The 115343-nt window shown below is 63.6% G+C and carries 105 protein-coding genes, 1 pseudogene and 1 riboswitch (1 of these 107 running past the window's edge); of the genes and pseudogenes, 69 read left to right on the forward strand and 37 right to left on the reverse strand.

The features are described 5' to 3' along the window. Positions 1-393: 393 nt before the first annotated feature. On the reverse strand, positions 394-621 hold the full coding sequence (locus tag HPY55_07740) for a hypothetical protein (protein NPV70517.1): 228 nt from the start codon (positions 619-621) through the stop codon (positions 394-396). Positions 622-700: 79 nt separating this feature from the next. Beyond that, positions 701-808, reverse strand: a riboswitch (TPP riboswitch). Between the two features lie 316 nt (positions 809-1124). Continuing rightward, positions 1125-1502, reverse strand: coding sequence for a TRAP transporter large permease subunit (locus tag HPY55_07745; GenBank protein ID NPV70518.1), 378 nt, complete (start codon positions 1500-1502; stop codon positions 1125-1127). A 119-nt stretch (positions 1503-1621) separates the two neighbouring features. On the opposite strand from HPY55_07745, the gene HPY55_07750 reads away from it, so the two are divergent. From HPY55_07750 to HPY55_07760, 3 genes are all read left to right on the forward strand, one after another. Next, complete coding sequence (locus HPY55_07750) at positions 1622-1954, forward strand: type II toxin-antitoxin system VapC family toxin (protein NPV70519.1); 333 nt, start codon at positions 1622-1624, stop codon at positions 1952-1954. A 122-nt stretch (positions 1955-2076) separates the two neighbouring features. After that, positions 2077-3774 (forward strand): hypothetical protein, encoded by a 1698-nt coding sequence (locus HPY55_07755; protein ID NPV70520.1) that lies wholly within the window; start codon positions 2077-2079, stop codon positions 3772-3774. A 398-nt stretch (positions 3775-4172) separates the two neighbouring features. Then, a complete protein-coding gene (locus tag HPY55_07760; GenBank protein ID NPV70521.1) occupies positions 4173-4442 on the forward strand; it encodes an RNA-binding protein in 270 nt (89 codons plus the stop codon). A gap of 106 nt (positions 4443-4548) precedes the next feature. Here HPY55_07760 and HPY55_07765 read toward each other — a convergent pair whose 3' ends face one another. Beyond that, positions 4549-5400 (reverse strand): dihydropteroate synthase, encoded by an 852-nt coding sequence (locus tag HPY55_07765; protein ID NPV70522.1) that lies wholly within the window; start codon positions 5398-5400, stop codon positions 4549-4551. Between the two features lie 201 nt (positions 5401-5601). Between HPY55_07765 and HPY55_07770 the strand changes: the two genes are divergently transcribed. Further along, a complete protein-coding gene (locus HPY55_07770) occupies positions 5602-5871 on the forward strand; it encodes an RNA-binding protein (protein ID NPV70523.1) in 270 nt (89 codons plus the stop codon). 374 nt (positions 5872-6245) lie between these two features. Here HPY55_07770 and HPY55_07775 read toward each other — a convergent pair whose 3' ends face one another. Then, the gene (locus tag HPY55_07775; GenBank protein NPV70524.1) at positions 6246-8978 is read right to left on the reverse strand and encodes a cation-translocating P-type ATPase; all 2733 of its coding nucleotides are present in this window, start codon (positions 8976-8978) and stop codon (positions 6246-6248) included. Between the two features lie 226 nt (positions 8979-9204). On the opposite strand from HPY55_07775, the gene HPY55_07780 reads away from it, so the two are divergent. From HPY55_07780 to HPY55_07790, 3 genes are read left to right on the forward strand one after another with little or no spacing between them, the layout of a single operon-like run. Next, positions 9205-10224: an ABC transporter ATP-binding protein gene (locus tag HPY55_07780; protein NPV70525.1), complete on the forward strand. Its 1020-nt coding sequence runs from the start codon at positions 9205-9207 to the stop codon at positions 10222-10224. Then, on the forward strand, positions 10221-10940 hold the full coding sequence (locus tag HPY55_07785; protein NPV70526.1) for an ABC transporter permease subunit: 720 nt from the start codon (positions 10221-10223) through the stop codon (positions 10938-10940). The genes HPY55_07780 and HPY55_07785 overlap by 4 nt, the downstream gene beginning before the upstream one ends. 24 nt (positions 10941-10964) lie before the next feature. Further along, positions 10965-12524 carry an NTP transferase domain-containing protein gene (locus HPY55_07790; protein NPV70527.1) on the forward strand — a complete coding sequence of 520 codons (1560 nt, stop codon included), beginning with the start codon at positions 10965-10967 and terminating at the stop codon, positions 12522-12524. Positions 12525-12579: 55 nt separating this feature from the next. Here HPY55_07790 and HPY55_07795 read toward each other — a convergent pair whose 3' ends face one another. The 5 genes from HPY55_07795 to HPY55_07815 all read right to left on the reverse strand — a co-directional run bounded on the left by HPY55_07795 (position 12580) and on the right by HPY55_07815 (position 17639). After that, a complete protein-coding gene (locus HPY55_07795) occupies positions 12580-14886 on the reverse strand; it encodes a glycosyltransferase (protein ID NPV70528.1) in 2307 nt (768 codons plus the stop codon). 63 nt (positions 14887-14949) lie between these two features. Then, a complete protein-coding gene (locus HPY55_07800) occupies positions 14950-15912 on the reverse strand; it encodes a glycosidase (GenBank protein ID NPV70529.1) in 963 nt (320 codons plus the stop codon). A gap of 149 nt (positions 15913-16061) precedes the next feature. Continuing rightward, the gene (locus HPY55_07805; GenBank protein NPV70530.1) at positions 16062-17018 is read right to left on the reverse strand and encodes an MBL fold metallo-hydrolase; all 957 of its coding nucleotides are present in this window, start codon (positions 17016-17018) and stop codon (positions 16062-16064) included. A 21-nt stretch (positions 17019-17039) separates the two neighbouring features. Continuing rightward, complete coding sequence (locus tag HPY55_07810; protein ID NPV70531.1) at positions 17040-17261, reverse strand: DUF3006 domain-containing protein; 222 nt, start codon at positions 17259-17261, stop codon at positions 17040-17042. Between the two features lie 234 nt (positions 17262-17495). Beyond that, a complete protein-coding gene (locus HPY55_07815) occupies positions 17496-17639 on the reverse strand; it encodes a hypothetical protein (GenBank protein NPV70532.1) in 144 nt (47 codons plus the stop codon). 182 nt (positions 17640-17821) lie between these two features. Between HPY55_07815 and HPY55_07820 the strand changes: the two genes are divergently transcribed. After that, a complete protein-coding gene (locus tag HPY55_07820; protein ID NPV70533.1) occupies positions 17822-18238 on the forward strand; it encodes a DUF3842 family protein in 417 nt (138 codons plus the stop codon). A gap of 121 nt (positions 18239-18359) precedes the next feature. Then, positions 18360-18524: a hypothetical protein gene (locus tag HPY55_07825; GenBank protein ID NPV70534.1), complete on the forward strand. Its 165-nt coding sequence runs from the start codon at positions 18360-18362 to the stop codon at positions 18522-18524. 11 nt (positions 18525-18535) lie between these two features. Here HPY55_07825 and HPY55_07830 read toward each other — a convergent pair whose 3' ends face one another. Continuing rightward, positions 18536-19717 carry a M20 family metallopeptidase gene (locus HPY55_07830; protein NPV70535.1) on the reverse strand — a complete coding sequence of 394 codons (1182 nt, stop codon included), beginning with the start codon at positions 19715-19717 and terminating at the stop codon, positions 18536-18538. A gap of 154 nt (positions 19718-19871) precedes the next feature. Here HPY55_07830 and HPY55_07835 point away from each other — a divergent pair, with 154 nt between their 5' ends. The 9 genes from HPY55_07835 (at position 19872) to HPY55_07875 (ending at position 30855) form a co-directional block, all read left to right on the forward strand. Continuing rightward, positions 19872-20594 (forward strand): hypothetical protein, encoded by a 723-nt coding sequence (locus tag HPY55_07835; protein NPV70536.1) that lies wholly within the window; start codon positions 19872-19874, stop codon positions 20592-20594. A gap of 3 nt (positions 20595-20597) precedes the next feature. After that, positions 20598-22193, forward strand: coding sequence for an L-lactate permease (locus tag HPY55_07840; GenBank protein ID NPV70537.1), 1596 nt, complete (start codon positions 20598-20600; stop codon positions 22191-22193). 361 nt (positions 22194-22554) lie between these two features. Next, positions 22555-22875, forward strand: coding sequence for a ribbon-helix-helix protein, CopG family (locus HPY55_07845; protein NPV70538.1), 321 nt, complete (start codon positions 22555-22557; stop codon positions 22873-22875). After that, on the forward strand, positions 22872-23291 hold the full coding sequence (locus tag HPY55_07850) for a type II toxin-antitoxin system VapC family toxin (GenBank protein NPV70539.1): 420 nt from the start codon (positions 22872-22874) through the stop codon (positions 23289-23291). Before HPY55_07845 ends, HPY55_07850 begins: the two co-directional genes overlap by 4 nt. A gap of 575 nt (positions 23292-23866) precedes the next feature. Continuing rightward, positions 23867-25366 carry a diaminopimelate decarboxylase gene (gene lysA, locus HPY55_07855; protein NPV70540.1) on the forward strand — a complete coding sequence of 500 codons (1500 nt, stop codon included), beginning with the start codon at positions 23867-23869 and terminating at the stop codon, positions 25364-25366. 217 nt (positions 25367-25583) lie between these two features. After that, complete coding sequence (locus tag HPY55_07860) at positions 25584-26834, forward strand: homoserine dehydrogenase (protein NPV70541.1); 1251 nt, start codon at positions 25584-25586, stop codon at positions 26832-26834. A 168-nt stretch (positions 26835-27002) separates the two neighbouring features. After that, positions 27003-27680 (forward strand): ABC transporter ATP-binding protein, encoded by a 678-nt coding sequence (locus tag HPY55_07865; GenBank protein NPV70542.1) that lies wholly within the window; start codon positions 27003-27005, stop codon positions 27678-27680. An 83-nt stretch (positions 27681-27763) separates the two neighbouring features. Beyond that, positions 27764-29431, forward strand: a complete 1668-nt coding sequence (locus tag HPY55_07870; protein NPV70543.1) for an efflux RND transporter periplasmic adaptor subunit — start codon at positions 27764-27766, stop codon at positions 29429-29431. 38 nt (positions 29432-29469) lie between these two features. Next, positions 29470-30855, forward strand: a complete 1386-nt coding sequence (locus HPY55_07875) for an FtsX-like permease family protein (GenBank protein NPV70544.1) — start codon at positions 29470-29472, stop codon at positions 30853-30855. A 30-nt stretch (positions 30856-30885) separates the two neighbouring features. Here HPY55_07875 and HPY55_07880 read toward each other — a convergent pair whose 3' ends face one another. Then, positions 30886-31308 (reverse strand): DUF86 domain-containing protein, encoded by a 423-nt coding sequence (locus HPY55_07880; protein NPV70545.1) that lies wholly within the window; start codon positions 31306-31308, stop codon positions 30886-30888. 1 nt (position 31309) lies between these two features. Then, on the reverse strand, positions 31310-31684 hold the full coding sequence (locus HPY55_07885; GenBank protein ID NPV70546.1) for a nucleotidyltransferase domain-containing protein: 375 nt from the start codon (positions 31682-31684) through the stop codon (positions 31310-31312). A 310-nt stretch (positions 31685-31994) separates the two neighbouring features. On the opposite strand from HPY55_07885, the gene HPY55_07890 reads away from it, so the two are divergent. After that, positions 31995-32804, forward strand: a complete 810-nt coding sequence (locus HPY55_07890; protein NPV70547.1) for an Fpg/Nei family DNA glycosylase — start codon at positions 31995-31997, stop codon at positions 32802-32804. A gap of 13 nt (positions 32805-32817) precedes the next feature. Here HPY55_07890 and HPY55_07895 read toward each other — a convergent pair whose 3' ends face one another. From HPY55_07895 to HPY55_07905, 3 genes are all read right to left on the reverse strand, one after another. Beyond that, positions 32818-33117, reverse strand: coding sequence for a DUF3795 domain-containing protein (locus tag HPY55_07895; protein ID NPV70548.1), 300 nt, complete (start codon positions 33115-33117; stop codon positions 32818-32820). A gap of 264 nt (positions 33118-33381) precedes the next feature. Next, positions 33382-34233, reverse strand: coding sequence for an RNA polymerase sigma factor (locus HPY55_07900; protein NPV70549.1), 852 nt, complete (start codon positions 34231-34233; stop codon positions 33382-33384). Positions 34234-34247: 14 nt separating this feature from the next. Further along, on the reverse strand, positions 34248-36689 hold the full coding sequence (locus tag HPY55_07905) for an AAA family ATPase (protein ID NPV70550.1): 2442 nt from the start codon (positions 36687-36689) through the stop codon (positions 34248-34250). A 926-nt stretch (positions 36690-37615) separates the two neighbouring features. On the opposite strand from HPY55_07905, the gene HPY55_07910 reads away from it, so the two are divergent. From HPY55_07910 to HPY55_07960, 11 genes are all read left to right on the forward strand, one after another. Then, complete coding sequence (locus HPY55_07910) at positions 37616-38272, forward strand: class II aldolase/adducin family protein (GenBank protein NPV70551.1); 657 nt, start codon at positions 37616-37618, stop codon at positions 38270-38272. Between the two features lie 68 nt (positions 38273-38340). After that, positions 38341-38784: a PTS transporter subunit EIIA gene (locus tag HPY55_07915; protein ID NPV70552.1), complete on the forward strand. Its 444-nt coding sequence runs from the start codon at positions 38341-38343 to the stop codon at positions 38782-38784. 66 nt (positions 38785-38850) lie between these two features. Then, positions 38851-39162, forward strand: a complete 312-nt coding sequence (locus tag HPY55_07920) for a PTS sugar transporter subunit IIB (GenBank protein NPV70553.1) — start codon at positions 38851-38853, stop codon at positions 39160-39162. Positions 39163-39192: 30 nt separating this feature from the next. Next, on the forward strand, positions 39193-40479 hold the full coding sequence (locus tag HPY55_07925; GenBank protein ID NPV70554.1) for a PTS ascorbate transporter subunit IIC: 1287 nt from the start codon (positions 39193-39195) through the stop codon (positions 40477-40479). A gap of 183 nt (positions 40480-40662) precedes the next feature. Beyond that, positions 40663-41586 carry a phosphotriesterase-related protein gene (locus tag HPY55_07930; GenBank protein ID NPV70555.1) on the forward strand — a complete coding sequence of 308 codons (924 nt, stop codon included), beginning with the start codon at positions 40663-40665 and terminating at the stop codon, positions 41584-41586. A gap of 20 nt (positions 41587-41606) precedes the next feature. Continuing rightward, positions 41607-42557 (forward strand): phosphotriesterase-related protein, encoded by a 951-nt coding sequence (locus tag HPY55_07935; GenBank protein ID NPV70556.1) that lies wholly within the window; start codon positions 41607-41609, stop codon positions 42555-42557. A gap of 21 nt (positions 42558-42578) precedes the next feature. Further along, a complete protein-coding gene (locus HPY55_07940) occupies positions 42579-43394 on the forward strand; it encodes an HAD family hydrolase (GenBank protein ID NPV70557.1) in 816 nt (271 codons plus the stop codon). An 80-nt stretch (positions 43395-43474) separates the two neighbouring features. Then, positions 43475-44422 (forward strand): thiamine pyrophosphate-dependent dehydrogenase E1 component subunit alpha, encoded by a 948-nt coding sequence (locus tag HPY55_07945; protein NPV70558.1) that lies wholly within the window; start codon positions 43475-43477, stop codon positions 44420-44422. Continuing rightward, the gene (locus HPY55_07950; GenBank protein ID NPV70559.1) at positions 44415-45392 is read left to right on the forward strand and encodes an alpha-ketoacid dehydrogenase subunit beta; all 978 of its coding nucleotides are present in this window, start codon (positions 44415-44417) and stop codon (positions 45390-45392) included. The genes HPY55_07945 and HPY55_07950 overlap by 8 nt, the downstream gene beginning before the upstream one ends. 65 nt (positions 45393-45457) lie before the next feature. Further along, positions 45458-46714, forward strand: a complete 1257-nt coding sequence (locus HPY55_07955; protein NPV70560.1) for a 2-oxo acid dehydrogenase subunit E2 — start codon at positions 45458-45460, stop codon at positions 46712-46714. A gap of 76 nt (positions 46715-46790) precedes the next feature. Further along, positions 46791-47765 carry a sugar-binding transcriptional regulator gene (locus tag HPY55_07960; GenBank protein ID NPV70561.1) on the forward strand — a complete coding sequence of 325 codons (975 nt, stop codon included), beginning with the start codon at positions 46791-46793 and terminating at the stop codon, positions 47763-47765. Positions 47766-47823: 58 nt separating this feature from the next. Here HPY55_07960 and HPY55_07965 read toward each other — a convergent pair whose 3' ends face one another. From HPY55_07965 to HPY55_07985, 5 genes are all read right to left on the reverse strand, one after another. Further along, positions 47824-48465, reverse strand: a complete 642-nt coding sequence (locus HPY55_07965) for a TetR/AcrR family transcriptional regulator (GenBank protein ID NPV70562.1) — start codon at positions 48463-48465, stop codon at positions 47824-47826. Positions 48466-48481: 16 nt separating this feature from the next. Beyond that, on the reverse strand, positions 48482-49702 hold the full coding sequence (locus tag HPY55_07970) for a TolC family protein (protein ID NPV70563.1): 1221 nt from the start codon (positions 49700-49702) through the stop codon (positions 48482-48484). Between the two features lie 2 nt (positions 49703-49704). Beyond that, the gene (locus HPY55_07975) at positions 49705-52869 is read right to left on the reverse strand and encodes an efflux RND transporter permease subunit (GenBank protein ID NPV70564.1); all 3165 of its coding nucleotides are present in this window, start codon (positions 52867-52869) and stop codon (positions 49705-49707) included. Then, positions 52866-54014 (reverse strand): efflux RND transporter periplasmic adaptor subunit, encoded by a 1149-nt coding sequence (locus HPY55_07980; GenBank protein NPV70565.1) that lies wholly within the window; start codon positions 54012-54014, stop codon positions 52866-52868. Before HPY55_07980 ends, HPY55_07975 begins: the two co-directional genes overlap by 4 nt. Positions 54015-54300: 286 nt before the next feature. Next, positions 54301-55458 carry a UxaA family hydrolase gene (locus HPY55_07985; GenBank protein NPV70566.1) on the reverse strand — a complete coding sequence of 386 codons (1158 nt, stop codon included), beginning with the start codon at positions 55456-55458 and terminating at the stop codon, positions 54301-54303. A 216-nt stretch (positions 55459-55674) separates the two neighbouring features. Between HPY55_07985 and HPY55_07990 the strand changes: the two genes are divergently transcribed. From HPY55_07990 to HPY55_08070, 17 genes are all read left to right on the forward strand, one after another. Continuing rightward, on the forward strand, positions 55675-56652 hold the full coding sequence (locus HPY55_07990; protein ID NPV70567.1) for a creatininase family protein: 978 nt from the start codon (positions 55675-55677) through the stop codon (positions 56650-56652). A gap of 55 nt (positions 56653-56707) precedes the next feature. After that, on the forward strand, positions 56708-57373 hold the full coding sequence (locus HPY55_07995) for a GntR family transcriptional regulator (GenBank protein ID NPV70568.1): 666 nt from the start codon (positions 56708-56710) through the stop codon (positions 57371-57373). Positions 57374-57470: 97 nt separating this feature from the next. Beyond that, entirely contained in the window at positions 57471-59003 is a 1533-nt protein-coding gene (locus HPY55_08000) for a sugar ABC transporter ATP-binding protein (protein NPV70569.1), read from the forward strand. Next, positions 58975-59943, forward strand: a complete 969-nt coding sequence (locus HPY55_08005) for an ABC transporter permease (GenBank protein ID NPV70570.1) — start codon at positions 58975-58977, stop codon at positions 59941-59943. Before HPY55_08000 ends, HPY55_08005 begins: the two co-directional genes overlap by 29 nt. Position 59944: 1 nt before the next feature. Beyond that, positions 59945-60898 (forward strand): ABC transporter permease, encoded by a 954-nt coding sequence (locus HPY55_08010; protein NPV70571.1) that lies wholly within the window; start codon positions 59945-59947, stop codon positions 60896-60898. Positions 60899-61002: 104 nt separating this feature from the next. Next, on the forward strand, positions 61003-61947 hold the full coding sequence (locus HPY55_08015) for a sugar ABC transporter substrate-binding protein (protein ID NPV70572.1): 945 nt from the start codon (positions 61003-61005) through the stop codon (positions 61945-61947). 151 nt (positions 61948-62098) lie between these two features. Beyond that, positions 62099-63250, forward strand: coding sequence for an alcohol dehydrogenase catalytic domain-containing protein (locus HPY55_08020; GenBank protein ID NPV70573.1), 1152 nt, complete (start codon positions 62099-62101; stop codon positions 63248-63250). A gap of 24 nt (positions 63251-63274) precedes the next feature. Continuing rightward, complete coding sequence (locus HPY55_08025; GenBank protein ID NPV70574.1) at positions 63275-64372, forward strand: zinc-binding dehydrogenase; 1098 nt, start codon at positions 63275-63277, stop codon at positions 64370-64372. Beyond that, positions 64369-65463, forward strand: coding sequence for a hypothetical protein (locus tag HPY55_08030; GenBank protein NPV70575.1), 1095 nt, complete (start codon positions 64369-64371; stop codon positions 65461-65463). The genes HPY55_08025 and HPY55_08030 overlap by 4 nt, the downstream gene beginning before the upstream one ends. Continuing rightward, on the forward strand, positions 65460-66230 hold the full coding sequence (locus tag HPY55_08035) for a glucose 1-dehydrogenase (protein ID NPV70576.1): 771 nt from the start codon (positions 65460-65462) through the stop codon (positions 66228-66230). The genes HPY55_08030 and HPY55_08035 overlap by 4 nt, the downstream gene beginning before the upstream one ends. Further along, entirely contained in the window at positions 66227-67780 is a 1554-nt protein-coding gene (locus HPY55_08040) for a gluconokinase (GenBank protein NPV70577.1), read from the forward strand. The genes HPY55_08035 and HPY55_08040 overlap by 4 nt, the downstream gene beginning before the upstream one ends. Beyond that, positions 67743-68819: a phosphoglycerate dehydrogenase gene (locus HPY55_08045; protein ID NPV70578.1), complete on the forward strand. Its 1077-nt coding sequence runs from the start codon at positions 67743-67745 to the stop codon at positions 68817-68819. Before HPY55_08040 ends, HPY55_08045 begins: the two co-directional genes overlap by 38 nt. A 13-nt stretch (positions 68820-68832) precedes the next feature. Beyond that, the gene (locus tag HPY55_08050) at positions 68833-69480 is read left to right on the forward strand and encodes a corrinoid protein (protein ID NPV70579.1); all 648 of its coding nucleotides are present in this window, start codon (positions 68833-68835) and stop codon (positions 69478-69480) included. Continuing rightward, complete coding sequence (locus HPY55_08055; GenBank protein NPV70580.1) at positions 69477-70130, forward strand: bifunctional 4-hydroxy-2-oxoglutarate aldolase/2-dehydro-3-deoxy-phosphogluconate aldolase; 654 nt, start codon at positions 69477-69479, stop codon at positions 70128-70130. Before HPY55_08050 ends, HPY55_08055 begins: the two co-directional genes overlap by 4 nt. An 87-nt stretch (positions 70131-70217) precedes the next feature. Then, on the forward strand, positions 70218-70481 hold the full coding sequence (locus HPY55_08060; protein ID NPV70581.1) for a hypothetical protein: 264 nt from the start codon (positions 70218-70220) through the stop codon (positions 70479-70481). 179 nt (positions 70482-70660) lie between these two features. Then, positions 70661-71188 (forward strand): hypothetical protein, encoded by a 528-nt coding sequence (locus HPY55_08065; GenBank protein ID NPV70582.1) that lies wholly within the window; start codon positions 70661-70663, stop codon positions 71186-71188. A gap of 51 nt (positions 71189-71239) precedes the next feature. Next, positions 71240-72862, forward strand: coding sequence for a carbon starvation protein A (locus tag HPY55_08070; GenBank protein ID NPV70583.1), 1623 nt, complete (start codon positions 71240-71242; stop codon positions 72860-72862). Positions 72863-72941: 79 nt separating this feature from the next. Here HPY55_08070 and HPY55_08075 read toward each other — a convergent pair whose 3' ends face one another. After that, positions 72942-73706 (reverse strand): response regulator, encoded by a 765-nt coding sequence (locus tag HPY55_08075; GenBank protein NPV70584.1) that lies wholly within the window; start codon positions 73704-73706, stop codon positions 72942-72944. Continuing rightward, on the reverse strand, positions 73678-75423 hold the full coding sequence (locus HPY55_08080; protein ID NPV70585.1) for a sensor histidine kinase: 1746 nt from the start codon (positions 75421-75423) through the stop codon (positions 73678-73680). The genes HPY55_08075 and HPY55_08080 overlap by 29 nt, the downstream gene beginning before the upstream one ends. Before the next feature lie 156 nt (positions 75424-75579). On the opposite strand from HPY55_08080, the gene HPY55_08085 reads away from it, so the two are divergent. Together HPY55_08085 and HPY55_08090 are read left to right on the forward strand one after the other, a co-directional pair. Beyond that, positions 75580-76332, forward strand: coding sequence for an IclR family transcriptional regulator (locus HPY55_08085; GenBank protein NPV70586.1), 753 nt, complete (start codon positions 75580-75582; stop codon positions 76330-76332). A 28-nt stretch (positions 76333-76360) separates the two neighbouring features. Beyond that, positions 76361-76951: a UbiX family flavin prenyltransferase gene (locus HPY55_08090; GenBank protein ID NPV70587.1), complete on the forward strand. Its 591-nt coding sequence runs from the start codon at positions 76361-76363 to the stop codon at positions 76949-76951. On the opposite strand, the gene HPY55_08095 is transcribed toward HPY55_08090, so the two are convergent. Continuing rightward, positions 76943-79261, reverse strand: coding sequence for a hypothetical protein (locus HPY55_08095; GenBank protein NPV70588.1), 2319 nt, complete (start codon positions 79259-79261; stop codon positions 76943-76945). The genes HPY55_08090 and HPY55_08095 overlap by 9 nt on opposite strands. A gap of 648 nt (positions 79262-79909) precedes the next feature. Here HPY55_08095 and HPY55_08100 point away from each other — a divergent pair. Beyond that, positions 79910-81055: a M20 family metallopeptidase gene (locus HPY55_08100; protein ID NPV70589.1), complete on the forward strand. Its 1146-nt coding sequence runs from the start codon at positions 79910-79912 to the stop codon at positions 81053-81055. On the opposite strand, the gene HPY55_08105 is transcribed toward HPY55_08100, so the two are convergent. The 11 genes from HPY55_08105 to HPY55_08155 form a co-directional block, all read right to left on the reverse strand. After that, complete coding sequence (locus tag HPY55_08105) at positions 81033-81485, reverse strand: DUF1893 domain-containing protein (GenBank protein NPV70590.1); 453 nt, start codon at positions 81483-81485, stop codon at positions 81033-81035. The genes HPY55_08100 and HPY55_08105 overlap by 23 nt on opposite strands. Before the next feature lie 17 nt (positions 81486-81502). After that, positions 81503-82510 (reverse strand): 4-hydroxy-2-oxovalerate aldolase, encoded by a 1008-nt coding sequence (dmpG, locus tag HPY55_08110; GenBank protein ID NPV70591.1) that lies wholly within the window; start codon positions 82508-82510, stop codon positions 81503-81505. Beyond that, the gene (locus HPY55_08115) at positions 82507-83385 is read right to left on the reverse strand and encodes an acetaldehyde dehydrogenase (acetylating) (GenBank protein ID NPV70592.1); all 879 of its coding nucleotides are present in this window, start codon (positions 83383-83385) and stop codon (positions 82507-82509) included. The genes dmpG and HPY55_08115 overlap by 4 nt, the downstream gene beginning before the upstream one ends. Before the next feature lie 26 nt (positions 83386-83411). After that, on the reverse strand, positions 83412-84215 hold the full coding sequence (locus HPY55_08120) for a 2-keto-4-pentenoate hydratase (protein NPV70593.1): 804 nt from the start codon (positions 84213-84215) through the stop codon (positions 83412-83414). Beyond that, positions 84216-85160 (reverse strand): competence/damage-inducible protein A, encoded by a 945-nt coding sequence (locus HPY55_08125; GenBank protein NPV70594.1) that lies wholly within the window; start codon positions 85158-85160, stop codon positions 84216-84218. It lies immediately after the preceding gene. After that, on the reverse strand, positions 85157-85948 hold the full coding sequence (locus tag HPY55_08130) for a nicotinate-nucleotide pyrophosphorylase (protein NPV70595.1): 792 nt from the start codon (positions 85946-85948) through the stop codon (positions 85157-85159). Before HPY55_08130 ends, HPY55_08125 begins: the two co-directional genes overlap by 4 nt. A 2-nt stretch (positions 85949-85950) precedes the next feature. Then, a complete protein-coding gene (gene benE / locus HPY55_08135) occupies positions 85951-87207 on the reverse strand; it encodes a benzoate/H(+) symporter BenE family transporter (GenBank protein ID NPV70596.1) in 1257 nt (418 codons plus the stop codon). Positions 87208-87341: 134 nt separating this feature from the next. Beyond that, the gene (locus tag HPY55_08140) at positions 87342-88787 is read right to left on the reverse strand and encodes a hypothetical protein (protein ID NPV70597.1); all 1446 of its coding nucleotides are present in this window, start codon (positions 88785-88787) and stop codon (positions 87342-87344) included. Next, entirely contained in the window at positions 88784-89404 is a 621-nt protein-coding gene (locus HPY55_08145; GenBank protein ID NPV70598.1) for a 4Fe-4S binding protein, read from the reverse strand. The genes HPY55_08140 and HPY55_08145 overlap by 4 nt, the downstream gene beginning before the upstream one ends. 245 nt (positions 89405-89649) lie before the next feature. Further along, on the reverse strand, positions 89650-90420 hold the full coding sequence (locus HPY55_08150; GenBank protein NPV70599.1) for an IclR family transcriptional regulator: 771 nt from the start codon (positions 90418-90420) through the stop codon (positions 89650-89652). 130 nt (positions 90421-90550) lie between these two features. Then, entirely contained in the window at positions 90551-91792 is a 1242-nt protein-coding gene (locus HPY55_08155; protein NPV70600.1) for a hypothetical protein, read from the reverse strand. A 222-nt stretch (positions 91793-92014) separates the two neighbouring features. Here HPY55_08155 and HPY55_08160 point away from each other — a divergent pair, with 222 nt between their 5' ends. The 3 genes from HPY55_08160 (at position 92015) to HPY55_08170 (ending at position 94712) form a co-directional block, all read left to right on the forward strand. Then, a complete protein-coding gene (locus HPY55_08160; protein ID NPV70601.1) occupies positions 92015-93295 on the forward strand; it encodes a cysteine desulfurase-like protein in 1281 nt (426 codons plus the stop codon). 220 nt (positions 93296-93515) lie between these two features. Beyond that, positions 93516-93782, forward strand: a complete 267-nt coding sequence (locus HPY55_08165) for a DUF2619 domain-containing protein (protein NPV70602.1) — start codon at positions 93516-93518, stop codon at positions 93780-93782. Positions 93783-93887: 105 nt separating this feature from the next. Next, a complete protein-coding gene (locus HPY55_08170; GenBank protein ID NPV70603.1) occupies positions 93888-94712 on the forward strand; it encodes a hypothetical protein in 825 nt (274 codons plus the stop codon). Between the two features lie 104 nt (positions 94713-94816). On the opposite strand, the gene HPY55_08175 is transcribed toward HPY55_08170, so the two are convergent. Next, positions 94817-95785 carry a copper amine oxidase N-terminal domain-containing protein gene (locus HPY55_08175; GenBank protein NPV70604.1) on the reverse strand — a complete coding sequence of 323 codons (969 nt, stop codon included), beginning with the start codon at positions 95783-95785 and terminating at the stop codon, positions 94817-94819. A 349-nt stretch (positions 95786-96134) separates the two neighbouring features. Between HPY55_08175 and HPY55_08180 the strand changes: the two genes are divergently transcribed. Continuing rightward, positions 96135-96509, forward strand: a complete 375-nt coding sequence (locus HPY55_08180; protein NPV70605.1) for a RidA family protein — start codon at positions 96135-96137, stop codon at positions 96507-96509. Positions 96510-96585: 76 nt separating this feature from the next. Here the strand turns inward: HPY55_08180 and HPY55_08185 are convergent, their stop codons facing one another. Beyond that, positions 96586-98001: an amidohydrolase gene (locus HPY55_08185; GenBank protein ID NPV70606.1), complete on the reverse strand. Its 1416-nt coding sequence runs from the start codon at positions 97999-98001 to the stop codon at positions 96586-96588. Here HPY55_08185 and HPY55_08190 point away from each other — a divergent pair. The 4 genes from HPY55_08190 (at position 97934) to HPY55_08205 (ending at position 103571) form a co-directional block, all read left to right on the forward strand. After that, the gene (locus tag HPY55_08190; protein ID NPV70607.1) at positions 97934-98770 is read left to right on the forward strand and encodes a DegV family protein; all 837 of its coding nucleotides are present in this window, start codon (positions 97934-97936) and stop codon (positions 98768-98770) included. The two genes, HPY55_08185 and HPY55_08190, sit on opposite strands and share 68 nt — an antisense overlap. A 79-nt stretch (positions 98771-98849) precedes the next feature. After that, on the forward strand, positions 98850-100271 hold the full coding sequence (locus HPY55_08195; protein NPV70608.1) for a sodium:solute symporter family protein: 1422 nt from the start codon (positions 98850-98852) through the stop codon (positions 100269-100271). 29 nt (positions 100272-100300) lie between these two features. Next, complete coding sequence (locus tag HPY55_08200; GenBank protein NPV70609.1) at positions 100301-102553, forward strand: PQQ-binding-like beta-propeller repeat protein; 2253 nt, start codon at positions 100301-100303, stop codon at positions 102551-102553. Between the two features lie 496 nt (positions 102554-103049). After that, the gene (locus tag HPY55_08205) at positions 103050-103571 is read left to right on the forward strand and encodes a hypothetical protein (GenBank protein ID NPV70610.1); all 522 of its coding nucleotides are present in this window, start codon (positions 103050-103052) and stop codon (positions 103569-103571) included. On the opposite strand, the gene HPY55_08210 is transcribed toward HPY55_08205, so the two are convergent. Next, positions 103560-103703 carry a hypothetical protein gene (locus tag HPY55_08210; protein NPV70611.1) on the reverse strand — a complete coding sequence of 48 codons (144 nt, stop codon included), beginning with the start codon at positions 103701-103703 and terminating at the stop codon, positions 103560-103562. The two genes, HPY55_08205 and HPY55_08210, sit on opposite strands and share 12 nt — an antisense overlap. A 169-nt stretch (positions 103704-103872) precedes the next feature. Here HPY55_08210 and HPY55_08215 point away from each other — a divergent pair, with 169 nt between their 5' ends. The 11 genes and pseudogenes from HPY55_08215 to HPY55_08265 all read left to right on the forward strand — a co-directional run. Beyond that, a complete protein-coding gene (locus tag HPY55_08215; GenBank protein ID NPV70612.1) occupies positions 103873-105381 on the forward strand; it encodes a polysaccharide deacetylase in 1509 nt (502 codons plus the stop codon). Between the two features lie 7 nt (positions 105382-105388). Continuing rightward, complete coding sequence (locus HPY55_08220; GenBank protein NPV70613.1) at positions 105389-106777, forward strand: Mur ligase family protein; 1389 nt, start codon at positions 105389-105391, stop codon at positions 106775-106777. Between the two features lie 30 nt (positions 106778-106807). After that, positions 106808-107548, forward strand: coding sequence for a glutamine amidotransferase (locus HPY55_08225; protein ID NPV70614.1), 741 nt, complete (start codon positions 106808-106810; stop codon positions 107546-107548). 3 nt (positions 107549-107551) lie between these two features. Then, positions 107552-108118: a DUF5317 domain-containing protein gene (locus tag HPY55_08230; protein ID NPV70615.1), complete on the forward strand. Its 567-nt coding sequence runs from the start codon at positions 107552-107554 to the stop codon at positions 108116-108118. A gap of 260 nt (positions 108119-108378) precedes the next feature. Continuing rightward, complete coding sequence (locus HPY55_08235) at positions 108379-109617, forward strand: HD-GYP domain-containing protein (GenBank protein ID NPV70616.1); 1239 nt, start codon at positions 108379-108381, stop codon at positions 109615-109617. Between the two features lie 4 nt (positions 109618-109621). Further along, entirely contained in the window at positions 109622-110326 is a 705-nt protein-coding gene (locus HPY55_08240) for a SpoIIE family protein phosphatase (GenBank protein ID NPV70617.1), read from the forward strand. Between the two features lie 26 nt (positions 110327-110352). Beyond that, positions 110353-110667 (forward strand): annotated as a pseudogene (locus tag HPY55_08245) (hypothetical protein). A 57-nt stretch (positions 110668-110724) separates the two neighbouring features. Beyond that, positions 110725-111372: an HD domain-containing protein gene (locus tag HPY55_08250; protein NPV70618.1), complete on the forward strand. Its 648-nt coding sequence runs from the start codon at positions 110725-110727 to the stop codon at positions 111370-111372. Between the two features lie 191 nt (positions 111373-111563). Continuing rightward, complete coding sequence (gene secD / locus HPY55_08255; protein ID NPV70619.1) at positions 111564-112865, forward strand: protein translocase subunit SecD; 1302 nt, start codon at positions 111564-111566, stop codon at positions 112863-112865. A 48-nt stretch (positions 112866-112913) separates the two neighbouring features. Next, positions 112914-113801: a protein translocase subunit SecF gene (gene secF / locus HPY55_08260; GenBank protein ID NPV70620.1), complete on the forward strand. Its 888-nt coding sequence runs from the start codon at positions 112914-112916 to the stop codon at positions 113799-113801. Between the two features lie 122 nt (positions 113802-113923). Further along, positions 113924-115343: the 5' portion of a magnesium chelatase gene (locus tag HPY55_08265; protein NPV70621.1), read on the forward strand. It continues 8 nt past the right edge of the window; only the first 1420 of its 1428 coding nucleotides appear in the window; it begins with the start codon at positions 113924-113926; the stop codon falls past the right edge of the window.

Genomic DNA, 115343 nt, shown 5'->3' on the forward strand with positions numbered 1-115343 from the left:
GGGCAGGCGCCCTCCGCTGCCGAACGCATCCCCACTGCCGAGAAACCTGACTCTGACAGGGTTCACGGGTCCCATTTCAACACCCTCTCCCCACAGCATTTCGCTTCATGCGCTGTCGAGTCTCTTCGACTGCAAGCTGGAAGTCGCCTGCCAGAAGGCGAAGAGCTCGCTCGGCGGGACCCGGCTGGCGTGAAACCCGGGCAACTGCGCCCGCGGGGATGTTAGTGTGGTGCACAGGGACCTGGAGGTTGATGTGACGGCCTTCGGTGCTGGTGTGCGGAAACTGGGGATAGTGGCTCCTGTCGCCGTTCCTGGCCATGAATTCCAAAGGCCCGTTGCCGGGCTCGCGCAAGCCGTATTCGACGCTGGCCCCCCAGAATCTTGCCCGCCGGGTCATGTGTTGTCCGCTCCGGTTTTTCGGGTGCTCCTGCCGGCAGCCGCCCGCATGAAGCCCGTGCTGTGCAGCGCCACAACCAGGACGAGCCCAAGGCCGGCGCCAACGGCGCTCGACAGGCTGAAGGGGATCACGTAGGCCAGGGCTGCCACCGGCTTGCCCAGGACGACTCTGGCTACCGGTTCATTCCGACCCCTCCTCCAGTTTTTCCAATGGTTAACCGACACGTTCCCCGGTGTCTCCGGGCGAACCACCAAAAAAGGGAACCGCTTCCGCCGAAAACGTCCGGAAAGAAGCGGCCCTGGCGCAAATCGGTCACCACTTTCCTGCGCTGGCATTATCCAGATCAGGTCCAGGGGTCAAGGGAGATTCAATCCCTTTTCTCAGCTCCCAGGAGCTCCCCCAGTGGTCACGACCCTCTTCACTTGTCGCTCTCAATTGTATTATACGCTTGCAGGAGTTGGCAGCAACTGTCCCGTGCGGCCGGGGGGCGGTGGCCCCAACTGTGCCAGAGTCAACATTTGCCTCTGCAGGAACCTGCTGTGGTGCTGCCGAACCATTTTGACCGCAGGGATTCCCGCCCAGTCTAAATGCCACGAACCTTTTGCCGGCGTGAAGACGCCCCCGTAGATGCCGCCAAGTATGATGACCGGCATCACCAGAGCGAGGATGGCGTCCTTGAATGCTTTCGCAAACACCCCGAGACTCGTGGGCTCGCCGGTTGGCAGTTTCATCCTGGGCGGAGACCCAGATGATCGCAATGAGGGATAGCGCCATCACGATTCCCGGGATGAACCCCGCGAGGAACAGAATGGCTATCGAGACGCTGGCCACCACCCCGTAGGTCACCATCGGGATACTCGGGGGTATGATGACGCCGAGCGTCCCCCCCCGCCGCAGCCACCGCGGCGGCGAAATCCCTCGGATAACCGGCTTTCACCATAGCCGGGATCATGATCCCGCCGATAGCTGCCACCGTTGCGGGATTGGACCCCGAAATGGCGCCGAACACCAGGGCCGTTATCGAGGCAAGCCCCAGGGCCACTCCAATCGGGATGTTCAGTAGAAGGAGAACCAGTAGAGTGCCGAATAGCAGCGCGGGCGTCATGCTTCTTACCCCATTAATCTCGCATACTGCGCGGCCACGATTATGGCCGTCTCCATGCTGAACCGCACTGCCACCCCCTTGCCCGCGATGGGCTGCAGGGCGAGCCCGGGGGCGTGGTCGTGTTGGGTCTCCTGGAAAAAGTGAAGCGCGGGGAGATCCTCCTCAGCATGTGCGTGGTCAACCTGGGCGAGGTCCTTTACATCATAGAGCGAGAGGAGTCGGTCCAGGCTGCTCAGATAGCGCTGGCGACCATCGACGGCCTTCCAATCAGGCAAGTGAACGCTTCCCGCGAACTGACGCTCCAGGCGGCGCACTACAAGGCGCTGTACCGGATGTCGTACGCTGACTGCTTTGCGATGGGTCTTGCCAGGCAACTGGGCGCGGTGCTGGTCACCGGCGACCCCGAACTACGAGCGCAAGATGAAGTCGAACTCCTCTGGATGGGGAATTGACTTACTCCAAACCGCCCTGCGACTGTCTTCGATGATCTTTCCGGCGTAACGTTCTCGCGACAGGAACCCACTGGCAAGGCCGGTTGCAGCGTGTTAGTATCGTTCATGTGATGAACAGAACCGTGACGAAGTCCTGTATCATGGTCGTGGCTGTGGTTGCGCTCAGCATTTCGGGCTGGTCTCCGCCACAACCGGACCATGCGATTGCCGCGACGTTCGCCGGCGCCGGCTTTATGGGGTCGGATACCACCGGCGAAGTGCTGATCTACCAGGATGGCATGCTGCTTGCGTCGGGCAACCCAGACTTCAGTCGAGACGTGAAAGTCATCAGGCGGCTCGCGAGCGGTAAGCGCCTGGTGAACTATCCGGCCGGGTATCAGGTAGACATGCCGGAAGACATGGAGATGGATTTCCGTTATTCACCGGCCTATGTCCGGGCGTCCAGCTCCACGCTGGATATCAAGATCTCCAGGGAACACTCCCCGTACGAGGATGTGGAGATGTACCTCAGGGATTACCCAAACCGCTTCATCGCCCGAGAAGACTACGCGGGCTACCGGCAGGTCAATGGTATTCACCTCATCGATGATACCTGGCTGGTTATCGGCGGGCACCGTACTCGAATCATCAGTTTTCGACGTGATGCCGGCGCCGGTAGCCCGGAGACTCAGAACGAATACCTCCTGGCATACGTCTTAGCCCCACGTCGGCAGGACTTCCACGCTCTTTTCTTCAGGACCAGTTCTCTGGCCACGCAACGTTCCACGATTTTCGGGGTCCTGGAGTCTTTTACGTTAATCGAGCCCAGGGGCACCGAACGGTTCAACCTGGACCTGCACCCGGTTCCTGGCAAGTGGAATGCGGAAACGCAAGCGCTCTATGACCGCATAGCCAATGGCAAGCAGTTCATGTGGGGCATCTTCTCCCCCTGGGCTCTCACGAAACCGGAGGAATACCAGAGGATAGCCTCCATTGAGGACAGACTGGGCTTCAATTTCCCGATTATCCTCCACTACCTTTATACAGGTGACGACTTTCCCACCGAAGGAATGCAAAAGGCGTTCAATCGTGGCCAGGTGGTTGAGCTCACGATGCAGGTGGCAACGTTTGACAATGGGAACGCCAACGTCAGGAATGCCAATTTCGATCTTCTGGACGGCCGGCTCGACGAGGCAATCCGGAAGTTTGCCCGCAGCGCGAAGGCCTTTGGGCACCCGTTCCTGTTCCGTCTCAACAACGAGATGAATACGGACTGGTCTCAGTACAGTGGGGTGTGTACACTGAACGATCCAGACATCTACATTAAGGTCTGGCAACGGGTCTACAGGATCTTTGACGAGGAAGGGGTCGACAACGCGATCTGGGTCTTCAATCCCAACGGTCGAAGCTTCCCCCCCATGAACTGGAATCACGAAGTCTGCTATTATCCTGGGAATGGCCACGTGCACCTGATCGGGCTAACCGGCTACAACACGGGCGATTACTACCATTCGGTTACGGGAGAAAACTGGGCCTCTTTTCGCCAGATCTACGATCCGCTTGTAGCAGAGTACAGGGCGTTGTATGGCCGGTTCCCCTGGCTGATTGGCGAGTTTGCCAGTAGTTCAGTTGGGGGCGACAAAGCACAATGGATTCGAGACATGTTCATGGTCCTGCCCGATTACCCCGAAATCAAGGCGGCGGTGTGGTGGTCATACGCAGACTTCGACTACCGACCCGGCAAGGAAGGCGCACCCGCTCGGAGATACTGGCTTGATGAGAAGGACGAGTACCTGGAGGTTTTTCGGGAGGGACTGCGAAGGCAGGGGCTGCTGAGGTAATACTTGGGGTATGGAAATGGGTTTTATGATGGTCAGGAATAGTAGCCTGATGGTTCATTACCGAGACCGATCGAAATTGCCATACTCGATTACGAAATCGTCATTTCAGTCACCCGAATGGTTCAATTTGTGTAAGAGACCACGAGGAGTAACTGCTATGTCGAAAGTCATAACTCCTGAGCAAGGGCCGCAGCGTTAATCAAGGATGGAGTCACCATATGGGTCAAGCACGATGGGGTTGGCTGGATGGCCCGAAACATTTGCTTGCTTTCGTAGTAATCCGTGATATGCTTAACACGCAATCCTAGAAGGAAATGGTTGAAGCGCAGAGGGCCTTGCATCTCCCAGTCCTTTTCCGATTGTAAATCGCTCCAACCGAGAGCAGGAGGACTGAGAAGATGACAAAGACCCTTTATGTTGGCAACCTACCGTTTACGTGCGAGGATCGAGACCTCGCGGCAGCTTTCGGTTCCGCTGTTGAGGTCGTTTCTGCCCGCGTGGTGACAGACAGGGAGACCGGTAGGTCACGTGGTTTCGGATTCGTTGAGATACCTGCCGATAAGGTGGAAGCCACCGTTTCGAGTTTCAACGGAACGGACTTGGGCGGTCGGCAGATCGTAGTAAACGAGGCCAGGGAACGGAGCGAGCGCCCGAGCAGGCGCTGGTAGCAAATCTGAGATAGCGCACCTGAGGCAGCCCCCAGGGCCCGGGGCTGCCTTGGCATTTCTGGAGCCAGCGGGCGAAACCACCCCATGCCGGGGCCGGCGGGCGTCCTCAGTGGAATCCCCGGTAGAGCCCGGCCCTGAACCCCTTCAGGAAGTGTCTGCAGTGCTCATCCCTGCCCAGCAGCATCGCCGACGCGCGAACAGCCGCGGTCATTTGCTCGTCCAGTTCAAGCAACAGCAGGTCGGCTCCCCACGTCACGCACATCACGGTCAACGTCTGATCCACGAGGCCCGTTGCAGGCAAGCCGAACGACACGTTGTCGGGAGCGCAGGATATACGCATGCCCAATTTTGCTTTCGCGAGCAACAGGGTGTCCCTGAATGTGAGGATATTCTTGCGGTCAGTTCCGATCGGCATGACAAGTGGGTCAAGGAAGATCCGCTCTGCGGGAATACCGGCGGATAGGGCATGCTCTACGATCTTCGCCCCTGCTGACACCCTTGCATCGGGGGTAGGGGGGACCCCGCTTTCGTCGAGCATTAGCCCCACCAGGAAAGCGTCGTACCTGCTCGCAAGGGCCGTCATGGCACGGAGCCTATCAGGTTCCGCCGTTGCTGAGTCGACGAAAGGTGGGCCACACGAATCGTCGTACGCAAGTAACCCCGATTCCATTGCGACCGGGTTCGGCGTGTCTATCCACACCGGGAGCCGGGTGGACTGCTGGACGGTCTTGACCAGCCAGGCCACGTCCTTTTCCTCGCTGTCGACCCTGGTCCCCGCATTTACTCCTATGGCACAGGCACCGAGATCGCGTTGGTAAATGGCGAGATCTGCTATGGACTTCGAATCCCTGGAATCAACCATCCGGTCTATCCCTGGAAGCGACGTGTTTATCCTACCTCCAACGATGATCACCGGGAACCTCCTCATCAGCGATGCCTCTCGCGTTGTGATCTTCACCGCGGATTGCCTGCTCCCCTCCCGCGCTCTGGGCAACGCTTCAGGAGACGCTCAGCAAAGTGGGCGGTGCTTTTGGGCGACAGCTGTGATATACTGGTAAGGCAATCTAGAAGGAACATGGTTGACGTGCAGCGGGCCCTGCATCTTCCAGTCCTTGTATGATTGTAAACTACCGCAAGTGTCAAGTGGAGGACTGAGAAGATGACCAAGACCCTTTATGTTGGCAACCTGCCGTTCTCGTGTGGAGACCAGGATCTTGCCGCAGCTTTTGCCTCCGTTATCGAAGTCGTTTCGGCTCGTGTTGTGACCGATAGGGAGACCGGAAGATCGCGCGGTTTCGGTTTCGTCGAGGTTCCTGACGACAAGGCGGAGCTCGCCGTTTCGAGCTTCAACGGAGCCGAACTCGGCGGCCGGCAGATCGTAGTAAACGAGGCCAGGGAACGGACTGAGCGCCCGAAAAAGCGCTGGTAGCACGCTAGGGTAATCTACGCTGAGGCAGCCCTGAGGCCCGGGGTTGCCTCGTTTTGTTCATGAGGCTCATGGCCTACGGGAATGAAGAACCGCGACGACGCACGTTGCGGTCTTTGACTACGCTCCGGCACCTCGACCTCAGTCTATGGTGATTCAGCGGTGCGTTGAGACCTCAGGGTTATTAGTCGGCGAAGCCGGTCCTCACGATCTTTTGGGCAGCCGCGGCATGGGCGGCCACCGTCAGTACCACGCTTATCGCCAGGATTATCGAGATCGTCTTCTTCATGAATTATCCCTCCTGTAACGCTAATTCGTTGAGGAACGGCGATTTTAGGGGGGACGATGTGCCCGGAACGTTTAAATACCCGCCGTAGTCACGCGCTCGCTGTGCGCCGCCTGAGCGCGGCCTTCAGCAGCTCGCCCAGGGGGATAACGGAGGCCGCCGCGAGCACCACCACCGCGAGGTCGCCGGCCGCGAGCGGCACGGCGCCGAAAGCGCGGCGTAGCGGGCTGAATACCGCCAGCCCTTGCAGGACTAACGAAGCCAGCAGCGCCAGGTTGACGGGCCTGCTGCGGAAAAGTCCCATCCCCAGCAGTGAGCGGCGCGGGGAGCGGCAGTTCTGAGCGTGGAACATCTGGCTCAGCGCGAGCACCAGGAAGCAAACCGTCCTCGCATAATCGCGACCGCCCCGCGCCAGCGCGAACCAGTACCCGCCCAGCCCCAGCCCGCCTATGAGGAGACCCTCTGCCAGCAACCGCACGGTCATGCCGGCGGAAAGCAGATTATCTCTCGGGTTGGGCCGCGAGAACCGCAGCACGCCGGCCTCTGAACGATCCATACCCAGGGCGATCGCCGGACCCGCGTCCGTCACCAGGTTCACCCACAGGATCTGTATGGGGGACAGGGGTGAGCCGAGCCCCGCCAGGATGGCGCCCGTCACCGTGACCAATTCCCCGGAATTGCACGAAAGGAGGTAACGTATCGCCTTGACGATGTTGGAGTAGACGATCCGCCCTTCTTCAACGGCGGCGACGATCGTGGCGAAGTTGTCGTCGGCCAGTATCAGGTCGGAGGCTTCCTTCGCCACGTCGGTTCCTTTCAGGCCCATGGATATCCCGATATCCGCCCACTTCAGGGCGGGGGCGTCGTTCACCCCGTCTCCGGTCATCGCCACGACCTCGCCGCCCCGTTTCAGGGCATGTACGATCCGGGACTTGTGCTCGGGCGAGACCTCGGCGAAGACGCTGCTGCGCTTCACCATCTCTGCGAGCCGGTCGTCGCTGGACCGGTCTATCTCCGCCCCGGAAACAGGCGGCATCCCGCCGGTGGCTATCCCGACCGAGTGCGCTATTGCCATCGCGGTCGGCGCCTGGTCTCCAGTAATCATGACCGGGCGAACACACGCCGCGCGGCAGTCCTCCACGGCCTTCCTGGATTCGGGCCTCGGCGGGTCGATCATCCCCCACAGACCCACGAAGGTGAGCCCCTCTTCAATGACCTCGCCGGCCGGTTCGGGCCTGTGGTCGAATCGGTGGTAACCCAGCGCGAGCACTCTCAATGCCCGCTGTGCCATGTCCTGTGACGCGGCGGCGATCTGCGATCGTACTTCTGCGGTGAGCGGTACGACACCCCCGTCCATCCAGGCGTGCGAGCATCGCTCGAGTACGATCGAGGGCGCGCCCTTCGTCAGCGTGACGTGAGACGCCTGGCCGTCAGCCGGAGCGTACCGGTGGATCGTGCTCATCATCTTCCTCGCTGAGTCGAACGGGATCTCGTCAACTCTCGGATATACTGGGGCGAGGGACTCGCGCCCCAGCCCCGCCTTCGCGGCGACGACCACCAGGGCGCCCTCAGTCGGGTCTCCGACGATCTCCCAGCCGCTCTCGCCCTGCTGCAGCTCGGCGTCGCTGGCCAGAACCCCGCCCGCGAGGAGCGCCTCCAGGGGACCGCGCAGGCCATCAGGCCCGCTGGCGCCGCGTGGCGCGGTCAGCGGCGCAGGGGGCATGGGGATGCCGTCCACGTCCACAGGGATGACCTCACCCAACGGGTCGTAACCCCCGCCGGTCACAACGTATTTCCTGCCACCTGCGAGGAGTTCGGTTACGCTCATCTCGTTTCGCGTTAGCGTGCCTGTCTTGTCCGTGCATATGACCGTCACCGAGCCAAGCGTCTCGACCGCGGCGAGCCTCCTCACGATCGCCCGCCTCGCGCTCATCCTCTGGGTCCCGATCGCCAGGACGATCGTGACGATCGCCGGGAGACCCTCGGGTATGGCAGCGACGCCGAGACTGACCGCCGCCAGCAGCATTTCGAGGGAGGGTTCTCCCCGCAGGATGCCGGCCACGAACGTCAGTCCGATGAGTACGACCGCAGCGATGCCGAGGTTCTTGCCCATTTGCTCGAGTTTCCGCTTCAACGGGGGCTCCTCGTCCGGCGCAGACGATAGCGTAGCCGCGAGTCTACCGACGCGGGTGTCCATCCCCGTGAGGTCGACCCGCCCCTTGCCGCGGCCGTATACCACGGTGGTGGTGGCGTACAGGGCCGAATCACCTCCGGCGCGAGAGCCGGCGGCCGGCATCTTTTCAACTGGTACCGACTCGCCCGTGAGGATGGATTCGTCGACCCGCAGGTTGGCCGATTCCAGGAGGATCAGGTCGGCAGGGACGCGGTCGCCGGCCTCGAGCGACACGACGTCTCCGGGTACGAGGTCACGGGCGGGTACTGCCGTCCACGCCCCGTCTCTCAAGACCCTGGCTACGGGCGCGGCGAGCCGCTTGAGCGCCTGCAACGCTTTCTCGGCGCGGTATTCCTGCAGCACTCCGATCGCCGCGTTGATGACCACGATCGCGAGGATCGCGGCGAAATCCAGCCACTCCCCGGCTGCGGCCGAGATGATGGCCGCCGCGAGGAGCATTATCACCAGGACCTGCTTCAACTGCTCTGCGAATCTCAGCAGGATGCCCCTGGACGGCTCCGGCCTGAGCTCGTTCGGGCCGATCTTCTCGAGCAGCTCCTTTGCCTGCGCTTTCGTGAGGCCCGTGAGGTCTACAAAATCGTCTCCGCCTACGGCGACGACCGAACCTCGCCCCGCGCCCGCGGATAACATCACCGCACCCCCCTGGCCCGCGCCACGACTATTGTTGACCAATTAAAAGGACCTCCATCCACGTCATCCTGGATGAAGGTCTCACTCTCGACTTACAATCACCCGGGTGGGGGTCCACCGTGCTGACGGGCGACAGGGCCACGGCGAACCGCGGCGAGTTACTCCCCTTCACTTATCCGGTTGGCGCGCCGGTTTGCCGGCCGCTTGCAACAGATAGTACCACGCGATGCGGGGGCCGGTCAATTGGCATGTCTGGAATCCTGGGGACTCTAATAGAGGGATCCGTTCACCCCTCGCCAAAGGGGATTGCAGGGGGGAAAACAACTTGATCAAGACGGTCAACCTGTCGAAGCGTTTCGGCACGAAAGTCGCCGTGGACGACCTCAACCTGGAGGTCGGCGAGGGAGAAGTGCTCGGGATCCTTGGGCCGAACGGCGCCGGCAAGACGACGACAATCCGCATGCTGGCGGCTCTGATAGCGCCTTCCAAGGGTGAGGCGTACGTCGCGGGATACAGGACTGGGGTCGACGACCGGCGGATCAGGTCGGTTACCGGGATCCTCACCGAGACGCCCGGTTTCTACGACAGGCTCAGCGCCTGGAGGAACCTCGAGTTCTATGCCCAGATGTACGAGATGCCCGCGCCGGCCAGGCGGGAGCGCATAGGCCGGCTACTCGAGATGATGGGTCTCAAGGAAAGCGCGTCATCCCCGGTCGGGACGTTCTCAAAGGGGATGAAGCAGAAGCTCGCCATCGCGAGGGCGCTACTGCACGAACCGAGGGTCGTCCTGCTCGACGAACCCACGTCCGGGCTGGACCCGGAATCGGCGAGAACGGTGCGCGAGATGATCCGCGACATGAGGGCCGCGGGGAAGACCATGCTCGTGTGCACGCACAACCTGGAGGAGGCCGAGAGGCTCAGCGACAGGTTAGCCATCGTCAGGCAGCGCCTGATACGCTTCGACACCGCCGAGAATCTCCGGCGCGAGCTGTTCGGAAGGCGTGTGGTGATGAGGCTCGACTCCCGCGCGACTGACGTCGAGGACGTGGTGCGCCGCCTGCCCCACGTGCGGGGTGTGTCGGCTTCGAACCGGACGCTCACCCTCGACGTGGCGGACCCCGAGCGTCACAACCCCGACGTCATCAAAGCGGTCGTTGAGGCGGGCGGGCGCATACAGTTCGTCGACGAGGAGCGCTTCACCCTTGAAGACGTGTACTTGAGGCTGATTGGGGGGGACGAGCGGTGAGGATCGCGGCCATTATCAGGAAGGAATGGGAAGAGGCCTTGCGAAACTGGCTCGTCCTGTCGTCGATAGTCATCCCGCCGGTACTGTTCATCGGCATTCAGCTGATGGCGTTCCGTGAGGCGCTGTCGAAGACCGCGGACCCGCGCATGCAGCAGGCGCTGGTGTCGCAGATGATGACGATGTACCTGTTCATCCCGCTCATCGCGCCGACGTCGATACTGGCGTACAGCGTGGTCGGGGAGAAGACCAACCGCAGCCTGGAACCGCTGCTGGCGACCCCCATCACCGACTCCGAGTTCATGCTCGGCAAGGCGCTGGCGGGGATCATCCCCGGCCTGGCGAGCACCTGGGGGGCTTACGGCCTGTTCCTGGTTGCGGCCTGGCTCGTGATAGGCCCATGGATAATGCCCGTGGTCGCCTCGCCGACCTGGCTGCTGATCATCCTTGTGATGGGGTCCATCCTGTCTTTCGACGCCGCCATGCTCGAGCTCATCGTTTCCTCCCGTGTCAACGACCCCAGGGCAGCGCAACAACTGGGCGCTATGCTGGTGATACCCGTCGTCATCCTCTCCATCGGACTGGGGTTGGGGAAGGTGCTGATCGGTCCGGTTACCGTCCTCGCGGCGTGCGCCGTGCTGCTGGTGGTGGGTTGCTTCATGTTCCGCGCCGCCGTATCGTTGTTCCAGCGCGAGACGATTTTGACCCGCTGGAAGTAATCACGGCAGGAGAATCGAGGAGCGGTGTTCAAGTCATCCCCCGATCTCAGGAAGGGGGCTACCGGCATAGGCGTTTACGCAGTCATCATGGCCGGCGGGTCGGGTGAGCGGTTCTGGCCGCTGAGCAGGACGGATAGGCCCAAGCAGTTCCTCAACTTCTTCGGTGAAGCGACCCTTCTCCAGGAAGCGGTGCGCCGCGCGAGACTCATCACTCCTCCGGGCAACGTCTTCATCGTCACGGGCCGGGCGCACTTCGCGCTCGTGCGCCAGCAGGTCCCCGGCGTGCCCCAGGGAAACGTGATCTGCGAGCCGGTGGGAAGGGACACGGCGCCCTGTATCGCCATCGCCGCCGCCCGCATACGGGCCGTCGATCCGGATGGCGTCATGGTCGTGTTACCGTCCGATCACTTCATCAGGGATGATGACGGGTTCACCGGGACGATCCGGGCCGCCATTCAGACGGCCAAAGATACGGGTGGCCTGGTCACGATAGGCATCAGGCCCACAAGGCCGGAAACGGGGTACGGTTACATCCAGTTGAGCGAGGCTGCGGGTGAGGCTGCACGTGAGCCGGCTGCCGGGGCGGGCGGTGGCGCGAGCGCCGCGGCGCACCCCATCCGGGTCGAGCGATTCGTCGAGAAGCCGTTGCTCGAGCGAGCGCGGGAATACCTTGCGTCCGGCCGGTATCTGTGGAACAGCGGCATGTTCGTCTGGACGGTCGGGGCGATACGCGGGGCGATTGAAGAATGCATCCCCGAGATCGCCGCAGGAATCAGGCCGGTTGAGGAAGCGATCGGCGGGGGAGACGGGGACGTGGAGGCTGCCATGGCGTCCTGCTTCCCCTCGCTCAGGAAGGTCTCGATCGATTATGGTGTCATGGAGCGCGCCACCAACGTCTGGGTCGTGCCCGCGTCATTTGAATGGGACGACGTCGGGAGCTGGACTGCCCTCGAGAGGGTGTTGTCCCTCGACGACGCCGGCAACCAGGTGACGGGTAACGCCCTGCCGGTTTCGACCACGAACTCGATCATCGGGTCCCACGCTACGGGCAGGCTGGTGGCGACGTTCGGCCTCGATGGTGCGGTAGTCGTGGACACGCCTGACGCGGTGCTGGTGACCACAAAGGACCGCGCGGCCGACCTGAAGGAGTTATTGGCCGAGATGCAGGCGCGGGGCCTCGGGAGGTACCAGTCGTCCTCGCCGGAAGGGGCGGGGAAGGTGGCGTTGAGCGACGTGTGCGATGCGCTCTCGGGATGCTGCCGGTTCGTGGAGAAGCCGTGGGGCAGGGAGATATGGTGGAGCGTCACCGGCCAGTTCGCGGGGAAGATCCTCCAGGTGAAGGCGGGACACTCGCTCAGCCTGCAGTACCACAGGAAGAAGCACGAGACGATGCTGTTCGTCGAGGGCGAGGCGCGAATGGAGATAGACGGCCGCCAGCTGGACGTCAAGCCGCCCCGCATAGTAGACCTGCCGCCGGGAGTGGTTCACAGGGTTACAGCCGTTACGAACGTCACTTTCCTGGAGGTCTCCACTGCCGACCTGGATGACATAGTCAGGCTGGAGGATAGCTACGGCCGGCCGTGAAGTCCGGGCTGCAGACACCGGCCGCGCAGACACCACGCTATGCAAGGCAGCTGCGTTAGTTCGCGGCTGCCTCCCTGTCTGCCTCGGGTGTCGCGGCCTGGCGTATCAGCTTCTGATGCTGCACCTGGTGCATGCGGTGGAGCGCCATGAGCCAGCTCACGGTTGACTCCGCCCCCTCGTTGCCATTCACCCCGGAGGGGTGCAGCCCGTCGTGGCAGCCGCCGCTGGCGAAATCGTACAGCACCTCACGCACGTCGTTCCGCCCCATGAACCAGTCGAAGCACCTCTGCATGTTCTCGAGCCACCGCTCGTCGTCGGTGGCGAAGTACGCCTCGTAACATGCGTCGACCAGGGCGGAAACCTCTATGGGCTGCTGGTCGAAGCGCGCTCTCTCCTTGCCCTTCTGGTACCAGCCGGCGGTCCCGACCGGCGACAGGTGGCCGTCGTTCGGGTCGCTCTGCAGCTCGAGCAGCCACTCGAGGGATGTGAGGCCCGCCTGAAGCAGTGCCTGATCGGCGAACCGGTTGCCCGCCACGATCAGCGCCTGCGAGAGGCGCGCGTTATCGTAAGCCACAATATCCTCGAACCAGTGCCACCCCGCCGTGGTGTTCGCCTGAAGCATCTCGTGCAGGCGGCGGGCGTGGCTGTACGCAACCTCCCTCGCGTCTCGGTCGCCCCCGAACCTCTTCAGGTACTCGAGGCAGCCCAGGACGAGGTGCGCGCACGCCCGTGGTGAGGTCATGGTGGAGCAGCGCCCGAGGATCCTGTTGAACAGCCGCGTGCTGAGGCCCAGTATGGAGTCGTTCGGCGCCAGCGCGACGCAGTGTCCGAGCGCCCAGGCCGTCCTACCGTGGCAGTCCTCGGAGCCGGCCTCCTCCAGCCACCTGCGCTCGTACGACATGAAATTCCTCACGCTACCCGTGTGCCAGTCGATGGCATGGTTAACGAAAGCGAGGTACACCTGCATCAGCGCCAGGACGCTCTCCTCGTTGAGGAGGTGCCAGTTCATGATCGTGGCTATCAGCGCCCTGGCGTTGTCGTCCGTGCAGTACCCGTGGATCCTGTCGGGCGTCGTGAAGAACGCGTGCTGCAGTAACCCCACGTCATCCGTGAGCGTCTTGAGGTGATTGAGGTTGATGTCGAGTAACGGCGACGGGCCCGATGCCGTTACCCACGTCACGTCGGACGCCATGGCGGCGTACTCGGCGACGGCATTCTGGAACACAGCGAGGTACCTCGCCGCTACTTGCGGCCATATCATCTGTCGCCCATACTGGTACGCCTGCTTCCGGATGCGGTCGCGGAGGTTCTGGTTACCGAGGAGCATCACGAGCTTCTCCGCCAGGGCGTCGGAGTTCCTGAACGGGACCAGCATCCCGCGACCCTCGGACAGGAGTTCCTCGGCGTGCCAGTATGGGGTGGAGACTATTGCCTTGCCGCACGCCATGGCGTAGGAGAGCGTTCCTGAAGTGATCTGCTCCTTTGACAGGTACGGGGTCACGTACACGTCGGATGCCACCAGGAACTTGACCAGCTGCTCGTTCGTGACGAACCTGTCGTGGAACGAAACGTTGCCCTCGAGGCCTTTCTCCCTCACGAGCTGTTCGAGGCTGAGGCGGTATACGTCGCCGAACCGCCGCCGTACCTCGGGATGAGTGACGCCCAGGACTATGTACATGACGTCCGGGAACTGCCGCACTACGGTGGATACCGAGCGAATGGCGTATTCGATACCCTTGTTGGGGCTGAGCAGCCCGAAGGTGAACACGAGCGGCCTTCCTTCCGCGCCGCATTCGTCCTTGAAGTACGCCGGGTCGAGGAACGGCACGTCCGGGGCGCCGTGGTGGATCATGACGATCTTCCGCCGCGGGACGTCGAACACGCGCGCCAGCATTTCGACCGCCCGCTCTGCCTGAACGACGACGAACGTGGATAGCGCGCATATCGTCTTCAGGGTCTCCCTCTGGCCGGGACTCGGCTTCTCCAGCACGTTGTGAAGGGTCGTCACGATCGGCTTCTTGAGAGCGCTCAGGAGGTGGATTACGTGGTTGCCGTCCTCACCGCCGAATATGCCGTATTCGTGCTGGAGCAACACCACGTCGATGGGCGAGAGGTTGATGAGGTCCGCCGCCTCGCGGTAGTCGGCCCGCTTCTGTTCGTGGATCGTGAGGTGTACCTCCGGCGGGTAGTCGTACTTGTAGTGCGAGCTGTCGATGGCCACCACCTGCAGGTTGGTGTGGGCGGCGCCGTGCTGTTCGTAAACCTCCTGCAATCCGAGCCGCAGGTCTCGCGTGAACGTCGCGATCCCGCACTGGCGCGGAGGATAGGTTGAAACGAACGCGACCCGGATTTGTGTGCTCATCATCCCCACGCTCCGGATTATGGATTTGTACGCCCGCCGCGGTAGCGCGTTACGCCCGCCGCGCTAGTCGGCGAATGCTGGTGATGGACATTTCAGGATGTATTCGACCAGGTCGTCGATGTTCGCGACCGCCAGCGCCACGCTGGAGTCGGCGGCGCCGTAGTACATGTAGAGTTCCCGCGTTTTCTCGTTGAGCGTTACCCCTGTTGGGAACGTTACGCCGGGTACGTCCCCCCTCTGTTCGTAGACCTCCTGGGGGCTGAAAACCCATTCGTCACTGCGCCTGAGCACTCGCCACGGCTCGTCGAGGTCAAGCAGGGCCAGTCCCACGCGATACAGCAGGCCGGCTGCGGTCGCCCGCACCCCGTGGTAGATTACGAGCCAGCCCTCGGGCGTCTCTATGGGCGGGGGCCCCAGCCCGACCCTGTTGTTGTCCCAGCAACCGGGGCGGACCGGTATGAGGACCTGGTGCCGTCCCCAGAATTCGAGGTCTGGAGACATCGCGATCCATATGTGGGCTTCGCCCCGTATTATCGGCCTGTGTATCAGGGCGAACAACCCGCCGATGCGCCTGGGGAAAAGGGACGCGTCCTTGTCTTCGGGCGGTAACAGCGCGCCGAACCTCTTGAAATTCACGAAATCTCTGGTCGTCGCAAGCGATACGACGGGACCGCCTCTCGAGAACGAGGTGTAGGTGATTGCATACTCGCCGAGTTCTCTCACCCAGACCGCGCGCGGATCCTCGGTCCCCCAGTGCTCCTCGTGGTAATCCGGGTCCGGATAGAACGTCGGTCTTGGATCGATTCGCCAGTCTGTCTTGCCATCCCTGCTGCGGGCGGCGGTGAGGTGCGAATTCCCGCGAAGGTCCTCAACCCGCACGAGTAGCAGCGTTTCGTCATTGAACCGCACTGCGGCGGGGTTGAAAACGGCGCTCACAGAGTACGGCCAGGAGCGCCTCGTCAGTATAGGATTGCCTTCGTACCTGCGGAATAGAGAAGTGGGGTCAGTGCTTCTGTGAGATGACATACGGCACATCACTCCCGGGGTTTAGTCTGGCGCGGGCCAGGCCGCAAATTGCGGGTCGAAAGATGGTGAGGGAGATTCGACTATACTGCGCCTATTCCTGCTTATGATAGGCCGTCGCAGGATGTGCTATGCCGATCGCCGCCTGGCTTTCAATCGCCCTTCCGCGCATGCCTGACGCTGATGGCCTTCCCGTCGGTTTCGACCACGACCGTCCCGTGCAGGTCCGTCCTGTATACCCTGGCCCCGGCCGCGTGGAGCCTGGCCAGCGTCCGCTCGGATGGGTGGCCGAACGCGTTGCCGGCGCCCACCGAGATGATGGCGTAAGACGGCGAGACGGCCTTGAGGAATCCGGCCGAACTCGACGTGCCGCTCCCGTGGTGGCCGACCTTCAACACGTCAGCGCGGGGTGAGACCTCCGAGGCCAGGAGCATCTCCTGCTCGGACCTGGCTCCCGCGTCTCCTGTCAGGAGGATGATTGCGTCTCCGTACTCGATCCGCGCGACGGCCGACCAGTCGTTGAGTTCGGCGTAGTTCTTGCCCGAAGGGGCGATGAAGGAGATCGAAAGGCCCCCGGTGTCGAGCACTCTCACTCCTTTCCGGGCCTCGTTCACCTTGAGGTCGCGCTTTTTCAGTTCGCGCAGGAATTCCTCGTAGTGCGCCGAGGTGTGACCCGTCTTCGGCATGTAGACGTCGCCCACTGCAAACGCCCTGACGACCTCGGCCATCCCGCCTATGTGGTCGGAGTGCGGGTGCGTGGCCACCAGGTAGTCTATCTTACTGACCCCTTCCGCCTTCAGGTACGCGACGACTACCTTACCCTTGCCGGGCTCGGCGGCGTCGACCAGCATGGTCCTTCCATCCGGGAGCTTCACTAGTATGCCGTCGCCCTGGCCCACGTCTATTACGTGAACCGACAGGGCCGGGCGCGCCGGCTCAGCGGGTGTGGACGGGGGAGGAGCGGGGGAGGACGGCGGTTTTTCGGCGGCGCCTGGACCCGGCGACGCGCCGGGCGGCGCGGGCGCTGGGACGAAGCAGCCCGGCAGAAGCGTCAGCAGCAAGACGATTACGAGACAGATCCGGCCGTGCGAGTACAGGAATCGCTTCATGGGCGCCCTCCGGGAGCGGAGCTACTTGAACAGTTCTGCCTCCAGTGTTCTTATGCTCTCGCGACGTCGTTTAGTGCTTGCCGCGTCTACATCGAGGCTGAACCGCAGGACGTCGCCTTCCTTTGCGCCGGGCGGGATTACCGACCTCGGAACGCTGAACGGTGTGCCCGCCAGTTCCAACACGGCCCAGTCACCCTCAAAACGGTCGATAATGAGATAATCACGGGTCAACGGCGATTCCACCTGCCTTCATGTGGCGTCGCACCGGGGTATTCCACTGCCCGGCAGTCAGCAAGATGAACCCCTCGATGACACCCGGGTCGAACTGGGCCCCGGAGCTGCGCCGCAATTTCGTTATAGCCGCAACTTATGTGGTGTTTCAAGACCCGCACTCACTGTTCCTTCAGCACAATCAGTTGAAAGAGCACCACACGGGTGCTCTTGTCGGGGTCGTTCAGCCGGACACAGCGGAGCATGTCACGGTTTCTCGGCGATCGCATGGAGCGTATCAGCTATGTCCTTCATAAGCCAGAGCAACGGGACGGTCATAAGCACGGAAACGAGCGCGAGCATTCCCATCCCCATGGCTCCCCGCCCCCTGTGCCGCATACCCATCATCATGTCAAAACACCTCCCCGGTTATTGTTGACCTTTCGCCGGGGCGCAAACAGGCGACTTGATGGCATCCAATCCAATCCGTGGGTTCGGTACGCCGCAAAGGTATTCGAGATACCGACGGCGAAAAGCGGCTTCAGGGACCTCAGGCTGCGAGTTCGCGGGGTTTCGTCAGGCGGTGCGGGCAATTGAGAATAGCGGTTGTCGACGGTCAGGGTGGCGGAATAGGCAAGATTATAGTTGCCCGGCTCAAGCAAGATTTGAGCGGCGCCGAACTCATCGCGTTGGGCACCAATGCACTCGCCACGGCGGCCATGCTGAAAGCGGGCGCTGATCACGGAGCCACGGGCGAGAACGCGATTGTTCAAACGGCTGCCGCGGTGGACGTCATCGCCGGTTGCCTCGGAATAGTCCTGGCGCATTCGATGTACGGCGAACTCACTCCCAGGATGGCCGAGGCGATTGCGAAAAGCAGGGCCAGGAAGGTCCTGTTGCCGGTCAATCGTTGCGGTGTCGATGTTGTAGGTATTGGACAGGAGACCCTGCCGGAGCTGGTCGGCCGGCTGGTCGAAATGATACGGGGTGAAGCCGGCGGCGCGCTGTAAAGGACGAGCCAGCGCGGACGCCGGCCACGGCCGCGCGTGCGGTAAGTTGGGAATAATACCAGCGGTAGAAGGGAATGGAAGGGGTTCGAGGAACTCATACATCCAGGAGGCGAGACCCCATTTGAGTAGCCGGCGCGTGTGCGCGGCTGATGGTAGCTCAGCGGGAGCACCACGGATCCGCGAGAAGTTCCAGGCGATACTCCACGAGACTTTGCATGCCGCAAAGCGGGTCTACGGCGAGCGGCTTGTCAGCCTACTCGTGTTCGGGTCCGTGGGGCGCGTCTGAGCCTCCTTGACCTACAGTAGCATCCTCTCAACAGCCCGCACGTATATCCTCGCAGCATCGAGCATCTTGTCGATCTCGACGTATTCATCCGGCTGGTGCGCAAGCGCGGGGTCCCCCGGTCCGCAGATTATCGACGGAGCGCCGAGCGCCGGGACGAAAACCGCCGCCTCGGTCGCGAATGGGACAGCCCCAGGGGTAAGCCTCTGGCCAGTGACGCCGGCGACCGCATCGATGAATAACCGCACCGCGGGGTGATCGGGAGCGGTCTCGACCGCCGGCAGGTCGTGGACGGCCCTGACTGACCCCCTGAACGACTGATCTGTGGCCTCCGCATCCGAGAGGAGGCGCTCCACCTGTTCGAGTATCCCGGCGTGGGACTGCCCGGGCACGGTGCGCATGTCGACCGTCGCCACGCAGCGGTCGGGCACGACGTTCGTCTTTACGCCGCCCGCAATCGTGTTGATGCTGCGAGTGAATCCGCCCAGCAGCGGATGCCTGGTAAACGGGATATCGAGCCGGTCAAGCCGCTGAAGCAGCGGGAGCATCATCATTATCGCGTTTTTGCCCAGGTGAGGCGTGGAGCCGTGAGCGGTCTTGCCGCAGGTGGTGATCTCCAGCCAGAACAGCCCACGCTCCGCTACACCGATCCGGTTGTCGGTCGGTTCCGCTATGATGATCGCCTGTGCGCCCGCGAGGTCGTGCTCCACCACCAGCGCCTTCGCGCCGGACATATCCACTTCCTCTCCTGCTGTCGCCGTCAGCACGATGTCCCCGCGGAGCGGCGGACCCGCCTCGGCGATCGCCTTCAGGGCCACCATCATGGCGGCAAGCCCGCCCTTCATGTCGGCCGAACCACGCCCCCAAACCCTGCTGGACTGGATCGTACCTTCGAATGGATCGACAGCCCACTTCTGCGTACCCGCGGGGACCACATCCAGGTGGCCGTTGAAGACCACTGCGGGGGCGTCACCCCGGCCCCTCAGCCTGCACAACGCGGTTGCCCGCGAATCACCGTGTTCCAGCAGTCGTCCCTCGAATCCGTATCTGCCGAGGAAATTGACGACGTATTCCGCGGCCGCCTTCTCGTCACCCGGCGGGTTGACGGTGTTGATCCGGACGAGGTCGCGGCACACGCCCGTAACGAGGTTGGCGTCGAGCCTTTGCAGGAACCCGAATTCCCTTTGCCTGGCCATATCCGCACACCTCAAATTAATCAGGATTATGGCCATAATATTCCAGGGGAGGCGTCGTTTCCCTCCAGGCCCGGCGTCACGGCGGTGCCGGCTTGTGCGAGGTCCGCGTGAAGCGCTAATATGTAAGCGTCGGCATGGACAGGAGGAAACCCCGATGCCCGTATTTCGCGTAAGCCGTGAACTGTTCGCCGCGTTCCCCGAGGCGTGTTTCGGGGTGGTGGCGGCGGAGGGGATCCCGCCAAGGGAGCCCGACCCGTCCCTCGAATCCGCGCTCCGCGCCGAATGCGATAAATTGCGGGGGCTCTTCAAGAGCGTACAGGATGTGCGTGAGCACCCCGGCGTGGCTGCGTGGCGGGATGCGTTCACCAGGCTCGGCTGGAATCCCAACCGCTTCCCGAGCTCGATCGAGGCTTTGCTCAGCAGGCTGGCGAAGGGCGGGGGACTGCCCAGCATCAACAACGTGGTTAACGGCGCGAACGTAGTGTCCTTACGTCACGTGGTGCCTATCGGAGCGCATGACATCGATTCGTTCGCAGGTGACGTGGAGATAAGACCCTCGCGGGATGACGACACGTTCACCCCGTTCGGCTCGGCCGGATTCGAGGTTGTCCCGCCCGGCGAGATGGTTTACGTAAGCGGCAATCAGATACGTACTCGCAGGTGGGTCTGGAGGCAGAGCGAAAACGGCAAGATAACGGCATCTTCCGGACGGGTGTTCTTCCCGATCGACGGGTTTTACGGAAAGACCTCGGATCAGGTGCGCGCGGCCAGGGAGGACCTCGCATCGCTGTGCAAAACGGTACTTGAGGCGGCCCTCGTGACGGAGTTCTGGGTTGATGCGGGGTCACCCGAGGCGGACTTGAGCGTTGGAGTGTGAGATTTGACCGGAGGCATTCGCGCGGTTTTCGCATCGTTGCCACTGCTCGTAGTACTGGCCGGAATGCTCAGCCTTGGGTGGAACGCCTCCAAGGCGGGCGCGGCAGGCTGGGTCACAGCCATGGGAGTCGCTGCAACCGCGTACTGCCTCAACCTGTCCAACCTCGCGATCGCAAACGCGAAGGGCATGAGCCTCGCGGTGTTCATCATCACTATTATCTGGGGCGCCTCACTGCTGTACAACATCGTGCGCGGTGGCGGCGGCGTCAGGGTCATCTCCCGCGGCGTGTCCCTGCTCGGTGGGACCCCCGTCGCTGAGGCGCTCATCCTCGCGTGGTGCTTCACAGGGGTAATGCAGGGCATCGGCGGCTTCGGCGTGCCCGTGGTCGTTATATCCCCGATACTGGCGGAGCGGGGTTTCCCGCCGCTGGCGGCTGTGACGGCGACGTTGCTCGGTCATTCGTGGTCGATTAACTTCGGCTCCATGGCGACGTCCTACTGGGCTATACAGCTTGTGACCGGCCTTCCGAAAACCGCACTTGCCCATCAGTCGGCGGTAATGGCCGTTGTACCCATCCTGCTCACAGGCCTGGGTGTGGCGTATATCGCCGGTGGACGACGGGGCCTTCTCGAGAACACCGTGGTTGTCGTGGTCACTGGATCTGCGATGGCGCTCACGCAATGGGCTGTGGTTACGAACGGGGTCCCCGAAGGCGGCGCCATCATTTCGGGCGCTGTGGGGTGCCTGACTGTGTTCCTATTATCGAATCTTTGTGCCCCCCGGGGCTGGCGGCGGGGCGCCGGCCCGCAGGCGGTGGATGGGTGTGCAGCGGCGGAGGCGTGCGCGCTGCCGGCCGCCCCATGGTGGGTTACGCTCGCGCCTTACCTGGCGATGGTCGTGATGCTCGTGATGGCTCAGGTCCCCGCCGTCAAGACCGGCCTGAAGAGCTTTGGCTGGGGACTCTCGTACCCGGGCTACACCACTCCGCTTGGCCTCGTGGTCAAGCCGGAGGTACGATACAGCTGGATCGGGCTGGTGAGTCACCCGGCGCCGGTACTCCTGATCGCTACCGCGCTCGGCGTGGCGATCTACCGTGCATGCGGGCTGATGACTCCGGACGCTATCCGCCAGGCGTGGAACGATTCTCTCAGGCAATGCCTGCCTGCCGCATTGTCGACGGCGTTCCTCGTAATGATGGCGCTGATAATGAACGATTCCGGCATGACGACCGACCTGGCCGTGGCGTTCGCATGGTTATCCGGCAGGTTCTTTCCAGTGATATCGCCGCTACTGGGGGGCCTCGGTAGCTTCCTGTCGGGCAGCAACGCGAGCTCGAACGTCCTTTTCGGGAAGTTCCAGGTTGAGACCGCGAGGGCGCTGGGCATGGACCCGGTGGTGTTGGCGGCCGCCCAGACCGTGGGTGGGTCAGTGGGGAGCCTGGTCGCGCCGTCCAAGATCGTCCTGGGCGCCGCCACAGTAGGCCTCGAGGGGTGCGAGGGCCGCCTCATGAGGGATGCGTTGCTGTACAGCGTCCCGGTCATCGTGGCAACCGGCGTGCTGTGCATGATAATCGCGTCACGGACCGTGGTTGTGAGGTGATGCCCATGCTCAGACTGCCTTGCCCTGGCCCTGTTTCCCGGCTGGTCCTCCTCGTGGGGTCTTTCCCACTCCTCTACTACGGTGGAACGCGTGGCGTGACGTGGTGCGCCGTTATCGGTACTGCTCTAGCGGTTTACACGGCCGCCTTGTGCATCTTCCGGCCGGGGGACTGCGCGAAGGACCGCTAGGAGACCCCTGGCCCCGTTAACCCTCACCCGACCGACCGTGCTGTCAACCAATGCAGGCCCGCACACGCCCGCTGACATTGGCTCCATTCATGCCTCGCCGATCATTGACATGCACGACATTACTTGGATATAATGAACACAGCGACATGCATGCGCATAATGAAGGGACGGCAATGAGCATGGAAAGGCGACCGCTCCAGGTGTACCTAGACGAACGCCAGATCGAGTTGCTCAGGGACATCGCGGAGAGAAGGAAAACGTCCATGGCCGACATCGTCAGGGAGAGCATAGCCCAGTACTTCGCCAGCTTGCCCCTCGAGGACGACCCCGCGATGAGAATAATCGGCCTCGGAAGGTCGGACGTGACGGACGGGCCCGAGAACCACGATTACTACGTCGCCGAGCACGTCATGGCCAAGTTCGATGGGGGCGGGGATAGCGCCACCGGGGACCGGAAAGCTGGCCGGCCACCAGTGAAAGGGGGGCGCCGGTGAACGAGGTTTTCGTTGACACAAGCGCCTGGGTCGCACTGGTTGATACCAACGAGCTCAACCATAAGGCGGCCGCCGGGGTGTATGAGAGTCTTCTGAAGAATTCGCGCCTGGTCACCACGAACCTGGTCCTGGCCGAGACACACACGACGTTGATGAGGAGAGTCAACAGCAGAGTAGCCTTCGCTTTCATCGAAAACACGACGTCGAGCGGCCGAATCCAGATTGTCTATTCGAACAGGGGGATCGAGGAGGAGGCACTCCGGGTCCTGCGCAAGTACGCTGACCATCCGATAAGCTATGTCGACGCGGCGAGCTTCGCCGTGATGTCAGGCCGCTCCATTCGGGACGCCTTTTGCTATGACAAGCATTTCGTTGTAGCGGGGTTCAATGCCGTCGGTATGACGGGATCTCGATGATGCGGCGGCAGGTCCCGTGGTCAAAACGCAAGGGGCCGCCGAGGCGGCCCGAAGTAGAGCGAGCCTCCAACCGAGACCGCGAGGCCGTACAGTAAACTTTTCACAACAGCAAACTTTTCGCTTGACATGCGGCCACTCGGATGCTAGATATTAAACAAACGGAATATCGAGTATACGCCTCATCTCCTTCAAAAGGGGTGAGTCAGAGGCGCGGCGTTCATGAGTAACCGTGGGTGAGCAGGGCGAGTACGCTTTCGAGCGTCAACCCGTGAGCGAAAGGGACCGCCGCCGAAGTCCGGCCGCCAGGCCGGGCTGGGGTCGCAGCCGAACAGGTGCGACACTGTCACCTGGATCTGCCCGATGGTCCAGGTGGAGCGCTACTCACAGGGCGGGGAAGGGAGGGTATTGCGGTAAGTCGAGGCTTTCGGGCCACCGCAGTGCGCTGCTGGTGGCCTTGACGTTTTCCCAGGGGGTATACCAATTCAGGGAGGTCTCCATAAATGGAAGAAGGCATGATCGAGACACCTGTCGAGAATCCCGGGGGAAACCACGGGGTCCAGGGTATTCCGGGCAGCATGGGTATATGCAGCGGCTTGAGGGTCAACGGGGCCGGTCACCTGGAGATGGGCGGCGTTGACCTGGCGGTCCTGGCCAAGAGGATGGGCACACCGCTGTATGTACTGGACGAATCGTTCATCCGCGCTCAATGCAGGCGTTACCGCGAGGCATTCACGCAGAATTACCCCCACTGGGACGTGGCGTACGCATCCAAGGCTCTCTCCAATCGCGCGCTAGTCAGCATCATGCACCAGGAAGGACTCTCCCTGGACGTGGTCTCGGGGGGAGAACTCCACACCGCCGTCACCGCCGGTTTCCCGCCCGAGCGCATCTACTTCCACGGCAACAACAAGTCCGATGAGGAGATCGCGCTCGGCCTCGACTACGGCGTCGGCCGGTTCGTGGTGGACAGCGCGATCGAGCTCGAGGTCCTGGGCCGCCTGGCGGCGGCCAGGGGGCGAAACGCGGCCATCCTGATCCGCGTAAGGCCCGGCATCGAGGCGCACTGCCACCACTACGTGCAGACGGGGACCACGGATTCGAAGTTCGGAGTATCGCTGCGGGAGGCCGCCCACCTCGCGCGTTCGGCCGCGAGGTCGGGTGTCCTGGCGGTTAAAGGCATCCACTGCCACATCGGTTCCCAGATACTCGAGACGAAGCCTTTCGAGGCCGCGTCGTCGGTAATGGTCCAGACCCTCGTCAGGGTCAGGAGCGAGATCCAGCGCCAGACCGGCGCGGCGTTCGCCGCGAGGGATCTGCCGGACGAACTCAGCCTCGGCGGCGGGCTAGGGGTCGCGGATGCCACTGGTCAGAGACCGCCATCCATTGAAGACTACGTGAAGTCGTTGTGCCGCACAGTCAAGGAGGAATGGAGGAAGGCCCATCCCGGCGACGCCGGCGACGGCAGCTACGCTAGCGCGCAGTTGCCGAGGATAATCATCGAACCGGGCCGCTCCATCATCAACGGCGCAGGCGTGACGCTGTACACCGTGGGGGGCACCAAGCTCTCCGGTAACCGCAGGAACTACGTATTCGTCGACGGTGGGATGGGCGACAACCCGCGCCCGGCCCTGTACGGCGCCAGATACACCGCTGCGCTCGCCAACCGGGCGGGAGAGGCGCCCGAGACCGAGTACAGGGTAGTCGGCAAATGCTGCGAATCTGGCGACGTGCTGATAGAGCAGGCCGGCATGCCGCGAGCGCACAGGGGCGACATCCTGGTCACGTTCGGGACGGGAGCCTACAACTACTCCATGGCATCCAACTATAACCGCCTGCCGCGACCGGCGATGGTACTCGTGCGCGACGGCAAGTGGGACGTCATAGTCAAGCGCGAGACATTCGAGCACCTCACCGCGCTCGACGTGGTGCCGCCGAGGCTCCACGCCTGGGCATGGCCGGGCGCGGCCGAGCGTACAGGCGGCCTCGGGGGGCAGCCTTCATGCTGCGGGGGCGAGCACGGGATGCTCGACAGTGAAAACGGGGTTGCCGGTCGTGCAGTGGGGTTGACGCGTTAGAATTGAGATAGTCCGGTTAACAGGGTCAGGGCCGCCGGTTTGCGAGCCGGTGGCCCTTTTGCCTTGAGGTAGCGCTCGGCCGTGAGGACTCCTGACCCTGGGGGCCGCTCAGGCCGGGGGGCGTGTGTGGGGAGGATATCGACCGAGGGCTACAGAATACAGTAGCCGCACGACGAGAATATACTAGGCGAAACGTACTTGAACTGGAGTTGAGATGGTGAACATCGCGTTGCTTGGGGCGGGTACAGTGGGGGGCAGCCTTCTCGAAATCCTCTCGCGTGACAGAGAGAGGATAGCGGGAGTGAACGGTGCTCCCGTCACCATAACGAAGGTGCTGGAGCCCGACCGGTCCAAGCACGAGCGCATACGGGCCTACGGTGCCTCAATCGCGGCCACCCTCGACGACATCACCGGGGACCCGTCGGTGGAGGTCGTAGTGGAACTGATAGGCAGGATCGACCCCTCGCGCGAGATGGTGCTGCGCTCGCTCGAGGCGGGTAAACACGTGGTGACTGCGAACAAGGACCTCATCAGCGAGCACCTCGACGAGTTTCTCGAGGTCGCTTCGAGGAGGAACGTCGCCATCTTGTTCGAGGCCAGCGTTTGCGGGGCGATCCCGATAATCAAGACGCTGGCCAACCACCTGAGGTCGAACAGGATAGACCGCATCGCCGGCATAGTCAACGGGACCACCAATTACATACTCACGAAGATGGCGGAGACGGGCGCTTCGCTGGAGGATGCGCTGAAGGAGGCGCAGCGCCTTGGATACGCGGAGAGCGATCCGACCGCGGACGTGCGAGGGCTCGACGCTGCGAGGAAGATATGCATCCTGGCCAGGCTCGCGTACGGTGTGCCCGCCCGGCCGGGCGGGATATCCGTAGAGGGGATCGAGAACGTCACGGCCGGTGACATCAGTGCAGGCAAGGCGACGGGGATGGTGCTCAAGATTCTCGCTGTCGCCGCGCGTCAGGACGGAGGGGACGGCGTCGAGGTGAGGGTGCACCCCGCGTACGTTCCAGCCACCCACCAGCTGGCATCCGTAACGGATTCGTTCAACGCGGTGGAGATCCGCGGATTCCCAATGGATAACTTGTTCTTCGTTGGTCGCGGGGCCGGCGGTATGCCGACTGCCAGCGCCATTGTTGGAGACCTCCTCGAGATCCAGAGGGCCCGGGAGTCGGCCGCGGTGTCATCCCTGAACGATTACGGCATCAGCAGGCTTCTGCGGCCGGAGGAACTGCGCTCGCGGTGGCTGGTGCGGGGGCGGCCCGGCGCCGGCGGCGGCGTGGCGAAGGTCCTCAGGTCGTGCGGCATGGCGCTCGAACGCACGGTGGTTGTCGATCCGGCGACGGGAGAGGTGGCCGCGTTTACAGGGGCGGTACTGGATCAGGAGATGAACCGTTGTATGGAGCGCCTGGCGGCGCAAGGATTCAGCGGCGCCCGCGCGCTACGATATCTCACGTGAACGACGCCGCAAGTCCCAGTGCCATGTAGAAGACCCCCCCGCCACGAGCGGGGGTTTTCATGCGCCCGCCACCCCACGCGGAGGCGCACACGCACGCCTGCCCACGTTTATCCATGGAACCCCGCCCCATACTGCGTCGTCGTAATCTCAGGGGGTATGAGAGTGTCCCTGGTCGAACTCAATTCGGTTGGCAAGGTATACCGCTCCGGCAAGGTGGAGGTCCACGCGCTCCGGGAAATCAGTCTCCGCGTTGGCAGCGGTGAGTTCGTTTCCATCATGGGGCCGTCGGGCTCCGGCAAGTCCACGCTGCTCAATATAGTGGGGTGCCTGGACAGGCCCAGTTCGGGGTCATTCCGGATCGGGGGGACGGCTGTGGACCGGCTCGGGGACGGCCAGCTCGCCGACCTGAGAAACAAGTGTCTCGGGTTCGTGTTCCAGGGATTCCACCTCCTCCCGCGCCTTACCGCCCGGCAGAACGTTGAGATGCCCCTCGTCTATCGTGGGGTGGTGCCACGTCAGCGCCGCGAGAAGGCGGAGGCGATGCTCGCCGCCGTCGGGTTGGCCAACGAGACAGGGCGTTTGCCTACGGAGTTATCCGGCGGGCAGCAGCAGCGCGTGGCTATAGCGCGGGCCCTCGTCGGAGAACCCGTTATCGTGCTGGCCGACGAGCCCACCGGGAACCTCGACAGCAACACGGGCAGGGAAATCATGATTCTCCTGCAAAACCTAAACAGCGAGCGCGGGGTTACGATTGTCCAGGTCACGCACGACCAGGCGATGGTGGCTTACGGAAGGCGCGTCATCCGGTTGAAGGACGGATACGTTGTCGACGACAGTCCGGCATAGCGGGACTGACCCGCGTACGACCGGGATGTGGCGGCGGCGACGGTGGTCGCGGCCAGGCGGAATTTGAAGGAGTGGTCGGGTCGATGAGCGAGGTGCCTCGGGTTACGGTCAGTCGTAAGACTATCGGGTTGTTGCTGGTGGGCGCGGTCGTCGCAATCGGCGGGCGCGCCGCCTACGGCAGGCTGACCTCCGAGGGTAAGGACAAGGCTGCCGCGCCGGTATACGCCACCGCGCAGGTGCAACGCGGGACGATCCGCGTGGCGGTGGAAGGGGCGGGGCAGCTTCAGCCGATATTCCTCAGTAATCTCGAAGCCCCCGCAGACGGCACAATCGAAGAGATGCTCATCGATCGCGGCCAGAAGGTTGAGAAGGGCCAGGTCATCGCCAAGCTGAGAAACGAGCAGGTATCGTACGAGGTGGCGGAACTCGAGTTCCAGTTGGAGCGCGCCATACTCCAGCTCGCTAACGTGCTCGGTGTACCCAAGTCGGAAGTCACCCGAGTCGACCCGGGCCGGGGCGTGTATGTGATGGCGCCGATCGGGGGACGACTGGTCAGCCTCGACGTGAAGGTCGGAGACAATCTGGCCGAAGGGACGCTCGTGGGTCGAATCGTCGACGATTCATCGGTGATCACTGTGGCTGAACTCGTCTCGACCGAGATGCCCGGCGTCGCGAAGGGCCAGCAGGTAACCATGAGGTTCGGTGAGTTTTCGGGTTTTGCGCGCGGAACAGTCACCGACGTCGACCCGACGCCGATCCCCAAAGGCGAGGGGTTCGTGTACCGGGTGACGATTGAGGCCGACAACCCCGGGTTGTTCAAGCCGGATCAGGAGTTCAGGGCGACGATACACACCCCGCGGGGCGACGTATCCGTCGGGTCGCCTCTCAAGGTCGACCGGTACAAGCAGGAGACCGTCGTCAGGTCGCTCGCCGAGGGTACCGTCACCGCGGTCAACGTTCGCAATCTTGGCCTCGTCAAATCGGGGCAAACCCTTGTGACGCTCGGTGGCGAGGCGACCAAGCGTTATGTAGAGCAGAAGCAGCTCGACATCCGCGAACTCGAAGTGAAGATAGCCAAGAAGCAGGAGATCCGCGACAAGATGGTCGTGGTGTCGCCGATCACCGGGACGGTGGCGTGGATTCGCGGCGGCCCCGGCACCTACGTCAGGGCGGGCGAGCCGCTCGGTAACATATTCGACAACTCCAAGATGAACGTCATGATACGCGTCGACGAGCTCGACGTTGTGCACCTCCAGGACGGCCAGGAAGCGGGGGTGAGCGTCGAGGCGCTTCCCGGGAAGAAGTTCAAGGGGAAGGTGCTCAGGGTCGACATGATGGGTCAGACGGAGGGCGGGTTCGCCCAGTACGGGGTGTTCCTCGAGGTGGAGGGGACACAGGAGCTCAAGCCTGGGATGACCGCCAACATCACCATATTCATAGACGAGAAAAAGGACGTCCTCCTTATGCCCATCGAGGCGGTATTCGAACAGGGCGGCGAGGCAATGGTGGAGGTACTGACGGATAAGGGGCCGAAGGCTGTGCCCGTCAAACTAGGACTTGTCAACGACGAGGTGGCCGAGGTGCTGAGCGGGCTCGACGAGGGGCAGGCGATCATCACGGGTAGCTCGCTGGACCGCCTGGACCGCGCCCGCAACGAAGCGGAAAACAAGGAAGAGGGCAAGAAGAAAGAGCCCCTGGTGATGCCGCAGAAGAGGCCGGTGGACTCACCGGCGCCGGCTCGCAAGCCATGAACGCTACCGTGCAGCAGCAGGCACAGCCGCAGCCTGGCATGCAGGCGCCTCCGCCGGCCCGGCCGGATTCCGCGCCGGGCGGGTGGCTTCCCGTAGTCCTCACGCGGGCCGTGTTCGGGGTGGAGATGGCGCTCGGCGGTGTGGCGATGAACCGCCTGCGCTCTGCGATCACCGTGATCGGCGTCACGATCGGCGTGGCTTCGATAGTGAGCCTGGTGGGCATCGGCGAGGGTGCGCGGCTGGCAATAGTACGCCAGTTCGAAAGCCTGGGGACGAACCTCATCAAGATCGAAAGCCATCACTGGCGCGCCGAGCTGCGCCCCGAGGACGCGCGTGCACTGGAGTCGCGCGTGCCCACGATATCCCTTGCCATGCCCGTCGTGAAAGCGGAGGGCCAGGTGAAGTGGAGGCGTCGCGCCCAGGAGGTCAAGATCATCGGGGTCTCCGAGGATTTCCCGGCCTTGCGGCAGCACCGGCTCCTTGCGGGCAGGTTCTTCTCACACCTCCACGTCAAGGAGCGGCTCCGCGTGGCCGTGCTGGGATTCAATGTGGTGGATTCGCTGTTTCAGGGCCGCAATCCGATCGGGCAGCGCATCTACATCGACGGTCAGAGGTTCACCGTAATAGGCGTGCTGGAACCCAAGGGGACCGGGATGGCGGACGACATCGACGACAAGATCGTGCTGCCGCTGACGTCGGCGCAGCGCTTGACGCGGAGCTATCGCGTGAACGAGTTGTGGGCACAGGGCGTTTCCCGCGAGGCGGTTGACGCGGCCGTGGTGCAGATCAGCCGGATCTACAACAAGAAACTCGGTCTCGACAAGCAGCAACCCGACGACGAGAAGGCGATCAAAATGCGGGGGGCGTACGGCCTGTATAGTCCGTATGGGCGCTACTACCCGCGCGGCGGGTGGGGATCATCGGGGTCCGTCAGGATGGAGATGCCGAAGCCCTACGAGAAGGACAAGGGCCTCGGCCCCGAGACGTTACTTTCGGTCACAAGCCTGAACGAACTCGTGCAGGAGGCCAGCCAGGCCAATCGCGTGATGACGCTGATGCTTGGAGGAATCGCCGGCGTATCGCTTCTGGTCGGCGGGCTTGGCATCATGAACATCATGCTCGTGTCGGTGACTGAGCGCACATCGGAGATCGGCCTGCGAAAGGCGTTCGGCGCCAAGCGTGGCGACCTCATATTCCAGTTCCTCGTTGAAGCGTTCCTCCTGAGCGCGGCCGGCGGGCTGATCGGACTCCTGCTGGGCGTGGCCGGTTGCCGCGCGATAGCCTCTTACGGCATCGAAGCCGAAGTCACGTGGAACGCCTGCTGGGTGGCTATTACGTCGGCCCTGGCTGTCGGACTCCTGTTCGGCGTCTATCCCGCGTACCAGGCTTCGGGCCTGTCGCCGGTCGAGGCGCTGCGGCAGTAAGGCGCCAGTATGAGCCACCCGGCCTTGCGGTTATCCTGAAATGTACGCCAGTATCTGATCCTTGAACCGCCTTATGTCATCCAGGTCCGTCCTGATGATCTCGTGCAATTCGTCGTTGGAAACCTGATGGTACAAATGAACCAGCCTGTTCCTGTAACCCGCCATCTTGACCAGTTGCAGTTGTAAGTCAGCAGTCACAATGCCCATTCTTCCGAGCCCCAGGGCGATGCCCTTGTATTCCATGGCCATATCCGTTCCACCGTTCTTGGCCAGGATGTGCCGGCCGATATCGAATACCGCCTCCAAAGCGCGCCTCAGGAAACTCTCGGCGGAGGCGGCAGTCCGGGCATTGAGGAATTCTTCCCTCGGCAGCAGGGAGAGTGCCTCGAGTTCGGTGAGGCATGTACTGATCAGGGCAAGTCTCTGCTTCACCAGCAGCCTGTCAACTGGCATGCTAAACCCCCTCCAGGACCTCATCCAGATATCTCTCGAGAAACGGGCGAAAGTCCGCTGCACGGCGGAGTACGTTCTCCTCGTATTCGCTCCTGAACCCGGCATCCAATGAGTACACGCATTGCCCGCAAATGGCGTTGCCCTGGAATACCGAATGAGTCTCCTGCAAGAGCACCAGGTCAACGGGATAGGGAGCAAACACGTCCTGCAGAGCGTTGTGTATCGAACTGTACAGGTCAATCCTGCCCCGCGGCCCGGGAAGACCGTCTCGAAAAACGACTCCAACGTCGATGTCGGCAAGGGGGTCGACCCTTTCCCGCCGGGCACCCTGCAGGATCTCCATTGCAGCCTTAACCTGCGAGCCAAAGATGTACATCAGGGCAACCCCGTTTTCGCGGGCGATATTATCAATTGTCTTCTGCTTGTCCACTGTTCGGGCGCCTCCCGCTCATAGTGTACCATTTTTCGGAAGGTGGGTGATAGGTTCCTCCGCGCGGTACTATCTCAGGAATTCGACCTTGAGAGCCTGTCGAACCCCTGCTCGGATACGCGCCTGGCAATCCTCGTGAGTTCCGCGGCTATCTCGTTCACGTTGGATTGCAGCTCGGCCACAGTCGAGGGGTATGGGCCGCAAAGGCCACTTTGTGGTAGTATTAGGGTGTTGGATTCGACAGGAGGCGCGACGAATGCCTGAACTACCCGAGATCCACAACCTCGCTCGCCAGATGGACGAGGAACTCAGGGGGAGGACCGTCGGTGCAATCGAGATCCGGCAGGTCAAATGCCTGAACGTGCCGGTCCCGGAGTTCGAATCCCTCGTGCTCGGCAAGACACTCGGGCGCTCGGCGTCGAAGGGGAAATGGGTGTTTACGGACCTTGAACCGGGCGTGACCTTTCTCCTCAATCTGGGCATGGGGGGGAACGTAGTCTACCACAAGTCACCGGAAACCCTGCCGGCGAAGTATAACGCCAGAGTCTACTTCAGTGATGGCTCCGCGCTCAGCATCGGGTTCTGGTGGTTTGGATACATACATGCGGTCAAGGCCGGCGACATTTCGTCGCACAAGATGACAGCCAGGCTTGGAATGGACCCGCTTTCGGAATCATTCACGTTCCAGGCTTTCAACGCCCTGCTCGAAGGAAAGAGGGGCGCGATAAAGACGGTCCTGCTGGATCAGGAGTGCATCGCCGGCATTGGGAACGTGTACGCCCAGGACATCTTGTTCAAGGCCCGACTCCACCCCAACCGGCGGATACCGGACATCGGCGAATCCGAACGGCGGCTTCTTCACCGTGCAATAGTCGCAAACCTGAAGGGGGCCGCGGCGCTGGGCGGCCTGGCGTACGAAAAAGACCTGTATGACAGGCCCGGTGGCTTCAAGGAGTTCCTGGTTGGGTACAAAGAAGGGCAGCCGTGTCCTACCTGTGGCTCCACGATCCTCAAGGTGAAGACGGGGGCCACGGCGTCGTACGTCTGCCCCTCGTGCCAGAAGTGATCGAATCCGCGCCCTAGTAGCGCGGTATCGACTTCTGCTCCTCGTAGTACCTTTCGACGCCGACCTCCTTCATTCGGTCATTGATCTGCTTCCACCTTAGCAGATGCACCTCGTCGTACCTGTTTCTCTCGCACGGGTACTCCCTGCACTGGAAGCAGTACTCTACCCTCATCTCACGATAGCAGTCCTTCGCCGAGCAGGCCGGATATACCCCTCCCCCTGCGCGACACCCGGGGCACGATGCCTTACTGAAATGCTCGAGCATGTCCCTGAACTGTGGGTAGCCCGCGAACACCGGCATGAAACCGGCCATCGTGGTCGCGATCTTCCCGTAGTCCCCCAGCGCCTAGAGCAACTGAGCGCTGAGTTTCTTCACAACGCCGTCGTGGTACCCCACGCACCTCGCGCACGAGATGCCGCAGGGCGCCAGGTCGTTCAGGATTCCCGGGTCAAGTTGCTTTTTCTCCAAGATAATATGCCTCCCCGCGAGTGCAATTCCGCGCCCGGTTACAGGCGCAGTCCCACAGTCCTATATGTGAGGATGCTCTCGATACGAGAAAGGTGCGGTGGTGTTCCCTTATTCGCGCAAGGCACGGATTACGCTTGTATACCAGGCGTCATCCGGCTTGCGCTCGGGCAGGCTGCGGAACAGCGCCAGTACCCGGGACATGGTGTCGGGATCACTTCTCGCGGCGTAAGCGGGGTCAGTGAAGTCCGGGGGTTCGGCGCCGAGTTCCTTGAGTCGGTTCCGGACGGTGGCGCGGTCCCGCACGAACGCCGCCCATGCGCGGCAGCGGCATGCGTTCTCGGGCAACACCCACTCACAGTGATGGCCGAAGAACGCGTTCATGTTCTCGCGAGCCCTGTGCAACACCGCCTTGGCTGCGGGCACTGACTTACCGAGCACCACTGCAACCTCGGCTACTTCGACCCCGAATATGTCGACCAGCGCAAACGCCACTCGCTGTTCGAGTGGCAGGCGGGTAGCCATCGCCGTGAAGCACCCGTCGCGGATTTCGCGGACTGCCTCATCCACGATGAGCTCGTCCTCGGGTGACGGGTCAGAGGAAGCCGGTTCGGTGGGCACCCAGCGGTCGATGCCATCTTTCGAAGAGTGAACGTAATGCTCTTCCGGGAGCTCACGGGCTGCCCGCCTGCGCGCGTGCTGGAAGAAGGCATTCACGCATATCCGCCTGATCCAGGACGGCAGCGCGTTGCGCTCGCGCAACTGCCCCCGGGACTTCCAGGCAAGGAGTAGAGTGTCCTGGACCAGGTCCTCGGCGTCGTCACGTGTGCCGGTCAACCGGCAGGCCAGGGAGAAGATGTGGTTACGACGATGATAGAGCTCACGGGTGAACCACTCATCGTCCACGACGGCCGCGCCAGGGACGGTTGATCTGGCGCCGGTCTCACCAGGACCCGCTGGCATGCCACGCCCCCTACTCATTCCTGCTTGTCGCCCTGGGCAGGCTGTTCCCTGTCCCGGCCTGCCTCGGTCCCCAGCTTTCGTATCCTGTCGGACATCTCTTGCAGGCGCTTCTGTACCAGGTGATAGACCGTACCCTCGGGGAACGAGCCATCCGGCTGCCTTTCCCCGGCCGGCATCCCCGTCAGTATCTCGATGCCATCTCCTATAGTCTTCACGGCGTATACGTGGAAGCCATCCTCCCTGACGGTCTCGACGACCTGCTCCTTTAGCATGAGGTGCTCCACGTTGCTCTCGGGGATTATCACACCCTGATCGCCCGTCAACCCCTTGAGCCTGCACACCTCGAAGAACCCCTCGATCTTCTCGTTTACGCCGCCGATCGCCTGGACCTCGCCCCTTTGGTTCACGGAGCCGGTCACCGCCATGCCGCGCCTGATCGGGACGCCCGAGATAGCCGAAAGCAGAGCGTATAATTCCGCCGAGGAGGCGCTGTCGCCGTCAACCATGTCGTAGCTCTGCTCGAACACGAGTCGCGCCGACAGGCTCAGCGGGAAGGCCTGCGCGAAATGCGCGGTCAAATAGCCTCCGAGTATCATCACGCCCTTGCTGTGCAGGCGCCCTCCGAGCTTGGCTTCGCGCTCGATGTCGATGATGCCGTCGCGCCCGAGACCCACGCTTGCGGTTATGCGCGACGGCCTTCCGAACGCGATGTCGCCGAGGCTTATCACCGACAGGCCGTTGATCTCCCCGACGGCGCTCCCCGTTGTCTCGACCTTGAGGATACCGCGCGTGGTCATCTCGCGGAGCCTGCTCTCGATGAGGTTCGAGCGGTAGACCTTGGACTCGATCGCCCTGACCACATGGCCAGGGCCGACGTGGTGCACGTTGTCACGAGCCGCATAGAAGTTGGCCTCGCGAATGATGTCGGCGATCTCGGCGAAGTGGGTCGACAGCTTGGTCTGGTCTCCCGCGAGCCTCGAGCTGTGCTCTACGATCTTGGCTGCGGCGCCGGCGTCGAGGTAGCGGAGATCCTCCTTCCGGCACAACTTGCACAGGAATGACGCGTACGTCCTTACGTTGACCGGCGTGCGCTCCATCCTGGTATCGAACTCCGCTTTGATCTTGAAGAGTTCGTTGAAGTCCGGATCGAGGGCATAAAGCTGCTGGTAGAGCGCAGGGGTTCCTATCAGGATGACCTTCACGTCCAGCGGTATCGGCTGAGGACGCAGGGTCTTCGTGGCCATCAGGCCGAGGCGCTCGCCGGCTTCCTCTATCACTATCTCGCGGCTGCGCAGCGCGCGCTTCAGCCCGTCATACGCAAGCGGGTTCCTGAGGATCTCCTCAACAGGGATTATCAGGTAACCCCCGTTGGCGCGGTGCAGTGAACCGCTCCTGACCAGGGTGAAATCCGTGACCAGCACGCCCAGCTGGGCTTCCTTTTCGATACGCCCGAACAGGTTGTTGTACGTCGGGTTTATCTCCATTACGACGGGAGCCCCTTCGAGCCCCGTGTTGTCGACCACCACGTTGATGGCGTATTTCCGGAACGGGATGTCCCTGACCCAGCCCGGCGTGACCCCCGGGGGAAGCCCCTCGGGCTGAGGCACGTTCTGGCCGCGGAGCTGGGGGATGTTCTGCAGAAGGTCCTCACGCATTTCGTCCATGTGCGACACAACGTCGGGGTTGTCCTTGAACGCATCTTTGATCTGCTCGAATTGGTGCCCGACCGTGAATATCACGACCTCGCGATCGAGATCCTCGATGGCCGATGCCGCGTCGCGATCGATCCGGCGGATCTCGCGCAAGGTGTCCAGCAGCTCGGACTCAAGCGCGCTGCGCCTGGCCGTAATCTGTTCCTTTGCGTCGTTGGGAAGCGCGGCGAACTCCTGGTCGCTCATTGGCCGGCCCTGGACCAGAGGGACTATCAGCAGGCCAACGGGAGTGGCCTGGATTACGAACCCCTCGGCCTGGGCGCGCTGATTCAGCGCGCCAATGAGCTGCTCGCGCCTGCGTCCGAATGTTGCGAGCCGCTCCTCCTTCTGTTTCGCGTACTGCTCACCCTCGAATGCTTTGGGCACTTCCGCGCGCGCCGCGGATACGAGCGCAGCCACGTCCCGCGCGAATCGTGCGCCCTGGCCGGCGGCTACGCGGATCGCCCTGGGCTGGTAGGGATCGCGGAAGTTGTGCGCGTAACACCAGTCGGACGGGGCGGGCTTCATCCTGGCGAAGTGCCCCACGAACTCGTTGACCGCAGTTGAACGCCCCGTGCCGGCTTCGCCCGCAACGTATATGTTGAATCCCTCGCCGCTGATGGCAAGCCCCAGCTCCAGAGCCTGAATGGCTCTGTCCTGGCCCACGATGCTCTCGATGGGTTGGAGTTCCTCCGTCGACTTGCACCCGAGGTCGTCCTGCTTGCACACCGCCCGCAGGTCGTTTGCTCCAATCTGCCGTGCCATGCTCTCACCTCACGCATAGGCTCATTGTGCCGCCTGTCTCCGGTTCTACGAGGAGGACGAAAACCCCTTTTGGGTGCCCGGATAGCGCCAGCCTCCCGTTTCCGGGGGTTCGCCGCGGCTTAGCGGTGTTATGTAACCATTGGCATCGATGCGAATATAATGTCTCAGAAAAACCGCAAGGGGGTGATCGACGTGCCCGAAGGCAAATGGGGCGGTGGCTTCTGGGGCAGCAGCTGGGTTTTCATCATTTTCATCGTAATAATCCTACTGTTCTTCTGCTCGGGTTGGAGTTGATGCCGGGGCCGGATCGAGACGACGGGAGCCGTCCAAGGACGGCTCCCGTATAGTTGGGGGTCCTGTTTAGCTGAAACAGCCGTCGCCGAACAGGAGCAGGATGAGGACCAGGAAGATTATGAACACGAAATTGCCACCGAAGAAACCGCCACCCTTTACCTCGGCCATAACTTACACCTCCTTCTCTCGCGGTAACCTCGATTGCCGTCATTCCGGCTCCAGGGTCACCAGCCGGACCCGTCGCCGAAGATGAGAAGGGTCAGGACAGGGCTCTAGTTGCCGAAGATCAGCAGGATGAGGATCAGGAAGATGATGAACGCGAAATTGCCACCAAAGAGCCCGCCTCCATCCCATTTCGCCTCAACCACTGCTAGCGCACCTCCTTAACAGGCCAGCCTATCTTGCGATACATAGTATTCGGGCGCGCTATCCAGAGTTACATAAGCCACAACCTGTAGACGCGAGACCGGCCCCGCCGATAGACGCGTGCACCACCATCAGTGCTTGACCCATCCGCTCACATTTGCTAAATTGAAGGTGACAGTATTGTATATCGTGAAATTCTGTTCAGATATCTGAAGCCACGCCCCGTATAACCGATCGCTCCAAACCGGCGTCTGGGGGGTAAGCGCATGTTACTGGAGGACCTACGCTCGGAGGCACTGGCTACAGCAGTCGAACTGGAACGCCTCGGACTGGCGTCCGTGGGCCCCGTCAAAGGCAGCCTGTCCGCGCGCGACGCGGGTAGCGGCAATGTGGTAATGTCGCCTAGCGGCATGCGCTACGGGAACCTCGCCCCCGCGGACTTTGTTGTGATCGACTCCGCTGCCGGCGTGCTGGAAGGCGCTCGGAAACCCTCACTCGACCTCGTGTTTCACCTGGCCATCTACGCCGCGCGTCCCGATGTCTCGGCCGTTATTCACACGCACTCCCCGTACGCCTCCGCGTTCGCCTGCCTGAACCGCGAGATACCCGTTATAATGCTGAGTCAGGCAAATACGATCGGCGGTGCAATCAAGGTCGCCCCATTTGAATTCCCCGACACAAGAGATCTCGGGGAGTCCATCGCGAGGACTATCGGGCGGCTGAACGGGGTGCTGCTGGAGAACCACGGCGTGGTCGCGGTCGGTAAGAGTCTCGGCGAGTGTCTCACCAACGCCTGCATCATCGAGAACTGCGCAGAGATCTACGCTATCTCGAGCAGCCTCGGTTCGCCCCGGGTACTTGACAACGACCTGATAGACAGGGCGCGGCGGTTCTACGCGTCGCGCTACGGGCAACGCGGCTGAAGACGCGGCGGAATGCGCGTCGGGCATGGCGGAAGACGTGGCTGAACGACCGATACGAAGGTGATTACTTGCTGGCCGAACTCCTTAACGAAAACACGATCGCGCTAAAGCAGAAAGCGGTCGACTGGAAGGAGGCGGTGTCCCTGGTGGGCAACCTCCTCGTGAAATCCGGCGGCGTGGAACCCGCATACGTCGAGGCAATGAGACAAACCGTCGTGGAGTGCGGGCCATACATAGTACTGGCCCCCGGCATTGCCCTCCCGCACGCCCGTCCCGGGGAATCCGTCAAGCGCACCTCCATGGCTCTCGCTACCCTGGAGCGGCCGGTTGAATTCGGGGTTCCGCACAACGACCCGGTCGACATACTCATCTCGTTTGCCACGACCGACAACCAGTCGCACATCCAGGCGCTCGCCGAGCTGAGCGCCATACTCATGGAACCCGCGAACATCGAGCGGATCCGCGCCGCGACCAGCGCAAGGCAGGTAATGGCCCTCTTTGGGCGCGAATGACTGGCTCGAGTACAGCCACGTGGGCGGCTTAAGTTGCTTACTCGGGTGAGGGGAGGTGAACTGAGAATGGATGACAAGGGCAACCTGAAGATCCTCGTGGTCTGCACTTTCGGCGCGGGGAGTAGCCTGATGCTGCGGCTGAACATCGAGGGAGTGCTGAAGGAGGCGAAGATCCCCGGTGTCACGGTGGAAGTGGCCGATACCGGCACATTCAAGGGGAAGGAAACCGACATCATCGCAGTGAGCGCGTCACTGGAGAAAGCAGTGCAGGGACACCCCACGGCGAAGAAGGTGGTCCCGATCAAGAGTTTCTTCGACAAGAAGGAACTCAGGGACAAGTTCGGCGCCGCTATTGACGAGCTCAGGGCAGCCAGGTAGCAATCAATAACGGATCAAGGGGGAGTTGAAGTGGCTTTCCTCGATTTCTTCATTAACCAGGTCCTGCGCCAGCCGGCGAACTTCCTGGGCTTGATCGTTCTCATCGGCTGTATTCTCCAGGGGAAGGGCGCGAAGGACTCGATCGTCGCCACTGTCAAGACGATAGTCGGCGTCAAGGTCCTGCAACTTGGCTCGGGCACGCTGGTCAGCGCGTCTAAACCCATAATGGAGGCTCTTACCAAGGCGTACAACATCCGCGGCGTCGTCATGGACCCGTGGACGCACGTCGGCGAGGCCATGCAACGGATGCCAAAGGACATCGTGGCGAACGTCGGGCTCATCATGGTAGCCGGGTGGTTGCTCCACCTGCTGTTCGCAAAACTCAGCCCTATTAAGGTTGTCTACCTGACCGGCCACGTCGCGTTCAGCGACACGGTCTGCCTGACCTGGTTCGTGTACGAATGCATGAGGCTTGATGGCACCGCGGCTATAGCCGTGTCTACCCTCATATGCGCCATATACTGGTGGTTCTTCCCATCGTTGATCTATCCGTACCTCAAGAAATTCATCGGCGATACCCCGATCACCCTCGGACACAACCTGTGCATCTCGGGTATCATCACCACCTACCTTGCCAGAGTCGGTAACCCCGACGACAGCGCCGAGAACCTCAAGCTCCCCGGCTGGCTGTCGATGTTCGGCGACTCCGTCGTGGCGTACGGTCTCGTCATGGCCGTCCTGTACTTCGCGTTGACCGCGTTCATCGGTCCAGCGGCGCTCGCCAAGGACGCCGCCGCCGCCGGCCAGAATTACCTGTTCTACGGTGCGATGCAGGGTGTCCAGATCGCGGTCGGCATTACCGTGCTTCTCATGGGTGTCAGGATGTTCCTCGCGGAGCTGCTGCCTGCGTTCAAGGGATTCGCGGACAAGGTGATCCCGGGCGCCATCGCGGCCGTTGACAACCCGGTATTCTGGCCCTACGCACCCACCGCGGCTCTACTCGGCTTCGTCGCCACGGTTGTCGCGCAGCTCGTCGCGCTCGGCCTGCTCGTCGCGTTCAAGTCGCCTATCATCGCCATCCCGTCAGTCATCCCGCTGTTCTTTGGCGGGTGCACCCTGGGCGTGTTCGCAAACGCTTACGGCGGGTGGAAGGGAGTCCTGTTCGCTTGCTCGGTGATGGGCTTCGTTAACGTGTTCGGCTCCGCAGCTCTCGCGGCGGTCGGCAACCTGTCGGTCGGCGTTGCGGGCCATACCGACTACAGCACGATCTGGCTCGCGTTCTTCGGGCTCATGAGGGCCATCTTCGGCGGCAGATAACACGACTGACAACAAGGCCATGTCCTCCATATCCGTCGCCTGCCCGGGTTCCACCGCCCGGGCGGGCGACGGGGCACTCCATGCGAACGCGGCCAGTACCGCGCGGGCGGGCGCCTGCGGATAGTGCCCAACCCGACAGACAGTCAAAGAGACAGGCAGTCAAAGGAAAGGAGGGTGCTTGACATGGGCAGGATTCAGACCATTCTCGGAGACATCAAACCCGGAGAAATGGGCGTAACGTACTCGCACGAGCACCTGATGACCAGGCCACCCAACAACGTAATCAACGGCGATGTGGACCTTCTGGTAGACGACCCGTCCAAGCCGCGCCAGGAGCTCGCGATTTTCAAGGCGGCTGGAGGCGAGACGGTCGTGGAAATGACACCCAGGCACTATGGACGGAACCTCCCCGTGATGGTCGAGGCATCCAGGACCACAGGCGTACACGTCATCGCTTGCTCCGGATGGCTCAAGGGGGCTTATTTCCCCAGGGAGACCGAGGAGCTCTCCAAGACGCAGCTAGCCGACATCGTGATAAGGGAAGTCACCGAGGGGATGGACGGCACCAGGATCAAGGCCGGCGTGGTCAAGGCAGGGACCATGTACAACACCATGAGCGCGACAGAGGAGAAGGTCCTCCGCGCAGTGGCGATAGCGGCGAAAGAAACCGGCGCGCTCGCATCGACGCATACCGAGAAGGGGACCATGGGAGTCGAGCAGGTCGAGGTCATGGTTTCCGAGGGGCTGGACCCCTCCAGGATAGCCATCGGCCACATCGACCAGAACATCGACCCCTACATTCACCTGAAGATCGTCAGGATGGGCGCGTACGTGCTATATGACGGGTTCTCCAAGATCAAGTACGGCCCCGACGCGGAGCGCGTTTCGCTCCTGCGCATGCTGAGGGAGAAAGGGTACGGAAAGCAGATCCTGATCTCGTGCGACATGGGCCGGCGATCGTACTGGAAGAGCTATGGTGGGGGGCCCGGGTTCGACTACATCTTGAAGAAGTTCCTCCCAAGGCTCCTGGACGAGGGCTTCCCGAAAGAGTTCGTCGACGACCTTATCCTGGCGAACCCGCACAGGGCATTCGCGATAGAGAAGTAGGTCGAGAGGAGCTGAATCACATGGCATCTGTTCAGACCGTCCATGGGCCGGTCGCTCCCGAGAAACTCGGGGTCACGAACATGCACGACCACCTTTACCGTGGCGGCGGAATGGAGGTCATCATCGACTCCGACTTTCTCATGAACGACATTGAGAAGGGGACGCAGGAGCTCAAGAGTTTTTACGAGGCCGGCGGCCGGTCGTTCGTGGAGATGATGCCGATCGGTTGCGGCAGGAGCGTCAACGCCTACCTGCAGATGGCGAAGGAAGTCCCTGTGAACATCATCGCTGCGACAGGCTTCCACAAGGGCAAGTTCTACGAGAGGACTCATTTCGTGCACAACTACTCCGTGGACCAGCTCACGCAGCTGATCGTCGAAGAGGTCACGACGGGCATCGAAACCCACGATTACAACGGCCCGTTCGTGGAACGCAGCAAGGCGAAGGCCGGGATCATCAAGGGCGGCACAGGCTACTACACAGTCAGCCCGCTGGAGGTCAAGATGCTGAAGGCGGCGGCGAGGGCCCACCTCGAGACCGGCGCGCCCATAGCCACGCACACGGAATACGGGACGATGGGGCTCGAGCAGCTCGAGATCTTCCGCAAGGAAGGCGTCAACCTCGAGCGCGTGGTCATCGGCCACCTCGACAGGAACCCCGACCCGTATTATCACCTCGAGGTGCTGAAAAGCGGGTGCTACGTGCAGTACGACTGTGCTTCAAGGGCGAAATACCACTCTGAGAGCTTCACGGTCGACCTGATAAAAGCGCTGGTCAAGGCGGGGTATGGGAAGAAGATCGTCTTCGGCGGCGACCTCGGGAGGAAGTCGTACTTCAAGGCATACGGCGGCGGCCCCGGCCTGGCCTACATCCTCGAGTCGTTCGTACCGCGGCTGCGGGTCGAAGGCATTCCCGGCTCTGTCATCGAAGATATCTGGGTGAACAACCCCGCGCGGATACTCGCTTTCTAGTGGACGGAGAGGGGAGAACGAATGTCCGAGGTCAGGATGGCGGCCATCGACGTCGATGGGACTCTTATCGACGACGATGACAGGATGCCTCCGGAGAACGCCGGGGCGGTCAGGAGGGCGATGGCCGCCGGCGTCAGGATCGTCCTGGCGACGGGGCGGGCCTACGAGGGAGTCAGGTACATAATCAAGGAGCTCGGGCTCACGGACCCCCTCGTCCTTCTCGGCGGATCGATCGTGATGACGGCTTCGGGGCGGGTCATGAAATCTTACGCAATGCCTTCCGCCCATGTGAAGGCCGTGTACGAGTTCTGCAGGCAACGCGACCTGTCAGTGAGGGCGCAGGGCCCGTATGGGATGTACCTTTTGTTCAGGAACCCCGAGCACCCCGACGTGGCACTGATTCAGAGGCGACTGCGTGAATGGGCCCCGTACGACTACGCGGTCATCTACGATTACGGGCGGCTGCCGGTGCGGGGCATCAACAAGGTCACGATTCTCTTCGACACCGTTGCCGACATGCACAGGCTGCGGCTGGAGATATGCTCGAGCCTGCAAGGCGTGAGCTACGCGCAGGCGTACAGGAACTGGATTGAAGTCACGTCTCTGGGTATCAGTAAACTGAAGGGGATCAAGTACGTTGCCAGAATTCTTGGCGTAAAGCGACGGAATATCGTAGCAATCGGCGATAATGAGAACGACCTCGAGCTTGTGAAGTGGGCGGGTCTGGGCATATACGCCGATACGGCTCCCGCGGTCCTCAAAGAACATGCGCGCATGATCGTGCCCGCAGGTGAACCCGCGGTTGCCTGGGGACTGTCCCGCCTGGTTTCCGTGTGACTTGAGGAGGTGGCTGATTGAGCGCGAGAAAGGCGAACCTGCCACTGTCCAGGGACAAGTTGCTCTGGGCCCTCGACACCATGTTGAAGAACAGGTACTTCGAGGAGAAAGTGGACGAATTCTTCGCACAGGGTAAGATACACGGCACCACCCACCTGTCCATAGGCCAGGAGGCGTGCGCAGCCGGCGCAATGGCCGCGATCGAGACGGGTGACTACATCACGGCTACGCACCGCGGCCATGGCCAGACCCTGGCCAAGGGCGCCGACGTCAACCGGATGATGGCCGAGCTGCTGGGGAAGGCGACCGGCTACTGCAAGGGTAAGGGCGGTTCGATGCACATAGCGGACATCGAAAGCGGGAACCTCGGGGCGAACGGGGTCGTCGGGGGCGGAATCGCCATAGCGGTCGGAGCTGCGCTCGCTCTGAAGATGCAGAAGCGGCCCAATGTCGTACTGTGTTTCTTCGGCGACGGCGCCATCGCGCAGGGCGTCTTCCACGAGTCCGCGAACCTCGCCTCGGTGTGGAAGCTGCCCGTAGTGTTCGTCTGCGAGAACAACCAGTACGCGATGTCCATTTCCAATGAAAGGGCGCTGGCCTGCCGCGACGCGGCAATCAGGGGGCAGGCGTACGGCATGCCGGGCGAGCCGGCGGACGGCAACGACGTGCTCGCGGTGTACGGAGCGGTTAAGAAGGCCGTCGATCGCGCGCGCCGCGGCGAGGGGCCGGGCTACGTCGAACTCCAGACGTACAGGTGGAAGGGCCACTCCAAGAGCGACGCGAACCGCTACCGCACCAAGGAAGAGATCGCCCAGTGGAAGCTCAAGGATCCAATCAAGCGATTCAGGACCTTGCTCATCGAGAACGGTGTGATCGACGAGGCCGTCTTTGAGGCCATGGACCGCGCGGCGCGCGAGGCCGTAGAGAAGGCGGTCGAGTTCGCGCAAAACAGTCCCGACCCCGGCCTCGAGGAATTGACCACAGACGTATACGTCGAGACCGCTGCGGGGGGTGCCGTGAATGCGTGAGCTCACCGGGGCGCAGGCGATCAGGGAAGCGCTGCGCGAGGAGATGATACGCGACCAGCGGGTCTACCTCGCCGGGGAGGACATCGGCCTCTACGGCGGGGCGTTCGGCGTTACGGCCGGCCTTGTGGAGGAGTTCGGCCCCGAAAGAGTGAGGGAGACCCCGATCTCCGAAGCGGCTATCATAGGCACGAGCATCGGCGCCGCCCTGCTGGGCATGAGGCCCGTCGCCGAGATCATGTTTTCGGACTTCATCACGATCGGCATGGACCAGCTTGTGAACCAGGGGGCTAAGGTCCGCTATATGTTCGGCGGGAAAGCCAGCGTGCCGATGGTCCTCCGCGCGCCGGGCGGGTCCGGCACCGGCGCCGCGGCGCAGCACTCACAGAGTCTTGAGGCCTGGTACGTTCACGTGCCGGGGCTGCTCGTGGTCATGCCGTCCACGCCTTACGACGCCAAGGGCCTGCTTAAGTCGTCCATCCGCGACGACAATCTGGTCGTGTTCCTGGAGCACAAGCTCCTGTACCGCGCCAGGGGGGACGTTCCGGAGGGTGACTACACGATCCCCCTCGGCAAGGCCGACGTGAAGAGACAGGGCACTGACGTGACCATCGTCGCCACGTCGATGATGGTACACAAGGCGCTCCGCGCGGCCGGGGATCTGGCCGGCAAGGGGATCAGCGCCGAGGTCATCGACCCGCGCACGCTGGTGCCGTTCGACAAGGAGACCGTTATATCGTCTGTCGCAAAGACGGGGCGGCTTGTCATAGTGCACGAAGGGGTCAAGAGGGGCGGCTTCGGTGGCGAGGTCGCGGCCATTATCGCGGACAGCGAGGCGTTCTATTACCTCGATGCCCCCATCAGGAGGGTGTGCGGCTACAACATCCCGATACCGTACAACCCCGTCCTGGAGAAGCACGCGGTCCCGACGGAGGAGTCCATAGTGGCTGGAGTGCTGGAATTGTTCAAGTGATACAGCGGACTGTCACGGGCCGGCCGCGGGCCGCCGCGAGTCTGCAGGGTTGGGGGGTCTGGAATATGCCTGTACCAGTGATAATGCCCAAGCTCAGTATGACGATGGAGCAGGGCGTCATAGTATCCTGGTTCAAGGAAGAGGGCGCCCGGATCGAGAAGGGCGAGCCGCTGCTCGAGGTGAGCACCGACAAGGTGAACTTCGAGGTCGAGTCGCCGGCGTCGGGCATCCTCGAGAGAATCATCGCGAAACCCGGAGACCAGATCGCCGTCACGGAGACGATTGCGCTCATATCGCAACCTGATGAAACCGGGAAGGAGGCTGCGGCTCCGGCGCCGTCCGCGGCACAGACCGCGGTGGCGCAACCAGCCGCTCCGGCGGCCCCAGTCGGCCCCGCGCCGCCACCGCCTCAGGCGCCGGCCGCTATACCGCCGGAAGCCCCATCGAGACCCCGGGCGACGCCAGCCGCGCGAAGGCTCGCGAGGGAAGGCGGCGTCGAGATCTCCACGGTACCAGGCACGGGACCGGGTGGCGCGGTTACGTCGGCGGACGTGTCAAGCGTCCTGGGGACGGTCGCCGCCGGGCCCGCCCGCACGACCCAGGCGCCGGCGGCGGTTTTGCCCGCGCCACCCGCTGAGAGGATCCTGCCGTACGAGGGCGTGCGGAAGACCATCGGCGACAGGATGACGCTCAGCCAGCATACGGCGCCGCAACTCGCCATGTCGACGCTTGTGGACTTCACCGCCGCCGCGGATATGCGCGAGCGCCTCTCCGCCCACGTCGAGGCAGGTGGCGGTCCGAAGCTGACCTACACCGACATCATAGTCAAGGTCGCTGCCGCCGCGCTGAGGTCGCATCCGAAAGTCAACTCGTCGCTACACGACGACGGCATACACGTGATGGCCGGCGTCAACGTCGGGGTTGCGGTCGCCCTCACTGACGGCTTGGTAGTGCCGGTGATACGCCAGGCGGACAGGAAGGGCCTCGCCGCGATAGCTCAGGAGAGGGCCGTGCTCGTCGACAAGGCCAGGAAGGCCGCGCTCAGGCCCGAGGACGTAGGCGGAGGGACGTTCACCGTTTCGAACATCGCGCAAAGGGATGTTGACTGGTTCGCACCGATCATCAACCCGCCCGAGGCCGCTATCCTGGGGATCGGCCGGATCGCGCCGAGGGCTGTTGTAGACGGTGACCAGGTTGTCCCGAGGCTGTCAGCCTATTTCACACTCGTGTTCGACCACCGCGTGCTGGACGGGGCGGACGCGGCCGAGTTCCTTCAGACCCTGAAAGACTTCATGGAAGACCCGGCGTTGCTGCTCGCCTGACCCCGCCGCCTGAAGCGAGGTTGTCGGGCAGCGTGCGGCGGCCGGATTTAGCGAAGGGGGGATCGCGTCCCACCCGATGTCGACGATACTGAGCAGGACCGGAAGCCGTGGCGGCTCGACCGCCCACCCCGACCTTTCGCTACTTACGAAGGTCGCGCGGCTGTATTACGAGGAAGACCTGTCGCAACGGGAAATCGCCGCGCGACTGCAGATGTCGCGTCCCACCGTGTGCAGGTTGATAAAGCGGGCCAAGGAATCCGGCCTCGTGCGAATCTCAATCGTCTCACCGGTCCGGCAATGCTCCGCGCTGGAGATCGGCCTCGAGAAGCGCTTCGGCCTCCGCCAGGCTGTTGTCGTGACCGCCCAGGGGGTGGAGCCGAAGCAGGCCATCGCTGGAGCGGCTGCGGACCTCCTGGTGAGGATCATCAAGCCGGACGACGTCGTGGCGGTATCGTGGGGGAGCACGCTGCGGGCGGTTGTCGACGCGCTGAAACCGGTGAAGGTGAAGGGCGTGACAGCGGTCCCGCTCATCGGCGGCGCCGGCAACACGAGTATGGAAGTGCACTCGAACAGCATCGCGGTGGATCTGGCGCGGAAGCTCGGCGGGTCGTGGAGGGTGCTGTACGCCCCGGCGGTAGTAGGCAGCGCGGAGCTCCGGGATGCCATCGTCGACGACCCGAACATCAAGGAGGTCCTGGACACCGCGCGGGCGGCCGATATAGCGATGGTCGGAGTGGGCGTCCCCGTCGAGACGTCCACCATGGTGAAGACCGGCTATCTCAAGCCGGAGCAGATCCGGGAGCTCAGGGACCACGGCGCCGTGGGCCACATCTCCTGGTTCTACGACATCGATGGGAAGATCTGCGACGCCGAGGTGAACCGCCGCATCGTCGGGCTCCCGCTCAGGGAGTTCAAGGGGATCAAGCGAGTCATCGCCGTCGCTGCCGGCCCGGGCAAGGTCGAGTCGATCCGGGGCGCGCTCCGCGGGGGTTTCTGCGACACGCTGGTGACCGACGACCGGACGGCGGAATCCATTCTCAAGGGGTCGTAGAAGCGCCGGCTCGAGGCCGCGAAGCGTACGCGGCTCACGGGACCGGCGCTCAGTGTCTCTACGCGGACAGGCCGTGCATGAGCAGGTCCATGACCTTGCCCGCGATGCTCTCGACAGGCGTACCGCCCGCGCCGGGTTCGAGGCAGGAGATCCGGTACGTGGACAGCATCACGTGGAGCATCGAGAATAGGAAACACGATGCCACGCAGGTGTCCACGGGCCGCAGGCTCCCTTCGTCCACCCCTTGCTGGATGATCCTCGCGAGAGCATCGTGGATGAACCGCGCCCTGTGGCTCCACGCCCAGTGCTTCAGTTCGACGCTGACAGGCTCAGGGTCGTTCAGGACCAGGAACGTGATCGCGTTCTCGCCCGAGATCATGGCCGCCTGGCTTTCGATTATCCGTCTTATCTTGTCCCTGGCGTCCGACCCCGCCAGAATGTACTCCGCCGCCTGCCTCCAGAACCTCCCGAGGTGGTATTTCACGGTCTGCTCGAACAGGTCCGTCTTGTTCTCGAAGTACTCGTATATGGTGCCCTTTCCCACGCCTGCGGCCACTGCTATGTCCTCGACCTTGGCCTCGTGAAAACCGCGGACTCGGAACACATCGAGAGCGGCCTTGAGCATCTGTATCTGCTTCTCGGGCAGGTCATCCCACAGCGCAGGGCGCAGGTCCTCAGCTACAGCACGCGAGTCTAGCATTTACCGTTCCCTCCGTTCAGAAGCCCATCCCCGATGGTTTGGACCCGCTCGACGCGCCACCCGACGACGAACCCGACCCCGCCGAAGACGACATCGATGAGGACGACAGGTGGCCACCTTCTTTCAGGAACTCCCACTTCGCAGCCGCCAGCGCGTAATCGAACTGAGCCTGGATCGCCTGGGCTTCGATCTGCCTCAGCGTCGAGTCCGCCGACGTCACCTCGAGGCTGGTGCCCACGCCCGAATCGTACCTCAGCTGCGCGAGGCGGAGGTTCTCCGAAGCCTGCTCGAGGCTTTTCACAGTCAGGTGGTAACGCTCGTCGGCCTCGAGGAGGCTCTGGTGCTGCAACCGTATTTCGAGCTCCGCCGCCTGGCGTGCGATATCGAGCCCCAGCCGTGTCGACTCCACGTTTATGGCGGCCTGCTTTACCGTCCACACGTTCGGGCTGAAGTGGTCCAGCGCGAGCTTGTGATACAGTTCGGCCATCCGGAGGGACTCGGACGCCTTCCTTATGTCGAGGCGCTTACCCAGGGCGTTCGCGACCACCTGCGATGGGTCGCCTGCCTTCGGGGTGTCGTACTTGAACTCCGCCGCGACTGCCACCTTCCTGGATAGGTCGTTACCCAGCAGCTGGTTGAGGGACATCACAGCCATGTCGCGGGCCTTCGAAGCCGAGGCAAGCGAAACCTTCGCGCTCGACACACCGACTTCGGCCGCGAGGACGTCGGTTCTCGGGACGAGGCCCGCCTCGAATGAGGCCTTCGCGGACTCGAGCTGCTCCTCGGCCCGCTTGACCCCCGCTACTTGCGCGTTGAACATCGCTTCGGCCTTCAACACGTTGTAGTACGCATCGGCCACCGTGAGCTGCATCTGCTTCCGCGTGATCTCGTCGCTGGTCCTCGCCGTTTCCAGCGCGGACGCGGCGTTCTCGGGGTTGTAGTACTTGACGAGGCGCAGGTCCCACGTCGTGACGAAACGCTCGTCGAGCGAATGAGCTGTCTCCTCCGCCTGGTCCGCAGAGAGCTCGGCCTGCTTGACAGCCAGTCTCGACTGCGCGATCACCGTGCTCGACTTGAGCGCCTGCTGATATGCGTCTTCCAGGGAGAGCACCGGCGTCTCACCGGCCGCCATCCCCGTTGCGGCCACGAGGCACGCAACCATTACCCCCGCCAGCAGCACCGCGGCGATCCTTTTGCCCCCGCGGGACTGCGACCGCGAGACAATTGAAGTCTTCATTATCACTTACCCCCCGCTTCGCCGAGGGCCGGTTGCGCGCTGCGCTCCGCGACCGGCTTGTGGCGGTTCTTGCCGTATACCCTGGCGGTGATCCAATCCGACAGCCGCTCGACCAGGTCGTACGCCACCGGAATGACGATCAGCGTCAGCACGGTTGACGTGGCCAGACCCGCCGCGATGACCGTCGAGAGGGGCGCCTGTGTCTCCGCGCTTTCACCAATGCCCAGGGCCAGGGGCACGAGCCCGAGGATGGTAGTGAGGCTCGTCATGAGGATGGGCCGCAACCTGTTGGGGCCCGCCTTGAGCAGTGCTTCCCTCATTGACATCCCGTCGCGGCGCCTGAGGATGTTCACGTACTCGATGAGCACGATGGCGTTGTTGACCACGATGCCTACGAGCAGGATGAACCCCGTGTACGACACGATGCTGATGCTGCGTCCCGTAAGGAACAGCCCCCAGATCGCGCCGAGCGCCGAGAGCGGTACGGTGAACATGATCACCAGCGGCTGCAGCAGGCTTTCAAACTGCGCCGCAAGTAGCATGTATATGATCAGGACCGCGAGGAGCAGCGCCTGCCCCAGGTCGCGGAACGACTCGGCCATACTCTGGCCCTCGCCGCTGAACTCCCACGAGTACCCCGGCGGCAGCGTGAACGTCCTCATCCTGGCCGAGACGTCGTTCAGTACGCTGGACAGGTCGCGGCCCGCTATGCGGGAGTTGACCGTCACTATTCTCGACTGGTTCTCGCGGCTTATCGAGATAGGACCGGCGCTCAGCGTAACCGTCGCCACGTCCTGCAGCATGATCGCCCCACCTGACGGAGTCGGGATCTTCAGGTTACTGAGATCCTCCAGCTGCTTCCTCTGTGACTCCGGCAGGCGCAACCTGACCGCTATCTCGTCGCCGCCTATGCGGAAGTTCGTCGAGACCTGGCCGGTCAACGCGGTCCTGATCGCGCTCGCCACCTGGTAAGTGCTCAAGCCCAGATCGGTCGCCCTGTCCCGGTCGACGAACACCTGCGCTTCCGGGAGCCTCGCCTCGATGGAAGTCCTGACATCCCTCGTACCCGGCACCGAGGCTATAATCTGCGCCACACCGGCGGCTGCCTCTTCGAGTATCTTGAAGTCGCGGCCCGCCAGGCGTACGGAGACCGGTGACCCGCCGCCACCCATGGACATGAACCCACCCGCGTCGATGCGGATCTTGGCCCCCGCAATCTGCGAGGTCTTCCGCCGCAGGGCCTCCATGACCTGGGCCGTCGATCTCTTCCTCCCGGCTTTCGGCACGAGCTGCACGTCGACCGAACCCATGTGTGTCCCGCCGCCGCCGAACCGCCCGCCTGAACCCGATGTTGCGAATATTGCCTCGACTTCCTCGACCGAAGCCAGTTCCTTTTCGATGGCGCTTACGATCGCGTCGGTCTGGCTCAGCGAAGTCCCCGCCGGCATCTCGACGTTCACGCTGAACTGACCCTCGTCGGAGTCTGGCATGAACTGCTTCCCGACGAACGGGAACGCTGCCACCGTCAGGAGCACGCACACCACCGCCATAGCAACCACCAGGCCCCTGCGGTCCAGCGCCCATACGAGCCAGCGCCTGTAGACGCCGGGGATCGCCTCGTTCGTCCACCTGTGAATCCAGCCCAGGACCCGCGCGGCGCGCCCGCTCTGAGCCTCGCGCGTCTGCCCGCCGGAGACGAGGAGCATCCTGTAGCAAACCATCGGGACTACGGTCACAGCCACGAGCAGCGAGGCCAGCAGGGAAAACGTCACGGTGAGCGCGAGTTCCCTGAAGAACTGGCCTGTGATGCCCTTGACGAACAGGATGGGGAGGAACACCGCGATGTTGGTGAGGGTCGAACCCCATATCGCGCCGCCCACCTCCACGGTTCCTTCCACAGCGGAAGTCCAGGGGTCGTGGCCCTCCTCCGCGTACCTGTAGATGTTCTCGAGCACCACGATGGAGTTATCGACCATCATCCCGACGCCCATCGCGAGGCCGCCGAGGGACATCATGTTGATCGTCAGCTTGCCGACATACATCATGAGGAACGTGGCGATTATCGAAATCGGGATGGATACACCGATGACGAGGGTGTGCCTGAGACTCTGCAGGAACACGTACAGCACGACCACCGCCAGCAGCGCGCCCCCGTATGCGTTGCTGTAGACGTCGTTTATCGATCGCTGAGTATACTTGGCCTGGTCGTAGACGGTCTTGATCTCCGTCCCCTCGGGGAGCCTCCTCGAGAGGCGCTTGACCTCCTCGGTGACCAGCTTCGATACCGTGACTGTGCTCGAGCCGCTCTGTTTCCTGATCTGTATACCCACGCTGGACTTCTGGTTCATCCGGGAGTACTGCTTGACCTCTTCCACCGTGCGCTCCACCCGTGCGACGTCGCGAAGGTTCACGGCGGCGCCCCTCGCAGAGCCGACTATCACGTTGCCGATTTCCTCCACCGACTTGAACTCGCCGAGCGTCCTGACGGTGTAAACCGACCTGCCGGATTCGGCGCTGCCACCCGGCATGTTAACGTTTTCTGCCGTCAGTGATCGCGCGACGTCGTCGAACGTGAGCCCGTGGTGGTTGAGCATCTCCTGGTCGAGAGTGACGCGGATTTCTTCCTTGTTGCCTCCGGTGACGTCCACCGCGGCCACGCCCGGGATCCTCTCAAGGGCCGGCTTCACGGCGTCCTCGGCGAGTTTCCTCAGGGTCACGGGGTCCTGATTGCCGCCCATGCCCATGTACATGATGGGCATGGACCCCATGTCGAACTTGAATACCATCGGGGCGTCGGCGTCCTTCGGCAGTCTCGACTTGGTCTGCTCCGCCTTCTCTCTCACCTGGAGGGCGGCGTAGTCCATGTCGGTGCCGTATTCGAACTCGACCATGACGATCGAGGACCCTTCCCGGCTGGTAGACCGGACCTTCTTGGCGTTGCTCACGGTGGAGAGCGCCTGCTCGATCGGATTTGAGACGAGCCGCTCGATCTCCGCCGGACCTGCGCCCTGGTAGCCCGTGATTACCGCAACGGTGGGGAACTCGATCTTCGGGAACAGGTCGACGTCGAGCCTCTGGAACGAGAACGCCCCGAACACCACGAGCACCAGTATGAGCATTGTCATGGCGACGGGCCTTCCGGCCGACGCCTGCGCGAGCCATTTCATTGCGCTTTGCTACCTCCCCCGGTCGTGCCCTTGTCGCCCGGCGCCTTCACGGATACCGGCGCGCCGTCCGCAAGCAGGTGCTGGCCGCTGCTGACGACCAGCTCGTCGTCGGACAGGCCGCCGACGATCTCCACCATGGTCCCGTTGAACAGACCGGTGGTCACCGTGCGCTCTTGAGCCTTCGAAGGGGTTCCCGGCATGACGACGTAGACCACCTGCCTGCCCACCCGTTCGACCACGCAGTCCTTCGGCAAGGCGAGAACGCCCTCTTTCTTGCCAAGAGACAGCGCGACGCGCGCGAACATGCCCGGCTTCAGGTCCTCACTCGGGTTGTCGATCTCGATCTTTACCGGGTACGCTTTCGTCCGTGAGTCAGGACTTGGCCCGACGCTGTCAACGCGGCCCTTGCGGGTGATCCCGACTGCGTCGATGCGGATGTTGACCTCCGCCCCGGGCTGGACTTTGTTGACTGCCCTCTCCGGGACTCCTATCTCAACGAACACGGTGCGAATATCGACTATCGTCACGAGCGGGGCCCCGGGCGAGACGAGATTCCCCGGGTCCACGGCTGCGCGGGACACGGTGCCTGCCTGAGGCGCCGTGAGCACCAGGCGCTCGCCGTTCGGGCCGCCGGCGACTCCTCCCGCCTGGCTGAGTTGTTCCTTTGCCGCGCGATACTGCGCCTCCGACAGGTTGACCCTGTTCTGGGCGGCTTCCCATTGCTGTCTCGATATCGCCTGCTGTTTGTACAGGGTGTCGAACCTCTGGAAGCTCAGCTTCGCGTCCGAGAGGTTGATCTCCGCCTGAGTCAGGGCTGCGCGCAGCGAAGCGAACTCCGCGCTGTCTATCTCGAGTAATGGCTCTCCGGCGGCAACCTTCTTGCCCACGGACGCCAGGACTCGCACGACCCTGCCGGGGATTTTGCTGGTGACCTGCACTTCCGAACCCGGCGCCACGTTGCCGCCCATCTCGAGTCTCTCCTCAATAGTGACGCGACCCACGCGGATCGCCTCGACGACCTGGGCGACTTCCTCCGTCCTGGCCACCTTGCCGGAGTTCCTTTGCTGGGTGATCCTGAATCCCGCAACGGCAACTATGACGGCCGCGATCAATATCCACACCAGCTTTGATGTCAACCGCTTCACTCGCACTACCTCCTTGATCGACCTTTCCAGCAATTCCATACGGGGGACGGCCCGCCAGGTCTGAAGGGGGGAAGGCGTTTTCACCAACCGACCGGCCGGTCGGTAGCAACACAACACATATATACCACGGTGGGACTGCAGGATCAACCAGTTTAATCAAGATTTTATAAATGGTTCCTACCTGCGGCGAAGATGCCAGATGTGGGGGAATATGGGGGGCGACGGGCCCGCCGCGCCGGCTACCGGAGGCACGATCTGAAGTGCGCGCGTGGCGGGCCGGTGTACCTCAGAGCGTCGGCCCGATCCTGTATATCCCGAACTCGTCGTGCCCCAGGACCTCGGAGCGCGTGAGCTTCCCGTCGCACACCGCGAGCACTTCCCTGGCGATGGCGTCTCCGACGGAGGCGACGGTCTCCGGCCCCTCGACGATCGTTCCGGCGTTAATGTCCATGTTATCGCGCATCCCGCTAAACGTGCCCGAATTGCTCGCGACCTTGATCACGGGCACAATAGGGGAGCCGAGTGGGTTGCCGCGACCCGTGGTGAAGACTACTATCTGCGCGCCCCCTGCCACCATCCCGACGAGCTGGTCGACGTCCATGCCGGGGGTGTCCATAACGACGATGCCTTTTCGGGTCGGGCGTCCGGCGTACTCTATCACCTCGTTCACCGGCCCCTTGCCGGCCTTGTGTATGCAGCCGAGGGACTTCTCTTCTATGGTGGTGATGCCGCCGCGGATGTTCCCCGGGCTGGGCTGTGTCCCGCGCATGTCGACCCCCATCTTGAACGCGCCGTCCTCGATCCGCTTGACTATCTCGACGCACCTGCCCGCCACTGATGGCGTGCACGCCCGCTGCGCGAGGAGGTGCTCGGCGCCGATGAGCTCGGTGGTCTCGGCCAGGATTATCGTCGCGCCGTGCTCCGACAGGGCATCGCACGCGTGGCCCAGCGCGGGGTTGGCTGAAAGGCCGGAGCAGGCGTCGGACCCGCCGCACTCGGTCCCGAGGATCAGGTCGGACACCGGGCACTCCGCCCGTCTCGCCGTCGACGCCTCGATGGCCATCTCGGCGGCAAGTCGAGCGCCCCGGGCGATGGCCTCGATCGTGCCTCCGGCCTCCTGGACCGTTATCATCTGCACGGGCTTCCCATGGTCGCGTATGGCATCGCGGACCGCTTCCGGTTCGATGACCTCGCAACCCAGGCCGACCACGATCGTTCCGTACACGTTCGGGTGGGCCCCGAGACCCACCAGGGTCCGGAATGTCTGCTCCTTGTCGGCTCCGACCTGCGCGCAACCGTGCTGGTGGCTGAACGTCACGCACCCGCGCACGAGCGAAGCGATCCCCGCCGCGGCGCGGCACGAGCACGACACCGTCGGGAGAATCAGAACGTGGTTCCTGACTCCGGCGCGGCCGTCGGGCCGCCTGTAACCCGAGAACTTCATGTGGACTCCTCCAAAATACAACCTGGTCTCAGTCTAGGGTTACGGCGCGCAGGATTCAAGCGGCTTCTCGCCGCCCGCGAGGAAATTTGCCGCGCTTCGGGGGTGCGAGTGGGAAGGAATCCCGACAGCGCGCGTAGAAAGCCATGGTATGAAGCTGGTATACCAGCATTGTACCAGAATTCACGAACGAACACGAGAAAGCGGGAGGGCGACGGAATGAGCGACGAGCGTTGGGAGATACCCCCGAAAAGCGGGCACCTGGATAGCCCTTCGGGCATTTACTTTCAGAACATGACCATGAATGAGGTCGCCGAGCGGCTGAATAGGTGCGACCTGCTCATCATCCCCATTGGGAGCACCGAGGCGCACGGTCCACACGCTTGTTATGGGGAGGACACGTTCCTCGTCACCAGGATGGCCGAAGCCGTTGCGCAGCGCACCGGGTGCACTGTGTCGCAACCCGTATGGTTCGGGACGCACCCGTACCATCACATCGGGATGCCGGGCACTGTCCCCGTCGACGAGGACACGTTCACGGCCTACCTGTCGAGCATCATCGCGGGGTTCTGGAACGCCGGATTCCGCAAGCAGATCCTGCTCAACGGGCACGGGCAGGAATACGTCATCCCGACCGCGATCCACAGGTTCGCGCGCCGGTTCCAGGTCCCGAGCCTCATCATCAACCTCAACTGGTATTACGCGATCCCGCAGTTCGTGAAGGACAAGGCGCACGGTGGGCCGTTCGAGACCCCGTTCGTCCACGCCGACGAGTGCGAGACATCGTTCTCGCTCGCGCTTTTCCCCGAGTACATCAAGATGAAAGACGCGGTCGACACCCAGTTCCACGGTTTCCTGCCCCCCGGCCACGTTGACAGCGCCGCAAACGCGTACCAGCGGCCGATTCCGTGGTACGCGCACGCGGGAGCCGGGACCATCGAGATAGCGGGCAATCCCGAGGGCGTCGTGGGTAAGGCCACGCTTGCCAGCGCCGAGAAGGCGAAACCGGGGGTCGAGGCGCTGCTCGACTACATGGAGAGACTCGTGAACGACATCATGAAGACGTTCCCACCGGGGAAGGTCCCGCCGGCTTCGAAGGTGACCCAGCGGTTCAGCCAGGAGGAAGTCGACCAGTTCCTGAAGGGCCCGCTCAATGGTGGGAAGCACCTGTACACGATAGCCTGGCCGCCGTATTGAGAGGCGTGCCGGCAGGCGTATTGCGGACATCAGTGACGGAGGATCGACACGAATCATGGCAGACTGGGGTAGCGTACAGGCGCATCCGGTGATCCTGGGCAGGACGGCCTACGACCGGATCAAGACCGCCATAATGGAGAACCAGTTGAAACCCGGCGTGATGCTGCAGGAACGCAGCCTCGCGGCGAGCCTCGGGGTAAGCAGGACGCCGGTGCGGGAGGCGCTGAGGCAGCTAGAGAAGGACGGCCTGGTGGAGTTCATCCCGGGCAAGGGGGCTCTCGTCCGGAGGATCTCGCTCGAAGACGTGCGCGACATCATGCAGATCCGCCAGGTGCTCGAGGGTATGGCTGCGCGGCTGGCGGCCGAGAACGCGTCGCCATCCGCGCTGGAGAGCATGACGGCGGCGGTCGACGAGATGGACGAGGCTTTCGAAAAGGGAGACCTCCGGCGATTCACCGAGCTCGACCTGGGTTTCCACGAGATGCTCTACACCGAGAGCGGCAACCAGCGGCTCCACGAGATCCTGAACAACCTGAGGGATCAGGTCACGCGGCTCACGATCCTCTCGCGGGACGACCCCGACAGGCAGAACCAGTCGAGGGGTCAGCACCGCCGCATACTCGAGGCCGTGCGCAGGCGAGACGGTGACGAGGCGGAGAGGTGCATGAGCGAGCACGTTACCAGCGTGCGCGCGTACCTCTCAAACATGCTCCTGAAGTAGAGGTTACGCTGGAGCGACTACCGCGGCGCGGCCGCCGGGCGGCGGCGCCCGGCTCTGCTGGCGATACTGACAAACACGACGTAATGGGGGCGCAGACGTGTCCCGCCAACCACTGCTCGAACTCAAGAGTATAGTGAAGGAGTTCCCGGGGGTCCGCGCACTGGATCAGGTCATCTTCGACCTGTATCCGGGCGAGGTGCACGTCCTCGTTGGGGAGAACGGCGCGGGGAAATCGACCCTCATGAAGGTCCTCGCCGGCGTGTACCAGCCCGACGCAGGCGAGATCGTGCTGGAGGGGCGACAAGTCCGGCTTCGGGACCCCAAGCACGCCGAGAACCTCGGTATCAGCATCATCTACCAGGAATTCAACCTCCTGCCGTACAGGGACGTTGCGTCCAACATCTTCCTGGGGCGGGAACAGGTCAAAGGTCCGCTGGGGAAGATCGACTACGCGAAGATGCACGCGGACTCGCGGGCCCTCCTCGACAGGGTCGGCCTGTCGGTGGACACGCGGGTCCTGGTGAAGGACCTCGGTGTGGCACAGCAACAGATGGTCGAGGTCGCCAAGGCGCTCTCGCTGAAAGCCAAGATCCTGATAATGGACGAACCCACCGCGGCACTGACTTCACGTGAGATAGCGAACCTGTTCTCGGTCATCAAGAACCTGGTGGCGGCGGGAGTGGGCATCATCTACATCTCGCACCGCCTCGAGGAAATCTACCGGATCGGCGACCGCGTGACGGTGTTGCGAGATGGCAAGTACATCGCCACTCTGCCCGCCGCGGACGCCAAGATGGACGCCCTCGTCTCCATGATGGTGGGGCGGGAGATAAGGAATCTCTACACGCGCGAACCGGTGGAACCCGGCGAGAAGGTGCTGAAGGTCGAACTCCTGACGCGCAAGGGCCGGTTTGAGAACTGCAGCATCGTGGTAAGGCGCGGCGAGATAGTGGGCCTCGCGGGCCTGGTAGGGTCCGGCCGCACCGAGCTCGCGAGGGGTGTTTTTGGGATAGACCCCGTCGACAGCGGCGAGGTGCACGTTTGCGGTTCGAGGATCGCGGGCCGTTCCCCGGCGTGCTCGGTGGCCTCGGGCATGGGGCTTCTGCCCGAGGACCGCAAGGTCGACGGGCTCGCCCTGATAATGCAGGTCAAGGACAACATCGTGCAGGCGAGCCTCAAACGCCTGTTCCCGCTCGGCGTCATCAACTTCCGCAAGGAGCTGGAGCAGGCCAACAACTACGTCAAGGACTTGAGGATTGCCACTCCGTCAGTCTACAAGCAGGCCAAGTTCCTGAGCGGCGGGACGCAGCAGAAGGTGGTCCTGGCAAAGTGGCTGTGCTCCGGCTGCCAGGTGCTGTTGTTCGACGAGCCCACGCGCGGTATAGACGTCGGCGCCAAGGCCGACATATACCGCCTCATGGACCGCCTGACACACGAAGGGGCGGCGATCCTGATGATCTCCTCCGAGCTCCCCGAGCTCCTCGGGATGAGCGACAGGGTCTACGTAATGCGCGAAGGACGGATAGTCAAGGAACTCAACCGGGGCGACGCGACGCAGGAAGTCGTGATCAGCTACGCCATGGGGAAGGGGGATGAGTACCTTGGCAGCACTGGGACGCAGGGCCGGTAATGGCCTCATCCTCGCGAAGATTCCCGGCGTCGTGTGGGCGTTCGCGGCAATGATCGCGTTCTTCGGTTTCGAGGGGCGCGGCTTCCTCTCGCTCTACAACTTCATTAACATCATCAAGCAGGGATCGATACTTGCGATCGCCGCCACGGGTATGACGCTGGCCATATTATCCGCCGGCATCGACCTGTCCGCGGGTTCGGTGATGTCTCTCAGCGGCGTTATCCTTGGGTTGCTGCTTCACAGCGGATGGAGTATTCCGGCGGCCATACTGGTAGCACTTTGCGTTGGGCTCGCATGCGGCTGCGTCAACGGCTATCTCGTCGCGCACCTGAAGATCCATCACTTCATCGCGACTTACGGAATGATGGGGATGGCCGCCGGGATTCCTCTTGCGCTCACGGAAGGGTCCGTCATACCGGGGTTCAGCCAGGCGTTCCGCTTCCTCGGGGAGGGCGCCGTGGGCGGACTGCCGCTGCTCGTCATAATTGCGGCGGCGGTGTTCGCGGTGTTTCATTTCACGCTCACCCGCACCAGATGGGGTGCCCACCTGTACGCGGTAGGGGGGAGCGACCAGGTCGCCAGGTATTCCGGGGTGTCTGCGGACCGCGTTCGTATGTCGGCGTACGTCTTATCGTCGTTACTTGCGGCGTTTGCAGGGGTGCTGGCTGCGTCGAGGGCGAATTCGGCCAGTCCAATCGCGGGTTCGGGATACGAATTCGACTCGATCGCCGCGGTGATCATCGGCGGGACGCCGTTCACCGGCGGCCGCGGCGGAGTTGCGGGGACCATGCTGGGCGTTGCCATGATCACGGTACTCAAGAACGGCCTGAACATCATGGGGTTCGCGGCGCCGTGGCAGCTGGCGATCATCGGGACGATGATCACGCTGGCGATCACGTTTGATGTGATGGTCAACCAGAGACGAAAGGACCGGGTGTGAGATGGCGAGCATAATCCAGAAATGGTCCCGCGTGTTCGTTTTTGCGGCGGTGTTTCTCCTGCTCGCAGTCGCAAGCCCGTACTTCCTCACGAGGGAGAACCTGCTCAACGTCGTCCGGCAGGCCGCTCTCCTCACGATGCTGGGGATTGGTCAGACCATGGTGATCGTCACCGGCGGGATCGACCTGTCGGTGGGATCGGTCCTCGCGTTGTCGTCGTGCGTGGCCGCCGAACCTATCAAGAACATGACAACCATCTGGCCGGGGGTTGGCCTGGCGCTCCTCATCGGCCTCCTCTGCGGCACCCTCAACGGTGCGCTGGTCGCGCACGTGAACCTGCCACCGTTCGTGGCAACCTACGGCCTCCAGTGGGTGGCGCGCGGGGCGGTTCTCGTATACATGGCGGGCCACATCACATACGGGTTCGGACCCGCGTTCAGGTTCCTCGGGGCCGGCCACGTGCTCGGGGCGCCGATGCCGGTGGTGTTCATGGTGACGGTGTTCGCCCTCGCGTGGTTCTTCATGCACCGGACCACGTGGGGACGCAACGTGTACGCCGTAGGGGCGAACCGCGCCGCGGCCGACATTTCGGGCGTCCGGTCGGCGAGGCTCGTGCAGTCTGTCTACATGATAAACGGGTTGATAGTGGCATTCGTGGGCCTTCTGTACATCTCGAGGCTCAACGCGGCTGAGCCGGTCATCGGCGAGAGCTTCGCCCTGGAGTCCATCGCCGCGACGCTCGTCGGGGGCACCCCGTTCACCGGAGGCGAGGGCGGAGTGGCCAACACGGTGATAGGCGCTCTGATACTGGCGCTCATGTCGAACGGGATGAACCTTCTAGGTGTGTCGCAATTCTGGCAGCCAACCGTGCTCGGGGCCGTAATCGTTCTCGCAATCATCCTGGACAGGGTCTCGAAGAACCTGACGTCCGGAGAAGGTGTGAGACGCGCGGCCTGACTGCGCTGGCGCGCTTGACGGGAGGGGGGATAGTCCCGAAGCAACCGAATCCTAGCACCGCATGACGCTTATTCGTGGGAGAGGTCAAGAAAGGGGGATACTCCGTGTTCAAGCGCACAATGTTAGTAGTCGTATGCCTGGCGGTCATGGCCTCGTTACTCGCAGGCTGCAGCCAGGGCTCGAAGCCCGCGGCCAAGCAGCGCGAGGTAGTGTTGATCGTCAAGAACCTGGTCAATCCGGTTTGGGTGGACTGCAAGAAAGCCGCTGAAGAGGCGGGAGCCAAGCTGGGCATCAAGGTAACAACCCTTGCGCCGACGAAGCCGGACAACAACGAGGAGCAGCTCCGAGCAATTGAGGACTCGATTGCGAAGAAGGTAGACGCGATACTCCTCATCCCGGCCGACACAAAGGGCATCGTGCCCGGCGTCGAGAAGGCGAACGCGGCCGGTATTCCGGTGTTCCTGCTCGGCTCGCCGATCCCGGGCGGCAAGATCGTGACCCTCATCGCCGTCGACAACGTCGAGGCGGCCAGGAGCGTCACCGACGCGATGGCGAAGAAACTCGGCGGCAAGGGCAAGGCGATCATTCTCGACGGCGTGCCCGGCTCGCAGAGCGCCGAGGACCTGCATAAGGGCATGATGGAAGCGCTCAAGAACTACCCCGAGATCGTGGTGCTTACCTCGCAGACCGCGAAGTTCCAGAGGGCCGAAGCCATGAAGGTCATGGAGGACCTCCTGCAGAGGTACCCCGACGTGACCGTTGTGTTCGGGGCTAACGACGAGATGGCGCTCGGCGCTATCGAGGCGATTGACGCGGCCAAGAAGTCCGGGCAGATCGCCGTCTCGGGTCTCGACGCCAACGCCGACGCCTGCAAGGCGGTCGATGCCGGCAAGATGCTCATGACCTGCGACAAGGGCTGGGGCCGCACGGGTGCCATCGGCGTGGAGCAGGCGGACAAGTACTTCAAGGGCGAGAAGATCCCCGAGAGGATACTCGTCCCGACGGCGGTCGTTGACAAGTCCAACGTGGACAAGTTCCTGAAGAAGTAGTGAACGGCGGCGCCCGGTACTCTTGCCCGGGCGCGCCGGGACATGGCTGGCCGGGGCGCCTGACCGCGACCTTTGACGGCTGCGACCCCCGGCCGCTCTTGTACGGCTATTGTGCGGTGTACGGTTCGTGTACCCCGCGGGGGTGGTGTTTGTGAAGGGCTGGATGGTCAAGGGCCCCGGCAACCTGGAACTCGTTTCTGCTCGGAAGCCGCGGCCTGCGGCGGGCGAACTGCTCGTTCGCGTCAACAGGGTAGGGATTTGTGGTTCGGATGTTCACCTTTACCACGGCACTTACAGGGGCCCGCACAGGTACCCGCTGTTCTTCGGCCACGAGTGGTCAGGTGCGGTTGAGGGCCTCGGTGAGGGAGTGCGGGGTTTTGAAGTTGGAGATCTGGTCACGGGTGACTGCTCCCAGTGGTGCGGGGCGTGCGAGATGTGCCCCGCGGACAGGAACCTGTGTCTTTCGATAGAGAAGACGGGAATCACGATCGATGGCGCTTCGAGGGAGTACATGACGGTCAAAGCCTCCCACGCATACAGGGCGAATGGCTGCGATCCAGGGCTCCTGGCGTCGGCCGAGCCGCTCGCGGTGGCGGCGCATGCCTGCGAGAGGGTGGTTCGGGCGGCCGGCGGCGACTGGGCCGCCGCGGAGACTCCCAGCGCTGAGGTGGCCGGGGTTGCGGCGGGATTGTCGCCGGGCGGTTCGCACCGGTGCGGCGCGCCGTTGTTTGGGCGCGGGCTGGTGATGGGCTCGGGCGCGGTCGGGCTGGCCGTGACCATGTTCCTGATCGACCGCGGCGTCGTGGGTTCACTTGACGTGCTCGACGTTCAGCCGTTCAGGCTGGAGGTCGCATCGTCGCTCGGAGCGCGGGCGCTGACACCGGAGGACCTCGGCGGGCCGGCGGCCGCGCCCGCGACCGGGGCGGGAGGGTCTTCGTACCGCGACGCGTACGCGGCGGCCCAGTACGATCTGGTCGTTGAGACCACCGGGACGGAGCCGGGCTTCTCGACAGCGCTCAGCGTCGCAAGGCCCAACGCGTCCCTCGCGCTGATCGGGTTCCTGCCGAAGGCCGGGTACGAGATGAGGACGGTCGTCACGAAGGCGTTGAAAATCGTCGGGTCGATCGGGGGGACGGGGAACTTCCCCGACGCGCTCGACCTCCTTCGGCGGAAGCCGGAGTTCGTCAGGAAGATGGTCAGTCACGTGTTCACCATGTCCGAGGCCGAGGAGGCGTTCAGGGTCGCCACCGATACGGCCAGGGCCATCAAGGTACAGATCGATTTCGGCAGTCTCGGCACCTGACCCGGCAACACGGGGGTGGAATACATGAGTGATACGGCGAGTGTCCCTGCCACCATGCTTGCGGCGGTTTTGTATGGCCCCGGGGACCTGCGGCTGGAGAACAGGGCGGTCCCCGCGCCTGGACCCGACGAGGTCGTCATAAAGGTGAGGTCGTGCGCGATATGCGGCACCGACCCGAAGATCGTGGCGCACGGCTGGCCCGGCCAACCGGCCTACGGCGACTACATCCCGGGCCATGAGTACGCGGGGACCATAGTGAAGACCGGCGCCGGCGTCACGGCGCTCTCCGTGGGCGACCGCGTGGTCGTCGAGCCGCACAAGGGGTGCGGCAAGTGCGAGAACTGCATGCGCGGGCTGTACACCACCTGTCTCAACTACGGGAAGATGGAGACCGGCCACAGGCATTACGGGTTTACCGCCAACGGCGGGTACGCCGGGTATGCGGTCAACCACGTGAATACGTGCCACCCGATTCCCCACGGGATCACGTTCGATGAGAGTACACTTGCGACCACCGCCGGGACGGCGCTCTACGCGATAGAGAGGGCGGGCGGGGTCGAGGCGGGCTCCACCGTGGCGGTATTCGGCCCAGGGCCTATCGGCCTGATGGCGGTGCAACTCGCGAAATCAATGGGCGCCGGCCGGGTGATCATGGTCGGAACCAGGGAATCACGCCTGGAGAAGGCCCGCCAGGTGGGGGCCGACAGGACCGTGAACAGCAAGGAAGCAGACCCCGTCGAGGCCATCAGGTCGGCGACGGGAGGCCGCGGCGCTGACCTCGTGTTGGAGTGCTCCGGGAGCCCCGGGGCCGCCAGGCAGTCCATAGACGCGGTGAGGAAGAGCGGCCGCATCGGACTCCTGGGCATATACCAGGAGGAAGTGCCGGTGAAACTCGACCAGGTGGTGCAGTGGAACCTTACTGTCGCCGGCGGCAAGGCCGAGGGCGGCTGGGCTCTGCGCAGGGTGATGCCTCTCGTCGGTAGCGGGCGGCTCAAGGTGGCGCCGCTGATCACGCACAGGTTCCCGCTTACCCAGGTACACAGGGCCTTCGAGGTTTTCACGGGCCGCGAGGGCGGGGCGATCAAGGTGATCGTGAACCCTTCGGCGGGTGAAGAAGCATGACACCGGGGGACGGGTTCAGGGGTGGTCCCAACGGAATCGACGGTATTGACGATCTGGGGTCCGCAAACCAGCGGCGGGTCGAAACGGCCGCCGCGTTGAAGCAGCCTGACAGGGTCCCTGTCAACCTCTGCGCCAGCGCCCCGTGGGTGGCGTCCGTCGCGGGAGTCCCTCTCAAGACCTATTACGAGGACGTCGCCGTGATGTTCGAATCTCAGATGCGGCTGAGGGAGCGGTTCTACGGTCTTACCCCGCTCTGGGCGGACACGGGTATCGTCAACGAGCCGTCCGCGCTCGGGGCGAAACTCACGTGGGGGGAAGACGGGACCCCGTGGGTCGAGCCGTTCGTTAACGGGATTGACGACGTCCTGCGGCTAAAGGTGCCCGACCCGCGGAACGACGGCTTCATGGCGCGGACTCTCGAGATCCTTCGGTACATGAAGTCGCGCGCGCCTGACGGGGTGCCGGTCTCGTGCGGGTCCGTGCATTCACCGTGGGGCGTGGCGGCGCTTTTGAGGGGCGTAACACAGTTCTGCACGGACATCTACGAGGACCCGGCCCTCGTGAAGGCGCTTCTCGAGATATGTACCGAGACCGTCCTCGCCTGGCTCCGCGCACAGGCGGAGGTGGCCGGTGGCCTGAAGACGATCCTGATAAACGACGATATTTCCTCGTTCGTCAGCCCGAAGACATTCAGGGCGCTCATACTCCCGCTGTACGAGAGGATCTACGACGAGTTCCCTTCGGCACACAGGTGGTATCACAATGACGCGAACGCGAGCCACCTGCTGGAGGGGATCGCAGCCGCGCGGGTCGAGGTGTTCCACCTCGGCAACATGGTGGACATCGCCGCCGCCAGGGAGCGCATCGGCGACAGGGTGTGCCTCATGGGCAACATCCCGCCGGTCGAGGTGCTGCGGGACGGCGCTCCGGGCGACGTGCGCGACCATTCCAGGCGGGTGATGGAGGCGGCCGCGCGCGGAGGCGGGCTCATCCTCGCGCCGGGGGGGTACACGGCGGAGGGGACCCCGCCTGAGAACGTCGACGCAATGATCCAGGCTGCCCTGGAATTCAAAATGGGGGTGGGCTCGTGATTCTCGATGATTTCAAGTTGGACGGGCAGGTCGCGTACGTGACCGGCGCAAGCCGCGGGCTCGGGCGGGCCATGGCCGAGGCGCTCGCCGAGGCTGGGGCCGGCGTGGCCCTGGCGGCGCTTCCGTCAGAAGAAGAGGCAATGAAGGACGTTGCGCGCTACATCACGTCCCTCGGCAGGAAGTGCCTGACCATCGGCGTGGATCTATCCGGCGTCGAGGCGGCGGTGGCCTCGGTGGACACCGTAATAACGAATTTCGGCAGGCTCGACATACTCGTCAACAACGCGGGCATGACGAGGCGCAGGGTGTCGATCGAGCACACGGTGGACGACTGGGACGCCGTGATGAACCTGAACTCGCGCACCGTGTTCTTCATGGCGCAGGCCGCGGCGAAGCACATGCTGGCGCGCGGCTCAGGCAAGATCATCAACACCGCGTCGATGCTTTCGTTCCAGGGCGGGCGGGGGGTGCCCTCGTACACCGCCAGCAAGGGCGCGGTCGCTTCGATAACCCGCGCGCTCGCCAACGAGTGGGCCGGCAAGGGGGTTAACGTGAACGCCATCGCGCCGGGCTACATGAGGACGGACCTCAACACCGCGCTCATGAACGACCCCGTGAGGAGCCAGCAGATACTCGGCAGGATCCCCGCGGGGCGCTGGGGCGAGCCGGCGGATCTCAAGGGAGCCGTGGTGTTCCTGGCTTCGCGGGCCTCGAACTACCTGTCGGGCCACATCCTGTGCGTCGACGGGGGCTGGCTGTCGTCTTGAACGTCCGGGAGGCAAAGCGGGCATTCGTCGGGGTCGACGTGGGAACCACGAGCTGCCGCGCGGTGGCGTTCGGCGAAGACGGGCGCGTGCTGGGCAGGTCGCAGGTGGAGTACCCGTTCGTCCAGGAGCGGCCCGGGTGGGCGGAGCACGATCCCGAGATGCTGTTCCAGGCCGTGGTGTCCTCGGTGGCCGGATGCGTCGCGGGCTCCGGGCTTGGGCCGAGCGACGTGGCCGCCGTAGGACTCGGCACGTACTGGCACAGCCTCATCGCGGTGGACGCCGCGGGAAGACCGCTCACGCGCTGCATAACCTGGGCGGACGTGCGCGCCTCGAAGGAGGCCGAACGCCTGCGGGTGGCGGGCCTGGCCCGCGAGTTCTACGAACGCACGGGCTGTCCTGTTCACCAGATGTACTTGCCAGCGAAACTCTTGTGGCTCAAGGAAAGGATGCCGGAGGTATTCAGGGCGGCTTCGCGATTTGCCTGCATCAAGGATTACCTGGTACACCGGCTGTGCGGGGAGTACTGGGTGGATGTGTCGGTCGCCACCGCGTCCGGCCTGCTTAACCTGCAGACCTACGACTGGGACGAGAGGGTGCTCGATACGGTCGGTGTGGAGCCCGAGAGGCTCGGCGAGGTGGTGCGGGTGCAAACCGTGCTGCCGCGCCTCGAACCAGCCGTCGCGGCCGCGATGGGCATCGATCCGTCGACCCCCATGGTAGTAGGCGGGGGTGACGGTGCCCTGTCGAGCCTCGGGTCGGGGGCGGTAGACCCCGGCGTGATGGCGGCGATGATCGGCACGAGCGGCGCCATGCGGGTGATCGTGCCGGCGCCCGCCGTCGACCCCCAGTCGCGCACGTGGTGCTACGGATTTGACGACGGCGCCTGGGTCGCCGGCGGGGCGATCAACAACGGGGGCATCGTCTACCGCTGGTTCAGGGACCAGCTCGCCCCCGAAGAGCGACGGCAGGCTGCCGAGCGTGGGGTTGACGTATACGAGATCATCAACGAATGGGTCGAGAGCGTGCCACTGGGGGCCGGAGGGCTGGTTTTCCTGCCCTACCTGACCGGCGAGCGATGTCCCTACTGGAACGCGAACGCGCGCGGCGTGCTGTTCGGCCTCTCGCTGGACCACACTCGCCGCCACATCGCCCGCGCCGCGATGGAGGGCATCTGCTTCAGGATGGCGCAGGTGTTGCGGGCGATGGAGGACGTCACCGGACCCGCGCGCGAGATCCGCGCGACTGGCGGGTTCACCCGCTCGAAGGCCTGGCTGCAGATGCTCGCCGATGTCCTGGGAAGGGAGGTCGTCGTGCCCGCGTCACACGAGGGCTCGGCGCTCGGCGCGGCGATCCTCGCGATGGACTCCGTGCTCGGCGGGGGTTACGCGGCCCTGAGCCGCCGGCTGTCCCCCGTAACGGCGCGGTACGTCCCCGGCGAAGAAAACAACCGCAGGTACAAGGACCTGATGGAGATATATATCCACGTGTACAGGAACGTCTCGGCGCAGTTCGATGAGCTTGCCGAATTCCGCCGCAGGGCAGTGGATTGAGCCCGCGGACCGGGCGCCGCCGTCGCGCGCAGCGGTCCACCAAACCGGGCCAGTGAGGAGAGGAGCAGGCTTGAAACCCAAAGTGCTTGTGACAGCGCTATCATTCGGACAGACATCCCCCGAACCAGTCGTCATGCTCGAGAAGGCGGGCTGCGAGATCGTGCGCAACACACTCGGGCGACCGATGACTGAGGACGAGCTCGTCGACGCAGTCGGTGGCGTGGCGGGCATTGTTAACGGGAACGACAGGATTACCCGGCGGGTCATCGAAGCCGGGCGCGACCTGCGCGTGATCGCGAAGAACGGCGTGGGGGTGGACAACATCGACGTCCAGGCGGCCACGGAGCGGGGAATCGTGGTGACCAACACCCCCGGCAGCAACTCCGATTCGGTGGCCGACCTGACCTTCGGCCTCATGCTCGCACTCGCGAGGCAGATCCCCGCCGCCGACAGGACGACCCGCGCAGGCGAGTGGAAGAGGTTCATCGGGACCGAAGTATGGGGCAAGACGATCGGCATCGTCGGGCTCGGCCGGATAGGAAAGGGCGTGGCCGTGCGCGCGAGGGGCTTCAACATGAACATCCTGGCTTACGAAGTCGTGCCCGATCGTTCGTTTGCCGCGGAGCACGGGGTGTCGTTTGTTTCCCTCGACGAACTCCTCTCCCGCGCGGACTTCATAACCCTGAACGTCCCGCTCCTCCCCGAGACGGAGCGCCTGATAAACGCCCGCACGCTGTCGCTGGTGAAGCCGACCGCCTTCCTGGTCAATACCGCCAGGGGCGAGGTAGTCGACGAAGAGGCGCTGTTCGAAGCTTTGCGGGACAAGCGCCTGGCGGGCGCCGCGGTGGATGCGTTCCTCAAAGAACCCCCGGGGAAAAGCCCGCTGTTCGACCTGCCCAACGTGATCGTTACCCCGCACATGGGCGCGCATACCGGCGAGGCGGCGCACAAAGTGGGCTTGATGGCCGCCGGGGGAATCGTGGACGTGCTCGCGGGCAGGCGTCCGAAGCACGTCGTCAATCCGGCCGTCTATTCGTGAGGAGGGAGCATTGTTGGCGGAAGCGTTGAAGCAGCTGTCCCAGGCGGTCATAGACGGTGATGCGGCGCAGGCGAAGACTTGCGCCGCGGCGGCCGTAGACGCGGGCGTGCCCGCGAACAGGGTCGTTGGCGACGGCCTCCTCGCCGGCATGTCGGTCGTGGGAACCATGTTCAAGGCGAACGAGATGTTCGTCCCCGAGGTGTTGATGTCCGCCCGCGCCATGCACGCGGGCCTCGATGTACTGAAACCGCTGCTCGCGGCGGGTGGTCACGGCAGTTTCGGCAAGTTCGTGCTCGGCACGGTCAAGGGCGACCTTCACGACATCGGCAAGAACCTCGTCGGCATGATGCTCGAAGGCGCCGGCTTCGAAGTGGTGGATCTCGGCATAGACGTACCGCCGGAGAAATTCGTCGACGCCATCAGGGAGCACCGGCCGGAAATGGTTGGGCTGTCCGCCCTTCTCACCACGACGGTGCCCGCGTTGGAGAAGACGATAAAGGCCATCGAGGAGTCCGGGCTCAGGCCGTCCGTGAAGGTGTTCACGGGGGGAGCCGTGGTGAACGCGGATCTCGCGCGGAAGGCGGGTGCCGACTATTATGCGCCCGACGCGGCCAGCGCCGCCGAACTGGCGGCCGAGGTCGCCAGGGGAAAAGGGAGATGAACCAGGTGACCGACCACGAAGTTCTCAAAGCGGTAGGAGAATGTGGCGTAATCGCGATAATCAGGCGGCTGTCGCCGGATCGCGCGGAGAAGGTGGCGGAGACTCTCTCCTCGGCGGGTGCGCCGGTGTTCGAGGTCACGATCGACAGTGAGGACGCGGCGGGTGTTATCCGCCGGATGTCTCGCGCCCTCGAGGGGAAGGTGTTCGTGGGCGCCGGGACCGTACTTGACGCCGCTGCGGCCCGCGAGGCCGTGGCGGCCGGCGCGCAGTTCATCGTCGCGCCCAATTTCAACCCGGAAGTGGTCGAAACAGCGCTGCGCTACGGCAAGGTGGCCATACCCGGCGTGTTCACCCCCAGCGAGATTGTTGCGGCCGTACAGGCGGGAGCGCAGGCAGTCAAGGTATTCCCCGCCGGAATACTTGGACCCGAGTACATCCGCCAGGTCAAGGCGCCCTTGCCCTACGTCAGGATGGTGGCGGTGGGTGGCGTGAGCGCCAGGAACGCAGCCGATTTCATCCGCGCCGGGGCGTTCGCGCTGGGAGTCGGCGGAAATCTCGTAGACGCGAAGGCCATTCGTGAGGAGAGGTACGACCTCATCGCCGCCGCGGCCCAGGAGCTCATCGCCGCGGTTCGCGCCGGACGCGGCTAACATCGCAGCCAACGCCGCAGCCAACGCTGCGGCTGACAGGTTAAGCAATCCCAACGGGTGAGAACCTATACCCCGGGGGGATGTGCGATGAGGAGGCGAATCGACGATGCCTTCCAGCCGAGGAAGGCCCCGGCGGCGGGGGATCTCGGTGAGGAGGCATACAGTGCGGCGATCCATGATGAGGCTGAGGAAATCCAGCGCGGCGACACCGGCGGCCCCGGAGGCACCGGCGATGCCCGCGGGACGACCGTGAAACCGCCCTGGAAGAGCCCGCGCACGAGGAACAGGCACAAGGAGCATAAACGTGACGGGCCCACGATAACGATGGGCGCCGACCCTCACAAGTCCTAGGGCCGGTCGAGCGGAGCAGGAGAAACCTGCTCCGCTTTGTGTAGGTGCGCCCGTCTACAGCGGGGCTTCCGTTCAACCCCGTTTTTCTGCGACTCAGGTCCGCCCGCCTACCGTTCGGCCGGATTCCATTCCCCAGCTATAGGCCGCGGTTCTATCCTTACGTTAGGGGAGGCATTGCCTTGACGCGGCACGAGTACGTGGACATGCTCGCCGCCCGGTACGAAGCGTACTACGACGTGCGTCGCGGCGCGCTCGCGGGTGGAAAGCCGGTCGACCTGATCGCCAGGTCGCTGCGGCGGTCGGAAAAATACTTCCTCTCGAAGAAGATAACGCTCTGGGCGTTCGAGACATGCGTCACGGCCGTCGTGAAGGCGTTCGATCCTGGAGTCACGGCCGGCGACGTAGACTCATTCTGCGAGTACCTCAAGAACGTCGTGAACACGCTCGTCGAGCCGTCGGATGAGCGGGTGTCCACCGTTCTGAACGGCGTCATGGTGTGTTGCTCGGGCCTCGACGGCGCGGCGGCGTCACGGGTGAAGCGCTTCAGCCACACGAAGTCCTTCTCGATGGGGCTTCGGGGGTGGTGTCATCTGGGCCTCATCGCCGTAGACCTGGAGTGCGGGACGGTGTACTACAACAGGGCGGCCAGGCCCTACGAGGCGTCCCACCGCTTGCCCGACCGGGGGGTGAGAGCCGCCGGCAACTGATAGATCCGGACCACTCCATTCCCGTAAACAGCATTCAGGGGAGGGATATTCGTGTCGGTAGCCTGGATTATCTTCGTCGGCCTCGCGTTCTATGTGGTTGCCTACAAGGTATACGGCGACTATCTCGAAAAGAAGGTCCTGAAGTGCAACGGTGACATGCCCACGCCCGCGCAGACGATCAACGACGGCGTGGACTATGTCCCCACCAAAGCCCCGGTACTTATGGGGCACCACTTCGCGTCCATCGCCGGTGCGGGTCCTATCGTCGGCCCCGTCTCCGCCGCCGTCTTTGGGTGGGTGCCCGTCGCGCTGTGGGTGATCTTCGGCTCCATATTCGTGGGAGGCGTGCACGACTTCGCGGCGCTGGTGTCCTCGATCAGGCACGAGGGCAAGTCGATCGGGCAGGTCATCCTGAGGAACGTCGGAAAACGCGGCCAGACGCTGTTCCTGCTGTTCTCATACCTCGCGCTCGTCCTGGTCGTCGCCGTGTTTACCATCCTCGTCATGCAGACGTTCGTCGCCGTGCCGGCCGTGGCGACCACGTCGATTCTGTTTATGGCGCTCGCCGTTGGGTTTGGTATGGCGGTCTACAGGTACAACGTCCGCCTCGGCACGGCGACCATCGTGGGAGTCATCCTTCTGTTCACGTGCGTGTTCCTGGGAGTCGAGTTCCCGTTCGTCCTGGACAAGACGACGTGGATATACCTCATTCTGTTCTATGTGTACCTGGCTTCCGTGCTTCCGGTCTGGATCCTGCTCCAGCCGCGCGACTACTTGAACTCGTTCCTGCTGTACGCCAGCCTCATCGCGGGCGTGACGGGCGTGCTCATCGGGCACCCCAACATCCAGTACCCCGCGTTCACGAGCTTCTACACGAAGGCAGGCGGCTACCTTTTCCCGATGCTGTTCATCACGGTAGCCTGCGGCGCGGTCTCAGGGTTCCACTCACTGGTGTCGTCTGGCACCACGGCCAAGCAGGTCGCGAATGAGAGGGACACCAAGGTCATCGGCTACGGCGCGATGCTCATCGAAGGCCTCGTCGCCCTGCTTGCGCTCAGCACCGTCGCCTATCTCACTCAGCAGGGTTACGCGGAGGGCCTCGCCAAGATGGGCGGCCCGACAGGGCTCTATGCGGCCGGGATCGGGCACTTCATGAGCTTCCTCGGGGTGCCGGTGGCGCTGGGGACCACATTCGGGGCGCTGGCGCTGAACGCGTTCTGCCTGACCTCGCTGGACACGGCCACTCGTCTCGCGAGGTACTCGTTCGAGGAGTTCTTCGGCGACAAGGTCCCGTTCCTGGCGAACAAGCACGTCGCCACGCTGGTGACTGTAGCCCTGGCCGGCACGCTCGCCCTTTCCGGTCGCTGGAGCGCGATCTGGCCGATATTCGGCGCGTCGAACCAGCTCCTCGCGGGCCTCGCGCTGCTGGCGGCGTCCGTATGGCTCATGAAGATCGGCAGCGACAACAAGGCGACCGTGTTCCCGATGCTGTTCATGTTCGTGGTCACGGTTTCCGGGCTGGTGCTGCTGGTCAGGAACAATCTCCTCGCCGAGAAGCCCAACTACGTCCTCGGCCTGACTGCGGTAGCCCTGCTGATCCTGGCGGTGTTCCTTATCATCGAGGCGGGCAGGCAACTGGTGAAGCCGAAGGAGAACAAGAGCGCCGCCGATTGACGCGGCCGGCGGTGGCTGAAAGAGCACTGCGATAGTGCTTCACAACGGGGCCCTCGGACCTCGGGAGGTGTGGAACACCTCAGAGACCCAGGGCCTCTTTCATATGCCGCACGTGGGTTCGCGCCACCGGCACCTTGCTGTGCTCCTTATCCTTCATGGCCAGCGTATATGTGCCTGAGAACCACGGGATTACCTCGGCAACCTTGTCGAGGTTGACGAGGAAGGTGCGGTGCACGCGGAGGAACCTCCGGTTGAGGCGGTTTTCGAGCTGGGAAAGCGTGAGCTTCGTGCAACACTCCTTGTCGAATGTCTTCAACCTCACCCTGTCGCCCATGCACTGGGCATACACGAGTTCACCGGCGTCGAGCAGGGCGATAGACCCGTTTCGTTCCACGGGGATCTTGACACTCGATAGGTGCGGCAGCATCTCGTCGAGGAGGACCCCCAGCCTCTCCTGCACGAGATCGCTCGAGGAGAGCGCCTTCTTGAGATTCCCCACGGTTGCCGCGAGCCTTGCCCTGTCGAACGGCTTGAGCAGGTAATCCACCGCGCACACTTCAAAGGCCTGCACTGCGTACTCGTCGTAAGCCGTGGCGAACACGATGCGCGGACAGGCACCGCCCTGGCAACGCAGCTCGCGAGCGACGTCGAGCCCGCTCATTCCCGGCATCGCCACATCGAGGAACAGCACGTCCGGCACCAGGCGCCGCGCCAGCGCAACGGCCTCGGTGCCGTTGCTCGCCTCACCGACCACCTCGACCGTGCCGAGCGAGCTCAACAGGTACTTCAACTCATCCCTCGCGGGTTGTTCGTCGTCAGCCACCAGTGCCCTGAGAACCGGCAAGGCGGACCCCCCTTTCCGGGATCATCAAGGATATCGTTGTGCCGCGCCCCGGCTGCGATTCCACCTTCAGCCCGCAGGATTCGCCGAACATGCTCTTGAGTCGGTCGTTCACATTTCTGAGGCCGATCCCGGCACCCGAGTCGCTGTGGCAGGGGGGGCCTACCAGCAGGCTGTCCCTGCGATCGGGCGTCATGCCTACGCCGTCGTCGCGGATGGATACCACGACGTGTCCGTCCACGCGAGCAGCCGTTACAGCGACCGTCCCCCCCGAGTTCCGGCCGTCCAGCCCGTGCTTGATGCTGTTCTCCACGAGCGGCTGGAGGATGAGCGGCGGGATCAGCGCCTTGCGGCAGTCCTCGTCGACATCCAGTAGCACGTTGAGCCTGTCGCCGTACCTTGCCTTCTGAATCGCGAGGTAGGACCGGACGTGTTCGACCTCGTCGCCAAGGGTGACGAGCTGGTGCGACTGCCTGAGGTTCCGCCGGAAAAAGTCGGACAATTGCACGAGCAGATCTCTGGCTTTTTCGGGGTCCGTCCTGCAGAATGAGACCACCGTGTTGAGCGCGTTGAACAGGAAGTGCGGGTTGATTTGCGCCTGCAGGGCCCTCAGTTCCGCCTGGGTCACCAGTTCTGCCTTGGCCTGCAGGTGTGAGATCTCGACCTGGGTGGCGAGGAGTTGCCCGACTCCCCGCGCCAGTTCGACGATAACGGGGGTGATCCGCTTCTTACCATCCTCGTACAGCTTTACGGTTCCGATTACGCCGGTGCCGGTGACCAGCGGGACAACAACTCCGGAACTGAGCGAGCACCGGGGATTGGGGCAGCCGATCATCTCGCGGTTTTGCAGCACCCGCAGCGTGCCCGCGGCTATCGCCTCGCGCGTGCCTCTTGTCAGCACGGAGTCACCGGACTTGTGGTGGTCGGAGCCTGACCCCACAAATGCCAGCACCTTCTGCTTATCGGTGATCGAGACGGCGGCGACGCCCGAGACCTCCTTGATTATGGAGGCCACATGCCTGGCCGACTCGAATGACAACCCCACGCGCAGGTAGGGAAGGGTCCTCGACGCGATCCGGAGAGCCTTGTTGGCCTGCAGGGCTTCGATCTGCTCGTGCTCCGCCCGGGTCGACTGCAATATCGCCAGGAACATGCCGGCGCCGGTGGCGTTGACGATGGTCATCGGAAGGATGATCACCCTGACCAGCGCCAGGGCCTCCTGGAACGGCCTCGCGACGGCAAGGATGATGGCCATCTGGGCCAGCTCCCCCGCGACCCCGATCGCGAAACCCGCCTTGCCTCCTATGTCAGTCCCCCGTAACCTGAGGTACGCGAGCCCGCCGAGCAACCCCTCGAATGTAGTAGAAAGGCCGCACGCGAGCCCGGTGAACCCGCCTATCGAGTACCTGTGCACTCCACCGATGAGCCCCGCCAGGAGGCCGACTGCCGGGCCCCCGAGCAGGCCGGCGGAGATGGCGCCGATGGCCCTGGTGTTAGCCACGGCCCAGCCCTCGCGTGTGCCGGACACCTGCACGCGTACACCGGTGTAAGTCCCCGCGATCGAGAGGAGCCCGAAGAAGACGATCAGCACCAGCCTGTCGCGGTTCGTCAAACGCCGTTCGATGGCGTTCTTGAACGGGCCGGTCCTCCCGGTTATGAACGCCAGTACCGCGATGACCGACATCTCCTGGACCAGTGCCAGGAAAAGGTGGGAGACCATCATCAGCACCTCGTAAGATTTGAAGTGGGCGTGTAATTAAGTTTGATTTGTGCGGCGCCGATTCCTCCCGCCGTTGCAGGACTCGGCCGCCGCTATGCCGAATTGATTTCCATTCGGCGGAACGGCGGCCCGTTCCGCAGTGAAGGGGTGGTCGGTGTGCAGGCGACTGACAGGCTCGTCGCCATCCTTGAGGCCATCGCCCAGTCCCCTGAAGGAGCCGGCGTCACCGAGGTCAGCGACAGAGTCGGGCTTCCGAGGAGCACCGTCCACCGCGCGCTCAACTCGCTGGTCGACCACAGGCTGGCCGCACAGGACCCATCGTCGAGGAAGTACAGGCTCGGCATGGGTATCCTCAGGCTGGCGTCCACGCTTCTCGAGGGGAACAACCTGATCGCCGCTGCGCAGCCGGTGCTGGAGGACATCCGGAGGGACCTCCAGGAGACTGTGTTCCTGGCGGTAATGGACGGGGCGGAGTCCATTTGTGTCGCGAAAGTGGACGGCGTCAACCCACTCAGGTATTTCGTGGAGATAGGGAGGGTGCTACCCTTCCACTGTTCGGCGTCCGTCAAGGCGATGCTGGCGTACGCGCCGGCCGCGATGCTTGACGACCTGCTCAGCAAGCGCCCGCTGGTGGCATTCACCCCCAGGACGAAGGTGAACCCCGACGAATACAGGCGCGAGATAAAGCAGGTCCAGGAGCGCGGGTACGCGCTCTGCCTCGAAGAGTTCGAGTCCGGGGTCAACGCGATGGCCGTGCCGGTGTTCGGCGCGCGTGGCAGGCCGGTGGCCAGCATAACGATTGTCGGTCCGGCCTCGCGCCTCGACGCGTCGTTCATGAACAGGGCGGTGCCCAGGCTTCGCCAGGCCGCATCGGACATGTCCAGGGCACTGGCGGGCATGCGAGCCTGAACCGGTGATGGGAGGAGACTCTCCTGGTATGAGGATCGTCCTGTGTATGACGGGCGCGTCAGGGGCGGTATACGGCTTACGGATGCTCGAAGAGCTCCGGACTGCCGGCTGCGATACCCATCTGATCGTGTCGGAGTGGGCCGAGAAGACGATCGCCGCCGAGTGCGGCGTGTCGCTCGAGTCCGTGGCCGCCCGGGCATCTCGGGTTTGGGGATACCGAGACATGGGTGCGCCCGTGTCCAGCGGGTCGTACCCCGTCGACGCGGTGGTCGTTTGTCCGTGCAGCATGAAAACGCTGGCCGGCATCGCGCACGGCTACGCGGACAACCTCATCATCCGCGCCGGCGACGTAGCCTTGAAGGAGCGGCGCAGGCTGGTGCTGGTCCCCCGGGAAAGCCCACTCTCGGTGATTCACATAGAGAACATGCTGGCTGTGGCGAGGGCCGGCGCGATCGTGGCGCCGCCATGCCCGTCGTTCTACGGCAGGCCCGCGAGTCTGGACGACATCGTCAATCAGACCGTCGGACGCGTGCTGGACCTCCTGGGCATCCGGAACGACCTCGCCCCGAGGTGGGGGGAGACCGCCGGCCCGGCCGCCGGTGCCGGACGCTCATCCTGAATGGCCGGGCGCCTGTGCCTGCTGGGCGCCGGCGCCGCGGCACCTCCTCACCAGAGCCGTGACGAGCGCGGCGGCGCACGCGAACACCATAATCGCCGCCATAATGCGCCTTACCCTGATCATCTCGATCCCCTTGAGTTCGCTCTGCCATCTTTTCTCCAGGTCTTCGAAAGACATGGAGTAGACGTCCCGCAGGGCTTTATCGGGGCCGTGCGGGTCATCACCCGTCTTCCGGATGAACTCCGCGAACCTCTCCTTGCCCCCGGCATACAGCGACGCAACCATCCACGTTTCCTTCGCCCGCGGGGCGGACGACGGGGCGCCTGCTCCACCCGCAAGGAACTCCGACAGCCCAACCAGAAGCCAGTTTAGCTCCGGGTCCGGCTTCGCGTACCAGGCGTGGCCCGCGTTGTGGGCGAGGATCCTCGAAAGCACGTCATCCGCAACCCGTTCCGGCGCCGGGGCCCGCCCCGCCTCCAGCACGTACCACGGAAAATCCGGGAACGCCTCGCCGATCGCTTTCTCCGGCTCATCCAGGGCGCGCTCGTAGAAGCTCACGATGACGGGGTTGCACGGCCTTATTCCGAGCTTCGAGTCCAGGTTCTCGATCGTGGGAGCCAGCCGCGCGCTCACCGCGGCGGCGAGGGCGCGCCCCTGGTCGCCGTGGTAACGGAGGCGCACGAGGCCGCCTGTCGAGGGAACGTCCAGGTACTGCCATTCCTTGACGCTGTCGATCGTCCACTCAACTGCGCCGGTGTCGGCGGTGTGGCCGGCCGAGTCGGTGGCCACCACCCTGTAATAGGCCGTCGCGAACGGCCACGGCAGGCTGAATATGACGCCGGGGGAGGCCTCACGCCCGCCGACGAACCGCGATGGCTCCGATATGTCCACTGCGACCTTCTCGGCGCCCCCCTCGACCGTCCACACCCTGAGATTGACGGAGCCGAGGTCTCCGTCGCTGTCTTTCACCAGTGGGCGCAGGACGAACGCGACCGGCGCCGAGGGGTTCTCGTGCTCTATCGTCACTTTCTCGATGGTAGGAGCGCTCTTGCCGGAACTGAATTCGCCGGGGGCCGGCGTATCCACTTTCGAGGCGAGCCACCGGCGAACTGCCCAAAGCGGCGCTCTTTCGTCACCGTATAACGGAGCGGAAATAGGCGGCATGACCTCGGACAGCCTTTTGTATAGTGACGCAAGGCTCGCCTTGTCACCGCTCTTCTCGTACAGGCTGCCGAGGAAGTAGTAGTCCTCAGCCCCTGCGTTGCCGCTCTCAACGCGCTTCTGCCACATGGACCTGCCGTACTCGCGGTCCCCCGTCAGGAACCTGTACCTTGCCTCCAGGAGCGCGGCCGCCTGCGCGGCCTCGGAGGAAAGCCCCCGCAGTGAGCCGAACTCGCGGACGTATTTCAGCGCTTGCGCGCTATCCCACTGCGATCCCGCGCTTACGATCTTCGAAAACAGATCCGACCTGCGGTTCTGCTCGGGTGTCGCCGGCCCGGGCGCCGGTTCGCCGGTCATCACTCTTGAGTACGAGAGCAGGCCGTACATGGCCGAGAACACCACCTCGATGTCGGCCGCCGGCTCGAAGCCGGTCCATTCCCATACCAGGTTGTCGCCCTCGAACCGGTAAAGACCGGGGAAAGCGTGAACTACCTCGTACGGCCTCGGCCCGGCGAATTCGAACGTGACCTTCGCTCGCCCTATCGGGCCCTTCCACGCCCTGCCGGTTGTGAGGATGTATCCGGTGCGGACTTCGCCGTTGGAGACGAACGTGTTCCTGACGCGGTACGAATTTCGCACTTCCACCGTCTCGCCTGCCTTGAGCGAAAGCGGCCAGGTCCACCAGAACGGGTACTGCTTTGCACTCTCGGAGGATGGAGTGGTGGGGCCGCCTTTTTCGCGCCGGACAGGCACTTCGAGCCCGGCGACCCAGGTCTTGAATTCATGTATGCCGACGTCGTCCCCCATTTCACGGCCCGGCTCGGTCGCCTCCTCGGGGAAGCCCATCAGGATCTCCGTGGCCGGCCCGGTGTTTCTGAACACGAAACGGCATGTAACCGTGGAGTCCTTTGGAGTGACCCTGACTCTCACGTCTTCTTCGACCATCTCGACCTGGCCGTCCCGGATGGGGCGGACGGTCTCGCCGAACCGGCCGAGACTCGTGTCGTCGGCCCGCGCCTTACGGGCAGGCAGCATACGCACCGGCGCCGCTGCGGCCGCAACAAACAGGGCGACGGCCAGACAGATTTGGGCCGCCATCCGCACAATCGTGACCGCGCGGTTTGGTTCTCGCGACTTTCTCGGTCCCATGACACGACCTCCCGGTCTATCTGCTGTCTCAGGACGCGGCAAAGCGGCCGTCTGTTCCACCGGCGGGTGCGATCGGCGGTTCGACGCATGCCGTCCGGCATCCTCCGCCGTGGCACGGGGCAAGGAGAACCCCTGCAAGAGGTAGAATCCTGGATGGTGGGTTATGAAGGCAGGCTCGCGGCCTGCCGGTCGACTGGGATCCGGTCGACTTCGACTCGCTGCCGCGCCGCCGTGTCGCCGCGCCTGAGCCGATCGACTGGGACCCCGTGCCACGTCGCCATGGCGACGGAATATTGCTCATTATCGCCATCTGTTGCCGTACCGCACGAGTCCCGACCGGACTCATGCGTGGAGCGCACGCGTTGGGCCATGACTCGTGCTTGTGGCGTACGCGCCCGGCGAGACTGGGTAGAGTCCGGTAGAGCGGAGCAGCTGTGGTGAGATTTGGGGCGAAGGTGGGCAGAGATGGCAGGTAGCCACCGAACTCGGCCGGATTTCGGCAGACGCCGGGGGACCCGGCGGACCCTGGCGGGACATAACGCCTGTGGAGACGGGAGTTCAGGCTGTGAGCCGGTTCCGTCGATGAATCAGGAACCTCTGGGATAACTCCTGTGGGAGACTTTTCCATAGATAGGAGAGCAGTTGAAAATGCAACAGACTAACATGCAACAACCGGACAGGGCGTTTCTTGCTGGACGAGCACTCGACTATTTGAAGCAGCTGGTCGCAATCCCCAGCCCGAGCGGGGACGAAGCTGCCATCGCCAGGCACATAGGCGGCCTGCTCGAGTCGTTAGGGCTGAGCGTCACGCTGCAACCAGTCGGCAGCAGGTTCAACGTTATAGCACGCACCCCCGCCACTCGGGACGAGGCCGACATCCTGCTCACCGGTCACATGGACACGATACCCGTGAGCCAGGGTTGGAGCACCGACCCGTTCAAGCCGGTCATCGCAGGGGACAGGATGTACGGTCTCGGCGCCTGCGACCAGAAGGGCGGCATAGCCGCGATGATCGCGGCGCTGGAGGGGCTCCGCGCCGCCGGCAGGCTCGACGGCGCAAACATCCTGGTGGCGTTCGTCCCCGACGAAGAGGCGCTTTCCGACGGGATGCTCGCTTTCCTGGAGACGAAGCCGAAAGCACGGCTCGCGCTCCTGTCGGAGCCCCATTTCAAGGAGGCGACCATCGGCTGGCCCGGCAAGGCGTTGGTGAATATCGTGGTACACGGGAAGTCGGCGCACGGTGGATCGAGGCCGTGGGAGGGCATCAACGCGATTGAGGAGGCAGCGCGCCTCCTGGTTGCGCTGGGCCGCGTCGAACCACCGCGGCACGAGCGTCTCGGCAGTCACTCATTCGTGACGCTGAAAGTCCGCGGCGGGTACGAGCGTTATTCGCTCACCGTCCCCGACAGGTGCGAAATCACCATCAGCAAACAGCTCGTGCCGGGTGAGAGTAAGGAAACGGTCGCCAGGCTGGTCGAGCAGGCGGCCTCCGCAATGGAGCGGGCGCGCGCCGAGGTTTCGTTCGACAGGCCGTACTACCCACCCGCCGCGCAGGACCCGTCGCATCCTCAGGTACAGCGGTTCTCGCGGCTGTACAGGAAGGTGACCGGAAAGGAACTCCTGTTGGGGTACGGGGAGGGGGTCCTGGACGGCAACTACTCCGCTGACGCCGGTATCCCTACCATCTCGTGGGGTCCGTCAGGCGCCAACCTGCACAGGGCCGACGAATGGGTTTCGCTCGACGAGCTCGCCACGGCCGCCGAGGTGTATTTCAGGATGTGCCTGGAGGGGTAGAGGTCTGAAACCTGACCCGCAGGTCCTTGAACAGCTCTTCGGGTGAAACGGGACCCAGCGCCATCGCTTCGATGGGACAGGGTCCCGTCTTCGTCCTGTTCAGGATCCTCGGGACGAGGCGGTCGAAAGAAGCGATTATCCCTCCGTCCTCGAGGATTTGCTTCGCCGGTTCGCTCATGAGGCTTCCGTGGACGGCCCGGACTCCGAACAACACGCACATCTTGGCCACGGCGACCCCGACCACCCTGTCGGCCAGCGCCGCGCCATCCACGTCGCCCTTTGCGGCGTCAACCGCCTCCAGAAGTGGCTTGACCCCGTTGCCGGCCCTGGCGGCGAGCTCAATCCCGTCCCGTACCAGTACAACCGAATAGCCACTGTCCAGCAGTGAACGCGCCAGGGAAAGGTCGTTCGAGTTAGTGGGGTTAGTCAATTGTAGCATCCTCTCGGTCAGCCGGCCCGCCTCGAAGCGAGCTCGTGGGCCACGTCGATAATAATATCTTCCTGACCGCCGACTATCTTCCTGCGCCCGAGCTCGATGAGAATGTCGCGCGGGTCGACGTTGTACTTCTCCGCCGCCCTGTAGGTATGGAGAAGGAAACTCGAGTAAACGCCGGCGTATCCGAGCATTAGCCCGGTGTTCGAGATCTGCTGCGGGCGGTGCATCATCGGCTGTAGGACATCCTCGGCCACGTCCATCAGCCGGTACAGGTCTATCCCGGTCTCGAGGCCCATCTTGCTCAGGACGGCCACCATCGCCTCGGCGGACGCGTTTCCCGCGCCGCCGCCGAGTCCGCGTAGCGTGACGTCGATGTGGGTGGCGCCCGCCTCAATGGCGGCAAGGCTGTTGCCGATAGCGAGACTCAGGTTGTTGTGGGCATGGAAGCCTATGGCCGTTTTCAGGTTCTCCTCGAGCAGCCCTACCCGCGCCTTGACTCCGTCCGGCAGCAGGGCGCCCGCCGAATCGGTGCAATAGACCACGTCGACGCCGTACGACTCCATGAGCCTCGCCTGCTCCAGGACCTTTTCGGGCGGGACCATGTGCGCCATCATGAGGAACCCCACGGCCGTCATACCGAGCTTCTTTGCGAGGCCGATGTGCTGTTCCGAGATGTCGGCCTCCGTGACGTGGGTCGCGACCCTCGCGACCTTCGCCCCGTGATCCGCGGCCATCTCGAGGTCGACCTTGGTGCCGATTCCCGGCAGGAGCAGGACCGCGAGTTGCGAACGCTTCAGGACCGCCGAAACCGCCTTGAGGTACTCCTCGTCTGACGCGGCCGCGAACCCGTACTGCAGCGACGAACCGCCCAGGCCGTCGCCATGGCTCGCCTCAATTATGGGTACCCCCGCTTCGTCCAGCCCGCGCGCAACGGACGCCATCTGCTCCGGGGTGAACTGGTGGCTGACCGCGTGCATCCCGTCCCGCAGGGTCGTATCGGTTATGACTATACTGGTCATGCTGAAGCCCACCCCTTCTGTATGTTCGAGGCCAGGCGTTCCGCGACGCCGACAGCCGCAGCCGTGATGATGTCGAGGTTTCCGGAATACTTCGGCAGGTAGTCCCCCGCGCCCTCGACCTCGATCATCGTGATGACCCTGTCGCCCTCCACAGTGGGTGGGAGCTTGAGCCTGAATCCCGGCACGTAGCCCTGGACCACCCGGACCATGGCATGCACCGAGTCGCCTATCTCATCGGCGTTTCCGCCCTCCATAAGGGCGTATATCGTATTCCGCATGATGATGGGCGGCTCGGCGGGGTTCAGTATGATGATCGCCTTGCCCTTCTCGGCCCCGCCCACCGTGACCAGGCCCTTCGCGGTGGTCTGCGTGAATTCGTCAATGTTCTGGCGCGTGCCTGGTCCCGCGCTACGAGACGAGATGGTCGCCACGATTTCAGCGTACTTGACCCGGCACACCCTGCTTATCGCCGCCACAATCGGGACCGTAGCCTGCCCGCCGCAGGTAATCAGGTTGATGTTCGGCGAGTTCAGGTGCTGGTCCATGTTGACCGCAGGTACCACGTACGGACCCACCGCGGCCGGAGTCAAATCGATGGCGAACTTCCCGGCCTCCTCGAGGAGAGGCGCGTGCATCCTGTGGATCTTGGCTCCCGTGGAGTCGAAGACGATCTGCACCGATGGGTCGGCGAGGACCGGTTCAATACCTTCCACCGACGTCTCGATTCCAAGGCTGGCGGCGAGCGCCAGCCCCTCCGACTTCGGGTCGACCCCCGACATGAGCCTGAGGTCGAGACTCCGGCTGCGCATCACCTTGTACATCAGGTCGGTCCCGATGTTACCGGGACCAAGGATGGCCACTCCCACTTTCTTCAAGGCACGTCAACTCCTGTGAGTCTTGCTTATGCGAACCTGCAACCAACCGAGCCCAGACGGTCGAAAGTCACCCTGAAAACGTCGCCGGCTGCTACCGGCGGCGCCGCGGTGAAAGCCCCCGAGAGCACGACCTCGCCGGCCGACAGCCCGAGCCCGTACTCCGACAGCTTGTTCGCCAGCCACGCGACAGCGACAGCTGGATGCCCAAGCACTGCAGCGCCGGCCGCCGTCGACAACACCTGACCGTTCTTTTCGAGGACCATGCCCACGAGGCGCAGGTCAATGTCACAGGGGTTCACGAGCCTGCTCCCCAGCACGAACATCGCGCTCGAAGCGTTGTCGGCCACCGTATCCTGTATCTTGATCTTCCAGTCCCTGACGCGGCTGTCTACGATCTCGATGGCCGCCATTACGCCTTCGGTGGCACGCAGGACGTCCACCACCGTCAGGCCGGGCCCCTCAAGGTCCTTCTTGAGGACGAACGCCACTTCGCCCTCCGCCTTGGGCTGGCACAGGGAAGCGCAGTCTACTGCTTCGCCCTCATGGACGAGCATGTCGTCAAGGAGGTGGCCGTAGTCGGGCTCGGCGACGCCGAGCAGGTCCTGCATGGCCTTGCTCGTCAGACCTATCTTCTTTCCGATAATCTTGTGTCCCTCAGCGACTTTCGTCCCGATGGTGGCCATCTGTATCCGGTACGCGTCAGCGACCGTTATTCCCTCGAAGCGGGACGTTATCTGATCCACCGGCCTTTTCGATTTCTCGGCCTCCATGAGCTCGCGCGAGAGGTTCCTGACCTGGTCGGCGGTCAACACTCCTCCGGTTCCGCCCATTTAACCACCCCCGTGGTTATTCCCGCGTTCATGCGGGTGAAGATGTCCTGCCCTTCGCTTGATGGCCGCGGCCAGCCGCGTGGCGATTCGCTCCGCAACGCGCGCTTTCCGGCCCGGTTGGTCCAGCTCGCCATCGCCGAGGCATGCTAGAAGCTCGCCGAGGCACTCGCGTACCTCGTCCGTGGGTCCGGGGAAGGCCACTATGATGGTTGAGCCGTATTCTCCTACCGCAACCCGAACGCCGTCCTTGACGTGCCGGCCCGTGCCCACCCTGTATTTGACCACCCAGGGCGTCGCGGCCTGCCGGTCGAGCAGGGTAATCCCCTCGATTGTCCGGTCCTTGTCCTCGGCCCCGGCCCCGCCGGTGGTGATTATCAATCCGTATCCCGATTCCGCGGCCTCCCTGATACGCAGGGCGATCGACCGCTCGTCGTCATCCAGTACCCCGCCCGCCGACGCGGAAAAGCCGTGGTGCTGCAGTGTCTCCAGGATGTACGGGGTGTTGGTGTCGCGGATCATCCCGCCCTTCACCTCGAAACCCGAGGCGAACACGAGCGCGCGGCGCTTCACCCTGTCCCGGATCTCCGAGACCATCCGACCCGCCCGGTCGAGCAACTCGCGGGCCTGCGCCGGGTCGAGCGATATGAGGCCGAGCACGCCTTCGGCGTGGACTGAGCTCTCGGCGGAGAGCATGACGCCTTCGATAGACTCGAGGGCGTCGAGCAGCGCGCGCTCCTTCGCCACGATGTCTTCGGCTCTAATCGTCCGGCGGAGGACGTCCAGCACGAGGTGGTCGTCCCTGACATCCACCACCAGCACTTCGGTCCTGTCGAATCCAAGAACCCGCGCCGCTGCCGCTGCCACGTCCCCAAGGTCGGCCCCCAGCAGCGAGGCGTTCGTGATCCAGATCTCGGTCTTTTCGAGGAGGTTAAGGTCGGTGTTCAACCGATCACGTCCAGTCTGAAGTCCAGGATGGGAGCGTCCACGATCCCGGTCCCAATGTCCAGGATATCGGCGCCGATCGACACGAGCGTAGGGATTCGGTCGAGCGTCACGCCCCCGCCGAAGGCCAGCCTGACGCGGCTTCGTAGCCCCGTGCGTTCGAGTGCCGCATTTGCCGCAGTGAGATCGACCTCGTTGCCTGTGTCGACCATCAGCACGGCGGCCCCACAGGTAGCGCCTTCGACGGCCTCGTCACCGATCCTACCTGTCTCGCCGCGGATCTGCACGGCCACGAGCCTGCCGGGGAGCCGGCGGGCGGCGCGGACCGCCGCGCCGACCCCGCCGAGCATCCTGACGAAGTTCTTGTCCAGGTAAACGAACGGCTCGTCCGTAATCCTCGGGGTGGCGCCACCTACCCGTACGGCGTGGCGTACGACCTCTTTGAGTTCAGGAGGCATCTTCTTCCACGCGCCGGATACCACCTTGGCCCCCGCTGCGGTCTCAACCGCGCGCCTGGCGGCGGTGGCGATCCCGGACGGCTTGGCGATTACGCCGACGAGCGACTCCTCGGCCGTCGCGATCTGCAATGGGGACCCACCCGCGTCCAGCACGACACTACCCGGCTCCAGGGCCTGGCCCTCGCAGGCCGCGCCGTGTACCTCCAGGCCGATCTCGGTTGCCCTGGCGAGGAGTCGCTCCATGCCTGCCAGTATACCGGGCTGCTGGGCCGTCACGCGGAAGCGCACCCGCCGCGACGATATGTCCCTGAACAGGTCCTCTCTTACGTCCACGCTCACTTCTGGAAGTCCTTCGCCTCCATGATCAGGGAAACGACGACGCCGCCGACCAGAGCCCAGAACGGCGAGCTTATCTTGAACAGCACGATACCGGACATCGCGATGACCAGCGAGAAGAACGCCCCGACGCGGAACTTTCTCGTGGCGAATGCGTTCTCGAGAGCGTTCAACAGTACGCCGATCATGGCCAGGCCGGCGAGGAGACTGATGAGTGCGCCGGGGATGGCCTTGACGAACGGGACCGCGGCGCTGGCGAACAGGCCGAACGCGCCGAACGTGAGGCCGTTAATCACGCTGGCCGCGTAGCGCCCGCTCTTGTCGGGACCCGCCTCCTCAGATGAGCATATGGCCGTCATTGGGCCGGCGATGTTGGCGTTGTGACCACCGAAGAACGCCGTCACGATCCCGCCCACCCCGGATAGAATGGTCATGGTGTTGATGGGCGGGTTGTATCCCTGCGCCATCAGGACGCCGATCGCCTGTGCGTTCTCCGCCCCCATCACGAGGATGGCGAGGGGCACCGCGATTGATAAGAAAGCGTCGGTGCCGAACTCCATCGGGATGAACTGCGGCGCTATCCATGTGACCTTCACGTCTGAGAGCTTGAACGCTCCGAACATCGCTGCAGCAGCAACGCCTACTACCAGCGTGACCAGTATCGGTGGAATCCTCTTCGATACCCTCTGGATGAGCAGGTACCCGGCCAGGGCGATGCCGCAGACGAGCGGCAGCTGCTGAACCGCGGTGATCATTCCCGTGCCGAAGCGGATCATGGCGCCCGCGATCATGCCCATGACGATGGGGAGGGGGATCCAGCGCATGACCTTGCTGATCCAGCCCGTCAGGCCCAGGACCAGCACGATGACGCCGGCAATAAGGTATGCGCCGGCCGCCTGGTTTATATTGAACATGGTGAGCGAAGTACCTAACATGACTGCGCCGGGGATCGACCACGCGCCGTTAATCGGTTGCTTGTAGTACAGGGACTGAACGATGCCCAGCAATCCGCCGAAGAAATATACCGAGAATAGCCACGAAATTGTCTGCTCCTGGGTTAGCTTTCCGGCCATCGCCGAGTTCATGATGATAAGCGCGGGGCCGGTACACCCGAAGATGGTTGCCAGGATACCTGCGGTGATCGTGTGCGAGTTGACCTTGGAGGGAAAGTCGGCAATCCCACTCCCAAACCCGGGGCCAGCCTCGAACAGCCGCTTTCCTCCGTTGACCTTGATCACTGTCTCAGGTGTTGCCATTTTTCACTCCTCCTGTTCTGTTTGGAATTGCTGTAATGTACACGCCATCCGAGTCCAGGATCCGAAGAACCGGGCCGGGGCCGCCCTGACGGGGCACGCCGCCATCTGAGGCCTCCGGCCCGGCCCGGCGCGACTCACGCCGTCTTCAGGTTCTTCAGAACCGAAATGTCCATTCCGCGCTGCTCCAGCCACCTGGGCAGGAGGTACTGGTCTACGCGCCTGCCGATCTCGGGCGCCCTGGCCACGAGGAGCCCGGCCAGCGATTCGCTGACGTTGATCCCGCCCGCGGCGCCGTCGAAGATGATTATCTTGTCCGTGCCGGTAACGGCGCGGGCGAACCTCATCGCGGCATCCGTGCCGTCCGCTATGGTGGCGAAGTTCATGTACGTCAGGTTTTGCGGGTCGCGGTTCATCAAGTCCGCCTGTTCGCGACCGACCACGACCGTGGGGATATGCTCGGCGAAGAACGCGCTCGGATAGCCGCCCCACGCGTAGTTGTGGACGCACATCTTGATCGCGGGATTGACTGGTGGCACCTCCTCCACCAGTGGCCCGCCCTTCCCGTAGAACGCCTCGGTGTACCAGGTGTAGGCGGGGAGCGCGTTGTCCAGGTCGAACAGGTCTACGTTGGCTCCTGCGAAGTTGGCGTAGATGACCCCCGCGGCGAAAACGTACGGGACGGGGCAGGGGAAGTCCAGCACCGCGATGCACTCGTCGATCTGCCCGAGCAGGGTCATGATCTTCCCGTAGAACGCGCAGCCGGCCGCTGTCAGCCTGTCGTTCAGCGCGTACAGGTTGTTGTCGGCGTCAACTCCGACCACACCGCTCGGAGAAGCCACGAGGAACGAGGTGAACGCGAACTTGTCCTGGACGAATGGAGAATCGAATATGGCCCTTGCCGTGAAGTTCGCCGCCCTGGGGCCCATGTTGTGGTGATAGGTGGACCTGGTCTCTATCCTCGCGTACGACATGCCGAACGGCTTCACTACCTTGTCGACCTGCCTGTGGAAGTGAACCTCGCGCACGTCGCTGTTATGAGCGTGGATGATCCAGTCGGCGTCGTACGCACGCTTGATCCCGTACAGCGTCCCTATCTCGGTCTCGATAGGAATGCCCTCATCGATGGGCGCGATCCCGCTCGCTTTCCCCTTGTAGTGCTCGTCGAGTCTGAACCGTTTGATGTACTCCTCGGTCTCCCTGAAACGAAGCCCGACACCTGCTCTTAGCCGGATGTTCTCGCAGCCGGTGCGCCTGGCGACCACGTCGCGTATCGTGCGGAGCATCTCGGCGAACGGCTCGCCCCCGACCAGGGTGAACCCGTGGTGGGAAGTCAGCACGTTCACGCTCTGGTTGGGCTTGATCATGGACATGTCGACTTTCTCGAGAGCGGCCTCTGTTGCGGCGCGGACGGCCTCAATGCCCCTATCACCAGGGAATACCACCTTCGGGCTATCGGGAAAAAGCTCGGAGACGAGCAGCGACGTTATCCCCGGCATGTCTGCGACCCTCTTCTTCACGAGTTCGGGCGCTATTCCGTACTGGGATTTCCTTGGTGGCATCGGTTTGATGGGAGGTCTCATTCCGCTCCCTCCTTCGTAGGCGTCGCTTTGGCCACCTTGTCGAGCAGCTTGATGTCCTCGTCAAAGTAGAAGCCGCGCTTTGAGAATTTGGCTTTCACGGCCTGGGGGATCTCAAAGGCCGTGATCGTCCGGCCGTACCACTGCCAGCCGCCCTCAGGCCTCGCGGGCTTTATGCCCGCCGCCTCGAGCAGCCTGAGGACGGGCTGAATGCACTCAACTTTGCAGCCCGTGCGGACACCCGTGGCGAGCGAGATCTCCTCCGGCGTGGCGGCGCCTTCGAGGATAGCCGCCACGACCTCTTCCGCCCTCGTCGCGGTGCAATAGCACACGATGTACTCTGGGTTAATCCTGGCCCTGGCGCAGATCTCCTTGATGCGCGGGAGCATCTCGTCGCGCACCTTGACCTGCACGGTAAATGGATCGTCCCTTTTGACCATTGCAAGGGCGTATACCGGGCATCTCTGCTCGCAGGCGGCGCAGCCCCTGCACCTCGACATGTCGACCGTGGCCTTCTTATCCACGACCTTGATGGCGAGGACGGGACATACCCGCTCGCAAGTCCTGCACCCCGTGCATTTGTCCCTGTTGACCTCGGGGTACATGGTGACTACTTTCACGCCTCTCCCTCCCTCGTAGTTACGAATTCCGGCGCATGGTCGGCACACCCCGTCGTTGCAGGTCTATCGTTGGGTGCCTCCATTCTCACGCCCTTTCTTTTGATGGATCCCGGATATCGCCACGTCCATTGCCGGCGGTGCCCGTTGCCGCGTTTCTGGTTGCCATGCCTTTATGTACGACTATGCCGTACGCTGTACGGCATTCAGCCTACGGAAAGAAACCAGACAGCCGTGGGTCGCCCCGCCTACTTGAAGCCCAGCCTGTGGGACAGCTCCCAAGATGCGGCCTTTACCGACTCGATGATTTCGGACACCCTCTCCGGCGTCATCCGCGACGACGGACCGGCGACGCTCATCGCGGCGACCACCTTGCCGGTGTGGTTCCTGACCGGAGCGGCCACACACCGGAGCCCCTCTTCGATCTCCTCATTGTCCATGGCGTAACTCTGCGCGCGGATCTTCGCCAGCTCGGCGCGGAGCGCGGCCATGTCCGTAATGGTGTTCCTCGTGTACCTGGCGAGGCCATTCTCCCTGACCAGGGCCTCCAGTTCCTCTTCCGGAAGATAGGCGAGCAGGGCCTTGCCTACGCCCGTACAGTGGCAGGGGAGACGCCTCCCGACCTGCGACACTATTCGCATGGACCGCGGGCTCTCCCGTTTCGCTATGTACACCACGTATCCGCCGTCCCTCACGACCAGGTGCACGGTTTCCTCGTGTCTCTCGACGAGGCGCTGGAGAATGGGCCCCGCCAGGGCGGGGAGGTCCATCCTGTCCAGCACCGTGCTGCCTACCTCAAACACGCGTAGTCCGAGCCGGTACCTGCCCGTCTCGGGGTTCTTCTCGAGGTACCCCCGCTGGCTCAGTGTGTTGAGGAGGCCGAACACGGTGCTCTTGTGAATGCCCAGGCGCCGCGCGAGATCGCTTACGCCGATCTCGCCGGGTCCCTCCTCGAACGATTCGAGGATGTCGAGCGCCCTGTCAACAGATTGTATTACGCTCCTGTCGCGGTCCCGTATCTCTGGAATCCTCCGTATCCGCAGGCGTACCCATCGTGCGGCATTGCGGAATAGAATGCAGCTATGCAGTACACTGGTTCGCCGCCGGACCCCCGTATTCCTTCACGGTTGGATTATATTCGAGCGAACCTCACGCCCCGCCCCTGAACTTCTGGTCCCAGTCTATGTGCGCCGTGAGCCGCATCGCGGCTGCGAGGGTGAGTATAGCCACGATGGTGACGCTGAGCCCGGTGAAGCCCGTGAAGAAGTGCGTGTACGAGAACAGCACCAGGTAGATCACCTGGGCGGCTGCCGCCTCGCGGTAGGCGAAGGACTGCCCCACGACCGCGGCCAGGTAGGACACGACGAGCGCAACCGAGGTCAGCGATGCCAGGGCGAACGCAAGGTTGACGTCTGTGTGGTCGACGAGGTACGCAAACAACAGGTGGAACGAGAAGAACGCGGCAGCCAGGAAAAAGTAGTGCATTGGATGCAGGCGGATGTCCCTGACCACGCACAGGATGAATATCACGAAGAAGAAGAACAGCAGCGATACCGGGGCGAAGAAGCTGATCTGGCTGGCCAGCGGCCCCGGGTTGAGGCGCTTCGGCATTTCCATCCCGACCATGAACCCCGAGATCAGGTTCTTGTGGTCCCAGACCAGTCTCCAGCCGCCGGGGATCTCTTCCTTCGTGCTGGGGGAGATCGTTCTTCCGGGGAAATCGATCGCCTTGAAGTCGGTCGTCATTTCGAGCAGGAAGTTCTTTACTTGCGTGGCGCCCTTGCCGAACGCGTATGCCCAGTTGTCGAGACCCCTGGACCGGTATGCGACACGCACGTCCCGCGACTCGCCGGGTGAAAGGCTGAGGGTGGTCGCCAGCCTCCCTTGCGATGCGGCCGACCCCTCGACCGGGGACTCGCCCGCATAGAACTGCAGGTCGTCGTAGATGGCCTCGGAGGTGGGCAGCGCGAAAGCCACCGTTATGTCCCGAGGCGCGGAGGTCGTGTTCTTTACGGTGTAGGTCCCATCGAACGCCACCGAGTAGGTGCTGAACCAGAGCAAGCCCTTCCTCCGCTGGTCAAGGTGGAAGCCGACCTTGATGTTGCTGGCCTCAGGGATAAGCTCGACGCGCCGTCTCTGCTCGGCGCCGGGCGCCGGCTTCTCGGGCGGCCGCACGGTTGGGGCGGCCGGAGTGGCGGCCCCGTCCGCGTCCTCCACGTAGTAAATCTCGGGTGCGGTCTGCCGGTGGCTGGTGCCCCACAGCTCGGCCACGCGGCCCTCCATCGACCGCCTCGCGGACTGCGTCCGCTCGTGCGTGAGGCCGCCCAGCATCATCCAGGCCGCCGATGTCACCGCATAGATGAGGATGATAGCGAGGATTCTCTTCGCCAAACACGTTCCCTCCAATCCTGCGTACGCAGGTTTCTCTGCCACTCAATAAGACGGCCGGCGGGCGGCGGCGGTTCCGCGGCAGGGGCGGACGGGGTCCGGAGGTGCGTCCGGGGATTGAAGGGAAAAGCGCGGGCAACAGGGAAACCCAGTACTCCGGTCCGTCGTGGCGGTTACCGGGTGCGACGGCAAACTCACCGCGAAACTCACAAGGGGGATCCGGTTGTGAAGAGGGTTACTTTCGACGTCAGGGCGTGCAGGCGCCAGTTCCCATCGCTGGACCTCGAGGTCAACGGCCTTCCCGCCGCGTACTTCGACGGCCCGGGCGGCACGCAGGTGCCGCAGCGGGTTATCGACGCCGTCGTCCGGTACTACGAGCGTTCCAACGCCAACCACGAGGGAAGGTTCCAGACATCGCAGGAGAGCGACGCGATCATAGCCGGCGCCAGGCAGGCCATGGCCGATTTCCTCGGAGCCGCGTCTCCGGACGAGGTGGCGTTCGGCAACAACATGACGACTCTCAACTACATGCTGTCGCGAGCGCTCGGGCGTTCGATGAAGCCGGGGGACGAGGTGGTCATAACCGACCTGGATCACGAGGCCAACAGGGCTCCGTGGCTGGCGCTCGAGGAGAACGGCATCGTCGTGCGCTCCGTGCGTGTCAACACCGACACGTGCACGCTCGACTACAGGGACTTCGAAGAGAAGGTCAACCGGCGCACGAAGGTGGTCGCCGCCGGCTACGCCTCGAACGCGGTTGGGACCGTCAACAACGTGCGCTGGATCACCGACCTGGCTCACTCCGTGGGCGCCGCCTGCGTGATCGATGCGGTGCACTCGGCTCTGCACGTGGCGGTGGACGTGGCCGACATCGGCTGCGAGTTCCTCCTTTGCTCCGCGTACAAGTTCTTCGGGCCGCACGTGGGCATCTTGTACGGCCGTAAGGACGCGTTCGAGAGCCTGAATACCTACAAGGTCAAGCCGCAGATCCCCGCGCCGCCGTACAAGATAGAGACGGGTACGCTGAACCACGAGGGGATAGCGGGGGTCACCGAGGCGGTCGACTTCATCGCGAGCCTGGGCTCCGGGACAGCGGCGGGCGGGGCGTGCGCCTGCTGCGCGTCGTGCGGCGCGGGCGTCAGCCGGAGGCAGGCGGTGATCGCCGGGTTCGAGGCAATCGAATCCCACGAGCGCCCGCTTTTCGTCGAGCTGATGAAGGGGCTGAAGTCGATCCCGGGCGTGACGGTGTACGGGCTTTCGGCCGACGACAGGCGCACGCCGACGGTGGCATTTCGCCTCGAGGGCAAGTCCCCGGGCGATGTCGCGGAGTATCTCGGCGCGCGCGGGGTATTCGTGTGGGACGGCGACTTCTACGCGACGACGCTCATCGAGAGGCTGGGTCTCGCCGACAAGGGCGGTGTCGTCAGGGCAGGCGTCGCTCCGTACAACACGTTAGACGAGGTGAGTCGCCTGCTTGTCGCTGTATCAGACCTGGTGGAGCGGTAGACCGTAAGGCGATCGTCAACGCACTGCGATCCGCCGGCTGGAGTGTCGCGGGGAAAAAGCAAGCGGCGATGACTCTGGGGATATCATTGACTTCCCTGTACAACCGCATCAGGCGATACCGGATACTGAAGTCGGAGATCGACAACCGCTAGTCTTACGACGGAGCCGCCCATCATGGAATCCGGGGAAATCGAGTATCCTCACCATCAGGGGGGTGGCTGTGCTGTCGAGACACGCGTCCTTGCTCGCGATGGTGGCCTTGAGGGTACTTTCGGGGTCCGTCGAGATCCTGGCGGCAGCCTACATGCTGCGCGCGGGTTCACTCAGGAACGCGGTCAGGCTGAACGCCGCGCTTGGCCTGGTAGGCCCGACCGTGCTGGTCGCCGCCACGCTCATCGGGGTGGTGGGGTTGCGGACGGAGCTCAACACCACGCGCTTGATCCTGCTCATGGCCGGTGTCGGCCTCATCGTGCTGGCCACGCGCTGACCCCAGGCGGCTCCCACCGGTCCCGCCAAGGACATTCCACGCACCGTGCCGAATACGCTTCCACAATGCAGCAACGTTTGAGACCTCTCCGGGAGGACTGAAGCCATGAACCTGTCAAACATCCTGTGGGTGTTCTTTCTCTTCTCGATACTGTCACCGATGGTGAAGCAGCGAATCCTCGAAACGCAGAGAGTGCGGCTCATCCGGCAGATCGAGGAGAAACGGGGGACCAGGTTCATCTGCCTGATCCACCGCCAGGAGGCGGTCAGCCTGCTCGGAATACCGATATCCAGGTACATCAACATCGAGGACTCCGAGCAGATCCTCAGGGCTATCCGCCTGACACCGCCCGACATGCCCATAGACATCCTCCTGCACACACCCGGCGGCCTCGTGCTGGCTGCCGGCCAGATCGCCAAGGCGCTCAGCAACCACAAGGCGCCCGTGACGGTGTTCGTGCCGCACTACGCGATGTCCGGAGGCACGCTGATCGCCCTCGCCGCAGACGAGATAATCATGGACCCCAACGCCGTGCTGGGACCGGTCGACCCGCAGATCGACGGCCTACCCGCGGTGTCCATAGTGAAGGCCGTCGGGGAGAAGGACAAGAACGAGCTGGACGACAAGACGCTCATCCTCGCGGACGTCTCCCGCAAGGCGATTGACCAGGTACGCAAGACGGTCTACGAGATCCTGCTCGACAAGATGCCTCCGGAGAAGGCCGAGGCAGTTGCGGCCCAGTTCACGGAGGGTAAATGGACGCACGATTACGCAATATCGTGCGCCGAGCTCCGCGAGATGGGCCTTCCTGCATGCGGCGAGCTCCCGCGGGAGATATACGACCTGATGGATTACTACCCACAGCCTGTGCAGCGTAGCCAGTCGGTTCACTACATCCCCGTGCCGTACCGGCGGGCCAAGAGCAAGTAGACGCGTCTCGAGTGAAACGACCGGCCGGCTTGCATGCCGGCCGGTCTCGCTGTATCCGGTACTGGTGAACAAACCCCGGTCGCCCTGGGGCCAGGCGGGGCGATTTAGAACGGGATGTTTACCCTCGACTTCTCCTTCTGCTGCCGGTTGGGTGCCTCGTCGAAAGCCAACGACTTCCACTCGGGGGTTGAGGCGACCGACCAGGCGTACAGGTCGAACGAGCTCCCCCTCTTCAACCCGAGGTCTTCCAGGTAATACGCGAGTGTGACGTACCCGTAGCCTATGCCGCCGCCAACTATGCGGCCGATGGTGTGGCGTCCGAATCCCGGTCCTGACGGGGCGCTGAAGAACGAGGCGGTCTCACGCGACGCCTGCAGGTTGGCGTCGTACGCCAGGAGCGCCTCCGCGCCCTTGTAGGCCTTCACACCGGTGTCTCCATTCAGGTCTGTGTCGAGGGCGATGCGGAGACTCAGCCCCGTGACCGTGTTGCCACCCTCGATCGTCGCAGGGGCCTGCGGTATTACGCCGTTGAACTGGACCTTGATGAACAGGTTGTCGCTGTTGGTCGCCACCGATATCTTCGAGATGTCCGCGGCGGTGTAGGTATAGGTGCCCCCGGGGGGGGAGCCCTCGACGCCCCCGACGAAGTCGCCGGACGCGTCCGACACCGTGACGTGCGGGTGGTCCAGCGCCGTCGTCACGTCATTCTCGCTCGCCGTCGTGATGGTAACGGTGCGCGTCGCGCTGTCCCACCTGACCAGCGCGCCGAGACTCTCGCTCACGAACCTCAGCGGGACGAGCGTGCGGTCCTTGACGATCACGGGCGGCACTTCCATCACGGCCTGCATATCGGAGTTAAGCGTCGCCCTCGGGTTCCCGATGCCGATCTCGCAGGTGAGCCAGCCTTTACGGGCGATTATCTTGCGCTCGGCCTCCACCCATTCGATGTCGGCGCCCAGCGCTCCGAATATCGCCCTGAAGGGCACGAGGACTCTGCCCTTCGCTATCCTGGGGAAGACGTCGAACGTAAGCGCCCGACCGTTAACGAGTATCGTAACATCCGGGGCCTCCACGCCCAGCTCCTCCGGCGCGGCTCCAGCTGAAGGCGTCGGGAGCGGAGACATCACAAGGCTAATACAGACGACAGCCGCCAGAAACGCCCCAATTCCCGGTAGGTTGCGCGTTCTCGAATCCGCCCTCATCGACATATATCCCCTTTCCAGTTGCCTGGCATCTTGACCCCCGGCGCCCGGCGGCGCCGTCGTTTGAAGTTCGTGCTGGCAGCCTGCTATTCCTCTTATGAAGGAAAACCTCTCCGGCCGCGGAGAATAGTGGTGCGGACCCGGAACCGCGGCCACAGTGGCCGCCGGACCGGATGGTTCACAATCGTCTCAGGGGGTGTGGGTATTGTCGAAGAAGGCAATCAACGGCGTGTCCGGAGCGCCCGGCGCAGTCGGCCCGTATTCGCAGGCGGTCAGGGCCGGCCAGTTCCTGTTCGCATCCGGCCAGATCGGCCTCGACCCCGCCAGCGGTACGCTGGTCGAGGGAGACATAAAGGCGCAAACGAAGCGGGTCATGGACAACATCAAGGTAGTCCTCGGCTCGCAGGGTCTGGATTTCTCGAACGTGGTGAAGTCGCTCTGCTTCCTCACCGACATGAGCGAGTTCCCCGCCTTCAACGAGGTCTACGGGTCGTATTTCGATAAGGAGCCTCCCGCCAGGTCAACCGTGGGCGTGGCGGCTCTTCCGAAAGGGGCAAAGGTCGAGGTCGAGGTTATCGCGATATTCCCCTCCTGACCATCCGCCGCCTGACAATACCTGTAGAAAGGCGAAAGGCCGGACGGGTTCCGGCCTTTCCTCGCTTCGCGACACCTCAGCCCGCCTGCGACTTGAGCCACCGCACCGCAGTCTCCGCCATGACCGCCGTCCCTTTCCACAGGGCGGCCTCGTCGACGTCGAATTTCGGGTGGTGGTGCGGGTAAGAGGTCCTGTCGTCACCCGAATGCGTCCCGAGGCCGAAATACGTCCCGGGCACCCTCTCGAGAAAGTACGCCATGTCCTCGGCGCCCATCGAGGGCTCACCGATCTCGCGCACTGAATCGGAGCCGAACAGGCTGATCGCCGCCTCCTGGAAGAACCGCGTGAATTCGGGGTTGTTTATGGTCGGGGGGTATCCGCGGTTCACGTTGACCTCCGCGGTCGCCCTCATCGAGGAGGCCACGGCCTTCGGGAGTTCCTCGACGCGGCGGTCGAGGTATTCGCGGGTGGCGGGGTCGAGCGCGCGTATGGTGCCTTCCATCAGCACCTCGGGTGCGATAATGTTCTCCGCGCAGCCGCCGTTGATCTTCCCGACCGTGATGACGCCCGACGCCGTCGGCTTGAGTTCGCGACTGACTATCGACTGGAGCGAGGTCACGACGTGCGCGGCCACGAGCACCGAATCCACCGACAGGTGGGGCATCGCCCCGTGCCCGCCTTTTCCCCTGACGCGAATGGCGAAGTTATCGCAGGATGCCATGATAGTGCCGTAGCGCACGCCGATAACGCCGGTAGACCTGGCTTCCGGCCATATGTTACCGACGTGGCAGGCGATTATCGCGTCAACCCTCGGGTTCTCCAGCGCGCCTTCCTGGATCATGGGGAGGGCTCCGCCCGGACCCTCCTCGGCGGGCTGGAAGATGAGCTTCACGGCCCCGGGGAACGAGTGTCTCTCATCCTTCAACACCTTCGCCACACCAAGCGCTATTGCCACATGGGCGTCGTGCCCGCAGGCGTGCATCATACCCGGTTTTTCGGATGCGAACGCCAGACCCGTGTCCTCCTGCATTGGAAGGGCGTCCATATCGGCCCTCACGGCGACGCACTTGCCCGGGGCCGCCCCATCGATCACGGCAACGACGCCGGCGCCGGAATTCGACGGCCGGAGGCCGATTTCCGACAACACACGCCTCACGAAGGCCGAGGTCTCTGGAAGGTCCATGCCCACCTCAGGCCTCCGGTGAACCGCCCTCCTCCATTCGATAACCTGCTTTTCAAGCGCTCTTGAAGCCTGGACGATACTCAAATGTCTCACCCCTGAATAGAGTTGACATACGGCAATATACCCTCCGCGGCGCCTGTTTTCCTGCGAGGCCGCACGAGCAGGCCTGAAGGAGGAAAAGCCGCTCCACACTAGAATATCGCATCTGTGTTCGCACAGTGCGTGTGGCGGGGTGGTTCGTTTGGGGGTCAAAATCGTAACCGACAGCACCTGCGACCTTTCGAGGGAACTGCTCGACGAATACGACATCCGCGTCGTACCGCTGTACGTCTCCTGGGGAGAGGAATCGTACCGCGAGGGTGTCGACATCTTACCGTCCGAGTTCTACCGGAGACTCCAGCAAAGGAGCAACCTGCCAACGACCTCCCAGCCCTCCGTGGGCGAATTCAAGCACGTCTACAGGGAGCTCGTGGGGGCGGGGCACACGGTGATTTCGATCCACCTCGCGTCCAAACTCAGCGGCACCTACCGCGCGGCCGTCATGGCGAGAGACGCTGTCGGCGGCGATATCCAGGTGGTGGACAGCGGCAGTGTCTCGCTGGGCCTGGGGCTACAGGTGTTGGAGGCCGCGAGGGCCGCGCTGTCCGGCGGCAAGGATGAAGCGCTCAGGATCGTGGGGTCGGTGATGAAGTCGGTCAGGTTTCTCTGCGTCCTGCGGAGCCTGGAATACCTGAAGCGGGGCGGGAGGATCGGCGAGGTGGCCGCTTTCCTCGGGTCCATACTGAACATCAAGCCCGTGATATCCGTCGACCATGGCGCCATTCTGGCGGTCGACAAGGTCAGGGGGTTCGGCCAGGCCGTGACCCGGATGGTCGATCACGTGGTGGCCTACGTGCCGAAGGGCGCCCGCGCGGTCTGCGGAATCATGCACGCCGCCGCCAGGGAGACCGCCGGGCGGCTCCAGGAGGAAGTGGTCGGGAGGCTGCAGCCCGTCGAGGTCCACGTCGCGGAAGCGGGGCCCGTGATCGGGACGCACGCGGGGCCGGGCAGCATAGGGCTCGTGACCTACTACCGGTGACGTTGCGGGTGGCGCTGTGGACGGCTCCCGCCGGCCATGGTGACCGCGTGAGCGTCCCCGGGGGAAGAAGGACTGTCCGTTGATACTGAACCCGCTACACTGGGCCGGCGTCGCCACGACAATCGCTCTCGTGGTGATAGTCGGCCTGTATTCCGGCAAGCGTGTCAAGTCAGCCGGCGATTTCCTGGTGGCCGGGCGAAGCATGGGGCCGGGCATGATCGCCGGGTCGATGCTCGGAACCCTCATAGGCGGTTCAAGCACGATAGGCACCGCCGAAATGGCTTTCAAGTACGGCTTTGCGGCGTGGTGGTGGGCGCTCGGCATGGGCGCCGGCTGTGTGATTCTCGCCCTTGTGGTCTCTCCGGGCCTGCACCGTCACAAGCTGTCCACGATCGGCGACTTCCTCGAACGGGCGTACGGCCCGAGGACCAAATTGATTGCCAGCCTGATCCTCCTGCCGGCCATGTGTCTCACCATAGTGCCTAACGTACTCTCCGCGCTCGCCATACTCTCTTCCGTGTCGCGTCTTCCGGCGGCGGCGCTTGGCGCCATTACGCTGGGAGCGACTGCGGCTTACGTCGTGTCCGGCGGCGTCTGGGGTGCGGGCACCGTCGGAGTGCTCAAGGTGGCGCTCGTCTCGCTCACCATCGTGGGCTCCGCGGCCGCCGCCGTGGCAGGTGCGGGCGGTGTGGCACACGTTGTGGGGTCACTGCCTCCGCACCCATGGTTCAGCCTTTTCGGCCGCGGGCTCTGGATCGACCTCGGCGCGGGTATCGGGACGGCGCTCGGCGTCGCCGGGACGCAGGTCTACGTGCAGATTCTGGCGTCGGCGCGAAGCCACGAGGTGTCGCGCTGCGGCACGCTCATCGCGGCCGTGATGAGCCCGATCCTGGGCGTGTTCTCCGTGTTCGCCGGCCTCGCCGTTCGTGTTTCAAACCCGTCGGCAAACGCAGCGCAGGTGCTGCCGTCGTTGATCCTGGGCCGGTTTCCACCGTTGCTCGCCGGGATCGCCCTGGGGGCGCTGTTCATAGCAGTCCTCGGGTCGGCGTCCGGAATCGCGCTCGGTATCGGCTCACTTGTCTCCAACGACCTCCTCGGCCAGGAGGCGTACGACCGCATCAAGGCCCGCTTCGGTTCTGAATTCCGGCTCCTCGTCGCGCGCACCACCGTGTTCACGACCCTGGCTGCGGGCGTGTTCGCCGGCTGCATGGCGAAGCCCGCTTTCATCCTCGACTGGGCGTTCCTGTCCATGGGGCTGAGGGTTGCCACGGTCACGCCGGCGTTCATCGGCGGCATCGTGTTCGGGAAACGGGTCGGACGCCACTCCGGCATCGCCGGTATGCTGGGCGGCATGGCCGCCATGGTGCTCAGCCTCATCCTGCGCCCCGGCGAGGACGTGGTATTCCCCGCGCTGGCTACGTCAATCGCTTGCATGGTCCTGGCCTCCGTCATTCCGGCTGGAGCTGGAACAAGTTCCAGCACCGGACGTCGAATGGTGTAGTGTGCCAACATCACCGCGGAGGTCTTCCCATGAGTTTACACTTTACCCGTAGATTCGCCCGCGCCGCCCGGCGCTTCGCGCTGGGAGTACTGGCAGGTATTCTGATACTGGGCGCTGCCGCGCCCGCCTGGGCAGCCCCGGGCACGACGCCGGCCCCGAAGTTCTGGTTCGCGTTCGTTTCGGATTCGCACCTCGGTTCACCCCAGGGCAACAAGTGGTCCACCGCCATTCCGGATGACATCCGTGCGCACGGCCTCGCGCTGGGCGCGCAGGCTGCCTTCATTGCCCACGGCGGGGACATGACGGAGTTCGGGACGAGGGACGAGTACGCCAGGTATCAGGAAACGCTCGCTACAGCAGGAAGACCGGTATACGGTGTCCCCGGTAACCACGAGAGCAAGTGGGGCGACGCCGGCAAGAGCGGTTTCAGGTACGCCCTCGGAAAGACGTTCACCTCGTTTGATTACCAGGGGATCCACTTCGTGTTCCTGGACACGTCCGTCGACGGCGAGACGTACGGCCACCTGGAGAAGTACATGCTCGATTGGCTCAAGCAGGACCTCAAGCGCGCCGCGGGAAAGCCCGCGGTCATCTTCAGCCACCATCCGATCGGGTACTCGGTATCGCGCTTCATCGACAACGACTACGATTTCTTCGAAGCGGTGGCTCCCTTCAACGTCAAGGCGGTGTTTACCGGCCACGGCCATTCGACCCTGAAGTGGACGGTCAACGGCATCCCCTGTTTCATGGCCCCCGCCGCCATGGACGGCCAGTACCTGACCGTGCGTGTTGACGGCGGCGACATGACCGTTTTCTCGAAGGCGGTTGGCGCGGACCCCTCCGTCGTGGCCACGGTCGGCCTTGGAGCGGCCGGTGGGTCGAGGGCGCCCGTCAAGGTCCAGGCGACTATCGCGCAGAAGGAATTGCAGGTCAAGGCGGAGGTGTCCGGCGTCTCGCCGGTGTCAGCGAAATACCGGGTGGACCTCGGGCCGTGGAAGGACCTCACAGTGGTCTCCGCGGGCCGGCCGCCGGTCCGCACGGCTATGTATTCCGCTTGCGATCAGGCCTCCTCGTTGCCGGAGGGAGTGCACAACATCTACGTGCGGGTCGAGGCGGAAAACGGAGATGCCTGGATAGGACGGTGTGAGGTCACCGTCGACAGGACCCCGGCGGGCCGGACCGCGGCCTCCCCGGCCAGGCGGGTGTTGTGGAGGTACAGTGGACGGGGAGGCGTGCAGGGTTCGCCGGCGGTCCTGCCGGATCTCATCCTCTTCGGTTCGAACGACGGCCTGGTCACAGCGCTCCGCCGTAGCGATGGTCGCCAGAAGTGGCAGTTCAAGGCGGACGGCGGCGTGCCAGGCCGCATCACCGTTGTGGGGCAACAGGCGTATTTTGGGACTGCCGCGGGGTCCATCTACTGTATCGACCTGCGGAAGGGCACCCAGAGGTGGAGGTATCCGGTCGACTCGTCCGTTGTGGGCGGAGTTGTGGTTTCGGGCGGGCGTGTACTAGCCGGCACGACGCTGGGCTGGGTGCACTCCATCAACGCCGCCACGGGCAAACCGGCGTGGAAACAGCGCCTCGGAGGCGCCATCAGGTCTATGCCGTCCGTGGACGCCGGCAGGGTGTTCGTGGGGGCCTGGGATGGTAAGGTCCACGCGATGTCCGAGGCGACCGGCGAACTGCAGTGGACGACCGTCATTGACGCCTCGCCGTACTATTCGGCCGCGACCGGCAGGCCGCTGGCTGCAAACGGTGTGCTGTACGTCACATCCCCTGCGAACGCGAAGTCGGGCGGCTACGGCGTCGCTGCCATCGACCAGGCGACGGGTTCGATCTTCTGGCGGGCTGCGGTCAACGCCGGCTACTCCGAACCTTTCCTCCATGAGGGGGAGCTGGTGGTCACAGACTCGTCCGGCACCGTCCACTTCCTGGACAGGGACTCAGGTGTGGTCAAGGGCGTAATCAAGGGTGGCGGACCGTGCCTCGATTCATCGGCCGTTCCCGGACCGGCAGGACGGTTCATCACCGGGACGACGACCGGGCAGGTGCGTTTCCTGAGCCTGCAGTCGCGGCGCGACCCCGCTGCGGGTTCGCCGGAATCCCCCCAGCCGGCGAACGACGCGGCCGCCGGCGCGGCTCCTGAACCCGTCGTGCTGCAGGTTGGAGACGGGTTCGTCTTCGCACGCATAGCCGTGTCCGGTCAGACGGCGTACGCGTGTACAATGTCGGGCGATGTGTACGCGCTCAACCTGACCGGCCTGCTGACTGCGGCGCGGTGATCCGGTCGCGGCGCTTGCCTGGCCGCCGGCATGAGCAAAGTCAAGGCGGGCCGGCGCCCGGCGGAATAGTGACGGGATGGTTCTCTACGAGCGGAACACATTGGAACACATTATGGTGCCCGTCGTATCGTGCGTGGGCGCATAAGACTCTGCAGGTATGTTGCGTGCACGCACGATTGGGGGCAATTCGTGCTGTGGCGCACGAATGCCGGCGCGAATCGTGCTCTGCAGCACGGTTATTGAGCAGAACCGTGCGTACACGCAGGATAAGCGAGACATAATGCCCCTCCCGGGGAGCGGGGGGTGAGGCATGATCCCCGCAGACTGGGTGCGGCAGGGCGGCAAGGGTGGAGACTGCGAGCGGTCAGACGGCGTGCGGCGAGGCGTTCGCCGACCCGCTTTTCCTCGACAGACTCCAGACGCCGCGAGTTGTTTGCCCTTACGGGACGCCATGGGGTAAAATGAGATCGTTCGGCTTCCCGAGGAGGGTGGCGGTTTGCCGGGTGATTTCGAGGGGGACATCGTCCAGCTTTCGTGGGACGACGTGATGGAGATATGCAGGGACCTTGCGGTCAAGATCCACGAGGAACTCGACCCCGACATGGTCATAGGCATTGCTCGCGGCGGCCTGATCCCCGCGGCGATAATAGCCTCCGTCCTCCGCCTCGACATGTACCCTGTGGCGCTCTCCAGGCGCCGTAAGGGCGCCATCGTTCGCGAGAAGCCTGAGGTGCTCGTCCCGGTTCCCGACGAGGTTGAAGGGAAGCGGGTACTCGTAGTCGACGAGCGCAGCGAAACCGGCGAGACGCTCAGGCTGGCTGCCAAGGACGCGCACAAGAAGGGCGCGCGAAAAGTCCGCACGGCGGCCATCCACGCCAGGACCGGTGAATGGAAGCCCAACCACTACGGGTTCGAATCGGCCGGAGTGGTAATCCACCCGTGGGACTATGAGGTGTTGGTGTCCGGCAAGTTCATCGTGAACCCCGAGTACGAGGAGGCCCTGTATTCAAGGGGTTAGAGCCTTGAAACGCCCGGGGTACACGCCGCCACGGTACCGGTCAAGGGCCACGGCCCCCAGCGCGAGGCATGCTCCCGGCATTGAACACAGCGCCCATATCAAGCCCGCCTTCAGAACCTTCCAGACTCCCATAGTGAACCCCCCTGGGCACCCCCCTCGACTGTCAACCGATCCTATGCGGCGCGGCCGGGCTAAAGACGCCCGCTGCGGGGTGGTGCGCGGTCTGCGCGCGGCTCGCCGGCTCATAACCTGACTACCGGGGGCCGAGGTCCCCTCGACAGGCTGAGCGGGGGTGGGCATGGTGCGGAAACGCCGCATCCTGGCGGATTCGCTGGTGGGCCTGGCGCTGGCGTTTGCAGTGCTCGCCGCGCCCGCGCCCATACCGGCCCCGGCGGCGCCGACGCCTCAACCCGGCCCGCCGCCCGCGGCGCCGCAGCCCACATCGCCGGCGCGGCCTGCGGACCAGTCCACTCCGCCACCTCCGCCGTTACCGTCGCCGGCGCAACCGGCGGCCGCCGCACCGCCGGAGAACATGCTCGTCACCGTCACGTTCCAGGGAGTCCCCGTCCCTTTGCGGACGACCCCCGAACTCCACGACTCGGCGGTGGTGGTGAACATAGTCGAACTTCTGGGTCCCCTGGGGTTGACGGCGCGGTGGTGCCAGTGGGCGGGAGGGATCGAGATACGGGAACTCGCGGACCCGCCCGCGTCACTCACGCCTCCGGAGGCCAGGCTCCAGGTCAACGCTGGCGGCCCGCCTGGAGCGACCGTTTCCGGGGACTCGCAGCCGCGATACGCAGTACTGTTCGATAAGAGGCCGTATGCTCTGGTCGGCGGTGACCTGGTGGAGTGCCAACCAGCCTGCGCTGCGGACGGTGACTCGTTTCGCGCGCCCCTCGGCCTCGTGTGCGCGGCCTTCAAGATAGGCTACAAGTGGGAGCCTTCGACCCGCAACGTGGCGCTCTCGTTGGCGGTCGAGGTTCAGCCATCCGCGCCCGCGAGCGCCGCGCAGGCGACGGAATTCCCCGCCGCGAAGCGGTACGGCGGCGCGAGGCCGGCGTACCTGACGATCGACGACGGCCCGAACCCCGGGGTCACCCCGCAAATGCTCGACGTGCTCAAGGAATACGGCGTGAAGGCGACCTTCTTCGTGGTCGGCTGGCGGGCCGACGCGTTCCCCGGAATCGTGAAGCGCATCGCAGCGGAGGGTCACGCGCTGGGCAACCACACCTACACGCACAGGTATTCGGAGGTCTACTCGTCCCCGGAGGCGTACGTATCGTCACTGGAGGCCACGTCGAGAGCGTTGCGCAGGATCGCCGGGACGAAGGGAACGGCCTCGCGCCCGCCCGGGGGGTCATCCGGCCGCCTGAACCCGGAGTTCCGGAGGGCTATTGAGGAGGCCGGCTATTCGACCCACGACTGGAACGTGACGGCGGGGGACACGAGCGTACCGGCGCCCACCGCCGTGGAGATCGCACAGACGGTTCGAAATCAACTGGAGGCCAGGAGCCGCCTGGCATCGCCGGCGGTAATACTGATGCACGACGGCCGCGGTCACGAAGCGACCGCCGAGGCCCTGCCCGCCATCATCAGGGCAGTGGCATCGATGGGGTACGAGTTCGACGTGATCCGGGAGGAGCCACCGCCGGCACCCGCGCCGCTCACCACGCCTGCCAGAGAGCCGCCGGCGCCACCGGCGTTGCCGCCGGCACAGCCGCCATCTCAGCCGCTGGCACCACCGGCGGCACCACCGCCGGCGCCCGCGCCGCCGGAAGTGCGTTGTCCCAGCGCAAGCCTTCTTATATAATCTTCGTATGAACCTCAGAAGCATTCTCGCCCTGTGGGCGGGGAAAGCGATAATACTTGTCAGCCGGCTGTTGGGCAAGGGTGGCTCGACGTTCCCCGGCAGGGTCGCCTGCAAGTTGTCCCCGGACGTACTGACCCGTATGGCCGCGCAGTCGAGACTCGGGAACGTCGTCGTGACCGGTACCAACGGCAAGACCACGACATCGAGGATGATCAGCGCCGTGGCGTCGCTGTCCGGTGTCCGCGTTACGAACAATCGCTCGGGGGCGAACCTCATTTATGGTGTGACGTCGGCCTTCATCCAGTCGTGCGATCTGGCGGGCAGGCTCAGGGCGGACCTCGGAGTGATCGAGGTCGACGAGGCGACCATGCCCGCGGCGACGACCGAGGTCCGCGCGAGGAGGGCGGTCGTCACCAACTTCTTCCGCGACCAGCTCGACCGGTTCGGCGAGCTTGCGACGACAGTCCTCCTGGTAAAGCGCGGTCTCCAGGTGATGCCAGCGGGGTCATTCGCGGCGCTCAACGCCGACGACCCCCTCGTGGCCAGCCTGGGCCGCGACTGCGACCTCGACGTGGCGTACTACGGGGTTGAAGACAGGTCGCTTTTCACCGGAGACGGGGTGCAGGCCGCCGATGTGAAGAACTGCCTGCTGTGCGGTTCGCCGTATGAATACGACGGGGTGTTCTACGCGCACGTGGGGATCTACCGGTGCCCGTCTTGCGGGTACCAGCGGCCGGACCCACAGGTGCGTCTCGTACGCTACCAGCCGTTGGGTGCGACTTCCCACCTTGCCGTTGAGACTCCGGCCGGGGACCTGGTCCTGCCGCTCCCAGTGCCGGGCCTGTACAACGCCTACAACGCGCTTGCTGCGACGGCGTGCTGCCTCTCGCTTGGGTTCAGCCTGGATGACATCCGCGCGGGACTTGAAGGCTACGCGGGGTCGTTCGGGCGTATGGAGTCGATCAGGATCGGCGACAAGTCCGTCCTGCTCGCCCTCGTCAAGAACCCCGCGGGCTTCAACGAGGTAATCAGGACGGTGGTTGAAGGCCCGGGCAGAAAACACGTCGTGATCTGTATAAACGATAACTACGCTGACGGCACGGATGTCTCCTGGCTCTGGGACGTTGACTTCGAGCGGTTCGCCGGCGGGGCGAACGCGGAGTCGATAATCACCTCCGGCATCAGGGCGGAGGACATGGCCGTCCGCCTGAAGTACGCGGGAGTCGACACCTCGGCGCTAAGGATCGAAAACGACCTCAAGAGGGCGCTCGAGATTGGACTTGAGAGGACTGCCCCTGGTTCCACGCTGTACGTCCTCCCAACGTATACGGCGATGCTCGAGATGCGCGAGATAATCCACCGGATGGGGTACGCGCGCATGTTCTGGAACGATTAACGGATTGCGGGGCGAGCGAAGGTGCGGGCGATCAAGAGACTGACCATCTGCCACCTCTACCCGGAACTGATGAACCTGTATGGCGACAGGGGCAACGTAATCGCGCTGACGAGAAGGGTCTCGTGGCACGGTATCGAGCCGGTCGTCGAGCAGGTGTCCCTGGGAAACATGGATTCCGGCCAATACGACATCATCTTCATGGGCGGCGGCCAGGACCGCGAACAGAAGCAGATCTGCGTCGACTTCAAGAACGTCAAGGGCGGCCCGCTCGCGGATGCGGTGGAGTCCGGAGTCCCGTTCCTGGCTGTATGCGGCGGGTACCAGCTCCTGGGGAAGTACTATAAGACGGGTGGCGGCGAGGTTTTGGAGGGTATCGGGGTGCTCGACGTGTGGACGGAGGCGGGCGCCAGGCGGATGATAGGCAATGCCGTGGTCGAGAGCGACCTCGGCGGCGCACCCCGTACGGTGGTCGGTTTCGAGAACCACTCCGGCAGGACTTTCCTTGGGGGGAAGGTCAGGCCGTTCGGCCGCGTGTTGAGCGGATACGGCAACAACGGCCAGGACGGGTTCGAGGGCGCCGTCTACGTGAACACGGTGGGGACGTACCTCCACGGAAGCCTCCTGCCGAAGAACCCCTGGCTCACCGACTGGTTCATCTCCAGGGCCGTCGAGCGCCGTTACGGTGAAACGCTCTCGGTTTTCCTCGATGACACTATTGAAGAGCTCGCGCACCAGGCGGCCATCAAGAGGGCTTCCCGAAGGACGGTGTGAGGCGTGATAATCGCCGAGGCATTCATCGTCTCCGTGGCGATAGCGCTGCTCAGGGGCGGTAACCTCTCGCGGCTGGCCGCCCTGAAGGTCAACTCCCTGTGGCTCGCGTTTGCGCCGCTCGTCGTGCAGATCGCCGTATTCCTGTTCGAACCGGTAAGGATGACCCTCCGCGACGCGGTACCGTACATTCACGTGTTGACTTACGTGTTCTCGGGGGCGTTCATCTATTTGAACCTCGACATACCCGGCATGAAGGTCATGGGGTTGGGAACGGCGTGCAACACGCTCGTGATAACGCTCAACGGGGGCTACATGCCGGCGTCCACGTCCGCCCTGGCGGGGGCGGGAATGCTTCCGGTGCTGAAGGCGCTGGCGTCGGGCCCGCACCATAACTCGGTGTTGATCCACCAGCAGACCAGGCTGTGGTTCTTCGGCGACATATTCTTCGTCCCGCCACCGTTTCCGACACCGAACGTGTTCAGCGTGGGTGATGTGCTCATTGCGCTGGGCGCCTTCATCTTCGCCCAGCGGACGCTTCGCGCCGCCAAGCGCGGCCCCGTCGCATTCTGAGGCATACGTGATGAATTGGCAGGTTATTAGTGGTTGTTGGCGAATTTTGCATTGAGGCCCAGGCCGGCGGCAGCACGAGCGGAACAAGGATATCCGTCCTTGGAGGTGGCTCCCGTGAGGTGGCGCATAGTCGCTATTTGCCTCGCAATGCTGTCGCTTGCTTTGACAAGCGGCGCGTTCCATAAGTGGGGCTAAGCCCGCCTTTGATTTAGGGGGGGGTTGACGCCGGCCTGGCCTAACAATAGACACCGAGGCCGACAATGCGCAGACTACCCTATCAAGCTCGAATATACGTCCTTACTGTCACGTTGGGCAGCGTCATGTTCCTGCTGGCATGTTTGAAGCCGTCCATTCCGAACCCCCGGGAGTTTGCCGGCGCGCTCGTTTTCGTAGTCCTCAATAGCATTGCCGAGCTCAAGCCCGTGCAGGTCGCCGAACACTGGTACGTCTCGGTGTCACCTGTGTTCCAGTCCGCGTCGTATATACTCTTCCAGCCCTGGATCGCCGCCCTTATTTCAGCGATTTGTAGCATAATAGCGGACCTCGCCGGGAGGCGGCCGGTGTTCAAGACGGCGTTCAATGCTGCGCAGTACATCATCTGTGTTGGTGCAGCCGGACTTATCTACCGCTCAGCGGCGTTCGGCTACCCAAGGACGGCGCTGATAACCGACCTTCCTGCGTTCACGTTGGCGACACTTGTGTATTACTTTCTCAACGTAGTCTTGATCTGCACCGCCTTCGCGCTGGCGGAGGGACGTCCGCTGCTCCAGACGGTATTGTCCCAGACGGGGGTGTACCTGTTCCAGTACCTGGCCCTGGCATCCCTCGGTATGCTTATGGCGTCCGTTTACAGCCGCGACGCATTCGGCCTTCTACTCCTCCTGCTGCCGATAGCGATCGTGTATACGGGGATAAAAGACTACATTGACTTGCAGACGGAAACGCGACTTGCCGTTGAGGCGCTCGCCGACTCGATAGACCGGCGCGACGATTTTACGTACGACCATTCGCTCAGGGTCGCCGACTGGGCCGCGAAGATAGCCCGTGAGATGAACCTGCCGGACGAGCTCATCGAGAAGATCCACCTTGCCGCCAGAATACACGACCTCGGCAAAGTAGGTCTTTCGAACAGGGTGCTCTTCAAGGACGGTCGTCTGGGCGAGGACGAGTGGGAGCAGGTCAGGGAACACCCCCAGATAGGCGCGGAGATCGCCGGCAAGCTGAAGATATACAGGCACAGTACGGCGTTCCTCCGCCACCACCATGAGAACTACGACGGGAGCGGGTACCCGGACTGCCTGGCGGGGGATGATATTCCAGTTGGGGCCAGGATCATAAGAGTGGTGGACGCGTTCGACGCCATGACGAACGACAGGCCGTACAGAAAGGCTACGCCGGTCGAGCAGGCTGTCTCGGAAATCGAGAAGGGCAGGGGCACTCTATTCGACCCGGCGGTGGTGGACGCATTCCTCCGAGTCCTGTCGAACGGCCGGAGGTGATTCCGTGCAGATCCACGTCGGGGTAGCCAAAGTGCCCAAGTTCGGGGTATCCGAGAGCGGGGATACGCTCGAGGTCGTGGAGCGCCGCAAGGGCGGGTTTTCGGTTGTGATGGCCGACGGCCAGGGAAGCGGTCCGGCGGCCAAGCGGATATCGAACCTCGTCGTGTCCAGGGCGATATCACTGATATCCGAAGGCGCGCGAGACGGCGCTGTCGCCAGGGCGGTGCACGACGTCCTGTTTGCCCTTCGTGACGGCAAGGTCTCGTGCGAGCTCACGATACTCTCGGTGGACCTGCGATCCCGCACGATGGTTATCTCCCGCAATTCGGCCGTGCCTGTGTACGTGTTGTCGGGAGGTGGACTTGACGTCCTTTCCGAGGAGGCCTGCCCGATCGGGATGCAGGACGCCGTGAAGCCGTCGATTTCCGAGGTCCCCCTCGCGCCGGGCCTTCTGGTGGCGACGTTCACCGACGGGGTGCTGTACTCCGGGGTCAAGTCGGGACTCGGCGACGCGGCGGCTGCGGCCGCCGGACTCATAAGGGGGTTCGGGCCCGAGGCCGCCGAGGATCTCGCGGGGCGCCTTCTCGGGATGGCGCTCGAGCGCGACCGGAACATGCCACAGGATGACATGACCGTGGTCGCGCTGGGCGTCTCGGCCCTCGAACAGGAGCACAAGGTCAGAACCATGTCGGCCCGATTTGCGATGTAGACCCCCTGTAGCGCAGAGGGAAGACTATGAAGGTCGCAGTGGCCGGGGTGTGCTCGTCAGGAAAGACAACGCTCGTGGCCTCCCTCAGGGAGCTGGGCTACCAGGCTTACAGCGTCGCCCAGGAGCACTCGTCCGCGAAGAGGATGTGGGCCTTACGCCAGCCCGACTTCCTCGTCGTACTCGACTGTTCGTATAAAACGGCGGCCGGGAGGCGGGCGATCCCCTGGGGGCCGGCGCACCTCGAGGAGCAACGGCGGCGGCTTGAGGACGCGAGGGCGCACTGCGACATATTCATCGAAACGGATGGCCTCAGCCCCGGCGAGGTCCGCGACGCAGTCATACAGGCTATCGACGGGGACAAGTCTGGAGGTGCGCAAGTGCAACCAGTAACCCTGGAGATGATACGGAGGTTGCCCGAGGTCGAGGTCTACATCGAACGCGGCGACGCCCACCTCGACGCCATCGGGTACACCGAGCACGGCCACAGGCACGCGAGCCTCGTGGCCAACATCGCGCGGAACGTCCTGATCCGCCTGGGACTCCCGGAACGTGAGGCCGAACTCGCCGGCATTGCGGGCTACCTTCACGACATAGGCAATATCGTCAGCCGCTCGGGCCACGGCCAGACGGGCGCGGTGATGGCTTTTCAGATCCTGCGGGGTCTCGGCATGCCGGCGGATGAGATCGCCGCTATCGTGGGGGCGATCGGCAGCCATGACCCTGAGGAATCCGGTTACCCCGTCAACAACGTGTCCGCCGCGCTGATCCTGGGGGACAAGTCGGACGTGCACAGGACCAGGGTGCGGAACTGCGATCGCGCGTCCTTCGACATCCACGACCGTGTGAACTACGCGGTCGAGCACTCCTTCCTGCGGGTCGACGACAAGCGGAAGACTATAGTGCTGGAACTCAAGATCGACACGAAAATCTCACCCGTGATGGATTACTTCGAGATATTCCTGGTCAGGATGGTCATGTGCCGCAGGGCGGCCTCGTTCCTGGGCTGCAACTTCGAACTATCGATAAACGACGTCCAGATCCTGTAACTGGCGCCGGCCAACACATGGAAGGATTTGTGAAGCATCCGGCAAATCTATTGCCGTGAGAGGCCCAGTATACCGGCCACTTTCGTTGACAAGGCGGCCGCGCGATGGTTATAATCGAGCGTGGCGCTGGCCGTTTGGCCGGCGACGGATTGTCAGGCAGCCACATGCACCCGGTTCGAGGGGGAAAGTAGATGACCGATTCCATTCGTCTTGGTCTTTTTGTTTTCATGGGAGTAGTGCTGGCTCTGGTGTACTGGTACATCGTCAGTCGCCTTGGGGTCAGGGACAAGGCGAGGGCTACGCTGGCCACGGTGCTCGTGATCGGCATCGCTATGGGCTACTACTTCAGCGCGGTCAAGCCGCTCGTCGGGATGCTGCCCAAGGGGCTGGACCTCGAGGGAGGGGTGCACGTCGTCCTCGAGGCGGTGCCCACTCCTGAGAACCCCGTCACGGACGCCGCCATGATCGGCGCGATGGAGATAATCGAGCGGCGCGTCAACGCCCTGGGCGTTACCGAGCCGTACATCCAGCGCTCCGGCAGCCGCATAATCATCGAGATACCCGGCGTCAAAGACCCGCACGCGGCCATTGAAGTAATCGGGAAGACAGCGCTCCTCGAGTTCGCCGACGAAGAGGGTAACCTGATCCTGACCGGCAAGGACCTGAAGAAGGCGGACGTCGCGACGCGAAGCAACAACAGCGAGCCCGTCGTTCTGCTCGAGTTCAACGCGGACGGGACGAAGAAGTTCGCCGACGCCACCGCGAAGAATGTCGGGAAACGCATCATCATTATGCTGGACAAGCAGGTGATCTCGGCTCCCGTGGTCCGTGAGGCGATCCCGAGCGGCCAGGCCGAGATCCAGGGGTACGAGACCGTCCAGGCCGCGTACCATCTTTCGATACTGCTGAACTCGGGCGCGCTGCCGGTCAACCTGCAGATCATGGAGAACAGATCCGTCAGCGCCACGCTGGGGCGCGACTCTATCGAGCAGTCCAGGACCGCGGCGATAGTCGGCATAGTCGCAGTGGCTGTCTACATGCTGCTGTACTACCGGCTGCCCGGTCTCATCGCCGGCCTCGCGCTCGCGGCGTACCTGTTCATCGCGGTGGGGGTACTGGCGCTCCTCAGGGCGACCCTGACACTCCCCGGCATCGCGGGTCTCGTGCTGTCGGTGGGCATGGCGGTGGACGCTAACGTGATCATCTTCGAGCGGTGCAAAGAGGAGATCCGTTCGGGGCAGACCCTGCGCTCGGCGATAGTTGCGGGCTTCCGCAACGCGCTCCGCGCGATCGTCGACTCCAACGTCACGACCCTGATCGCGGCCGCGGTGCTGTTCTGGCTGGGCTCCGGCCCCATCCGTGGTTTCGCGGTCACGCTGTCGGTCGGTATACTTTCCAGCATGTTTACGGCGATCGTCCTGACGAGGTTCCTGCTGATGGCCTTCGTCAACTCGGGCCTGTACCGGGGCAAGAAGATGTTCTTCGGGTACTAGAGATCTGGACGCGGGTGCGGGCCCGTGTTTCCTCCGGGGGGTGTAAAGTTGTTCGATTTCGTTGGACGCTACAAGATATGGTTTGCGGGATCGGCCGCGATAATCATCGCCGGCTTGATATTCCTCGTCATGCCGGGGGTCGGAATAAGGCTCGGCATAGATTTCACGGGAGGAATGCTCGTCGAGATGCGGTTCGAGGGTGAACCCTCGACCGGCCAGATCAGGGACGTCTTGAACGCGAACGGTCTCGGCGGCAGCATGGTCCAGAAGGCGGGGAACGACTCGCACGTCGCGCTGATAAGGACGAAGGCGGTCGACACCGCGCAGAGGCAGGCGCTCTTCGACTCGCTCAAGAAGTCGCTCGGCAACTACGAGGTACGGCGGATAGAAGAGGTCAGCGGCGTGATAGGCAAGGAGCTCACGAGGAAGGCGATACTCGCCCTCGTCATTGCGAACCTCGCCCAGATCGTATACATTACGCTGAGGTTCGAGTTCAAGTTCGCCGTCGCGGCGGTCGTGGCGCTTATCCACGATGTCCTGATAACCGTCGGCCTGTTCTCGATCATCGGGGTCGAGGTTAACAGCCCGTTCGTGGCAGCCATCCTGACGATCGTCGGTTATTCGATAAATGACACGATCGTCGTGTACGACCGTATCCGGGAGAACCTCAAGACCAGGAAGAAAGAGGGCCTGGCGACCATGGTGAACCGGAGCATCAGCGAGACCCTCATACGATCGATCAACACATCGCTCACCACGCTGCTCGCCGTGTTCGCGATCCTCATATTCGGAGGGCAGACGATACGCGAGTTCTCGCTCGCTCTCGCCATCGGTATCACGACGGGGACCTATTCCTCCATATTTATAGCGAGCCCGCTGTGGGTGCTGTGGAAGAATAAGGAGACGGCGGTGAAGGTGAGGCCGAAAACCGCCTGAACGAGGCGAAACGCCTGCATAACCGCGAAATGTGATTGGGCCGGGCCGCTTGTGGCGGCCCGGTGTTCGTGTCATCGGCCCATGCCAAACTGAGCAAACTAGGTTTCGGGGGAGTGGTCCTGATGAAACCTCTTGCCAGTCTGGTACGGCACGAAGGCAACGAATGCCTTTTCAAAGCGATAGAAATGTCGGTGGTGTCCGCCCTTAACGGGGTGCCCCTTCACGTCCACGTCGAGGGGTTGCGCGGTACGGGGAAGACCACCATCCTGAGATCGGCGAGGTCGGTATTCCCGCGCATCGCGCGGGTCAAGGGGTGCCTGTACAACTGCGACCCGGTCGCGCCCCATTGCCCCGAACATTCAATCATGTCCCGCGAGGAACTCCAGAGAGTCGGGGTGGAGGACATCCCGATGCCGTTTCTCGAGATCTCACACTCGGCCAAGGTTGGCACCGTCGTAGGGAGTATAGATCTGAAGAAGATCACGGACAGGTCCTCCCCCGAGGCCGCGATCCTTCCGGGGACAATACCGCAGGCTCACCGCGGCGTAATATTCGTGGACGAGATAAACAGGCTCGCCGAAACGTCGCCCGAGCTCGCCGACATACTCCTCAGCGTCATGGGGACGAAGCCCGGGCGAGTCCAGATCGAAGAAACGGGTCTACCGGTGGTCGAGATGCCCGTGCGCGTCTCGGTCTGGGCGGCGTCGAACCCCGACGAGGAGCCCGGGCCGCTCGAGGACATCAGGAGGCAGCTCGCCGACAGGTTCGATCTGGTAGCCAACGTTTCGAGACCTACGAACCCCCACACCGTCCGGACCATCTTCGCCGGCGATCATTTCGGAAGCGGGCCGCTCAGGGAATGCGAGGACATGCTCAGGCGCTCGAGGCTCGTCGACGATGTCAGCGTACCCGCGTGGTTGCAGGAGATCATCGCCGGCCTGTACGTCGACTTCGCACTCGAGAGCCTGAGGGCGGTGGAGGCGCTGCAGCACGGGACGTGCATTGCCGCGGCGCTCGACCTGCGGACGGAGGCGGGGCTGGACGACCTGATAGGGGTGGTGCCCCTGGCGCTCCACCACCGCGTGAGCGTCGCCACGATGGCCCAGATCCTCAAGTACCTCACCGAGCGATCGGCGGCGCGCGAGCCCTCGCGCTTGAGGCCGCCGTCGGCGCCTGGAGCGGATGGGGCCAGGGTGGACCAGAGGGAGCCGGTCAACGGCGCCTCGCCCGCGGACGCGCAGGGGGCGATGGAACGCCTGTTCTCACGCCTGCGCGATACGCTCATGGGGCAGCAGCTGGGACGCCAGGGAATGGCGGGCCAGTCCGGGGGCGCGGGGAGCGGAGGCTATGGGCGGCCGGGGACCGCGGCCGGTAGCGACGGCGCCCAGGACCGGTCGGGCTCACAAGGCGGGTCGAGCGGTTCCGGCGGGGGCGGCGGCTCATGGGCGAACCCGATGGACATACGGGTGTTCGCGCCGCAGGCGCGCGCCACACCTATCGTCGAGCTCATGCCCCGCGACATAATCACTACCGGGGACGACC

It is taken from the genome of Bacillota bacterium, from assembly GCA_013178305.1.
GTDB lineage: Bacteria > Bacillota > Sulfobacillia > JABLXB01 > JABLXB01 > JABLXB01.

Coding starts and splice junctions, on each gene's coding strand:
- HPY55_07745 (NPV70518.1), bottom strand. CDS start 1,502: ATGACGCCCGCGCTGCTATTCGGCACTCTACTGGTTCTCCTTCTACTG.
- HPY55_07760 (NPV70521.1), top strand. CDS start 4,173: ATGACAAAGACCCTTTATGTTGGCAACCTACCGTTTACGTGCGAGGAT.
- HPY55_07770 (NPV70523.1), top strand. CDS start 5,602: ATGACCAAGACCCTTTATGTTGGCAACCTGCCGTTCTCGTGTGGAGAC.
- HPY55_07775 (NPV70524.1), bottom strand. CDS start 8,978: ATGTTATCCGCGGGCGCGGGGCGAGGTTCGGTCGTCGCCGTAGGCGGA.
- HPY55_07780 (NPV70525.1), top strand. CDS start 9,205: ATGCGGGGGCCGGTCAATTGGCATGTCTGGAATCCTGGGGACTCTAAT.
- HPY55_07795 (NPV70528.1), bottom strand. CDS start 14,886: ATGAGCACACAAATCCGGGTCGCGTTCGTTTCAACCTATCCTCCGCGC.
- HPY55_07800 (NPV70529.1), bottom strand. CDS start 15,912: ATGTCATCTCACAGAAGCACTGACCCCACTTCTCTATTCCGCAGGTAC.
- HPY55_07805 (NPV70530.1), bottom strand. CDS start 17,018: ATGAAGCGATTCCTGTACTCGCACGGCCGGATCTGTCTCGTAATCGTC.
- HPY55_07815 (NPV70532.1), bottom strand. CDS start 17,639: ATGATGATGGGTATGCGGCACAGGGGGCGGGGAGCCATGGGGATGGGA.
- HPY55_07830 (NPV70535.1), bottom strand. CDS start 19,717: ATGGCCAGGCAAAGGGAATTCGGGTTCCTGCAAAGGCTCGACGCCAAC.
- HPY55_07835 (NPV70536.1), top strand. CDS start 19,872: ATGCCCGTATTTCGCGTAAGCCGTGAACTGTTCGCCGCGTTCCCCGAG.
- HPY55_07845 (NPV70538.1), top strand. CDS start 22,555: ATGAGCATGGAAAGGCGACCGCTCCAGGTGTACCTAGACGAACGCCAG.
- lysA (NPV70540.1), top strand. CDS start 23,867: ATGGGTATATGCAGCGGCTTGAGGGTCAACGGGGCCGGTCACCTGGAG.
- HPY55_07870 (NPV70543.1), top strand. CDS start 27,764: ATGAGCGAGGTGCCTCGGGTTACGGTCAGTCGTAAGACTATCGGGTTG.
- HPY55_07875 (NPV70544.1), top strand. CDS start 29,470: ATGCAGGCGCCTCCGCCGGCCCGGCCGGATTCCGCGCCGGGCGGGTGG.
- HPY55_07880 (NPV70545.1), bottom strand. CDS start 31,308: ATGCCAGTTGACAGGCTGCTGGTGAAGCAGAGACTTGCCCTGATCAGT.
- HPY55_07885 (NPV70546.1), bottom strand. CDS start 31,684: ATGTACATCTTTGGCTCGCAGGTTAAGGCTGCAATGGAGATCCTGCAG.
- HPY55_07890 (NPV70547.1), top strand. CDS start 31,995: ATGCCTGAACTACCCGAGATCCACAACCTCGCTCGCCAGATGGACGAG.
- HPY55_07895 (NPV70548.1), bottom strand. CDS start 33,117: ATGGCCGGTTTCATGCCGGTGTTCGCGGGCTACCCACAGTTCAGGGAC.
- HPY55_07900 (NPV70549.1), bottom strand. CDS start 34,233: ATGCCAGCGGGTCCTGGTGAGACCGGCGCCAGATCAACCGTCCCTGGC.
- HPY55_07905 (NPV70550.1), bottom strand. CDS start 36,689: ATGGCACGGCAGATTGGAGCAAACGACCTGCGGGCGGTGTGCAAGCAG.
- HPY55_07910 (NPV70551.1), top strand. CDS start 37,616: ATGTTACTGGAGGACCTACGCTCGGAGGCACTGGCTACAGCAGTCGAA.
- HPY55_07920 (NPV70553.1), top strand. CDS start 38,851: ATGGATGACAAGGGCAACCTGAAGATCCTCGTGGTCTGCACTTTCGGC.
- HPY55_07930 (NPV70555.1), top strand. CDS start 40,663: ATGGGCAGGATTCAGACCATTCTCGGAGACATCAAACCCGGAGAAATG.
- HPY55_07935 (NPV70556.1), top strand. CDS start 41,607: ATGGCATCTGTTCAGACCGTCCATGGGCCGGTCGCTCCCGAGAAACTC.
- HPY55_07940 (NPV70557.1), top strand. CDS start 42,579: ATGTCCGAGGTCAGGATGGCGGCCATCGACGTCGATGGGACTCTTATC.
- HPY55_07945 (NPV70558.1), top strand. CDS start 43,475: ATGTTGAAGAACAGGTACTTCGAGGAGAAAGTGGACGAATTCTTCGCA.
- HPY55_07950 (NPV70559.1), top strand. CDS start 44,415: ATGCGTGAGCTCACCGGGGCGCAGGCGATCAGGGAAGCGCTGCGCGAG.
- HPY55_07955 (NPV70560.1), top strand. CDS start 45,458: ATGCCTGTACCAGTGATAATGCCCAAGCTCAGTATGACGATGGAGCAG.
- HPY55_07960 (NPV70561.1), top strand. CDS start 46,791: ATGTCGACGATACTGAGCAGGACCGGAAGCCGTGGCGGCTCGACCGCC.
- HPY55_07965 (NPV70562.1), bottom strand. CDS start 48,465: ATGCTAGACTCGCGTGCTGTAGCTGAGGACCTGCGCCCTGCGCTGTGG.
- HPY55_07970 (NPV70563.1), bottom strand. CDS start 49,702: ATGAAGACTTCAATTGTCTCGCGGTCGCAGTCCCGCGGGGGCAAAAGG.
- HPY55_07975 (NPV70564.1), bottom strand. CDS start 52,869: ATGAAATGGCTCGCGCAGGCGTCGGCCGGAAGGCCCGTCGCCATGACA.
- HPY55_07985 (NPV70566.1), bottom strand. CDS start 55,458: ATGAAGTTCTCGGGTTACAGGCGGCCCGACGGCCGCGCCGGAGTCAGG.
- HPY55_07990 (NPV70567.1), top strand. CDS start 55,675: ATGAGCGACGAGCGTTGGGAGATACCCCCGAAAAGCGGGCACCTGGAT.
- HPY55_07995 (NPV70568.1), top strand. CDS start 56,708: ATGGCAGACTGGGGTAGCGTACAGGCGCATCCGGTGATCCTGGGCAGG.
- HPY55_08010 (NPV70571.1), top strand. CDS start 59,945: ATGGCGAGCATAATCCAGAAATGGTCCCGCGTGTTCGTTTTTGCGGCG.
- HPY55_08025 (NPV70574.1), top strand. CDS start 63,275: ATGAGTGATACGGCGAGTGTCCCTGCCACCATGCTTGCGGCGGTTTTG.
- HPY55_08030 (NPV70575.1), top strand. CDS start 64,369: ATGACACCGGGGGACGGGTTCAGGGGTGGTCCCAACGGAATCGACGGT.
- HPY55_08045 (NPV70578.1), top strand. CDS start 67,743: ATGAGCTTGCCGAATTCCGCCGCAGGGCAGTGGATTGAGCCCGCGGAC.
- HPY55_08055 (NPV70580.1), top strand. CDS start 69,477: ATGAACCAGGTGACCGACCACGAAGTTCTCAAAGCGGTAGGAGAATGT.
- HPY55_08060 (NPV70581.1), top strand. CDS start 70,218: ATGAGGAGGCGAATCGACGATGCCTTCCAGCCGAGGAAGGCCCCGGCG.
- HPY55_08080 (NPV70585.1), bottom strand. CDS start 75,423: ATGGTCTCCCACCTTTTCCTGGCACTGGTCCAGGAGATGTCGGTCATC.
- HPY55_08090 (NPV70587.1), top strand. CDS start 76,361: ATGAGGATCGTCCTGTGTATGACGGGCGCGTCAGGGGCGGTATACGGC.
- HPY55_08095 (NPV70588.1), bottom strand. CDS start 79,261: ATGGGACCGAGAAAGTCGCGAGAACCAAACCGCGCGGTCACGATTGTG.
- HPY55_08100 (NPV70589.1), top strand. CDS start 79,910: ATGCAACAGACTAACATGCAACAACCGGACAGGGCGTTTCTTGCTGGA.
- dmpG (NPV70591.1), bottom strand. CDS start 82,510: ATGACCAGTATAGTCATAACCGATACGACCCTGCGGGACGGGATGCAC.
- HPY55_08120 (NPV70593.1), bottom strand. CDS start 84,215: ATGGGCGGAACCGGAGGAGTGTTGACCGCCGACCAGGTCAGGAACCTC.
- benE (NPV70596.1), bottom strand. CDS start 87,207: ATGGCAACACCTGAGACAGTGATCAAGGTCAACGGAGGAAAGCGGCTG.
- HPY55_08140 (NPV70597.1), bottom strand. CDS start 88,787: ATGAGACCTCCCATCAAACCGATGCCACCAAGGAAATCCCAGTACGGA.
- HPY55_08170 (NPV70603.1), top strand. CDS start 93,888: ATGAACCTGTCAAACATCCTGTGGGTGTTCTTTCTCTTCTCGATACTG.
- HPY55_08185 (NPV70606.1), bottom strand. CDS start 98,001: ATGTCGTATTCGTCGAGCAGTTCCCTCGAAAGGTCGCAGGTGCTGTCG.
- HPY55_08200 (NPV70609.1), top strand. CDS start 100,301: ATGAGTTTACACTTTACCCGTAGATTCGCCCGCGCCGCCCGGCGCTTC.
- HPY55_08210 (NPV70611.1), bottom strand. CDS start 103,703: ATGGGAGTCTGGAAGGTTCTGAAGGCGGGCTTGATATGGGCGCTGTGT.
- HPY55_08220 (NPV70613.1), top strand. CDS start 105,389: ATGAACCTCAGAAGCATTCTCGCCCTGTGGGCGGGGAAAGCGATAATA.
- HPY55_08235 (NPV70616.1), top strand. CDS start 108,379: ATGCGCAGACTACCCTATCAAGCTCGAATATACGTCCTTACTGTCACG.
- HPY55_08250 (NPV70618.1), top strand. CDS start 110,725: ATGATACGGAGGTTGCCCGAGGTCGAGGTCTACATCGAACGCGGCGAC.
- secD (NPV70619.1), top strand. CDS start 111,564: ATGACCGATTCCATTCGTCTTGGTCTTTTTGTTTTCATGGGAGTAGTG.